This is a genomic window from Chryseobacterium endophyticum (assembly GCF_056333165.1).
In genome coordinates, this window is the sequence record NZ_JBWGXE010000002.1 from 288,357 (window position 1) to 387,357 (window position 99,001).

Annotated in this window: 89 protein-coding genes, 1 tRNA gene and 1 pseudogene (1 of these 91 running past the window's edge); 43 read left to right on the forward strand and 48 right to left on the reverse strand. The window is 39.4% G+C overall.

Annotated elements, in window-relative coordinates; translation table 11 throughout:
- The 4 genes from AC0N32_RS05660 to AC0N32_RS05675 form a co-directional block, all read right to left on the reverse strand.
- Positions 1 to 751, reverse strand: the 5' end (the start) of a protein-coding gene (locus AC0N32_RS05660) for an ABC transporter permease (RefSeq protein ID WP_476392891.1). 1,664 nt of this gene lie to the left of the window's left edge; the window shows 751 of its 2,415 coding nt (coding positions 1-751); it begins with the start codon at positions 749 to 751; the stop codon falls past the left edge of the window.
- Positions 752 to 877: 126 nt separating this feature from the next.
- Entirely contained in the window at positions 878 to 1,600 is a 723-nt protein-coding gene (locus AC0N32_RS05665; RefSeq protein ID WP_476392892.1) for an ABC transporter ATP-binding protein, read from the reverse strand.
- A 93-nt stretch (positions 1,601 to 1,693) separates the two neighbouring features.
- Complete coding sequence (locus AC0N32_RS05670) at positions 1,694 to 2,458, reverse strand: GIN domain-containing protein (RefSeq protein WP_476392893.1); 765 nt, start codon at positions 2,456 to 2,458, stop codon at positions 1,694 to 1,696.
- 17 nt (positions 2,459 to 2,475) lie between these two features.
- Positions 2,476 to 3,717: an efflux RND transporter periplasmic adaptor subunit gene (locus AC0N32_RS05675; RefSeq protein ID WP_476392894.1), complete on the reverse strand. Its 1,242-nt coding sequence runs from the start codon at positions 3,715 to 3,717 to the stop codon at positions 2,476 to 2,478.
- A gap of 200 nt (positions 3,718 to 3,917) precedes the next feature.
- Here AC0N32_RS05675 and AC0N32_RS05680 point away from each other — a divergent pair, with 200 nt between their 5' ends.
- The 3 genes from AC0N32_RS05680 to AC0N32_RS05690 are packed head-to-tail and all read left to right on the forward strand — an operon-like array spanning position 3,918 to position 7,686.
- On the forward strand, positions 3,918 to 4,973 hold the full coding sequence (locus AC0N32_RS05680; RefSeq protein ID WP_476392895.1) for a PDDEXK nuclease domain-containing protein: 1,056 nt from the start codon (positions 3,918 to 3,920) through the stop codon (positions 4,971 to 4,973).
- A 15-nt stretch (positions 4,974 to 4,988) separates the two neighbouring features.
- Positions 4,989 to 6,332 (forward strand): sigma-54-dependent transcriptional regulator, encoded by a 1,344-nt coding sequence (locus AC0N32_RS05685; protein WP_476392896.1) that lies wholly within the window; start codon positions 4,989 to 4,991, stop codon positions 6,330 to 6,332.
- A 37-nt stretch (positions 6,333 to 6,369) separates the two neighbouring features.
- The gene (locus AC0N32_RS05690; protein ID WP_476392897.1) at positions 6,370 to 7,686 is read left to right on the forward strand and encodes a sensor histidine kinase; all 1,317 of its coding nucleotides are present in this window, start codon (positions 6,370 to 6,372) and stop codon (positions 7,684 to 7,686) included.
- A gap of 78 nt (positions 7,687 to 7,764) precedes the next feature.
- Here AC0N32_RS05690 and AC0N32_RS05695 read toward each other — a convergent pair whose 3' ends face one another.
- The 3 genes from AC0N32_RS05695 to AC0N32_RS05705 form a co-directional block, all read right to left on the reverse strand.
- Entirely contained in the window at positions 7,765 to 8,733 is a 969-nt protein-coding gene (locus tag AC0N32_RS05695) for an NAD(P)H-quinone oxidoreductase (RefSeq protein WP_476392898.1), read from the reverse strand.
- Between the two features lie 221 nt (positions 8,734 to 8,954).
- Complete coding sequence (locus tag AC0N32_RS05700; protein ID WP_476392899.1) at positions 8,955 to 9,206, reverse strand: lipocalin-like domain-containing protein; 252 nt, start codon at positions 9,204 to 9,206, stop codon at positions 8,955 to 8,957.
- Between the two features lie 52 nt (positions 9,207 to 9,258).
- Positions 9,259 to 9,816: a hypothetical protein gene (locus AC0N32_RS05705; RefSeq protein WP_476392900.1), complete on the reverse strand. Its 558-nt coding sequence runs from the start codon at positions 9,814 to 9,816 to the stop codon at positions 9,259 to 9,261.
- 138 nt (positions 9,817 to 9,954) lie between these two features.
- Here AC0N32_RS05705 and AC0N32_RS05710 point away from each other — a divergent pair.
- The 4 genes and pseudogenes from AC0N32_RS05710 to AC0N32_RS05725 all read left to right on the forward strand — a co-directional run.
- Positions 9,955 to 10,353: pseudogene (locus tag AC0N32_RS05710) on the forward strand (SDR family NAD(P)-dependent oxidoreductase); the annotation flags it as partial.
- Positions 10,354 to 10,583: 230 nt separating this feature from the next.
- A complete protein-coding gene (locus tag AC0N32_RS05715) occupies positions 10,584 to 10,898 on the forward strand; it encodes a hypothetical protein (protein WP_476392901.1) in 315 nt (104 codons plus the stop codon).
- 77 nt (positions 10,899 to 10,975) lie between these two features.
- Positions 10,976 to 11,338: a glyoxalase superfamily protein gene (locus tag AC0N32_RS05720; RefSeq protein ID WP_476392902.1), complete on the forward strand. Its 363-nt coding sequence runs from the start codon at positions 10,976 to 10,978 to the stop codon at positions 11,336 to 11,338.
- A 38-nt stretch (positions 11,339 to 11,376) separates the two neighbouring features.
- Complete coding sequence (locus tag AC0N32_RS05725; RefSeq protein WP_476392903.1) at positions 11,377 to 12,273, forward strand: GNAT family N-acetyltransferase; 897 nt, start codon at positions 11,377 to 11,379, stop codon at positions 12,271 to 12,273.
- 49 nt (positions 12,274 to 12,322) lie between these two features.
- On the opposite strand, the gene AC0N32_RS05730 is transcribed toward AC0N32_RS05725, so the two are convergent.
- From AC0N32_RS05730 to AC0N32_RS05750, 5 genes are all read right to left on the reverse strand, one after another.
- Entirely contained in the window at positions 12,323 to 12,754 is a 432-nt protein-coding gene (locus tag AC0N32_RS05730) for a RidA family protein (protein WP_476392904.1), read from the reverse strand.
- A gap of 182 nt (positions 12,755 to 12,936) precedes the next feature.
- Positions 12,937 to 14,445 (reverse strand): gluconokinase, encoded by a 1,509-nt coding sequence (locus tag AC0N32_RS05735; protein ID WP_476392905.1) that lies wholly within the window; start codon positions 14,443 to 14,445, stop codon positions 12,937 to 12,939.
- A 202-nt stretch (positions 14,446 to 14,647) separates the two neighbouring features.
- A complete protein-coding gene (locus AC0N32_RS05740; protein WP_476392906.1) occupies positions 14,648 to 15,931 on the reverse strand; it encodes a serine hydrolase in 1,284 nt (427 codons plus the stop codon).
- A gap of 289 nt (positions 15,932 to 16,220) precedes the next feature.
- The gene (locus AC0N32_RS05745) at positions 16,221 to 17,243 is read right to left on the reverse strand and encodes a helix-turn-helix domain-containing protein (protein WP_476392907.1); all 1,023 of its coding nucleotides are present in this window, start codon (positions 17,241 to 17,243) and stop codon (positions 16,221 to 16,223) included.
- A gap of 582 nt (positions 17,244 to 17,825) precedes the next feature.
- Positions 17,826 to 17,913 (reverse strand) — tRNA-Ser (locus AC0N32_RS05750).
- 184 nt (positions 17,914 to 18,097) lie between these two features.
- Between AC0N32_RS05750 and AC0N32_RS05755 the strand changes: the two genes are divergently transcribed.
- On the forward strand, positions 18,098 to 18,658 hold the full coding sequence (locus AC0N32_RS05755; RefSeq protein WP_476392908.1) for an NADPH-dependent FMN reductase: 561 nt from the start codon (positions 18,098 to 18,100) through the stop codon (positions 18,656 to 18,658).
- 197 nt (positions 18,659 to 18,855) lie between these two features.
- A complete protein-coding gene (locus tag AC0N32_RS05760) occupies positions 18,856 to 19,350 on the forward strand; it encodes a GNAT family N-acetyltransferase (protein ID WP_476392909.1) in 495 nt (164 codons plus the stop codon).
- Between the two features lie 139 nt (positions 19,351 to 19,489).
- On the opposite strand, the gene AC0N32_RS05765 is transcribed toward AC0N32_RS05760, so the two are convergent.
- A complete protein-coding gene (locus AC0N32_RS05765; protein WP_476392910.1) occupies positions 19,490 to 20,302 on the reverse strand; it encodes a class I SAM-dependent methyltransferase in 813 nt (270 codons plus the stop codon).
- A gap of 664 nt (positions 20,303 to 20,966) precedes the next feature.
- Here AC0N32_RS05765 and AC0N32_RS05770 point away from each other — a divergent pair.
- The 4 genes from AC0N32_RS05770 to AC0N32_RS05785 all read left to right on the forward strand — a co-directional run bounded on the left by AC0N32_RS05770 (position 20,967) and on the right by AC0N32_RS05785 (position 27,185).
- Positions 20,967 to 21,362: a hypothetical protein gene (locus AC0N32_RS05770; protein WP_476392911.1), complete on the forward strand. Its 396-nt coding sequence runs from the start codon at positions 20,967 to 20,969 to the stop codon at positions 21,360 to 21,362.
- Positions 21,363 to 21,457: 95 nt separating this feature from the next.
- A complete protein-coding gene (locus AC0N32_RS05775; RefSeq protein ID WP_476392912.1) occupies positions 21,458 to 22,543 on the forward strand; it encodes an efflux RND transporter periplasmic adaptor subunit in 1,086 nt (361 codons plus the stop codon).
- Between the two features lie 15 nt (positions 22,544 to 22,558).
- Positions 22,559 to 25,720, forward strand: a complete 3,162-nt coding sequence (locus tag AC0N32_RS05780) for an efflux RND transporter permease subunit (RefSeq protein ID WP_476392913.1) — start codon at positions 22,559 to 22,561, stop codon at positions 25,718 to 25,720.
- Complete coding sequence (locus AC0N32_RS05785; RefSeq protein ID WP_476392914.1) at positions 25,713 to 27,185, forward strand: TolC family protein; 1,473 nt, start codon at positions 25,713 to 25,715, stop codon at positions 27,183 to 27,185. Before AC0N32_RS05780 ends, AC0N32_RS05785 begins: the two co-directional genes overlap by 8 nt.
- Positions 27,186 to 27,286: 101 nt before the next feature.
- Here the strand turns inward: AC0N32_RS05785 and AC0N32_RS05790 are convergent, their stop codons facing one another.
- The 8 genes from AC0N32_RS05790 to xth form a co-directional block, all read right to left on the reverse strand.
- Positions 27,287 to 27,658 (reverse strand): response regulator transcription factor, encoded by a 372-nt coding sequence (locus AC0N32_RS05790; protein ID WP_476392915.1) that lies wholly within the window; start codon positions 27,656 to 27,658, stop codon positions 27,287 to 27,289.
- A gap of 106 nt (positions 27,659 to 27,764) precedes the next feature.
- Positions 27,765 to 29,792, reverse strand: a complete 2,028-nt coding sequence (locus AC0N32_RS05795; RefSeq protein WP_476392916.1) for an LVIVD repeat-containing protein — start codon at positions 29,790 to 29,792, stop codon at positions 27,765 to 27,767.
- A 47-nt stretch (positions 29,793 to 29,839) separates the two neighbouring features.
- The gene (locus AC0N32_RS05800; RefSeq protein ID WP_476392917.1) at positions 29,840 to 31,147 is read right to left on the reverse strand and encodes a glycosyltransferase family 2 protein; all 1,308 of its coding nucleotides are present in this window, start codon (positions 31,145 to 31,147) and stop codon (positions 29,840 to 29,842) included.
- A gap of 5 nt (positions 31,148 to 31,152) precedes the next feature.
- On the reverse strand, positions 31,153 to 32,106 hold the full coding sequence (locus tag AC0N32_RS05805; protein WP_476392918.1) for a TackOD1 domain-containing metal-binding protein: 954 nt from the start codon (positions 32,104 to 32,106) through the stop codon (positions 31,153 to 31,155).
- A 6-nt stretch (positions 32,107 to 32,112) separates the two neighbouring features.
- Complete coding sequence (locus tag AC0N32_RS05810) at positions 32,113 to 33,153, reverse strand: HlyD family secretion protein (RefSeq protein ID WP_476392919.1); 1,041 nt, start codon at positions 33,151 to 33,153, stop codon at positions 32,113 to 32,115.
- Entirely contained in the window at positions 33,153 to 35,150 is a 1,998-nt protein-coding gene (locus tag AC0N32_RS05815; RefSeq protein ID WP_476392920.1) for a hypothetical protein, read from the reverse strand. Before AC0N32_RS05815 ends, AC0N32_RS05810 begins: the two co-directional genes overlap by 1 nt.
- Before the next feature lie 318 nt (positions 35,151 to 35,468).
- On the reverse strand, positions 35,469 to 35,870 hold the full coding sequence (locus tag AC0N32_RS05820) for a Fur family transcriptional regulator (protein ID WP_476392921.1): 402 nt from the start codon (positions 35,868 to 35,870) through the stop codon (positions 35,469 to 35,471).
- A 94-nt stretch (positions 35,871 to 35,964) separates the two neighbouring features.
- On the reverse strand, positions 35,965 to 36,735 hold the full coding sequence (gene xth, locus AC0N32_RS05825; RefSeq protein WP_476392922.1) for an exodeoxyribonuclease III: 771 nt from the start codon (positions 36,733 to 36,735) through the stop codon (positions 35,965 to 35,967).
- A gap of 192 nt (positions 36,736 to 36,927) precedes the next feature.
- On the opposite strand from xth, the gene AC0N32_RS05830 reads away from it, so the two are divergent.
- Complete coding sequence (locus AC0N32_RS05830; RefSeq protein ID WP_476392923.1) at positions 36,928 to 37,548, forward strand: DUF4142 domain-containing protein; 621 nt, start codon at positions 36,928 to 36,930, stop codon at positions 37,546 to 37,548.
- Between the two features lie 72 nt (positions 37,549 to 37,620).
- On the opposite strand, the gene AC0N32_RS05835 is transcribed toward AC0N32_RS05830, so the two are convergent.
- Both AC0N32_RS05835 and AC0N32_RS05840 read right to left on the reverse strand, forming a co-directional pair.
- Positions 37,621 to 38,235, reverse strand: coding sequence for a DNA-3-methyladenine glycosylase (locus tag AC0N32_RS05835; RefSeq protein WP_476392924.1), 615 nt, complete (start codon positions 38,233 to 38,235; stop codon positions 37,621 to 37,623).
- 3 nt (positions 38,236 to 38,238) lie between these two features.
- Positions 38,239 to 38,835 carry a Crp/Fnr family transcriptional regulator gene (locus AC0N32_RS05840; protein ID WP_476392925.1) on the reverse strand — a complete coding sequence of 199 codons (597 nt, stop codon included), beginning with the start codon at positions 38,833 to 38,835 and terminating at the stop codon, positions 38,239 to 38,241.
- A gap of 198 nt (positions 38,836 to 39,033) precedes the next feature.
- Between AC0N32_RS05840 and AC0N32_RS05845 the strand changes: the two genes are divergently transcribed.
- Positions 39,034 to 39,888: a cyanophycinase gene (locus tag AC0N32_RS05845; protein ID WP_476392926.1), complete on the forward strand. Its 855-nt coding sequence runs from the start codon at positions 39,034 to 39,036 to the stop codon at positions 39,886 to 39,888.
- Between the two features lie 79 nt (positions 39,889 to 39,967).
- Here the strand turns inward: AC0N32_RS05845 and AC0N32_RS05850 are convergent, their stop codons facing one another.
- Both AC0N32_RS05850 and AC0N32_RS05855 read right to left on the reverse strand, forming a co-directional pair.
- Positions 39,968 to 40,330, reverse strand: coding sequence for a response regulator transcription factor (locus AC0N32_RS05850; RefSeq protein ID WP_476392927.1), 363 nt, complete (start codon positions 40,328 to 40,330; stop codon positions 39,968 to 39,970).
- A gap of 1 nt (position 40,331) precedes the next feature.
- On the reverse strand, positions 40,332 to 41,831 hold the full coding sequence (locus tag AC0N32_RS05855) for a PAS domain-containing sensor histidine kinase (RefSeq protein WP_476392928.1): 1,500 nt from the start codon (positions 41,829 to 41,831) through the stop codon (positions 40,332 to 40,334).
- 920 nt (positions 41,832 to 42,751) lie between these two features.
- Between AC0N32_RS05855 and AC0N32_RS05860 the strand changes: the two genes are divergently transcribed.
- Both AC0N32_RS05860 and AC0N32_RS05865 read left to right on the forward strand, forming a co-directional pair.
- Positions 42,752 to 42,913, forward strand: coding sequence for a hypothetical protein (locus AC0N32_RS05860; RefSeq protein WP_164462403.1), 162 nt, complete (start codon positions 42,752 to 42,754; stop codon positions 42,911 to 42,913).
- A gap of 160 nt (positions 42,914 to 43,073) precedes the next feature.
- Positions 43,074 to 45,116 (forward strand): ATP-binding protein, encoded by a 2,043-nt coding sequence (locus AC0N32_RS05865; RefSeq protein WP_476392929.1) that lies wholly within the window; start codon positions 43,074 to 43,076, stop codon positions 45,114 to 45,116.
- Between the two features lie 57 nt (positions 45,117 to 45,173).
- Here AC0N32_RS05865 and AC0N32_RS05870 read toward each other — a convergent pair whose 3' ends face one another.
- The 3 genes from AC0N32_RS05870 to AC0N32_RS05880 form a co-directional block, all read right to left on the reverse strand.
- Positions 45,174 to 45,641 carry a hypothetical protein gene (locus tag AC0N32_RS05870; protein WP_476392930.1) on the reverse strand — a complete coding sequence of 156 codons (468 nt, stop codon included), beginning with the start codon at positions 45,639 to 45,641 and terminating at the stop codon, positions 45,174 to 45,176.
- A gap of 165 nt (positions 45,642 to 45,806) precedes the next feature.
- Entirely contained in the window at positions 45,807 to 46,127 is a 321-nt protein-coding gene (locus tag AC0N32_RS05875; protein WP_476392931.1) for a hypothetical protein, read from the reverse strand.
- A 46-nt stretch (positions 46,128 to 46,173) separates the two neighbouring features.
- Positions 46,174 to 47,178 (reverse strand): SDR family oxidoreductase, encoded by a 1,005-nt coding sequence (locus AC0N32_RS05880; protein ID WP_476392932.1) that lies wholly within the window; start codon positions 47,176 to 47,178, stop codon positions 46,174 to 46,176.
- 218 nt (positions 47,179 to 47,396) lie between these two features.
- Here AC0N32_RS05880 and egtD point away from each other — a divergent pair, with 218 nt between their 5' ends.
- Positions 47,397 to 48,383, forward strand: coding sequence for an L-histidine N(alpha)-methyltransferase (egtD, locus tag AC0N32_RS05885; protein ID WP_476392933.1), 987 nt, complete (start codon positions 47,397 to 47,399; stop codon positions 48,381 to 48,383).
- A gap of 17 nt (positions 48,384 to 48,400) precedes the next feature.
- Positions 48,401 to 49,573 carry an ergothioneine biosynthesis protein EgtB gene (egtB, locus tag AC0N32_RS05890; protein ID WP_476392934.1) on the forward strand — a complete coding sequence of 391 codons (1,173 nt, stop codon included), beginning with the start codon at positions 48,401 to 48,403 and terminating at the stop codon, positions 49,571 to 49,573.
- A 93-nt stretch (positions 49,574 to 49,666) separates the two neighbouring features.
- Here egtB and mnmC2 read toward each other — a convergent pair whose 3' ends face one another.
- Positions 49,667 to 50,341, reverse strand: coding sequence for a tRNA (5-methylaminomethyl-2-thiouridine)(34)-methyltransferase MnmC2 (gene mnmC2 / locus AC0N32_RS05895; protein ID WP_476392935.1), 675 nt, complete (start codon positions 50,339 to 50,341; stop codon positions 49,667 to 49,669).
- A gap of 84 nt (positions 50,342 to 50,425) precedes the next feature.
- Between mnmC2 and AC0N32_RS05900 the strand changes: the two genes are divergently transcribed.
- The 8 genes from AC0N32_RS05900 (at position 50,426) to AC0N32_RS05935 (ending at position 57,938) form a co-directional block, all read left to right on the forward strand.
- Positions 50,426 to 51,496 carry a branched-chain amino acid aminotransferase gene (locus AC0N32_RS05900; RefSeq protein WP_476392936.1) on the forward strand — a complete coding sequence of 357 codons (1,071 nt, stop codon included), beginning with the start codon at positions 50,426 to 50,428 and terminating at the stop codon, positions 51,494 to 51,496.
- Positions 51,497 to 51,692: 196 nt separating this feature from the next.
- Positions 51,693 to 52,202, forward strand: a complete 510-nt coding sequence (locus AC0N32_RS05905; RefSeq protein ID WP_476392937.1) for an FKBP-type peptidyl-prolyl cis-trans isomerase — start codon at positions 51,693 to 51,695, stop codon at positions 52,200 to 52,202.
- Between the two features lie 81 nt (positions 52,203 to 52,283).
- Positions 52,284 to 53,321, forward strand: a complete 1,038-nt coding sequence (locus tag AC0N32_RS05910; protein WP_476393340.1) for a peptidylprolyl isomerase — start codon at positions 52,284 to 52,286, stop codon at positions 53,319 to 53,321.
- A 138-nt stretch (positions 53,322 to 53,459) separates the two neighbouring features.
- On the forward strand, positions 53,460 to 54,035 hold the full coding sequence (locus AC0N32_RS05915; protein WP_476392938.1) for a hypothetical protein: 576 nt from the start codon (positions 53,460 to 53,462) through the stop codon (positions 54,033 to 54,035).
- A 21-nt stretch (positions 54,036 to 54,056) separates the two neighbouring features.
- Positions 54,057 to 54,599 carry a helix-turn-helix domain-containing protein gene (locus AC0N32_RS05920; protein WP_476392939.1) on the forward strand — a complete coding sequence of 181 codons (543 nt, stop codon included), beginning with the start codon at positions 54,057 to 54,059 and terminating at the stop codon, positions 54,597 to 54,599.
- A gap of 109 nt (positions 54,600 to 54,708) precedes the next feature.
- Complete coding sequence (locus AC0N32_RS05925) at positions 54,709 to 55,911, forward strand: retropepsin-like aspartic protease (RefSeq protein ID WP_476392940.1); 1,203 nt, start codon at positions 54,709 to 54,711, stop codon at positions 55,909 to 55,911.
- Positions 55,912 to 56,009: 98 nt separating this feature from the next.
- Entirely contained in the window at positions 56,010 to 57,173 is a 1,164-nt protein-coding gene (locus AC0N32_RS05930) for a retropepsin-like aspartic protease (RefSeq protein ID WP_476392941.1), read from the forward strand.
- Between the two features lie 561 nt (positions 57,174 to 57,734).
- Complete coding sequence (locus AC0N32_RS05935) at positions 57,735 to 57,938, forward strand: hypothetical protein (RefSeq protein WP_476392942.1); 204 nt, start codon at positions 57,735 to 57,737, stop codon at positions 57,936 to 57,938.
- Positions 57,939 to 57,944: 6 nt separating this feature from the next.
- On the opposite strand, the gene AC0N32_RS05940 is transcribed toward AC0N32_RS05935, so the two are convergent.
- The 7 genes from AC0N32_RS05940 to AC0N32_RS05970 form a co-directional block, all read right to left on the reverse strand.
- Positions 57,945 to 59,300, reverse strand: a complete 1,356-nt coding sequence (locus tag AC0N32_RS05940; RefSeq protein ID WP_476392943.1) for a M28 family peptidase — start codon at positions 59,298 to 59,300, stop codon at positions 57,945 to 57,947.
- 16 nt (positions 59,301 to 59,316) lie between these two features.
- Complete coding sequence (locus AC0N32_RS05945; protein WP_476392944.1) at positions 59,317 to 59,784, reverse strand: hypothetical protein; 468 nt, start codon at positions 59,782 to 59,784, stop codon at positions 59,317 to 59,319.
- Positions 59,785 to 59,852: 68 nt separating this feature from the next.
- Positions 59,853 to 61,259 carry a M28 family peptidase gene (locus AC0N32_RS05950; protein WP_476392945.1) on the reverse strand — a complete coding sequence of 469 codons (1,407 nt, stop codon included), beginning with the start codon at positions 61,257 to 61,259 and terminating at the stop codon, positions 59,853 to 59,855.
- Positions 61,260 to 61,311: 52 nt separating this feature from the next.
- Positions 61,312 to 62,556 (reverse strand): DUF1015 domain-containing protein, encoded by a 1,245-nt coding sequence (locus AC0N32_RS05955; RefSeq protein WP_476392946.1) that lies wholly within the window; start codon positions 62,554 to 62,556, stop codon positions 61,312 to 61,314.
- Between the two features lie 3 nt (positions 62,557 to 62,559).
- Entirely contained in the window at positions 62,560 to 63,522 is a 963-nt protein-coding gene (locus AC0N32_RS05960; RefSeq protein ID WP_476392947.1) for a D-2-hydroxyacid dehydrogenase, read from the reverse strand.
- 124 nt (positions 63,523 to 63,646) lie between these two features.
- A complete protein-coding gene (serC, locus tag AC0N32_RS05965; RefSeq protein WP_476392948.1) occupies positions 63,647 to 64,711 on the reverse strand; it encodes a 3-phosphoserine/phosphohydroxythreonine transaminase in 1,065 nt (354 codons plus the stop codon).
- Between the two features lie 121 nt (positions 64,712 to 64,832).
- Positions 64,833 to 65,183, reverse strand: a complete 351-nt coding sequence (locus AC0N32_RS05970) for a 4Fe-4S binding protein (protein WP_029292947.1) — start codon at positions 65,181 to 65,183, stop codon at positions 64,833 to 64,835.
- A gap of 59 nt (positions 65,184 to 65,242) precedes the next feature.
- Here AC0N32_RS05970 and AC0N32_RS05975 point away from each other — a divergent pair, with 59 nt between their 5' ends.
- From AC0N32_RS05975 to AC0N32_RS05985, 3 genes are read left to right on the forward strand one after another with little or no spacing between them, the layout of a single operon-like run.
- On the forward strand, positions 65,243 to 66,277 hold the full coding sequence (locus AC0N32_RS05975; RefSeq protein WP_476392949.1) for an acyl-CoA reductase: 1,035 nt from the start codon (positions 65,243 to 65,245) through the stop codon (positions 66,275 to 66,277).
- 36 nt (positions 66,278 to 66,313) lie between these two features.
- Positions 66,314 to 66,760, forward strand: a complete 447-nt coding sequence (locus AC0N32_RS05980) for a peptidylprolyl isomerase (protein WP_476392950.1) — start codon at positions 66,314 to 66,316, stop codon at positions 66,758 to 66,760.
- A gap of 51 nt (positions 66,761 to 66,811) precedes the next feature.
- Positions 66,812 to 67,498, forward strand: coding sequence for a Bax inhibitor-1/YccA family protein (locus AC0N32_RS05985; protein ID WP_476393341.1), 687 nt, complete (start codon positions 66,812 to 66,814; stop codon positions 67,496 to 67,498).
- 189 nt (positions 67,499 to 67,687) lie between these two features.
- On the opposite strand, the gene AC0N32_RS05990 is transcribed toward AC0N32_RS05985, so the two are convergent.
- From AC0N32_RS05990 to AC0N32_RS06015, 6 genes are all read right to left on the reverse strand, one after another.
- On the reverse strand, positions 67,688 to 67,936 hold the full coding sequence (locus tag AC0N32_RS05990) for a DUF6952 family protein (RefSeq protein ID WP_476392951.1): 249 nt from the start codon (positions 67,934 to 67,936) through the stop codon (positions 67,688 to 67,690).
- Positions 67,936 to 68,241, reverse strand: coding sequence for a thioredoxin family protein (locus AC0N32_RS05995; RefSeq protein ID WP_146939300.1), 306 nt, complete (start codon positions 68,239 to 68,241; stop codon positions 67,936 to 67,938). Before AC0N32_RS05995 ends, AC0N32_RS05990 begins: the two co-directional genes overlap by 1 nt.
- A 96-nt stretch (positions 68,242 to 68,337) precedes the next feature.
- Complete coding sequence (locus AC0N32_RS06000) at positions 68,338 to 68,970, reverse strand: peroxiredoxin (protein ID WP_476392952.1); 633 nt, start codon at positions 68,968 to 68,970, stop codon at positions 68,338 to 68,340.
- A 233-nt stretch (positions 68,971 to 69,203) separates the two neighbouring features.
- Complete coding sequence (locus AC0N32_RS06005; RefSeq protein ID WP_476392953.1) at positions 69,204 to 69,632, reverse strand: helix-turn-helix domain-containing protein; 429 nt, start codon at positions 69,630 to 69,632, stop codon at positions 69,204 to 69,206.
- Positions 69,633 to 70,152: 520 nt separating this feature from the next.
- Positions 70,153 to 73,092, reverse strand: coding sequence for a M16 family metallopeptidase (locus AC0N32_RS06010; protein ID WP_476392954.1), 2,940 nt, complete (start codon positions 73,090 to 73,092; stop codon positions 70,153 to 70,155).
- Positions 73,093 to 73,129: 37 nt separating this feature from the next.
- Complete coding sequence (locus tag AC0N32_RS06015) at positions 73,130 to 74,323, reverse strand: pyridoxal phosphate-dependent aminotransferase (protein WP_476392955.1); 1,194 nt, start codon at positions 74,321 to 74,323, stop codon at positions 73,130 to 73,132.
- A 144-nt stretch (positions 74,324 to 74,467) separates the two neighbouring features.
- Between AC0N32_RS06015 and AC0N32_RS06020 the strand changes: the two genes are divergently transcribed.
- The 5 genes from AC0N32_RS06020 to AC0N32_RS06040 all read left to right on the forward strand — a co-directional run bounded on the left by AC0N32_RS06020 (position 74,468) and on the right by AC0N32_RS06040 (position 79,706).
- Complete coding sequence (locus tag AC0N32_RS06020) at positions 74,468 to 75,289, forward strand: GLPGLI family protein (protein WP_476392956.1); 822 nt, start codon at positions 74,468 to 74,470, stop codon at positions 75,287 to 75,289.
- A 79-nt stretch (positions 75,290 to 75,368) separates the two neighbouring features.
- The gene (gene rsmG / locus AC0N32_RS06025) at positions 75,369 to 76,004 is read left to right on the forward strand and encodes a 16S rRNA (guanine(527)-N(7))-methyltransferase RsmG (protein ID WP_476392957.1); all 636 of its coding nucleotides are present in this window, start codon (positions 75,369 to 75,371) and stop codon (positions 76,002 to 76,004) included.
- Between the two features lie 63 nt (positions 76,005 to 76,067).
- Positions 76,068 to 76,475, forward strand: a complete 408-nt coding sequence (locus AC0N32_RS06030; protein ID WP_476392958.1) for a hypothetical protein — start codon at positions 76,068 to 76,070, stop codon at positions 76,473 to 76,475.
- A 4-nt stretch (positions 76,476 to 76,479) separates the two neighbouring features.
- Positions 76,480 to 77,010: a DUF922 domain-containing protein gene (locus AC0N32_RS06035; RefSeq protein ID WP_476392959.1), complete on the forward strand. Its 531-nt coding sequence runs from the start codon at positions 76,480 to 76,482 to the stop codon at positions 77,008 to 77,010.
- A 2-nt stretch (positions 77,011 to 77,012) separates the two neighbouring features.
- Positions 77,013 to 79,706: a PD-(D/E)XK nuclease family protein gene (locus AC0N32_RS06040; RefSeq protein WP_476392960.1), complete on the forward strand. Its 2,694-nt coding sequence runs from the start codon at positions 77,013 to 77,015 to the stop codon at positions 79,704 to 79,706.
- A 69-nt stretch (positions 79,707 to 79,775) separates the two neighbouring features.
- Here AC0N32_RS06040 and AC0N32_RS06045 read toward each other — a convergent pair whose 3' ends face one another.
- From AC0N32_RS06045 to AC0N32_RS06055, 3 genes are all read right to left on the reverse strand, one after another.
- On the reverse strand, positions 79,776 to 80,954 hold the full coding sequence (locus AC0N32_RS06045) for an acyl-CoA dehydrogenase family protein (RefSeq protein ID WP_476392961.1): 1,179 nt from the start codon (positions 80,952 to 80,954) through the stop codon (positions 79,776 to 79,778).
- Between the two features lie 120 nt (positions 80,955 to 81,074).
- Positions 81,075 to 81,866 (reverse strand): NUDIX hydrolase, encoded by a 792-nt coding sequence (locus AC0N32_RS06050; protein ID WP_476392962.1) that lies wholly within the window; start codon positions 81,864 to 81,866, stop codon positions 81,075 to 81,077.
- Positions 81,867 to 81,889: 23 nt separating this feature from the next.
- Positions 81,890 to 83,095: an MFS transporter gene (locus AC0N32_RS06055; RefSeq protein ID WP_476392963.1), complete on the reverse strand. Its 1,206-nt coding sequence runs from the start codon at positions 83,093 to 83,095 to the stop codon at positions 81,890 to 81,892.
- A gap of 159 nt (positions 83,096 to 83,254) precedes the next feature.
- On the opposite strand from AC0N32_RS06055, the gene AC0N32_RS06060 reads away from it, so the two are divergent.
- From AC0N32_RS06060 to AC0N32_RS06090, 7 genes are all read left to right on the forward strand, one after another.
- Positions 83,255 to 86,155: a SusC/RagA family TonB-linked outer membrane protein gene (locus tag AC0N32_RS06060; RefSeq protein WP_476392964.1), complete on the forward strand. Its 2,901-nt coding sequence runs from the start codon at positions 83,255 to 83,257 to the stop codon at positions 86,153 to 86,155.
- Between the two features lie 11 nt (positions 86,156 to 86,166).
- A complete protein-coding gene (locus AC0N32_RS06065) occupies positions 86,167 to 87,726 on the forward strand; it encodes a RagB/SusD family nutrient uptake outer membrane protein (protein WP_476392965.1) in 1,560 nt (519 codons plus the stop codon).
- A gap of 14 nt (positions 87,727 to 87,740) precedes the next feature.
- Positions 87,741 to 88,595, forward strand: a complete 855-nt coding sequence (locus AC0N32_RS06070; RefSeq protein ID WP_476392966.1) for a hypothetical protein — start codon at positions 87,741 to 87,743, stop codon at positions 88,593 to 88,595.
- A gap of 17 nt (positions 88,596 to 88,612) precedes the next feature.
- Positions 88,613 to 90,082, forward strand: a complete 1,470-nt coding sequence (locus AC0N32_RS06075; protein ID WP_476392967.1) for a glycoside hydrolase family 30 protein — start codon at positions 88,613 to 88,615, stop codon at positions 90,080 to 90,082.
- A gap of 8 nt (positions 90,083 to 90,090) precedes the next feature.
- A complete protein-coding gene (bglX, locus tag AC0N32_RS06080) occupies positions 90,091 to 92,313 on the forward strand; it encodes a beta-glucosidase BglX (protein WP_476392968.1) in 2,223 nt (740 codons plus the stop codon).
- 82 nt (positions 92,314 to 92,395) lie between these two features.
- Complete coding sequence (locus AC0N32_RS06085) at positions 92,396 to 93,202, forward strand: glycoside hydrolase family 16 protein (RefSeq protein WP_476392969.1); 807 nt, start codon at positions 92,396 to 92,398, stop codon at positions 93,200 to 93,202.
- Positions 93,203 to 93,243: 41 nt separating this feature from the next.
- Entirely contained in the window at positions 93,244 to 94,683 is a 1,440-nt protein-coding gene (locus AC0N32_RS06090; RefSeq protein WP_476392970.1) for a glycoside hydrolase family 30 protein, read from the forward strand.
- Between the two features lie 142 nt (positions 94,684 to 94,825).
- On the opposite strand, the gene AC0N32_RS06095 is transcribed toward AC0N32_RS06090, so the two are convergent.
- Together AC0N32_RS06095 and AC0N32_RS06100 are read right to left on the reverse strand one after the other, a co-directional pair.
- The gene (locus tag AC0N32_RS06095; protein WP_476392971.1) at positions 94,826 to 95,638 is read right to left on the reverse strand and encodes an enoyl-ACP reductase FabI; all 813 of its coding nucleotides are present in this window, start codon (positions 95,636 to 95,638) and stop codon (positions 94,826 to 94,828) included.
- A 119-nt stretch (positions 95,639 to 95,757) separates the two neighbouring features.
- Complete coding sequence (locus AC0N32_RS06100) at positions 95,758 to 96,057, reverse strand: hypothetical protein (protein WP_476392972.1); 300 nt, start codon at positions 96,055 to 96,057, stop codon at positions 95,758 to 95,760.
- 177 nt (positions 96,058 to 96,234) lie between these two features.
- Here AC0N32_RS06100 and AC0N32_RS06105 point away from each other — a divergent pair, with 177 nt between their 5' ends.
- Positions 96,235 to 97,386, forward strand: coding sequence for a hypothetical protein (locus tag AC0N32_RS06105; RefSeq protein ID WP_476392973.1), 1,152 nt, complete (start codon positions 96,235 to 96,237; stop codon positions 97,384 to 97,386).
- A 102-nt stretch (positions 97,387 to 97,488) separates the two neighbouring features.
- Here the strand turns inward: AC0N32_RS06105 and AC0N32_RS06110 are convergent, their stop codons facing one another.
- Positions 97,489 to 98,343 carry a nucleoside phosphorylase gene (locus AC0N32_RS06110; protein WP_476392974.1) on the reverse strand — a complete coding sequence of 285 codons (855 nt, stop codon included), beginning with the start codon at positions 98,341 to 98,343 and terminating at the stop codon, positions 97,489 to 97,491.
- Positions 98,344 to 99,001 lie beyond the last annotated feature (658 nt).

Here is a 99,001-nt window from a genome sequence, read left to right on the forward strand (position 1 = left end):
TAACTCCTGCCCCCTGTGCATTGATTTTCGCGCGATACATAAAAATATCTTTCAGTAATTTTTCCTGAACTGCTTTTGTATCTGCATTTTTATCCAGCATAAAGAAGCATCCGTAGTTAAAATTACCCCACGCTTCCTTATCATTTTTCAATTGGTCATAAGGCAGCATAACGAATTCCGGTTTTATTACACTGTTTCCTTTCGGCAGCTCGTAGACCGCAGTAACAATATAATTTTTATTATCGAATTTCACATTTTCCCCCACAACATTCGTGTTACCGAAGAGGTTTTTGGCCGCTTTGGTAGAAAGTGCAATCGAATTTTCATTTTTTAAAGCATCTTTAAAGCTTCCTGCTGCAAGTTTGAATGGAAAAAAGTTGAAAAAGTTATAAGAAGCGGTCATTCCTTCTTTCTGATAGACCGTTTTTTTCTTGGTCGTCATTTTAAAACCCATTCCTGATCCACTGAACAAAACATAATCTTTAATTTCCGGAATAATCTTCACCGCACGCTCGGCGATAGGATAGGAAATACTTGGGCTATAGGTATTGTCTTTTATATTATGCTGCTGGAAAGCATAAATCTGATCTTTCTTCGGATTCCATTTTTCGTAGGATTCTTCGTCGTTCCAGTGCATCAGAATGAGCATAAATCCTGTCAATCCAATGGTCAGTCCAAACAGGTTGATAAGGGTGGAGAGCCAGTTCTTTTTATAGTTGATGAAGGCGATTTTGAGCCAGTTGTTTAGCATAATTGATAGTTTTGGGTTGAGGGTTGAAAGTTGTCGGCTTACGGATTTAAAACCATAAGTTTTGAAATAATACTTCTGTTAGCTGATTTTCCATCAACTAACAACCGGCAACTAACAACAAGTTTTTTACTCAAAGTTTTTTGCATCTGCTTTTTCGAAAACGTCTTTTCTCTGGGAAGAATGTTCTTCGGAGAAGATCTCGCCGTCTTTCATATTCACGATTCGGGAAGCATATCCTGCATCGTAAGAAGAGTGCGTTACCATTGCAATCGTGGAACCTTCGCGGTGAAGTTCTGCAAGTAAATTCATTACCTCGTTTCCGTTGGAACTGTCGAGATTTCCGGTCGGCTCATCGGCAAGAATCAATTTAGGCCGGGTCACTAATGCCCTCGCTACGGCCGCTCTCTGTTGCTGGCCTCCGGAAAGTTGCTGCGGATAATGCTTGGCTCTGTGCGCAATATTGATTTTATCCATGATTTCTTCCACTCGTTTTTTTCTTTCTGAGGAAGAAACACCGTTGTAGATCAATGGAAGTTCGATATTTTCGTAGACGGTCAGTTCGTCGATCAGATTGAAATTCTGAAAGATGAAACCGATGTTTTTCTTTCTGATATCCGATTTTTTCTTTTCGGAAATTCCGATCGTTTCCACGGATTCAAATTTATATGAGCCTGAAGAAGCGCTGTCTAACAAACCAAGAATATTGAGGAATGTGGATTTTCCGCATCCTGAAGGCCCCATGATTGCTACGAATTCGCCTTCTTTGATTTGCATACTCACATTATTTAGTGCATTGGTCTGAACATCTTCGGTTTTATAGATTTTTGAAAGATTTGTAATATGTATCATTTTTAATGTAGTTTAAATTAATTAGTTAAAATGTATGGTTATAGGGCTTAGGAAATTCTCTGCCAATTATCTTTTATCATTCATCATTTATCTCTAAAGCATATCAATCGTTCCGCCTGAATCCCGTTTTGCCGTAAATTTAATGCCTGACAATGTTTTATAGCGGATGGCCGCCATAGAACTTGCCGTAGCGACCAGCTGTTTTGAAACACCCAAAGTTACGGATGAAGCCGATTCTGCTCTTACAGTGGCTATAGAAATATTGGTTTTGGCAGCCATGATTTTTGAAGCTTCTTCCGCTGAAATAGTGGCAATCCCGATTTTCCCCCGGATATCAATTGAGCTTCCGGATTGTGCATTAAGTAATAGATTATCCGTATTTAAATTTCCCATGAAGGCACCGCCGGATTCTGTACGGATCGAAATATTCTTAGCATTAGAATCTCCGAATATTTTCCCACCGCTTTCCGTGCTGAATTTCTGAATACCAAATGTATTTTTTATTTTCACGACTGATCCTGTACTTACGTTCACGGATTTTACATCCTTTGCAAAGATGACAATTTTCGTGTCCACATTTTTCAGCGACTGGCTTCTTTTATAGCCGATATGAAGCGTATTGTTTTTTACGCTGATCTCAACAAACTGCATGTAATTGCTTGTGATGACCGCTTTTTCTTCGTTGGACTTCACCACTTCCACATTAAAGATCATATCGGAATCGATATTTTCAAAGTGAGTAAGCGGGATAGTTTTCGTTTCTGTGAAATAATGACCTATCGTCTTTGCTTTCAGGGCCGTAAGGGATGTGATAAGGCTGATGATCATGGTCAGTACTAGTAATAATAATTTTTGCATAGTTATATTTTTTTATTTTATTTTTGAATATCAAGAATTTCATATTTTTTCAGCTCGGAATAATCTGAGGTAATCACCGATTCGCCAGGTTTCAGCCCCGAAATTACTTCGTAAAACTGGGGATTTTCTCTTCCCAGGCTGATGTTTCGTTTTTCGGCTTTGTTGCCCTTAACCACGAAAATCCATTTTCCATTGGTATCCTTACTGAAATTGCCTTTCGGAATCATCATACTTTGGGTGTCGGCCGATAATTTCAGTTTCACGCCAAAGGTCATTCCTATTTTTAAATTTTCAATTTTTGCATCAATGAAATTCAGCTCTACCGAAAACTGTCCGTCTTTTACTTCCGGAAGGATCTTGGAGATGATCACTTCATATTCTTTCCCGTTATTGTCTAATGTACCTTTGATGCCCACTGTTAATTTATTGATATAATATTCATCCACTTTCGCAATCAGTTTATAGCCGCCCATCAGATCGATTTTACCGATGCTTTCGCCCGAAGTTAAATTTTGTCCGAGAGAAATATTAAAGGATGACAATCGTCCCGAAGCAGGCGACATAATCAGGAAATTGTTTTTGTTTGAACGGAGAATGTTTAAACTTTTTTCCATCTGGCTGATCGAATTATTAATCGCGGCAAACTGTGAATTTCTTGATGTTTTTTCGTTGGAAGCTCCTTTCTCAACGATCGATTTTCTCTGTTTCTGGTAATTCAGATTCTGAAGTGCCACGTCATAATCTGTCTTCTTCCCGATTTCCGCATCGTATAATCTTTTCTGAAGATTGAAAGTCTGCAAAGCCGTATTGTAATCATTCTGAGACTGCAGCAATTCCTTATCCTGACTGAATTCCTGGTTTTTCAGTTCCAGCAGTGAACTTCTCATCTGGCTGATCTGCTGCATGATTCCCGTTTCCTGGTTCAGGTAATTGAATTCCGTATTCGGGTTGTACACTCTTGCAATCGGCTGTCCCTTTGTCAGCATTTGCCCGTCTTCCGCAAAGATTTCTTTTACGGCACCGCCTTCGAGAACATTCACTAGAGAAGAATTAAGTGACTGTGTCTGTGCGGTGACCATCAGCATATCTTCAAATTTACCTTTTGTCACTTCATCAATCGTAATGTCTTCAGACTTGACATTATACGTTTTTTTCTGATTGAGAAAATACCATCCGAAAACGGAAACGGCCAAAATGCCGGCAACAACAATGAAGATAAATTTCAGTTTGGATTTCTTTTTTACTATTTTCGTATCCATATTTAAGATTAACTCTTTTACTTACAGATTATTACACAATGTAGATGCCATGGTTTTATAGTTTTGTAACATGCTGTAAATGTGAACGGATCTATTTTTTATAATTTTAAAACTGTTCACTTTCGGACACTTTTTGTACGGAAACGGACATCTTGGTTATAAATGATGAATAATTTTTTTATTTTGGATAAAATTTATAAATGATGAATAAAAACGATGTCAAAAAATTTAAAAACACACAATCTGACGATCATCCGATGGTATTTTCCAATGAAAAACTTTTTTTAGACTTATCAAAACTGATTGAACAAAGCCGTCAGAAGGTTGCGATGCAGGCCAACAGCACGCTTACGATTTTGTTTTGGCAGATTGGCAAACGGATCAATGACGACATTTTGCAAAACCGGCGTGCAGAATATGGAAAGCAAATTGTACCGACACTGTCAGGACAATTGGAAAATGCGTATGGGAGAAATTTTACTGAAAAAAATGTACGGAGAATGATGCAGTTTGCAGAATTTTTCCCCGATTTGGAAATTGTCGTTACACTGTCACGACAATTGACCTGGTCTCATTTTCTGGTTTTGATCCCTTTAAAATCAACAGAGGCCAAACAATTCTACGCACAATTGGCAATTAACGAAACACTCGGTGTAAGGGAACTTCGCAAACAAATCGTCAACAAAGCCTTTGAACGTACCGAGATTGCCAATCTTCAATCGTTACAGAACGAAAATTTACCTGTTAATACCTTTAAAGACCCTTATTTATTAGATTTTCTTGGGTTGCGAAATGATTATCTTGAAAAGGATATTGAAACTGCGATTCTCCACGAACTGGAAAAATTCATTCTGGAATTGGGGAAAGGATTTGCTTTCGTGGAACGCCAAAAGAGAATGATCATCGACGGTGAAGATTTCTATCTTGATTTATTGTTTTTTCACCGTTCGCTTAAAAGACTGGTTGCCATAGAATTAAAATTAGGGAAGTTTCAGGCGAAATACAAAGGCCAAATGGAGCTTTATCTTAAATGGCTCAACAAAAACGAAAAACAGGAAGGAGAAGAAATGCCGATCGGATTAATACTTTGCGCCGAAAGCAGTAAAGAACAGGTGGAACTTCTGGAAATGCATAAAGACGGAATCATCGTTGCCGAATACTGGACGGAATTGCCGCCTAAAAAAGAACTGGAAAGAAAATTACATTTAGCCTTCATTGAGGCAAAAGAACGTTTTGAACGTAAAAAATTACTATAAATATTAAATTGAAAAATGCGAAAAAAAGAAGCCCATATATTGATTGTAGATGACGACGAAGATATTTTGTTTTCGGCGAGGGTCTGGCTTAAGAAATTTTTTACGGAAGTCAGCTGTCTAAGCCAGCCCAAAAACATTCTGAAATTCTTGTCCGAGCATCAGGTGGATGCTGTTCTCCTGGATATGAATTTCCGGAAAGGCTTTGAGAGCGGACAGGACGGATTGTACTGGATGCAGGAGATTAAAACCCTGGAACCCCAGCTCCCGATCATCCTGATGACGGCCTATGGTGAAGTGGAACTGGCGGTGGAAGCCCTGAAAAACGGAGCTTCCGATTTCATCCTGAAACCCTGGAATAATGAGAAACTCTATGCTTCCGTAAATCTTGCCGTTGATATTTCCCGGAAAAATAAAAAACTGAATCAATGGGAAAATATCAATGTGAAAACCAATCAATATCAATTGGAAACGAAATCGCCTGCCATGAAGGAGGTGATGGAACAGATTGAAAGGGTTTCTGCCACTGATGCTAACGTCCTGCTTTTAGGAGAAAACGGAACGGGAAAATATGTTTTAGCAGAATACATCCACGAATTATCAGAACGTAAAAACCAGCCCTTTGTGCATATCGATCTCGGAAGCCTTTCTGAGAATCTTTTTGAAGCAGAATTATTCGGGTATAAAAAAGGAGCCTTTACCGATGCACATCAGGATTACGCAGGAAAGATCGAAAATGCCGAAAACGGAACGGTTTTTCTGGACGAAATAGGGAATCTCCCGCTTCATCTTCAGACCAAGCTGCTAAGCCTGATCCAAAACAGAAAACTGTCCAGAATAGGGGAGAGCAAAGAAAGAATGCTGGATGTGCGATTTATTTTTGCCACCAACGAAAACCTTAAAAAAGCAGTTGCAGAAAGCCGTTTCCGGAAAGATCTGTATTACAGGATCAACACCGTAGAATTGAATATTCCAAGCCTGAGCGCGCGTTTGGAAGATATTCCGGCTTTAGCAGATTATTTTCTGGACAGATACAAACAGAAATATCACAAACCTGACCTGGCTTTACATGAAAGTTTGATGTCAGAACTGATGCATTATTCATGGCCGGGAAACATCCGGGAACTCGACCACTGCATCGAAAGAAGCGTGATTCTGTCTAATGAAAAACAGCTTAAATTGCTGATGCCCCAGGATGAAGAATCGGAAAAGACCATCGTGAACCTGAATCTCGAAGAAATGGAGGAGATCCTGATTAAAAAAGCATTGAAAAAGCATCGCGGAAATATTTCTCTGGCTGCAGAAGATCTGGGATTATCGAGAGCCGCGTTATATAGAAGAATGGAAAAGTTTGAATTATAATTGGTTATGATTAATTACTGTATTCAAAAAATCAAAAATGAATAAACAACAAATATCCTGGATATTACTTATTCTGCTGGCGATTGTCTGCGGAATTGTTGCATTTGACTTTTATTCTCAAAATAAATGGATCAACTGTATTTTATTTTCACTGATCAGCCTTGTTTGTATTATTTTGGCCCGGAAATCAGGACTGTCTTATGTTGAGAAAACGGAAAAACTGATTCTGGCCATTCAGAAAAAAGATTTTTCATTATTTCCAAAGGGTGAAGGTAACAGTCTGGTCGATAATGCTGTAAATCTTTATTATCAAAGTAAGGAAGAGCATCTTTCACAGTCTTCTTACAAACTGCTGTACGAAGAAATTCTGAATCAGCTGGAGATCGGGTTGATGATTTTGTCTGAAAAGAACAATAACTGGGAGGTTTTTTATGTAAATCCTGTCTTTCTTGAGATTCTCCAGATTCCCAAATATAATTCCTGGAGCCTTTACGAAAATAAAGCCTCCGACTTTTACAACATTATTGAGCAAACGCAGTACGAAAACTCGCAGGAATTTTTTGATATTTCGATTAACGAAAACGTAAAACAGTCTTTCTCCCTCAGAACGAAAAAAGTTCAGAATGCAAAACACCGCTTCTGCATCATCAGTCTGGAATCGGTCCAGAAAATCATCGAGCAAAAAGAAAAACTGGCCTGGAACAACCTGATGAAGGTCATTTCCCACGAACTGCTGAACACGCTGACCCCGGTGAATAGCCTGATTCAGAATCTTGAATATATTGCCAATCAGGAAGTTATTGAGAAAGAAGACCAGCAGGATATGAAAGAAAGCCTGATGGTCATTAATTCAAAATCCAAGCAGTTATTAAATTTTGTAGACGATTACCGGCAGGTTGCAGAATTACCAAAACCGGTTTTTAAAATCATATCATTAAAAAATATTGTACAATCTGCCCTTAATTTCCTAAAACCCGAATTCGAAAAAAATCATATTAAGATCATCGATTCATTGGAAGATGTAGTGATTTCGGCGGACGAAAAAATGATCGAACGGTGCCTTATCAACCTCTATCTGAATGCAATTTACGCCGTTTCCGATAATGTTGAAAGAACAATCAAAACGGAAGTCAGGACACAGAACAGACGTATAATTCTCAGTGTGGAAGACAACGGAACCGGCATTCAGAAAGAAATCCAGGACAAAATTTTTCTTCCCTTTTTCACGACCAGAAACAATGGCTCTGGGATAGGGCTTACCCTTAGTAAAAGCATTATTGAAGCGCATCGCGGCTATTTAAACTATAAACCTTTGGACCAGGGGAGCCGGTTCGAGATCTGGTTTATAGAGTGATTATCATTCCTGAATATTGGTAAACTAAATGTATAAGTTAGATAACCCGGCTATCAGTAATAGTCCATTGGCAATGCTTTATCTTACCAATATGATTTTACCGCTGTGCGTTCCTTTTTCCAATAATCGATGCGCTTCGGAAGCTTCTGAAAATGGAAAGGTTTTGAATATCACAGGTCTGAATTTTTTAGATTCTATCAAAGGCCAGACATATTTCTGAACTTCTTTCGCCAGTTGCTTTTTAAATTCGTATTCTCTGCCTCTCAAAGTACTTCCGGAAATGGTAAGACGTTTTATCATTACTTTCCGGATGTCCAGATGGGTTTGGCTCCCGTCAACTGCATTGATGTGAATCAGTCTGCCTTCCGGTTTCAGGATGTTGATGTTTTTGGCTAAATAATCGCCGCCGATCATATCGAGAATTACATCAACGCCCTCGTTCTGTAATTCATGCTCAAAATCCTGAGTTTTATAATTGATGTAGGAATCTGCTCCCAAATCAAGACAAATCTGACCTTTCTCCTCTGAACCGACAGTAACAATAACTTTTGAACCCAAGGCGTGTGCAATCTGGATTCCTGTAATGCCGATACCGCTGTTTCCACCATGAAGCAAAAGGGTTTCTGCAGGCTGAAGTTTTCCCCGCTGAAAAACATTAGACCAAACGGTAAAAACGGTTTCCGGTAAACTTGCAGCTTCAGCAAAACTGAGTCCGTCCGGAATAGGAAGGCACTGTCCTTCCCGAACACTCACGTACTCGGCATAACCGCCGCCTGCTAAAAGCGCACAGACTTTGTCTCCAATTTCAAAATCGGTAACGTCAGGCCCACATTTAACGATTATACCGGCAACTTCCAAACCCGGGATTTCCTGAATGACGCCAGCCGGAGCGGGATAATTTCCTTCCCTCTGAAAAACATCGGAACGGTTGAGACCTGCGGCTTTTACTTCTATCAAAACCTGGTCTCCCAGGATTTCGGGAGCCGGATATTCCTTTAATTGTAAAACTTCCGGAGCTCCATATTTTGTGATTACGATTGCTTTCATTTTTTAATTTTAATATTTAGATTTATCTCAAACTTTCTTCCAGGTCAGTTTGTGGGTCACCAGTCGGGAGTTGCTCGTGAATGGTTTTTTGCTTTCAAGATGTAGAAATCCATCTATGAAAGCACAATTCTGTTTTGCGTTTGCCCTGTCCGGTTCGGGAAAAGCGAAATTTACATCGTGTGACTCACGATTTGCTTTTCATCATCCGTTTTGAAAGGCCCTTAATACGCAAGATACTTTGAAGCTTCCTGTGTATATTCTTCTGCTGTGGCATTAGTCCAATGTTCCTGGCGGAAATTACTTCGGTTAATATTCATAATCTGTGCCGACATAAAACCATCCGGATTGTAAATAATCAGTCCTTTCGGATTTTCGCCCATCGGGTGCGTGATTTCTCCATCGTTTACAGGAACTTCGATTAATTCAACTAAAGTCCAGGTTCCTATAAGTTTTTCAAGTAATGTAGTTTCCATAGTTTTAAATAAAATGAGCGTCTTTTTGATACGCTCATTATTTTTTTTTGGATTAAAAAGGCTGATTGTATTTGCCCGTAAGCGCTTTGTTTTCGATGCTTTTTGCAAAGTTTGGCGTTTCTTCATGGTTATGGGCGTCAGAAGCAGCCTGTCTTGCCGCTGCTGCATCGGACAGATTAATACCGTTTTCTTTGATATAAGCTAACATTTCGGGAGTCGCCGTTGCGTGGATTTCGTTGGTATACAAAGTCGTATTATCATCGATTTTTGTCGCTTTCAGTTCCCATAAAACCTGAACTTTGGTTCTGCCGTTTTTGGTAATAGAATCTGAGATTGATAACATCCTGCAGTAATCCGGGTGATAGACCGTAGCTACATAATGCTGAACCATCAAAGCATCTCCGATTGTTTCCACATTTAGCGATACCGGTTCTCCATCAAAAGTACTAGAAATAGCGGCTCCGATGTGCTGTGTCGAGCATCTCTGGTATTCCGCATCGGGTAAGTTCAATAACCAATCTGCGATGTTAACTTTTTCGAATGGTGCATTGATAATAGCAGTTACACTTGAGTGAGACAATGCGTTTTCTGGGGTTTGTAGAATTTCCATAATAAGTGGGTTTTAAGTGCTTGTATTAATTTGATGATGTAAAGCTAAAATCAAGTCAGTGAAAAATCAATGGGTGTTCGGTGAACAGGCACAAAGTGTCGTTGAGTAGGTAAGCAAGAGGAAGAACTGCCAAATAAAAAATTACCGTTTTTTACCCAAAAACTGTTGCCTCAGATCAATCAATTCGGAGGTATTGTGAATGTTTCCTCTGGTATTACCCGTTTTACCTTACCTGGTTTTGCAGTGTATGCCGCATTTAAAAGTGCTGTGGAAACATTGACAAAATTTCAGGCCAAAGAGTTGGGAAGCAGAAACATCAGAGCCAATGTTATAGCGCCCGGACCCATTGAAACCGACATAGTGGGTGGTGCCGTTCGTGATAATGCCGAAATGAATAGACATTTGGCGTCTCAGACGGCGTTGGGAAGAGTAGGGCTTCCGGAAGATATCGGCGGGGTTGTAGCTTTTTTGTGCAGTGATGATGCCGGTTGGGTTACTGCTCAGCGTATTGAAATCTCAGGAGGTTCCCATCTTTAATAAAAACCTGCGCAGCTTTCAGGCAAAAGGTGCGCAGGTTTGGATCAACTTGTGCTTAGGTTTAAGGTAAAACCTGCGCAGGTTTTGTACGCTTCATGATCTTTGCTGAAAGATACCGTACTGAATCATGGTAAAACACAAGTTTTCAAAATTATGTGTCGTTGCATGAGTTTCATGAATTAAAGGGAAAGATAATTTACGATAGGAACATAAATTTTAAATTTGTATACATGGAAATAGTAAGAATAAAATCGATTACAGAATATCACCGTTTGAGGGGACTTCCCAAACCTGAGCACCCGTTAATCAGCCTTGTTGATTATTCTCAGTTGCATCTTCCCGAAAACATCGAAGAGGTGAATATTGTTATGGATTTTTATTCGATTGCCTTAAAGCGCGATGTGGGGACAAAGCTCTACTTTACTATTTGTAAGCATTGCCGAAGAATATCCACAAATTTCGAAACGTCTTTAAAAATGTCCATCACACTCCGAAGTGACGTCTCACTATTAATTTATTTGGCATATTTGGCCTTTGTGTTTTAGTGTACTGATGAAAATTCTTGAAGCGGTGTGATGAAAAATGATTTATATTAGTAACTAATTATTTAATTATATGCTAAATGAAATCCATACATGTAAAACGAATCGTTGCCAATATCAGAACATCTGAAACGGCAGCTGCCAAACTTTTTTATGGTGACATTCTCGGGCTCGAAGTTTTGATGGACCATGGTTGGATCACAACGTACGGCAGTGATGAAAAAATGGATGTGCAGGTGAGCTTCGCAGCAGAAGGAGGCTCCGGGACTGAAGTTCCGGATCTTTCGATAGAGGTGAATGATGTAGATGCAGTATATCAGCAAATGAAAGAGCATGGGTTTTCTGTTGAGTACGGACCGGCAGATGAACCGTGGAATGTGCGACGGATTTATGTTCGTGACCCATTTGGAAAACTGATCAACATCCTCAAGCACCGTACCTGATAAACGGAGGAATTTGCCTAATTTATATTTCCAGCTTTATGACAGCAATAAAAGAAATTTCAACCGAAAGGCTTATACTGCATGAACTTCAGGACAACGATTACGAGTTTATTTTTAAACTGGTGAATTCTCCCGGATGGCTTGAATTTATCGGTGACCGAAATATCCGGAACTTAGAAGATGCGGCTGTTTATGTAAATAATATTATTAACAATTCCCAGGTAAAGTATTGGACGGTCAAACCAAAGAATGATGCTCAACCGGTGGGAATTATCACACTTGTAAAACGGGACTATCTGGACCATTATGATATAGGATTTGCATTCCTTCCGGAGCATACCGGTAAAGGTTATTCTTTCGAAGCGTCCATGTGTATTCTGGATGCGCTTCCTGAGCAGGTGATAATGGATAAAATACTCGCTATCACCACCGAAGAAAACAGCAGGTCAATCAAACTTCTGGAAAAACTCAGGTTCAGCTATGAAGGTATTTTGAACGAAGGCGGAAAAACGATTGTCAGGTACGCACTAAGTGCTGATAAGGCAGAGATCGGAAAGCTTACCCGTTCCTTCTTCAGCCTCTTCGACAATACTGCAGGAGAACCGGATTTCAGCCGGATATTTGAGTTGTGTACATCTTCTGCAGGCATTATTAAACAGACAGGGAAATACTCAGAGATCTATGATGTAAAGTCTTTTGTGAAACCCAGGAAAAAAATGCTGATGGATGGGACATTGCAGCAGTTCAGCGAATTTGAGACAGATGAAGAGACCAGGATTATTGGAAATATAGCGCAACGTTATTCGAAATTCCGTAAAAAGGGAATACTGCACGGAAAGATCTTTGAAGGCAGTGGCCATAAGTTTTTTCATTTTGTGAAGAATGATGATGGTTGGAGAATCGCACATGTGATTTGGGAAGATGAGAATCTTTAGATCCAAACTTAAAATCTGTTGGGGAAAGATGTAAGAAACGAGAGTAACGTTATTTCGGTAAATGAGCTACCAGTTCAACCTCAAGTTTGGAATCCGGCATATAAAGTCTCTGAACTTGTATCCATGTTGCGGCAGGAAAATCATTCTTATAGAATTTCTTTCGCACGTCATTATACTTTTTCACTGATTCGATGTCCGTCGTGTAGAGATTTTCCTTCACCACATTATCAAAAGTAGCACCATAACTTGCCAGTACTGTCTTCAGGTTATTATATACAGAAGTTATTCCTTCGGGAGTAATACTATCTGTCACCACGCCTGAAATATAGATTACATTATCCACTTTCACCGCCTGAGCATAACCGGCATCGCTGTTCTGGGTTGTGTTATTCCAATGCCATTTTTCTTTCTGGATTTCTTTTTTTTGAGAAAATACATTGCTGAAAACCAGTATAAAAGTAATTGTAATAATTTGTTTCATGACCATATCTTTAGATGATTAGAAAATAAGGCAACTATATTTGAATGTACCAAATCAAATATAAAGAAAATACATCTTTTTGAAGTAACCATTAGTGTCAGCAAAGAAAAAGTTCTTAAGCTTTAAGATAACGCTTTTTTGAAAGATACTTAGGCTTTTCTTAAACGTATCGATGTTAATAATTAAAACTCGTCTTCCAGCTTATGGTAAAGTCGCTGAAATTGTTCAAAATTTCTTAAATAGACAGCATGATCTTCTCCACTCGGCATATAAAATTGTTTAGCATTATCTGCCACGTCCGATATCGACTGTTCTGCGACTGGCTGCTTAAACCTAATGCCTAATGCTTCCATACCTATCATTACGGCTCCCCATGCAGAGCTTTCTACTGTGTTTTTGATGAAAACGGGTTTATTGAAAATATCCGCTAACATTTGAACCAGATTCTGAGAATGTGCTAAACCGCCACTTGCATATATTTTCTGAATTGGGCCGGTGTTTTCCTCCAACGCAATTCCCACGCTATAGATTGCGAACAACATACCCTCCATCATTGCACGGGCAAAGTGGGCCTTGGTGTGGTGCAACTGTATTCCAAAATAAACACCTTTTGCATTGGAATTCCAGTACGGAGCACGCTCACCAGTTAAATAGGGCAAAAAGATCAGGCCATCTGATCCCGGATCGACGGAATCTATCATTTGATTTAATAAAGTGTCAGTATCCTTATTCTGTATTCTCTCGATCGATTCGTTTAAGAAGTTATCTTGAAACCACTTCCGCAAAATACCCCCATTATTGACAGCGCCTCCGATTATATATTCATTCGGTCTAAGGAGATAAGTAAATAACCGTTGCTTTTGCTCCGGGTTTGGCAGAGGACTGGTTACCCGTATCGCTCCGCTGGTGCCAACCGTTACAGAAGCCACTCCAGGCTTCACGGCTCCAACTCCCAGATTGGCCAGACATCCATCGCTACCGCCAATAACAAACAATGTACTTTCCGGAAGATGCATAGAGGCTGCGATGTCTGAGTCCAGCAATTTTGAAACATGATCAACAGGGACAGGTGTCGATAGTTGTCCGGCAGAGATTCCCGCTACATTCAACGCTAAGTCCGACCATGCTAATTGGTGTATGTCAAATAGTCCCGTAGCGGATGCAATGGAATGGTCAACCAGAAAGATACCAAAGAGACGGTGAAAAAGAAATTCCTTGATGCCTATAAATTTATGCGATTGAGAAAACACTTTTTCATCATTTTGCCTGATCCATATTAATTTACAGAGCAAAGACATGGGGTGAATGGGCGTGCCGGTCTGTTGATATAACAGTCGTCCTTTTTCAGTTGCCTTCAATCCGATAGCTATATCTTCGCTTCTCCGATCAGCCCAAATGATACAATTTGTGAGTGGCTTGCCCGATTTGTCAACAGCTATTAATCCGTGCATAGCGCTACTGACCGAAATACACATAGGTTGCAGCATCTTATCAAAGTCCTGTAATTTTATCATCACGCGCGCAACTGAGTCGATACACGAGCTGTAAATAACTTCAGGATCCTGTTCGTAATATCCTTCCGAAGGATTCAGTATAGGATAAGGTATACTGTGTTTTGCCAGAACGTTACCTTCCAGGTCAAATGCAACGGCTTTTGCAGAAGAAGTACCAATGTCTAATCCTATTATCATAATTATAATCGTTTTGTGAGACTATCAATTAAGTTAATCAAAATTAATTGTATTATTACTACATCGATAAATAAATTAATGTTCAGAATTCCCTTTATTCTGGCAGTTTCTATAATTGTCAAGGATAAGCTTTGCAACCAGTCCTGGATTTTGAAAATAAATTCCATGATTGTATTTTGTAGTAGTACGATGATGCTATATTTTACTTTTCTTTATTAATTTTCTCTATCATTTTTTCTGCATTGCCATTGGTCCCACCAAGATCGATCGCTTTTTTATAGCTATCCAATGCAAGATCATATTGCTTATTGGCAAAATAGGCCTCTCCCAAACTATCGAATAGATTTGCATCTGTAGGAAATTCTTTTGTGGCCAGTTTAAATATAGTTATGGATTCATCATTTTTTTCAAGTCTCAAAAGTTCATATCCAAGTTTATTCAGTTCTGCCGGATTCTCAAAATTGTAGTCGTTTTTAGAATGCTGTTTGAGAGAATAATAATTATCAATAGCATTATTCACGTCAATTAGAGCATCTTTTCTTATGGCTTGATAAATGGATTTTTTAGGAATTTCGTACTCTTTTCCTAACATCGCATTGTGAATAATATGGCCCAGATCCCAAACTCTGTTGAGATTATTGGAGACCAGAATTATCGCCATATTATTTTTTAAATCGTTCAAAAAGATAGACTCAAATTTATACGATACGCCGTTGTGTCTCTGCAGTTCTGCTTTTTCAAAGTATCTGCCAAGCGATCCGCCTTCGTCTTTTGCGTATGGATTATTCAATAACGTATGAAAGGATTCTCTGGATATCAAACGATTAGAGTTCAGCGCTTCGATCCATTTATAGAGATCATTGATATCTACCCAAAGCCAGCCGCTGATAAAATTCATTTCCGGGCATCGTACATTGTCCACATCATAACAAGACGTTCGGTTTTTATAACCTGATTTTGGGTCAAACACAGAATTGGTCATCTTCAAAGGTTTAATGATATTTTCAGTCACAAATTCCTCAAATGTTTTTCCTGTAAGCTTTTCAATAATTCTTCTTTGCAAAAACACATTACCATTGTCATATTTATAACCGGTTCCCGGTTCAAACAATAAGCTGTCACTGCTTCTTAGAATTTTCCAGGCGTCTTCGTCTGATACAGCAGTGAAACCTGACTCTATTTTAGGAATTCCGCTGGCATAGTTAATGAGATGGCGAGTAGTTACTTTATCTGCCCATTTTGGCAATCCCAGATCAAACCTAGAAATAGGGTCGTCAAGATTGAGAAGACCGCGTTCAACCAAAATCATTATCGAAACCGCATTAAACTCTTTTGCAATAGAACCAATGTTGAATATTGACTTACTACTTAAAGGAGTTTGTCTGGTTTCATCCGTGAAACCAAAAGATTTCTGATAGATGATTTTATTATTTTGAGCGACAAGGACATTGCCGTTGAAAAGACCTCTTTCGTAGGTTTTTGTCATTATTGAATCAATTTTCCGGAATTCAACTTGATCCTCTTCCATTTTGAATTGACGGGTACCGCAACTCAATATGATTAATAAGACTGGCAAACAAATGATGTTTCTTAGTCTTGATCCCGATAGAGATAAGGTCAGGAGGAAATGATGGCTTGTCTTTTTGATTTTAAAAGCTGTCGGATGGTAATACATTTATTATTTTAATTAATCTGTTGCAAATATCCCTCGAAAAGACTCAGCACGCGACCGATTAAAAAAAATCGAACTCATTTTTTCAAAAAATAATTAATTTTTATAAGGATTGTTTTCGGTACTCTGTAGGTGTTTTCCCTGTGTGTTTTTTAAATGAGGTATTGAACGAAGATTTGGAATTAAAACCCACCTTATATAAGATTTCCAAAACGGTCAGTTTTTTTTGATCGGGATCTCTAAGGATTTGCATGGCTTTTTCAATTCTGTATTCATTCACAAAATCAAAAAAATGTTTATCCATATAGAGATTTATCAAAGTAGATAGATCTTTTACGGGGATCTGAACTTGCTCTGACAAATCCTGAATGGTCAATGAAGAATCCAAATAGGGTTCTTTCTCTTGCATGTAATCTTTTAATGCCTGAATTTCCTCCGTTTTTTCATCAAGGTTTAAAGGCTCATTCTTTTGTATCGGAACTGTGTCGCTGAAGGGTTTCAGATCTGAATTCACGCCGCGAAAGAACTCCGGATTATGTAAGGCAACAAACAAGTACCAGCAAGTACAGAATAAAAATGCAAAACCGTCAAACATGACGATCCAGGATCTGATCTCACCCAACCCAAATATAAAAGTAACCAACCATCTGATAAGAACTATAAAATGCAAAGCGTAATACAAAATTGTAATTTTCTTTAGCGCATCCAGTGCAGAAATATCGGGATTCGTATAATTTTCCAGATATACGGTCTTGGCTTTTTTAATAACCAGGAATGAAGCAATGAAATACACCTGGAACAATAATTCAAAAAGAAACTGGAAAAATTGCATCAAAGGCATGTCATTCATTTTGTTTAAGAACAATATCTTGGCAGGCCGGTCGACTATGTATATTTCCAAGACCAGATAAATACTGTAGGCAACAAAAGGTATAGTATGTAACAAGTGCTTTGATTTTAAGCTAAAATTGGAATAGCAGACTGACAGTACATACAGATAGAATGAGGCCGGAACAAGATAGACAAAACTCCAGCGAAATGCTTCAAGATTGATATAATTGACCGGGAATTCCCGCATTAAAAATTTAATTCCGTCAATGGCATTTAAGAAAAGGAAAAAAGCCAATAAGCGGTTACTTAACTTATATTTTGTCTTAACGGTTAACAAAAAAAGAGCAAGAAAAAATACAAGGAAGATTCCTGTAAATGCTGATATTTCCTGAAAGTTGTAACTGCTCATCGTTTTTATTAAAAAGCAAATTTAGTTTATCTGATTATTTTTTAGATCAAAAAAATATTCTGATTCTTTAAAACTTATATTCTGCTATATTTCCTTTAAAGGTCGCCTGATTTTCTGTAGTAAATCTATTCCGTTGTCCTTGCCGAAAAAATCTTTTTTGGGTATCCGTAATCCGAGATCCCGGAGCTTCTGCAAAAAGATTTCAGGCTTCCATCAATATGTCTAATTATTTTTTTTGGAATTGATTCCGACTGCCTGAATGTAGTGATCCGTATAGAAAAGTCAGAGACTTGACAAGACGCAAATGCAGTCCATTGAAATTTTTATCCTTATGACTGCAATCTACAGGTTTTTAACAGCAGGTAAGGAAAATATGGACTATTTTGATTTTTTTTGATACTAGCGTAAAACAAAAAACGCTGTAAACATTGATGTTTACAGCGTTTTAGCTTATTTTGGTTTCTAACCTGGCGGAGAGAGAGGGATTCGAACCCCCGGACCTGTTACAGTCAACAGTTTTCAAGACTGCCGCAATCGACCACTCTGCCATCTCTCCCTTAACTCCGGTGATACCGTCGTTTTCAGTGGTGCAAATATAGAAATATTTTTCAATTCGGGCAAAAAATAATTTCAGGAATTATAATAAGCGTTAGAAGAGGGGATGAGGAATGAGAATTTTCAATTTCTCATCAGGAATTTATGGCTTGGTTCTTGAAAGATTCAGCGAAATTATACACATTATGAATTACAAAATTGGAATTATTGCGGGAAGTTTACGCAAAGCATCATTTTCAAAAAAAATAGCAAAAGCGGTTGCCGCTTTTCAGCCTGAGGGTTTTTTATTTGAGATCATAGCAATAGATGGTCTCCCGGTATACAACCAGGATTTCGATGATTTTAATGAAGCGCCTGAGTCGTACAAGAAGATAAGGCAAACATTAAAGGAAATGGATGGATTTATTTTCATCACACCTGAACACAACCGTTCGATTCCTGCGGTTCTCAAAAATGTAATGGATATCGGCTCGAGACCGGCGGAAGACAGTGTCTGGAACGATAAACCTGCCGCAATTTTCAGCAGTTCACCGGGGAATATTTCAGCATTTGGAGCCAATCATCATCTGCGACAATGCTTTGTCTACCTTAATCTGCAGACCATGCAGCAACCGGAAGTTTACATAGCAAAAATCGACGAATGGTTTGATGATAACGACAACATTAAAGAGGAAGAAAACAAGAAATTCCTGAAGACCTCTGTAGAAGCCTATATTGATTGGTTCAGAAGATTACAGAAAAGCTAAGAATCCTGTTTTAAGCAGGATTTTCTTTTCTCGTATTCTCACCAATGTCATTCATTGACTCTCCAATGGTAGTTTTTCCCGTAGAGGAAAGACTTTTCCGCTATTTTTTCATAAATTGAGCTAAATCTTATTTCGTCATCAGGTTGATGAAGTTTATTAAGATGAATGGTTAAAGTCACTCATTCAAAGTATTGATTATGGAAAATATACATATCCGGAAAGTAAAAGCGACAGACAACGAAGCGCTTGCGAAACTTATTAAAGACACTTTTGAAGAACATGATGCCCCAAAAGAAGGAACAGTGTATTCGGATCCTACCACATCAGATCTGTACCAATTGTTCTCCAAACCGGGCTCTGTACTCTGGGTAGGAGAGATTGACGGCGATATTGCCGGTTGTTGTGGTGTTTATCCCACAGAAGGGCTGCCGGAAGGATATGCCGAACTGGTTAAGTTTTACCTGAAGCCCACCGCCAGAGGCAAAGGCCTTGGTAAAATGCTGATGAACGAAAGCATCAGCAGTGCCAAAGAGCTTGGGTACCGGGATCTTTACCTTGAAAGTCTGCCTGAGTTTTCCAAAGCTGTGAAAATGTATGAAAATATGGGGTTTAAGCTGTTGGATAAACCATTGGGTAATTCCGGGCATCATTCATGTACATTATGGATGATTCGTAATCTTGACGCTCTTTAGCGTTGGATTTATTTTAGATCAAATTTTTTAAACAGTACATTATCTATCAGAAGAACTGAACAAAAATAAAGCTTGGGTAGCAATAAAATTGTTCAGTTTTTCTTATGTATCACCTTAGTATCTGCTTAACTTAAAATACTCAATCTTTAATGTGGGCGGCAAGCACAATATGTGGACTGAAGCTAAGGAGTTCAATGTCTTTTTCCGTGAATTGAACCAATTGCAGAAGTCGGTTGCGCTTAACAGAATCTGCCCAGCTTTCAAAAAAGTTGCCATCCAGCCAGGCAATTCCCTCTACAGGAAGTACTTCAATAGGCTCAAAGCCGGCCATTTCAAATTCTGAAACTAATTCCGAAGGCCTGTGATAAAAGGCATCCGCCAGTATAAAAGGAAATTCTTCGGGTGGATGATGAACACCTGAAGATAATTCTTCCTTACACATAGCAAATATTTCACTGTTATGAATGAGCCCGCTATGCAGGGCCGCAATGGCAGAAGCAGAATGCGTTATCGCGAATCCTAAAACAATTCCGTCTTTTTTTAAAACTCTCCTGGTTTCCTTCAACGCTGCCAGCCGGTCTTCCTGCTGTTGTAAGTGATATAAGGGACCGTGTAAAATGACCAAGTCCTGACTTTTATCCGGTAAGGATACATTACGGGCTTCACCAAGGATGCATGTAAAGCGATTATTTTGCCTCGAGCGCTTCCTGGCCAGATCAATATGCTTTTTTACAGGGTCGATAAGTACAACATGATGGTGAAGACCGGCAAGCCATTCCGCATAATGTCCCGGACCGCCACCTATATCAGCGATATGGGAATGTTCCCTGAGGTAACGTTGAATGATTGATTTATTTCTTTCGAATTCCAGTGGCCCTAAACCTACTGAAAGTCTTGCTTCTTCCTGTTTCTTCGTGTAGAAGCGATCAATTGATGGGTCGATAAGATTCATTTTGTTTCTTTAGATAAATATTAAATAAAATAACATCCGGTCATAAGAAAAAAACCGGACAAATGACGCAGAAAGCGTCTTATGATATTTAAGAAACAATTTTGATGTTACAAATATATACAATTCGTTTAATTTTAAATATATAACATCAGTTCGTAGTAAGAAAAAGCTTTATGAATACAATAAAAATTGCTTTACCCGAGGTTAGTAGACTGACACCCAAGATAAGTAGACCGTTACTCAAGATAAGTAGACCGTTACCCGAGGTCAGAAGACCGTTACCCGAGGCAAGTAGACCGTTACCATAGTGAAGTAGACCGTTACCGTAGTTAAGTAGACTGTTACCATAGTGAAGTAGACTGTTACCATAGTGAAGTAGACTGTTACCGTAGTGAAGTAGACCGTTACCGTAGTGAAGTAGACCGTTACCCGAGTGAAGTAGACCATTACCGTAGTGAAGTAGAGCATTAACCGGGAAAAGTAGAATAATACTCATGGGAAGCCAGGCTGTATGGGGCTTGGCTTTCAATTAAATATTATTTTTAACGTTTTTTTAATCTCATTTTATATTTCAGATTATTTTTAAGTCATTATCTTTGTCGCTGCAATGAAGACGAGGGTTTATCCATATTTATACAGTGTACTGTTTGTCCTGGCAACCGTTATGAGTTGGTACTATGGGCAGGTTCAGCAGTATATTTCCGGTAATGACACTCCCGACATTCAGTTTCACACTGATTTTAGTATCCTGCAAAAAGAAAAAACAAATTCATTCATTCTTGATGAGCAGAATGCGGGTCTTCATTACGATATCAGTCGTTCAAATTACAGTAAATTAAAAGCAAATCTTTCCGAAAATGATAATGAGAATGATGATTATCAGGACTCGGCAGGATCAACAGATGTTCTTAAAATTGCCAAAACAGAATTCGGTCATCTGATCCCGGATTTTGTTACCATTTTCCATGACAGGAAAATAGCGGTTTCCCTTTCCAATACTGAACTTTTAAATCCTTCCCACGATGATCTGTACATCCAGTACAGAGTCATCAGGCTGTGAAATTCTAGCCTTTTTTCCGAACAATTTTAATGGCTTTCATCCCGAGAGCCGGTAATCCTATTTTTCAAATTTAAATTATTATAAACATTATGATCATGGTCAAGAAAAGTCTCATGTATGTAAATCTGTGCCTTATTCTCTGGTGCATAAGCTGTAATTCCGAGAAAAAAGAAAAAACCGAATCTGCAACTTTTAATGTGACTAGCCCGCTGGTAAAAGATACATTGATTGATAAAGAATATGTGGCGCAGATCCGTTCCATCAACCACATTGAACTTTGCGCCCAGGAAAAAGGGTATATCCAGTCCATTTATGTCGATGAAGGACAATTCGTTCATAAAGGGCAGCTTCTGTTTAAGATCATGCCGAATCTTTATGAATCGGATGTCAACCGTGCTAAAGCAGAAGCTAAATATGCCGAAATCGAATACCAGAATACCAAAAATCTATCCGACAAGGATATCGTAGCCCCACAGGAAATGGCGATGGCTAAAGCCCGGTATGAAAAGGCTAAAGCAGAATTATCTTCCACCAATACGCATCTTCAGTTTACTGAAATCCGCGCTCCGTTTTCAGGCATCGTAGGAAAATTACACGTTCGTAAAGGAAGTCTTGTCGATGACGGGGAACTCATCACAGAACTTTCGGACAACAGCAAAATGTGGGTTTATTTTAATGTTCCCGAAGCTGAATACCTGAATCAGATGGATGAAAGAAAGAATAACGAACCGCTCCATGTTCGCTTAAAAATGGCGAATGGAAAAGAATTTACGCAGGAAGGGGTTGTAGAAACCATAGAATCCGATTTCGACAATGAAACCGGAAATATCGCTTACAGAGCGACCTTCCCAAATCCTAAAGGACTTTTACGATATGGCGAAACCGGAAATATTCTCATCACTTCACCATATCCCGGCGCTGTAATGATTCCTCAGAAAGCCACGTTTGAAGAATTGGAGAAAAAATATGTCTATGTGATCACCAAGGATAATAAGGTGAAAGCCCGCGAAATAAAAGTTGCTGCTGAACTGCCGCATATTTATGTTGTCGCTTCAGGTCTCGGTAAAGATGAAAGAATCCTTCTTGACGGATTGAGACTGGTACAGGAAAACCAAAAAATCAACTCAAAATACGAGAAGCCCGAAAAAGTAATGTCTAATCTGGATCTGTATGCAGAATAACCCAAAAGCTGAATTATGTTTAAAAAAGTAATACACAGACCGGTTTTCGCCATTGTCATCTCGGTGGTGATCCTCTTTATCGGAGGGTTAGCCATCAAGCAGCTGCCTACAGAACAGTTCCCGAAAATTGCGCCTACCACGGTTGCGGTTTCCATCGCATATCCAGGTGCCAGTGCTGATGTTCTGGTGAAATCTTCATTAATTACCATAGAAAATGCCATCAATGGAGTGCAGGGCATGCGGTATATCACAACGGATGCTACCAGTGCTGGGGAAGCCACCGTAAATGTTGTTTTCGACCCCGGAACAGATCCCAATGCCGCAGTTGTATTGGTGAAAACAAGAGTAGATCAGGTGATGCCTTTGCTTCCTGAACTGGTACAGAAAGAAGGGGTAGTGGTAAACCCGATTCAGCCAAGTATGCTGATGTACGTCAACCTGTACAGTACCAGTAAGGACATGGATGAAAAGTTCCTATACAATTATGCTACGGTAAACATCATCCCGGAGATCAACCGTATTCACGGGATTGCCAAATCACAGATTTTGGGAAGCCGGAGATATGCCATGAGAATCTGGCTGAATCCCGACAGGATGCGTGCCTACGATCTTTCCGTGGACGAGGTCATGAAAGCCATCGGTGAGCAGAGTATCATCGGACGTCCCGGAAGAATCGGGCAGAGTTCCGGGATTGCCGCACAGTCGCTGGAATACGTGCTGACCTACAAAGGACAGTACAATACTCCCGAAGAATATGAAAATATCATCATCCGCGCAAATTCAGAAGGAGAAAATATCAAGCTGAAAGATGTGGCGAAGGTAGAGCTGGGAAGTGAGTTTTTTGATATTTATTCCAATCTGGATGGTCACCCATCGGCTTCCATCGTATTAAAGCAAAACTACGGAAGTAATGCCAATGACGTAATTAAAGATGTAAAGGCAAAACTGGAAGAAATGAAAGTAAACTTCCCGCCGGGAGTTGATTATAAGATCAGCTATGATGTTTCCCAGTTCCTGGATGCCTCGGTAGAGCAGGTGATGCATACGTTGAGAGATGCTTTCATCCTTGTGGCTATTGTGGTATTCATATTCCTGGGCGACTGGCGTTCGACATTGATCCCGATTATTGCCGTCCCGGTTTCCCTGATCGGAACTTTCTTCGTGATCCAGCTTTTCGGATTATCCATAAATCTCGTAACGCTCTTTGCGTTGGTATTGGCCATCGGTATTGTAGTGGATAATGCTATTGTGGTCGTAGAGGCTGTACACGCGAAGATGGAAGAGAATGATATTTCACCTTACAAAGCTGTAAAAGAAGTAATGGGAGAGATTGCAGGAGCAATCATTGCCATAACTGCTGTCATGGTAGCGGTATTTATCCCGATATCTTTTATGACCGGACCTGTCGGAACTTTTTACCGCCAGTTTTCCATTACCATGGCAAGTTCCATAGTCATCTCTGCTGTGGTAGCATTGACGCTAACACCGGTTTTAGCCGCCATGTTACTGAAGAACAATCATGGGAAGCCTAAAAAATCAAACCTGTTTACCAGATCGATGGATTCATTTAACAAAGGTTTTGATAGGATTACCGGTAAATACGCTTCTTTTTTAAGAATGATTGTAACCCGAAAAGTAGTTACCTGGGGAATCCTGGCTGCTTTCTGTGTGGGAATTTTTATCGTTAATAAAACACTTCCGGGAGGATTTATCCCTAACGAAGACCAGGGAACCATTTATGCCATTGTCCAGACGCCTCCGGGATCGACGCTGGAGCAGACGAATAAGGTTTCAAGAGCGTTGCAGAAGATATGTCAGGGCGTAGACGGTGTAGAATCTGTTTCGTCGCTGGCAGGATACGAGATCATGACCGAAGGCCGTGGATCCAATGCCGGAACCTGTCTTATCAACCTCAAAAGCTGGGGCGACCGTAAGCATAATGTGAAAGAAATTATGGAAGAGCTTGAGGAAAAATCAAAAAACCTTGGGGCTACCATTGAGTTTTTTGAACCGCCGGCAGTTCCCGGATTCGGATCTTCAGGAGGATTTTCCGTAAGATTGCTTGATCTGAACAGAACCACCAATTACCAGGATTTTGATAAAGTAAATAAGGACTTCATTGCCCAGCTTAAAAAAAGAAAAGAACTCACCGGTGTTTTCACATTCTTTGCGGCCAATTATCCTCAGTACGAACTGGTATTTGATAACAATGCCGCCATGCAGAAAGGCGTTTCTATCGGTAAAGCAATGGATAACCTGAATATTCTGATCGGAAGTACCTACGAACAGGGATTCATACGTTTCGGGCAATTTTTTAAGGTATATGTTCAATCATCTCCGGAATTCAGAAGGCTCCCTTCGGACATCATGAATCTGTATGTGAAAAATGATCATGATGAAATGGTTCCTTATTCAGCATTCATGACTTTGAAGAAAACCCAGGGGCCAAACGAAATCACACGCTACAATATGTACAACTCGGCGGCTATTCGCGGACTTCCGGCTGAAGGCTATACAACGGCGGATGCGATTCAGGCCATTAATGAAACCGCCGCCAAAAGTCTTCCTCACGGGTATAAAGTGGCCTGGGAAGGATTGTCTTATGATGAAGCCCAGCGTGGTAATGAAGCGGTGTACGTATTTCTTGTGGTTTTGGTGTTCGTATATCTGGTGCTTGCTGCCCAGTATGAAAGCTTTATCATTCCTTTTGCGGTACTATTATCCCTTCCTGTAGGAGTTTTCGGATCTTTCTTGCTGCTAAAGGCTATGGGACTGGAAAATGATATTTATGCACAGGTAGGACTCATCATGATTATCGGTTTGCTTGGTAAGAATGCGGTACTGATCGTGGAATTTGCGGTTAAAAGAAGACAGTCGGGAGATTCTATCCTGGAGGCCGCTATTGAAGGCTCAAGAGCACGTTTCAGGCCGATCCTGATGACATCCTTTGCCTTTATCGCAGGGCTTGTTCCTTTGGTTTTTGCCAGCGGGGCGGGTGCCATAGGAAATCACACCATCGGAGCTTCAGCTTTGGGAGGAATGCTTATCGGTACTCTTTTCGGAGTGATTGTGATCCCCGGATTGTATTACATTTTTGCCAAATTATCAGACGGCAGGAAAATGATTAAAGATGAAGACGAATCACCATTAAGCGAAGACATGATCCATTATGAATAAGAGAAAAAATAAAATATATCAGTGTACAGCAGTCATGCTGCTGCTTAGCCTTGCAGCGTGCAAACCTGTAGAGATACAGCAGCGTGCCGAAAACAGAAGTGTACCGGAGAATTATACTCCCGGGGACAATAGCACGACCAATTCAGGGAAGATGAAATGGAATGAGTATTTCAGCGATCCGAACCTTCAGGCCCTTATCAATGAAGCGCTTAAAAACAATCAGGAGCTGAATATTATGCTTCAGGAAATTGAAATCTCAAAAAACGAGATCAAAGGACGAAAAGGGGAGTACCTTCCTTCTGTAGGCCTTAAAGCCGGAGCAGGAGTCGATAAAGTCAGCAGATATACGAATATCGGCGCCATGGAAGCCAATACGGAAATAGAGCCGGGAAGAGAGATGCCGGACCCGCTGTTTGATTTTGGCGTGGGCGTTCAGGCTAAATGGGAAACCGACATCTGGGGAAAACTTCATAATGCTACCCGGGCGCAGGTTCAAAGATACCTCGCCAGCATCGAAGGCCGGAATTTTATGATGACGAACCTGATTTCGGAGATTGCCGATTCATATTACGAACTGCTTGCCATGGATAACGAGCTTGTTATTTTGAATCAGAATATTAAAATTCAGAATGATGCTTTAAGTATTATCAAAGAGCTTAAAAAGAATGCCCGGTCCAACGAGCTGGCAGTAAAGCGTTTCGAAGCACAGGTTTTGAAAACCCAGGGAATGCAGTATGATATTCAGCAGAAAATCGTAGAGACCGAAAATAAAATCAATTACCTGGTCGGAAGATTTCCACAGCCGGTAGAGCGTAGCCATGATAACTTTGATGAGGTCGTACCACAGGTTGTGTATGCGGGTATTCCTTCAGAATTGCTGGAAAACCGCCCTGATATCAAGCAGGCTGAGTATGAACTTGCCGCATCAAAGCTGGATATAAAATCGGCTAAAGCAAGGTTTTATCCTTCACTCGACATCGGTGCAGGCTTTGGTTTACAGGCTTTCAATCCTGCCTATCTTATTAAACCGGAATCCTTTTTATTCTCATTAGCGGGCGAACTTACCGCACCGCTCATTAACCGGAATGCCATTAAAGCAGCCTATTATAATGCCAATGCAAAACAGGTGCAGGCGGTTTACCATTATGAGCAGACGGTTTTGGGGGCTTATATCGAAGTGGCCAATCAGCTTTCTAAAATTAAAAACCTGAACAGCAGCTATGATATCAAGGCCAAAGAAGTTAATGCTTTAACGAAGTCTATTGATATTTCCAATGATTTGTTCAAATATGCACGGGCAGATTATATGGAAGTTTTGCTGACCCAGCGGGATGCTCTGGAATCTAAGTTTGAACTCGTAGAGAAAAGAGTGAATCAGCTGAAAGCAAGTGTCGCGATTTATCGTGCACTCGGTGGAGGATGGGATCAGAATCCGCTGGTTGCTCCGGACATCAGAAAAAAATAATATCTTTTCATACCAATTCTTTAATCGTAGAGCTTGCCGGTCACCGGCAAGCTCTTTTTGATTTATTTTTAAATAAAATCTACAGAAATAATCTATACATCTTAGTTTGAATTCGTGGGAACCAAAAGGTTTTCGATCTGCAGCAATACCGCATCAATATCAAATGGCTTACTTACAAATTCGTCGGCATCACATCTGCTGATCACTTCGTGGTCTTTCGCATGGGCACTCATGATCATTACAGGAGTATGGGCCGTTGCAGGCTGCGATTTCAGCTCGTTGCAGACATCAATTCCGGATCCGTCCGGCATCATGACATCCAGGATAAAGATGTCCGGGACAACCGAATGATCTCTGTTATTGAATGCTTCTACGGTAGAAAAAGAACGAACGTCATAATCTTCGAACGACAGGAGTAGCTGTAATGCATCTCTGATGCCTGTCTCATCTTCAAGTATAAAAATTGTTTTCATATTCCATGCATCGCAAAAACAGAGCCAATCTTTAACATGATTAAATAAATCACAAAAAAAATCCGGAAAATATTCCGGATTATGTTTAAGAAATAATTAATTTAAATTAATTGATCTTCAAAATATTCAGACCTGCCTGTCCGGTAGCGACAAATGCAAGGTTATTGTTGATATAAATGTAGTTTGCAGAACCGTTAAGTTTGTAATATCCAACTACTTTGAATGTGTTTTTGTTTAAAACAATAACACCGTCGGTACCATTGGCAAGATATAGATAACAGTTATTTACAGCAACAGCATTGGTAAGACCTGTCTGGCTGAATACATTCTGATCGTTCACTTTAAAGTTTCTCGGTACGAAACTGTTCATCAGCTGTCCGTCGCTTAGTCTGATTTTAGCTACCCCTTTATCACTTAATGCAAGGTAAACATACTCATTATCCAGAACGATTACATTTTTCCCGTCGGTTACAGATTGTGTAAGACTTGGGTAATTGTAAACTTTCGGATTTGATCCGTCGTTATTGGCAATTCTAAGAGAAGCACCGTTTGCCTGAGTGGCTAAGAATACCTGGTAAGTATTGTTGTGCGCTACATATTTAGCTCTTTCACCTGCAAAATTGAACTGCTCAGCTATAGCATAACCGTTGCTAGGATCAAGCTTGAAGAATCCTCCACCGGTTGTTCCTGTTGAAGCATACAAATAATTATTTAGGAAATAAGAATTTTTTGCGGTAGAACTAGGAAGTTTATAGTTCAGGAATGAAGAAAGATCCTGAGTGTTGAATACGTTATTCGTAAGCGGGGATGTTACCAGTTTTGCACCGTTTTTATCACCACCGACAGCATAAAGCTTATTATTCACCACGTCAACATTATTAAATTCAATATTGTTGAATAAAGCTTCATTTACCAGAGATGGCGCGTTGTAATCCGTAACGTTCAGGATTCTGATCGCTCCTTTCGTAGTGCTTCCTGCAGCGGCATCATTCGTATGGTAAGAAACATAAGCAAAACCATTGTTCATGGTCACTCCCGTAGCACTTAATGTCGTATTGCTAAGCACAGGGCTTACCACATTCGCTACCAGGGTAAACTGCAACTGGTCGTCTGAGCAAGGAGCAATACCTTTCTGAGGGGTACAGTCTGCTGCAGCGATATAGGCATTGGTATTTAAAGTAACCTGGTTGTTGATTTTGTTGTTGCTCTGTAATACCGAATAAGAAGTATTGACAAAGTTCATGTCGATAAGTCCTGTAAACGCAGGCGATGCATTAAGGTTGCTGAAAGACATGTTTGAAAAATCCATTCTGGCAACACCGCTTCCGCTATTGCTTACTTTACCGTCTACGGACACGCTGCCTCCCGTTACTTCAGTGTACGACTGAGGCTTAAGGTTCAGAACTCCGGACCCGTTAACGTGAAAACCTTTTTCAAACGTAAGATATCCTTCGTTGTTAAGGCCGGCGTTAAGGTAATTGTTCTGCGCATTAAAGACCATTCTGCAGTAATTGTTTACAGTAGAGCTTCCGTTAAGGCTTTCAGAATTGTTGAAGTTTAAATTGTTGTAATTGTTGATGATCCCATCCACAGATCCTGTTGTATAGGTTACAAATCCGTAGTTGTCTAATCGTCCTCCTGAATTAAGGTGGAAATTGGCCGAACTTGAGATTTTACCGTTGTTTCCTACTTCCACTTTACCTCCATTCGGTACGTTGATCCAGTTAGATCCGCCTAATTCTCCGAGAATGATGATTTTTCCGGCAGAATTGAAGTTGAATCCACCGGTAAAAGTAGTTCCTTCAGGAATGTAATACGTTTCTCCGTTGTTGATGTTATACCAGTTGCTTCCTGTCGCTGCGATGGCTCCTGAAAGGTTTGGGGTATACGTCACATTTTTTGCAGCAGAAGAGAATTTCTGACTGTTTGGGTCAAATTTTACAAAGTTCACTGCAGAGTTTTTCATCTCAATACTTTGGCTGAGATCACCGTTTCCGTAACGGAGGGTAATGTCGCCATTGGTAATGGATTTGGAACTCTCACTGTTGTCAGGAAGAAGACTGTCTTCAGACGAACATCCGGTTGCAGCAACAAGAAGGAAAAATCCCATTGCTGCGGTTAGCTTTCTAGTCATTAAGGGTTAAGTTTTATTTTATAAGGGTTGTTTAAGTAAAAGTAGTATCATGCACCGAATTCACGGGCTTTTTTAGAAGTTTTCTGCGGGTTCCACGGGTCTTTATAAGAATCATAAAAGAATAATTCATCAAAATAGGCGATCGTTCTTACGATACGCATGAAATAACCCATATACAAAGGGTAAAGCGGAACGTAAATGATCTTTGATAAATATTTCTTTTTATTTTTCACTATTAACAAGCAAATCAGAAACTGTGTAAAATACAGCAGCAAATATACTAAATATTTGAAAGGCAGCCAAAAAACTAAGAACTCAGGATTCTCAATAATGATTCTTATCATGTAAATCATCCAGGTGATATCCAGAACCAGTCCGAAAAATACATTTTCAAAGAAAGAAAAGAAATTAGACCACCTGAAATTCTTGTTGGGAAGCCATATATCATAATGTTTCCTCAGCCTGAAACGGACTAGTGAACGCGACCACCGCAACCGCTGTTTTGCCAGTTTTGACCATGCTACAGGAACGTGGGTGTTGCAGACGGCCGATTGTTCAAAATGAATTTTATAGCCAATCTTTCTGATCTTTACCGTAAGATCACCATCAAGGCCCGGCCCGACATCCCAGCCACCGACTCTTTCCAGGACTTTTCGCGGGAAAACCCCGAAGGCGCCGGAAATAATCTTATAAATCCCCAGGCTGGAAAGCACAATTCTCGAAATACTGATCGATTGCTGGTATTCAAGATACTGCATGGTGGCCGTAAGGGAATCCCGGTCGTTTCTTACCATGAGGTTTCCGCCAACGCCGCCGATGTCTTTGCGGACATAAAAAGGGAGCAATGATTTTTCGATGGCATCATGATCCAGCGAGGAATCTGCATCAATGTGCACAATGAATTTCCCTTTTGAATATTTCAGTCCCAGGTTGGCTGCAGACGCTTTTCCCCCACGTATTTCGGAACGGAGAAATTTACTGATCAGTCCCTGTTTTTCAAAAGATCTGCCGATAATTCTTGTATGATCGGTAGAGCCGTCATCCACGACGATGATTTCAATATTCTTATACGTCTGCTTCTGCATGGAAGTGACCATTTTATGAAGGTGCTTCCCTTCATTATGCCCCGGAACAAGCACCGTGACCAAAGGAGACTCACGCAGCAGTTTTTTCTTCGCTAAGATCCATGCATCTTCGTTGATGAAACGATTCCTGAAGGTTACGAAAAGAACGACAACCTCCAGAATAAGAAACCGGGGAATATCGATGATAAACACATACCAGCCCCAGTTCAGAATGGTAGACCAGTCCGAATATCTCAGGTTAGAATAAATGATTTCCCAGAAGCTTTCCACTTGGTTTAAAGGAGTATTTCATTAATCGCTTTCTGGGCAAGTTCGTATTGGTAGATCTTTTCCAGCTTCAGCTCAGACGGTGCCTGCTCGGTTTTGCAGTTGATGCAGTGTACCCCGATCAGAGGTTTCTGGAATTCGTTTTTACACCGGTCATTCAGACAGTAGAAAACTTTTCCGGGTTTATCGTAATCAACCCCGAGATTTTTAAGTTCCATGCTGCATTTTGGACATACCAAACGGTCTCCCTGCTGAAAACTCTGTTCCGTAGCAACATGAGCGCATCTGAAGTGGTGTATAAGCACCCTTACCTGGAGGTTGTGCTGCTTGCATTTCGGGCACTCTTCACGATAGTTCAGAAACCCTGAATTACATTTCTTGCATACGTGGGAGGTGTCTACATAGTCCCTACGAAGGTAATCGCTCTTGTAAGCTCCATTCAGCAAGGCTCTTCCGTGCACAAAAGCGTCTTCGGCCGTGTCGTAGTAGGCCTCTATCCTCGGATAGGAATACCCGCTGAGAGACCCTGCGCTTTCGTAAAATTCAATGTTTTTATTTCTGGAATAATAATACAGCAGTGTTTTCTTCAGCAGATCCTCCATGGGCAGCGAAGAAGCGATCTCACGTTTTTTGATAAAATTTAAAATAAACCTTATCTGGGGAATTTTGTTCCGGATATCCAGGTCCTGAATATAGCCGTCACATAAGTGTTTAAGGTTATAATTTTTATACTCTTTATAGATTTTTTTCAAACTTTTCTGTAGGAAGACAGGCTTAAGAAAAACCTTCTGATCCGGATGTCTGATCACGGAAATCAGGAATTTGATAACGTTTAATGCTTTTTCGTTATTGATGATCCAGATATCCGCTTTTTCGGGATCAGGAATTTCATTTCGGTCCACAAATTCATCCAGCAACTGAGCGGTGATTCCGTTTTCAAGGGTTAATATTTTTTCAGGCATCGGTTTTTATGTAAATTTTAGTTTTCTGACTTTTACCGGAATGTTACTGATCTTCACGGTTTCCCATGATTTTCCGTCGATAGGAACAATATCAATCACAACCCCGTATTTGTTTTCGTTCAACGTTTTATTGATCAGGGTATTATCCTTTATCTCGGATATGGAATAGATTTTTTTTACCTGTCCGGTCAGGGTTTTATTAAATCCATACGGAAGCTTGATGGCCACCTTATCTCCTTCATGGAAATCATCCAGGTCGCTGATGTCTATATAGGCCTGCACAAACTGTCTCTTATGTACAATTGAAGTTACAATGTCAGATTTATAAGCCACCTGACCGTCGGTTACACGAAAACGGTCTGTTGTCCCGTTAACCGTCGAGATGTAATAATTCTGGATGGTAGACGCTCTGTTTTCCTCCTGTGCCAAAAGATTTTTATGATTGTTGATCGAAGACATCTTATCCATTTCGTTGCTCAGAGCTTTGATATCGGCGTTTAAAGAAGCGATTTCGTAAGTAAGGTCATCAATGGACCGGTCTACGTTGGCCAGCTCGTTGGGAGTGATCTGGTTAATGTATACCAGTTTTTCTTTTCTTTTTTTCTCACTCTGCCAGAAAGCCACTCTTTTCTTCATATCGGCAACCAGGCTTTTCTTCTTGATGATCTGAGAATTGATGGAGGCTATCTGATTTTCATAGGTAGTATTGTCAACAAGGTTTTTTAAAGAATCCTGAACGCTTGTTCTGCGGAAGTTGGTGTCGTAAAATTCATAGCTGAACAAGGTGTCACCTTTTTTTACAGATGAACCTTCTTTCACATTATATTTCAGAATTCTTATATCGCTGGTAAATTTCACATCAAACTGCTGCTGTTTCAGAAAACCGTCAGCATAATTGAAAAACCATGATGATATCAGCCATCTCAGCACAGAAAATGCAATAAGCGCCAGGACGGCCAGGTAGATCCAGCGGTCCCATCTTCGCTTCTTAACAGGCTTTTCGTAAGATTCTTCCGTTATTTTATCGTCGTTAAAATTGATTTCCATTATGGTTTGAAATTATTCATTTGTGATAAATCATAGTATCCGATTTTGACAACACCCGCTGCCTGTACATAAGCTTCTGCATCCATAAGATCACTGAAAACCTGGAAATCATTAATGCGGAATACCCAAACGTAATAATCGGTTCCTAATATGCTTCTGATGAGGGCTGTTTTATTGAGTTTTTTATCAAGCGTAAGAACATCATAGGCCATAATGTATGTCATAATGCTGTTGTCATGTAAAGCGGTAGCTACCTCTGCCGGAAGCTGCATGGGAACGCTTACCCCCAAATCCATATTATTCTGGTCACACCATGTTTTCGAACTGGTAAACAGGTTGATAAGCCTTTGTGCATAAAGATCTACATTAGCCTTGTAGTCATCAAAAGTATGAGGTTCGATATCCAGGTGAACACCGGCAAATCCCATATTTTTAGCATCCTGAAGGGCTGCCTGAAGATCTGTAAAACCATCATCTGTTTTGGCATACGAATTTTCACCGATAAGGCGGTATACCTGGATGTTATTTTGTGCTGCCAGAGCCATAAAGTCGGCTACCTTCACCATATCTGCTACTTTACCGATCGATAAAAAGACCCGGTTGATGTGCCAGTGAGTCATTAAGTCAATAATATAGGCATTGGAGTAGTTGGTAAAAAAGCTGCTCCAGATATAGGTTTCGTTACCGGCATTGTCATCATTAAGATTATTACTCTGCAGGCTTTTGGCCTGGTTGTCGGTTCCTGATATCATATTGTATTCAAGATATTTTTCATACAGATCAGACTTTTTATCACAGATCTGTATTTGGTTATTTAAGAGTTTTTCCGCTGTGGCAAGGTAGGCGGCAGGGCTGAATGTATTGCTTTTTTCATTGCTGGCATTTACTTTAAGTTCAGCCTCCAGATAATTCACTTCACTTTCCAGTACATCTATTTCAGATTTCAGGAGATAATATTCTCTATACAAAGTAATGAGTCTGTCTCGGTAGATCATCTGCATGTCCTGAAGCGCATTTTCTTTAAGTTTAAGATCGCTGTCGTTCTCAAGATCGGTCTTGCTTCTGCTTACCGGAATATTTAGGGTCGCTCCGACACTGGCAAAATTACGGTCCCTGGACAAAGCAGAATAATAGTTGTATCTCAATTTGAATCTGAGATCCGGCTGCTTGTCTCTTCTGCGTTTCATATCAGCAATTTCCTTCTCCATTTTCAGGGCTGCTTCTTTGTCTTTCACCAAAGGACTAAGGTCGATGTTCTCAGCAGGGGTAAGTTCCGGAATATCAGAGTTTAAAATATTTCCGGTGAAAGTTTTGCTTTCAGGGGTTTTGAGAAGGCTTTCGAGCGATTTTTTTTCGATGGATACCTTATCGAGACGGTACTTCGACTGTGCTGTTTCTGCAGCATTTTTCAGTCCGGCTTTATTCTGATTCACCGTGAAATCATTCTGCAGTTTCAGAAGCTTTTCATAATCGGATAGAAGGCTTATCTTCTTTTCATCAAAAGCCTTTCTTACCTGGTCGAGATTGGAACGGTAATTCAGTTCTTTTTTATATTTTACTTTTTCTAAAAGATCGATTTTTCTTAATTTATCGTTTAGAGAATTCTGGATTTTCTGATTTCTCAGGCTTCCTTCTCCCAGCGCAAGCCAGTCCAGTCCCGAAGATACTCTCGCACGGTAGAAAATGTTGTCGTCATCACCAAAGCCGGGGCTGAAGTTATAACTCATGTCAGAAACCCAGTTCAGGTGTAATTTATTTTTAAATTCCGTATTTTTTGAATCAAAATTCAGTTCATTATCATTGAATGAAGTATTGTGATTGGCAAAATTGAAATGGCTGTCTTCCGTTTTATTTTTATGATCGTCTAAAAGATGAGCCATGATTTCTTTGGCCGCTTCATAAATTTTATTGTACTCCGCAGTGAGAACACTTAGAGATTTCGGACTGATGTTTACGGTTGATTTGTTTTGAGCGTTAAAGAAAATGAAAAAATTCAATAATAGTAGAATTTGTAACGTTTTTCGCATACTGAGGAATAAGTTTTGTGCAAATTTAGGGATTTGGATTGAAATTAAAAATATAAAATTCCTATGTTACGTAAATTTTAATGTTTTTTTAAAATGTCTTCAAAGGGTGAATAATTAACAAAATATTGATTCTGTAAGGTATTTGCAATTATTTTGATTTAACTTAAAATTTACTTCTGATAGTTATAGATTTTATCTAAATATTTAATTTTAAACGTGGCGAAGGAGAAGGAGTGAATATTTAAGGTTTATTTAATAATTAAACCATATTTTTCGCTTTCTTACAATTTACGATTTAGCCTTTGGTAAGTTCTGACACACTGGGCAAATTCCACTGATGACAAGATTATATCGGTTTACAATGAAGTTTTTGGGAAGATTTAATTCAGGGGTGATATTTTCAATACAAATTACTTTTTTACATTGCTCACAATTGAAATGAAGATGGTTGTGCGAATGGTTTTCTTTCCGGCAGTCATGGCATATGGCATAGTTTACCACACCGTCTACATTAATGATCTTATGTATTTTGCCTTCGTTTTCCAACCGTTCCAGAACCCTGTAGATCGTCACTCTGTTACAAAGACCGTTCAGCTTTTCCTGTAATTCACCGTGTGACATAGCGCTTCCGGTCTGTTTTAATAAATGCAGTATCTCTGTCTTTGCCTGGGTATTACGGGTCTGTTTCATGGTAAGAATCCAAATATTTTTATCGCTTTAAACTGATGCAACAAAGTTACAATAAGATTTTATAATTTCGAATCAGGGAAATACCAGATAATCCTTAATCTAAAGTAATCCAGACCGGAGCATGATCGCTGCTTTTTTCCCATCCCCGGACATGCTTATCCACACCTCCGGATTTTAAACGGTCTGCTATATATGGACTCAGAAGAATATGATCGAGCCGCATTCCGGCGTTGCGGTCATACGATTTGTACAGGTAATCCCAGAAGGTATAAATCTGCTCATCGGGATAAAGCGTCCGGATCGAATCGTTCCAGCCTTTTTTGAGAAGCTGTCGGTAAGCCGTTTTTACTTCGGTACGGTAAAGAGCATTGTCTTCCCAGCGTTCAGGTTTGTAAACATCTGCAGAAGTGGGAATAATATTAAAATCACCGATCAGGATTGCCGGAAGATCCATTTTAATAAACTGATCTGTTCTTTTCCTGAAACGTTTGATCCAGTTGAGTTTATAGTCAAACTTAGGCCCGGGATACGGATTTCCGTTGGGAAGGTAAAGACAGCAGATCACGATCTGGTCAATAATGGCTTCAATATATCTGCTTTGTTCGTCTTCAGGGTCGCCGGGAAGCGATCGCTGAACTTCCGTAATTTCCATATTGCGGGCAAGGATGGCAACGCCGTTCCAGCTTTTCTGCCCTTTCCAGATAGCATTGTAACCTGCCGCATTGATTTCTTTAATGGGAAAACGTTCCTGCGGGGCTTTCAGCTCCTGAAGACAGACAATGTCAGGTTGCGATTCTTCCAGCCAGCGGAGTAAGACAGGCAATCGTCCGTTGATTCCGTTTACGTTATATGTTGCAATTTTCATAGCTTGATCTTTAGATTTGAAATTTAACAATATCTGTTCCACCAAAAATTTTAAGCCTGATAAAGATTTATAATAAAATGGTAATGTGGTATCATAAACTTTGCTTTTGTAAAACTTTGGCAAATAAATTGTTACTATCAGCGTGAGCAATAATTCTTGCTTTTTTTTAAAACCATTTTACAATATAATATTATGAAAAATTCAATTCTAACTGTTCTGGCAGTTGCTGCTATAGTGGCCTGCAAGAAAAATGAAACGACGACTGCCGATCAGTCTACAGACACTACAGCAGCGATGTCTGCTCCTGCAGATACTTCAATGGCAACAGGAGATTCGGCTGCCACTGCCATGCCGGATGCCAACGCAACCAACAAAACATTAAGCGCACAGGATAAATCATTTGCCGATGCAGCCGCAAAAGGAGGGATGATGGAAGTCATGATGGGCGAACTGGCCGCAACCAATGCCAGCAATGCCACCGTAAAATCTTTAGGAGCCATGATGGTAAAAGATCACGGAAAAGCAAACGACGAACTTAAGAAATGGGCCACAGCCTCAGGATATGCTTTGCCGACAAGCCTGAATGCAGATCAACAGAAAAAGTATGATGAGCTTAAAGCAAAAAAAGGAGCAGATTTTGACCGGGCCTACACAAATCTTATGGTAGCCGATCACAAGGAAGATATTGCAGCATTCAAAAAACAGGCGTCAGAGGGTTCGGAAGCTTCCCTGAAATCTTTCGCCAGCACTACGCTTCCAACACTTGAGCACCATCTTATGGAATCCGAAAAAGCGATGAAAGCCGTAAAATAACTTTCGAAAACAACATATTCATTATTATAAATCCAATATATTCCGGAAGATTGCAACAGATCTCCGGAATTTTTATTTTGATTTTTGGGTTACAAAACGGTTATCCTTTACATAAAACCTCAAAGGAAGCAATGCATGTTCTTTTGCATAAGAAACTCCGATCCTGGGCGCAGAAACGATCTCGTCGTCACGATACCTTAAACCATGATCTTCAATCCAGATTTCATCTTCCGTAAGTGGTTTTTTGTTAAAGGAAAGGTCTATTCCCAAAGCTTTTGAAAGAGAACCCGGTCCGGATGAAACGGATGGTTCGGCAGCAGATCTTTTCCGTCTCTCTTCAATGAAAGAAATGCCTCTAAAGGGTTGAACGGATCTTATCAGGACACTTTTAGGATCATCATTTTCTGAAACAACAATGTTTAAAAGATAATGTATTCCGTAACATAAGTAAATGTAAGCAATTCCTCCCGGCTGGTACATGGCCTCGGTACGGGCTGTTCTTCGGCATCCGTACGCATGGGAAGCTTTGTCTTCCGTTCCGAAATAAGCTTCTGTTTCAGTGATGATTCCGGCGGTAAGTTGTCCGTTTTTATGGGTGAACAGTACTTTTCCCAGAAGATCCTTCGCCAGAAAAACGGCATCCGTATTTTGGAAGTATGGTCTCTGAAGTTTTTTTGAATTCATCATAGACTAAACATATATTTTTCTTTCAATGATTTTTAGATATTGCTCTTTCTCCAGTTTTTTGATCGTTCTTACTACGGTTTCCGTGCGCAATCCTGTAATGGCTGCCAGTTCACGCTGGGTGAAAGGAACTTCAAAAGAGAATTTACCTTGATCGTTACTGAAGCTTTTATGATATTCCAGCGCACCTTTTATCCTCACGGCAGGATGGAGCGAGGTATTATTTCGGAGCATGATATATTTAAAATAAAGCCTCTTGGAAAGAAAAGTATTGATATCTCTGGAAATCTCAGGGCTTTCATCCAGGATTCTGGTAAAAGATTCTTTCGGAAGTGTGATGATTTCCGTAGGTTCGATGGCGATGGCATTTACCGGATATTTTTTATCAATGAACAGCAGAAGCTCGCATACACTGAAGCCCTCATGCAATACGGCAAGAATGAGTTCTTTACCTTCTTCATCATAGTGGTTCAGCTTGATTCTGCCTTTCCTGATCTGGTAAAATTTCCTTGGTGTATCACCCTCATTAAAAATAGTGTCGGAAGTATTTAAATCTTCTATAGAAGCACCGTATGACAATAAAATTTCTTCTTCAATCAGCATGAGTTCTTTTTTTAGTGTTAAATCAGCTTTTCGATATTACTGAATCCACAATCTGTGTCTTTCGAAGTTAGCACTTTAAATAACTGATTATTTATGACCCATATCATAATACCCATAATTTACGGTGATTGATTTGAGTCAATAATATTCTTGAATTTCTTTCTTAATTTAGATATCAAAGAATTCACCATCCAGAATATGAATAAAGATATCCAGAAGATCCCGAAAGGTAAATTGCTCCTTATCGGCGGAAAAGAAGACCGCGACGGAACTAAAGTGGCCATGAAATCTAAAAATAAAGAGTTTTCACCCCACGAAATTTTAAAGCTTCTTACCCCCAATAAAAACGACAGGATCGAAGTCATCACCACCGCCAGTTCCGACCCCGAAAGTATGAAGGAAATGTACACAAAAACATTTGAGGAAATAGGGTACACCAATTTCGGATTTATTCACTCCGCAGGCAAATCAGATCATGCAGACCTAGAAAGAATTAAAGACTGTAAAGCCGCTTTCTTCACCGGAGGAGATCAGAATAAAATTGACCGTGAACTTAAAAATTCTGACCTTCATAAAATCTTAATGGAAAAATATCTGAATGAAAAAGATTTTGTCGTCGCAGGAACAAGTGCCGGAGCAATGTCGATCCCCGAAATCGTCATTTGTGAAGCGGAAGAAGGGGAGGCCATTCTTGAAAATGACATGAAGCTATCTGAAGGGCTGGGATTTTTATCCGGATGTATTGTCGATACCCATTTTGTACACAGGGGCAGATTCGGAAGACTGGCTCATGCCGTTATGATGCAAAGGGATTGTTTCGGAGTAGGGTTGGGGGAAGATACGGCACTTTTAATCGAGGATGGAAATAAGGCGATCTGCAAAGGTTCAGGAATGATCATTGGGATCGGGGCAGGAAATCTTGGAAAGACCAATATCAAAACGGTGAAAAAGGGGCATCCGGTTTATGGTGAAAACCTGACCGTTCATATCATAGCAGATGGCTGCTCGGTCGATCTTAGAACGGGAAAATTTACAGCAGCCGAAAAAGATTAAATAATTGAAAACAATAAAGGAATATACCACAATCACAGTGTGTATATTCCTTTATTTTTATGATGAGTACATCTGAATTTTAAACCAGCAAGCCATTAATTTTTGACACGATGACATCGAGATCAAAAGGCTTGGGTACAAAATCATTTGCTCCTGCATCTGAAGCGATATCATCGCCATCTACACTGGCAGAGAGTACAATAACGGGCAGCTCATTAATTCCCTGTGTGCTTCTGATCGCTTTTAAAACCTGATCACCGGAAAGGAGCGGCATCCAGAGATCCAGTAATATAAGGTCGGGTTTATCGATCTGGATCTGCTTGATCAGATTCGTGCTGTTAATTTCTGTGAAAACTGTAAAACCTTCCGATTCCAGGAGCATTTGGAGAACATCCAGTATACCCTGATCATCATCACAAACCATTATCTTTTTGCTATTCATCTTAGTGATTTTTCATTATTGGTAATGTGAAACTAAACGTTGATCCTTCTCCGATTTCGCTTTCTGCCCAAAGCGTTCCGTTATGATTGACAACAATTTCATGGGAGATATAAAGCCCGATCCCAAGACCCGGGAATTTTTTCTGGATTTCCCTTGCCCTGAAAAAGCGGTCGAAAATTTTTGCTTTGTCCTGAGTACTGATTCCCATGCCGTAATCGGTCACTGAAACTTTTACGAAATTTCCGACGCGGTTTACGTATACATCTACTTTATCTGACCCGGGAGAATATTTTATGGCGTTTGATATCAGATTGTTAATGACCTGAGAGATCTGAAGCTCATCCCCGAGAATCACAGCGTTGGAAGAACCCGATAAAGATATTTTATGATTCGGAGCTGATACCGATAGATTTTCAATAGTGTCTCTGATGGTCTTATCAATCTCGAAAGGATCTACGTGGAGCTCAATATTTCCGGACTGTATCTTTGAGGTGTCGAGAAGATCTGAAATCAGAACATTCAGACGGTCTACGTATACCGAAACCTTGTCAAGTGTAGAAGTGAACCTTTCAGGAGAATTTTCCGGAACCATTCTCTGAAGAAGCTGTACCAGACCTTTAATGGTCGTAAGAGGTGTTTTCAGTTCGTGGCTTGCAATCGACAGGAAATCGTCTTTTCTGCGGTCGATCTCTTTCTTTTCCGTGATGTCTTCAATAGCAATAAGGATCCTGTCTTTGTATTGTCCATCAAATTCAATACGGTACGCATTCAGCAACATTACTTTTTTACCGATGTATGGGAAATCATGTTCCACTTCATAGTCGATTACAGGATTATTCGTCGGCAGGATCTTCATCAGGAGTTCCCGCAGGGTTTCAATGTCCCATTGGTGGTTTCCCAGCTCGAAAAGTATTTTACCCACCGTATCTTCTGAGGTCACTTTAAATGAATTTAAAAAATGCGTATTGGCACTCAATACCCTGTAATCTGCATCAAGAACCAATAAACTTTCCCTCACGGTCTGAACGATACTCGAAAGAAAAGCCTCACTGTCTACCAGTTCCTTCGTTCTCTCCATGATTTTTCTCTCTACGGAAGATTTCTCTTCCCTGAGCTCATGTTCGGCTTTTTTGCGTGCTGTGATATCATTCTGTACACCGATAAAATGAGTAATAATCCCTTCGTCATTCTTCACGGGAGAAATAAAGAGTTCGTTCCAGAATAGCTGTCCTATCTTATTGTAGTTTCTGATTTCTACCTTACAGTCTTTTCCTTCAGTAATGCATTTTTTGATAAGGCTTCTCTCAGGCTGAGACCGGTCCTGCCCCTGTAGGAAGCGACAGTTGTGCCCGATAATCTCATCATGAGAATACCCGCTCATCTCTTCAAAGGCTTTATTGCAATAAACAATAGGGTTGTCGGGCTGGGTATTATCCGTAATGATGATACCGCAGTTTGCCGAGTTCAGTGCCTGTATATAGATTTCAATATTGTTATTCATCGGAGTATAGCTGTTTTGTAAAGTTCCAAGCTTAAACTTTCACTGATCTGCAAATATGGGAAAAAGGTTAAAATTTTCCAAATTTCCATATTCAGTAAATGTGAGACGCAAATAATATGCCCTTCATATAAATTATTAATCAATATCTTAAAAATTTAGATTTTTTTTAATTAAAACTTATTTAAACTGTTTTAAGATATTCATTATGGAATGACAGTCATTTTAAGAATGGAAAATGAATAATTAATGAACTAAAAATAAGCTTAAGACGTATTTTTATATACATTAGGTTTATCTTTATATACATTAAGTTTATCTTTATACGTATTATATATATAATTATACACTTTAAATATATTATTGTACGCTTAAAGTGTATTATTCTATGCTTTAAGCGTACAATAATACACTTTAAGCGTATTTTCTTAATCATTATACGCATTAATTAATTCCTGAAGTGGAAAAACAACAGAGAATAACCACTCTTTTGATTAAAATTATTTGAAATATTGAATGCAACCTCGAAAAATCTGTACTTTTCAGCGTCTCGATAAGGCTAATCCAAAGATTAAAAGTGTAAATAGCTTCTTACGAATCATCAGAAACATATTTGCTGCATCAATTCGTTCCGGTAAACAAAACGTTATTTCAATGAAGAACAACCGGTCATCAGAAGCTACTCACTTCTATTAAAAAAACAATGTATTATCTCATCTGAGAAACTGATTTCGGAGCTGGCTTCCAGTTTTAAGTATCCTGATCCAGGATATTTTCATATCAAGTGATGAAGCGCTTTATGAATTTTTTATTATTTAATTTAATTTTATCAGGATTTTGTTAAAAGTGGTCTGCTTTATGCTAAGACAATAATAAGTTACTTTAAAACTTACCCTTACACTAACACCTTAAAATATTAAATTATGAAAGAATTTACTCAATGGGAAAATTCCCCGTCGCTTAACAGAGAGATTGAACGTCAGAAAGCACTTAAAGCCCTTGAAAAAGCAAAAATGATCAAGCGAAAAGTTGTTTTTCTTCCAAAAGGAGCCTCAGGAAGTACCAAGTTCAATGATCTTTTTTAATATAGGTATTGAATAATCTTTTACAGAGACAAAGAATACAAATACTAAATTAAGCCATAGCAGTTTCTGTTATGGTTTATTTTTAATTATAGCTGACATGAAGGATTAAAACAAAACATGCAGCACAAACAGGATATCAGGTAATATTTGAAACAATTTAATGAATATGAACTCTCCGGAACAAATCGATGCAGAAAAGCTGCTGTCTGTACTTTTTCACTCTCCCAACGCTACAGCCGTCTACAGAGGAGAAGATATAAAGATTATAAGCGCCAATAAGGCGATGCTTGATTTTTGGGGAAAAGACAGAAGCGTCATAGGTAAGGATTTCAGAAGTGTTTTACCTGAGCTCGACGATCAGCCCTTTTTTAATATGCTGAAAAATGTCTGGGATTCGGGGGAAACCTTTACGGCTAAAAACTATCCTGCCGATCTCCTGGTCGATGGAGCTTTCAAAACCTTCTATTTTGATTTTGAATATAAAGCCATCCTGGATGAAGAGGGAAAAACGGAATACATTCTTCACACAGCATTTGAAGTCACGCAAAGACAGAATGCCTTAAGCATGGTGGAAGAAAAATCCAGATCTGAACAGAAACTGATCGATGACCTTTCAGCTTTAAATGAAGAATATCTTACCACCAATGAAGATCTGGTTTCAAAACATGAAGAGCTTTTCGCAGTCAGCAGCGAGCTCCTTAAAATCAGGAAAGAACTGCTTACGGCAAACCATACTCTGACCGAAAATGAAAAACGTTTTAAAACACTGGTCGAAAAATCACCGGTTGCCATGGCGTCATTAAGAGGGGAGAATTTTGAGGTGGATATTGTAAACGATATGGTGCTTCAGATCTGGAACAAGGACCGCTCGATTATAGGGAAGCCTTTAGCAGAAGCCCTGCCGGAAATAAAAGGACAGGCCTTTATCGATATTCTTACGGAAGTTTACAAAACGGGACAGCCTTACTATGGCAAAGAAATCAAAGCACTTATCCAGAATAGTGACGGCCTCGGCGAGCTCTACCTGAATTTTGTATATCAGCCTATCTTTGATGAAAACCAAAACAGCACATCAATCCTTGTCGTCGCAAGTGACGTAACCGAGCAGGTCAATGGAAGAGAATCGGTGATGGAATTTAAAAACCGTCTTGAGATTGCGATGGATGCCAGCAGTCTGGGATCTACCGAAGTACACCTTGCCACCGGAAAGATGGAAAGTACCGCGCAGTTCAAGTATAATTATGGATATGCGGCAGATGAAGAATTCAATTATTCGGATCTTTTTAATGCCATCTTTCCGGAATACAGGGATCATATCAGAAGCCTGGTAAGGGAGGCTATTCTTACCAACGGGATCTATAAGGCAGAGTATCCGGTTCGCTGGAGAGATGGCTCTGTCCACTGGATCCAGGCACACGGCCGCCCGAGATACGACAAAAATGGTGTAGCAGACAGAATGGTCGGCATGACCACCGATATTACAGATAAGAAGCTCGCCGAACAGCGTAAGGATGATTTTCTCAGTGTCGCCAGTCACGAACTGAAGACGCCTCTCACCGCCGTAAAAGCTTCCATACAACTGCTGAACAGAATAAAAGATAAGCCGTACTCGCATACTCATGTGAGACTGATCGAGCAGTCGGACAAGGGCATCGAAAAAATGTGCACGCTCATCGACGATCTGCTAAATATGAGCCGATTGGGCGAAGACCAGCTGATGCTTCAGTACAATACCTTTAACCTGAATGAAATGCTGGGCAAAAGCTGCCACCATATAAGACTTGAAGATAAATACCAGATCATTCTGAAGGGTGATGAACTGATCGAAGTGCATGCCGACGAACACAGGATCGAGCAGGTAGTGGTAAACCTTGTCAGCAATGCCGTGAAATATGCTAAAGATTCCAGGGAGATCCATATTCTTACCGAATCGTTTGAGGATCATGTAAAAGTTTCGGTACAGGATTTTGGGCAGGGTATTTCCGAATCAGTCATTCCCCATCTTTTTGACCGGTATTATCGCGCCAATTACCTGGGCACTTCTTATTCTGGGCTTGGCCTCGGTTTGTACATCTGCTCGGAAATTATTAAAAAGCATTCCGGAAAGATCGGGGTACACAGCAAAATAGGTGAGGGCAGTACATTTTGGTTCACCATTCCAAAAAATCCCCAGTACGAAGCAGCGAATATTGCCGCCGGCTGATTTCCAGTTCCGAAGTTTTTTTTGATTAGTGAAGACGATTTTAGTATATATAAAGATTTACTGTAAGCTTCTGACAGAGACATCAGGAGTTTCTCCTTTGGGTACAATAAATATGGCATCATCATTCACAGAATCTCCATGATCCAGATAATAACCTGCAACAATCGGGATCACAAAGCTTTGGTATTTGCCGTCTTTTGTATATGCCCAATAGGTAACATTTACATTTTGGGGATTAAGTTTCAGGTCAATTTTCTTTGAAGTAAGCTTAGCGCCTGTCGCATTGAGGCAGTTGAGTTCTACTAAAGTGATGTTACTAGCTACCTGCGGGGCGCTGCTTAACCGCATATTAAAACTTTTTTGTGAATTGTTGACCGCTTTGGCAGATACTTTATAACGGTCAAAATCTTTACCGCCTACAGATATCGATTCTTTATTCAGAATATTAAAGGTAACTGAAAGCCCGTTGACATCAATTGTTTCTCCATCTTTCACTTTCTGTGCGTTAATCATAGAAATGCTCATGGATAGAATCAATACTACCGGATTATTAGTTTTTTCATAAAAAATATTTTTTTGAGATTAAGGTTTGAATAAAAATAATAAGAATTATTTAAAATGTTTCGACATGATATCAAATTCATAAAATAATAAATGCTCCGATTACAAGAACCGGAGCATTTATTATTTTTAATGGTGTCTGACACCTTTCTGATGATAGCTGATATCCTTGTTTACCATATTGTAGTTTTTAGAAAGATTATCAGCCTGTATTTCGAACGGATGGTTTACAGAACTATCCTGGTCTGTCGACGGAGTTTCAAAATGGATCTCTTTTCCATTTTTATAAAGCTTATTATCAAATGTTCTGTAGATCTGATTCTCCTGGTACGTGTTTCCGTCGGGAGCTGTAAAGGTTTTGTGCTTCCCGTTTTTTCTTCTGTTCATTCTCCAGGCCACTACTGATCCTGCACCTATCAAAGCTAAAGCTATTTTAATTTTATTATTCATAATATTTTAATTTTAAATTATTTATAGTATTTAATTAGGGCTATGGTTAAGGTTGTCCGCTTCCTCCCGCTGCTCCGTAAATTTGCCCGGTTGAGAAGCTGGCATCATTGGCAGCAAGCTGTACAAATATAGAAGCAAGCTCGGCCGGTTGACCCGGACGGCCAAGAGGAGTATCAGCTCCGAACTTCACGAGATTTTCCTGCGTTTGTCCTCCGCTTACTTCGAGTGCGGTCCATACCGGGCCTGGGGCGACTCCGTTTACTCTTATGCCTTTGGGGCCAAGTTGTTTTGCCAATGATTTTACGTAGCTCGTCGTCGCAGCTTTGGTCTGCGCATAATCATAAAGATTTTCAGAAGGATCGTAAGCCTGAACAGATGAGAGTCCTATGATGGAAGATCCAGGTTTGAGATGGGGAAGTGCCGCTTTGATAATCCAGAACGGCGCATAAATATTGGTTTTCATCGTTCTTTCAAATTCTTCTGTGCTGATATCCAGAATTGATTCGTGGGTTTTCTGATGTCCTGCGTTGTTAACGAGAATGTCAAGTCCGCCAAGTTGCTCAACTGCCTGTGATACAAGTTTCCGGCAGAAGGATTCTTCCCTGATGTCTCCGGGAATTGCGATGGCTTTGCGTCCGGCTTTCCGGATCAGTTCTATCACTTCCCTGGCATCCGGCTCTTCTTCCGGCAGATAATTGATCGCAACATCTGCGCCTTCACGGGCATATGCAATAGCTGCAGCTCTCCCGATCCCGGAATCTCCACCGGTAATCAGGGCTTTTCTTCCCATTAGTCTTCCTGATCCCACATAGCTTTTTTCTCCGTGGTCCGGTACAGGATCCATCTTGCCGGCTAATCCAGGAAATGGTTGAGACTGGCTTTTAAAGGGTGGCCTTGGGTATTTTGTGGTGGGATCGGTAAGATCCGGACCGGTAGAATTCCGGGGTTGTTGGTTTTGTGATTGTGCCAATGCGGCCGGGGATATAGCAGCAACGGCAATAGTGCTCGCTATCTTTCCAATCGCATTTCTTCTTGTGATTGATTTTTCCATAAATTTATTGATTTGGTGTGGTATGGCTGTGGAAGCCACTTGTGGATTATATAGCAATCAACATTCCAAGCTTTGTCATCTTCCTTTTTTTGTATCAATTTCTTTTTGTTTTTTTACACTGCTGTTTGAAATAAATAAGGCCACAGGAATATTTTATCGGAAGTTTTATGACGGCGGCAAGATAGTTGCTAAATTTTAACAACCAAATGACAACCAATATGAATCTTCAATTAGAAAAAGAGTCACGAAAAGGGAATGCTAAAGATCATACGGATCAATTCCTGAATGATGTACTTGCAGGCCTGCAAAGTCACCCAAAACATCTTTCATCCAAATATTTTTACGATAAGAACGGAGATGAGCTGTTTCAGAAGATCATGGCCATGCCTGAATATTATCTTACGCGATGTGAGCTTGATATCTTTAAGAATAAAACAGGGGAAATTGCAAAAGGAATCAGGGCCGGCGATGAACCCTTTGATCTTATAGAACTTGGTGCCGGCGATGCAATGAAATCCACGTATCTCCTGAAATATTTAAATGAGCAGAAAAGTGATTTTACCTATATGCCCATCGATATCTCAGGGAATATTCTTTCCGTGCTTGAAAAGAATTTGAAGAAACAGCTACCGGGATTGGATATTGTGTCTTTAGAAGGAGAATATTTCCAGATGCTGGAAAAAGCTATGAAGCTTTCGTCACGAAGAAAAGTTATTATGTTTTTAGGCGGAAATATCGGCAACATGAGCAAAAAAGAAGCGACAGAATTCTGCGTAAACCTTCACAGGTTGCTCAAAAAAGAAGATATCGTACTGATTGGTTTTGATCTTAAAAAAAATCCCTACACGGTTTTAAATGCATACAGCGACGCATCGGGAATTACAGCGGCCTTCAACCTGAATCTTTTATCGAGGATCAACCGCGAGTTGGATGCGGATTTCACTATTGATGATTTTCAGCATTATGAATCTTATGACCCGATCACCGGCGCCTGTAAGAGTTTTCTGATCAGTCTTAAAGAACAAAAGATAACTGTTGCCGGTGAAAGAATTTATTTTGAAGAAAATGAAGTCATTGACATGGAAGTTTCACAGAAATTTTCAAAGTCAGATATAAAAAAGCTGGCTGAAGAGTCAGGATTCACCATTGCCGGTGAGATTGCTGATTCCAAAGACTGGTTTGTCGACAGTATATGGATGGCTTAACCGATAAAATTTAAAGTATGAAAACCCACACCATTACCAATCCGCTGATTAAAAAGTTCAGCGATATCAGAAAACGTTCAGAGGAAATATGCCAGCCTCTAGAAATAGAAGATTATGTGGTACAGCCTATCGTGGATGTGAGTCCTCCCAAATGGCATCTTGGGCATACCACCTGGTTTTTTGAAACCTTTATTCTGGTACCGCATTTTTCTGCTTATGAGATTTTCGATCCGCAGTATAATTTTGTTTTCAACAGCTATTACGAGACGATCGGAGCAAGAGTGATACGTACTGACCGTGGAAATCTCAGCAGGCCTTCTGTTTCAGATATTTACAAATACCGGAAATATGTAGATGAGAAAATGACCGAATTTCTCAACAGTAATTATATTACAAACGAAATAGCCCAACTTCTGGAATTGGGCCTTAATCACGAACAGCAGCATCAGGAGTTGCTGATTACCGATATCAAATATATTCTCGGTCATAATCCTTTATTTCCGGTATATAAAAAAGATTTTGATAAAAAGGAGACCAACATTCAGGAAAAAACAATGCTCCGGTTTTCAGAAGGAATTTATGAGATCGGTTTCGATGGTGTCGGATTTGCGTTTGATAATGAATTAAACAGGCATAAAGTCTATCTGAATGATTTTGGAATTTCAAGCCGTCTGGTCACCAATCGGGAATATCTTGAATTCATGGAAGACGGAGGATATTCGGATTTCAGGTACTGGCATGCCGACGGATGGAACTGGGTAAAAGAAAATAAGGTTAAATCTCCTCTGTATTGGCATAAGATAGACGGGCAGTGGATGAATTATACCCTGGCAGGTTTGGAAGAAATAAATCCTGATGAAGAACTTTGCCATATAAATTTCTACGAAGCCTCGGCTTATGCTTCCTGGAAAGGAATGCGTTTACCTACCGAACAGGAGTGGGAAGTGGCTTCTCCTCATTTTGAATGGGGAAAAAGATGGGAATGGACCAATAGTGCCTACCTGCCATATCCCGGATTTAAAAAAGAACCGGGAGCGGTAGGTGAGTACAATGGGAAATTTATGGTCAATCAAATGGTTTTACGGGGTGCTTCCATAGCAACTTCTCCCGGACACAGCAGGGAAACATACCGTAATTTTTTCCAGCCCGAACTAAAGTGGCAATTCACAGGAATAAGACTGGCTAAATAAATGTACCAATTATCAGTGCAACAATGTACCAATGCCAATAATTATTTTTAAAATTTTCATATTGTTACATTGGTACACTCTTATATGGTTACATTACTTTTTTACTGCATTGATCATTTCTCTCTTTCCGGGAGGTCCCTGTTTTTTTTCTACATTAAAATTAAGTTCCTGGAGAATCCTTCGTACACTTCCTTTTGAGGAGTAGGTTGTTAACAAACCATTAACCGCCATTTTGTCAGAAACCATTTCAAACAAAGGCTTTTCCCATAGATCGGGTTGTACCCTTGCCCCGAAACAGTCATAATAAACGAGATTGATTTTCGGTAACTCTATGTCTTTCAGTTTAAAAAAATCACAATTTATCTTTTTCAGGTGAAATCCTTTCACAATTTCAACCTGCTTTTCCCAGTCTGCATGATGAACTTTTTGATAAATATTTTTGAATTCTGCGTTATCGAATAGCTCAAAATATGCCAAATCGTTCATTTCCGATTCATTTATGGGGTATTTTTCCAGGGTAAAATAATTGATGACATGATTTTTGTCAGTTTTTAAATATTCATTAATTGTTACCAAAACATTCAGACCTGTTCCAAAACCGAGTTCTAAAATATTAATTTCGTAATCATTTATTAAATTTAATCCATTTTTGACAAACACGTGTTCTGCTTCCTGAAGTGCTCCGTGGTGCGAATGGTAGTTCTCATTTAAATTATTGATATATAATGTTTTACTACCGTCGTTTGTGGTCTTTATCTCTCTTTCCAAGGTATTTTTTTACAAAATTACTCTAAAATTTTTATATTTAGAAAATTATGTTAAATTTGTAGAACATCATAAAAAATTTTAGAAATGATAATTCAAAAAACTGAAAACTCCAGAATTTCTACATTCGACCCAAACAATTTTTCTTTCGGAAATACATTTATTGATCATATGATCATCTGTGAGTACGAGGATGGAAAGTGGGGTGATGTAAAATTGGTTCCTTATGGTCCTTTAATGTTTACCCCTGCCATGATGGGTGTAAACTACGGACAAGCTTGTTTTGAAGGCATGAAGGCCTACAAAGACAAAGACGGACAGGTTTTCCTTTTCAGGCCCGAAAAGAATTTTGAACGTATCAATAAGTCGGCGAAACGTCTTGCCATGCCGGAGGTAACGGAAGAAATGTTCCTGGACGGATTAAAAGCTTTAGTAGATATCGACAGAGACTGGATTCCTCAGGGAGAAGGCATGTCTTTATATATCAGACCATTGATCTTTGCTACCGAAGAAGCTCTTAAAGCAAGGGTTGCCAACAAATATATGTTTGCGATCGTAGCAACACCGGCAAAGAGTTACTACACGGAGCCTGTTTCGGTAAAAATATCAGACCATTATTCGAGAGCGGCAAGCGGTGGAGTAGGTTCTGCAAAAGCAGCCGGAAATTATGCAGCTTCTTTCTATCCTACCCAACTGGCGATCGAAGAAGGTTACGAACAGATTATCTGGACAGACGATTCCACGCACGAATATTTCGAAGAAAGCGGAACAATGAATGTATTTGTAAGAATCAACGATACAATTTACACGCCACCGACTTCAGAAAAAATTCTTGACGGTGTTACCAGAGACAGTTTCATTCAGTTGGCTAAAAAGAGGGGAATTGAAGTGAAAATAGAGCCTATCAAAGTAAAAGACGTTATTGAAGCTCAGAAAAACGGAACCCTCAAAGAAGTTTGGGGCGTAGGAACCGCAGTTGTAACAACTGTTTTCCAGGCTTTGGGATACAACGGTGAAAAGCTTCAGCTTCCAAGATTGTCGGACGAAGATAGTTATGCCGAAATGCTTAAAACCGATCTTGTCAACATCCAGAGCAATCTGACAGAAGATCCGTTCGGATGGAGAGTTCAGGTAGATCACGTACTGGAAACAGTTTAATCTAAACAATAAACAAATACAGCCGGGAATTTCCCGGCTTTTTTGATTTAAATTAAAGCGTTGAGACATGATTATAAATGCTCTAAATCATTTAAATTAACTGAAGCAACTTAGTGTTCAGCATAGTTCAAATATGTAAACTTTGCTTTACAAGTTTTGTGAATCATTCGCGAAATGTGTATTTTCGCAAAAGTTTATGAGAAAAATACTCTTCATATCGGTTCTGAGCTTATTCAGCTGCAGCAAAAACACGCAGACGCATCCACCTGTCGGCGGGGTTCTCAGCAAAGATGATCTCGATGTATCAAAACAAAGGATGAAAAACCTGAATACTCAGGAAAGATTTCATATTCAGGAATGGATCAACAACCAGCCTGTGAAATTTTATCCCACCCAGCTAAACTATTGGGTCGATGTACAAGGTTTTGATCAGCGGCAGAGAAGACAGGACGACAGCTTTATTTCCTACTCGTATGACCTGTATGATTTTGACCAGACCAAAATCTACGATCAGCCGATCCAGAGAAAAGAAGCCAGGTTCGGACATTTTGACGAATTGAAAGCGGTAGAAGATGCTTTACGCTTTATCCATGATGGTGAGGAAGTCACGCTTTTGGTTCCTTCCGCACTTGCGTACGGTACGTATGGAGACGAGAAGAAAATAGACAATGATATCCCGTTAATCATAAAATTAAAAGCATTATAATCCATGAAATTGTTTAACAAAAATATAATTCTGGCAGCGGCAAGCATTTCGCTCATGAGTTGTACACCAATTTATAAAAAAATGAACGTAGACAAAGAAACTTACGAAGGTCTTAATGACGGACTTTATGCCAACCTTCAGACAACGAAAGGAAATATGATCGTAAAGTTTGAAGACAAAAAAGCGCCTGTAACGGTAGCCAATTTTATTGGTCTTGCCGAAGGGAAAATCGATAACAAAGCAAAAGCGAAAGGCGTTCCTTATTACGACGGAACAATTTTCCACAGGGTGATCAAAGATTTCATGATCCAGGGAGGTGATCCCCAGGGAACAGGAATGGGAGATCCCGGATACAAATTCGAGGACGAAAGAAACGACCTTAAGCACACCGGGAAAGGAATTCTTTCAATGGCGAATTCAGGACCGAATACCAATGGTTCCCAGTTCTTCATTACCGAAGTGGCGACGCCTTGGTTAGACGGGAAGCACACTATCTTCGGAAAAGTGGTGAAAGGTGTGGAAGTGATCGATTCTATTGCCAATGTTGAAAAAGGACCGCAGGACAAACCTAAAACGGATATTGTTCTGGAAAAAGTATCTGTTTTCAGCAAAGGAGATGAGTACAAGCACTACGATGCCGCTAAAACTTTCAGTGAAGGAAAAGCGAAAATCGCTGAAAACAACAAAGCTTATCTTGCTAAAGAAGAGGCTGAAAAAAAGAGAAAAGAAGAGGAATTCAAAGCTAACCAAGAGAAAATGGTTGAAGATTTGAAAGCCGGAATGCAGAAAACAGAATCCGGTCTTTATTACAAAATTACCAAAACTACAGACGGAAAAGCTCCGAAAGAGGGAGATAATGTTTCTGTACATTATGCGGGTAAATTAGTAGACGGAACTGAATTCGATTCATCCTTCAAAAGAAATGAGCCGATCGAAATTCCTATCGGGATGGGAAGAGTGATCAAAGGTTGGGATGAAGGCATCCTTTTGTTGAAAGAAGGAGAAACCGCTACCTTATTGATTCCGCCGGCAATGGGCTACGGAGAAAGAGGAGCAGGAGGTGTAATTCCGCCAAACGCATGGCTGATCTTCGATGTTGAGCTTGTAAAAGTGAAATAATCACACTTAAAATATTCTGAAAGCTGTCCGAAAGGGCGGCTTTTTTTATGCACGTACAAAGATGCTGTAACGATCTCCCCAAACGCTTCGACAGATCAGAAAGAATAACGTCACGTTGAGTAAAGCTTAATTTAAATTATGAAAACAAAATCATTTCTGTTCCTGTGTATGCTGATGTCGTCTTTGATTTTTGCTCAGACAAAGCAAAATCCTGATGATGCAGCCATCAAAAAATCACTTACGTATTTCTCAAATTCGATCATGTCTAAAAAGATTGATCAGGCAGTGAACTGCATTTATCCTAAGTTTTTCACCGTGGTTCCAAAAGATCAGATGACCCAGATGCTGAACATGACCTACAACAATCCCTTCATGAAAATTGAAGTCGGAAATCTGAAATTCGGGAATATAGAAAAGCCTGAACTCATCAGCGGTGAATATTTCTCAATAGCCAATTATTATTTGACCATGAAATTCAATATGGGTTCTGTGAACGATGAGATGAAAAAGCAACTCAGTACAATGCTTGCTAAAAGGTATGGACAGAACAATGTAAAATATCTCCCTAAAGAAGGCGCCTATCTTATTAATGCAGCCATGAAAGCCTGTGCGGTATCCAAAGACCGTAAATCATGGAAATTTGTATTCCTGGAAAAGGAATATAAGACACAACTGGTAAAAGTATTGCCGAAGAAGGTACTCGATAAAATTTAAACACCATTTAATAGAAAATTTATGCACAAACTGGCTGAAAAAAGAGAACGGCTCAACTTAACCCAGGAAGAGCTGGCCGGGAAATCAGGTGTTTCCGTAAGAACGATACAGAGAATTGAATCCGGACAGGTTCCCAAACGTTTTACCCTGAAAGCACTTTCCGAGGCACTGGGTGTGGATGAATCTTATTTTACCGAAGACCATTATGAAAATGATGATAAAGACGAAATGAAATGGAACAAAATTGCGAACTTGTCTGCATTACCGTTGATCTGCTTTCCACCGCTCAATATCCTGGTTCCGTTTTTTATCATATTTTGGAAAAAACAGTATAACACTGTCAGTAAAAAATTACTTTCTATTCAGATTGTCTGGACGCTGATCGCTATCTTACTTTTTGTTTTTATTCTTATTCTTAATGACTGGCTGATGGTAAAAAGTAATATCAAATTACTGATTCCGATCTTTTGGGTTATGGTAAATGCTGTTGTGATCGTCAGAAATGCTTATGTTTTGAGCAAAGAAAAACCCGAGCGCATCTTTCCGGATATCAATATTTTATAGCATTGACGCAGGTTTGGCGGCATACTGGCGCGCGATTGGCGGCTTAAATTATAGCATTTATCCGGACTAATCATGTTCTTTGTTCCGGTAATTGAATAACAGAACGACCATGACCCATTTTCATCAAAGATCTTTTATTATCCTGACCATCCTGATTTTAAAAGTTAATCTATTATCAGCACAAAAAACGATACGAACGATAACCTCCGGTTCTGACAAGGCCTGGATTAGCGACGGCAAAAACGTAAAAATGGACTGGCATCTGGAACCCGGTGCGAAGCCTGATATTTATTATGTAAACATTCCGTCGCAAAAGAGCATTATCAAATTTAAGACAGATCAGAATCAGCTCACCATAAGAACTCAGCCTGGGAAGAAGTATGATTTTTTGGTTTTGCTCAACGATAAGGATAGCTGCCATATCAGGATCGCTTCAGTTTTGCCTCCGGAATTACCCGAATTTAGCGCTTCTCCGGCTTATCCTGTTCATATTCCTTTTAAATTAATCGATTCGAAGATCTATTTCGACGGGCAGGTCAATGGTAAAAGTGTACTGATTCAGCTTGATTTGGGAGCCGGCACCAGCGTTGTCAATAAAAATTCTTCCGGTAAAATAGGTCTTGAATTTTCCTCAAATACCATTGTCAGCAATACGAACGGCATCAACAAAGAGAAAACAAGCCTTCACAATATTTTAAAAATCAACACGCTTGCCTGGAAAGAAACTTCCCTTACTGAAGTCGGCAATATGAAGCCTTTCGAAGATATTATTATCGGGAACGGTTTTTTTCGCGATAAAATCATCGGAATAGACTATGATAAAAACGAACTCGTTATTTATGGCAAACTTCCCGAAGAAGCCGGACAGTATACAAAAAATTCTGTTTTCTATGTACAAGACCGGCCCATGTTCAGGGTGAAATTCATCCATAATCATAAGAAGTTTGATTTCTGGTTCCTTTTTGATACCGGTCGCGACGGCTCGATGATGATTGGAAATGATTTTACCCAATCGGGAAGCAACTGGGAACATTTACACCCACTGACTACCATTAACGGACGTAAGATCATCCGGTTGGATGCCTTCATCGCAGGGCTGGAGTTTAAGGATATCGTAACCAATGCCTCCGATCCTTCGGTACCCAATGGAAAAGCAAGCCTTTTTGGAAACCAGATTCTGAAGCATTTCAACGTCATATTAGACAATAGAACCGGAACCTTATACCTGAAGCCGAATAGTCTCATTAATGAACCTTATTTCAACTACCAAAGCTATCTTAAGGAAATGGACGGAAAGTCAGATCAGAAATAGGGATCAATAATGGTTTTATTTAAGCTTTAAATGGAATTATATTGATTTCGCAAATGGTATGTTTTCAAAAACCCTTATTTTAGCTGCAAAATAAATCAATGAAAAAAATCCTTTACTCATTTTTTCTGTTCTCGGCCGTTACGATTTTCGGGCAAAGTAAAAAGTTTTTTGAAAAAGGGGAGGTACAGCTCATGAATCCTGTTGAAAAGATAAACCTGCGGTTTGAAAACAACCTGCCGTTCGTGAAAGTGAGCATCAATGGGAAATTCTATAACTTCCTGTTTGATACCGGTGCGCCGACGGTTATTTCACAAACCATTTATAACGAACTCAATCTTAAAAGAAAATATAAAAAATCTATTAAGGATTCCGACGAGAAGGTACAGCAGCAGATCTTCACCGAACTTCCGGAAATGAAAGTCGACGGTCTGATCTTTAAAAATGTCGGGGCCATTGTCCTTGATCTCAATTCCGCGGAGCTGGGCTGCCTGAAAGTCGATGGTATAATCGGGGCCAACCAGATGGCTAAACTCTTCTGGAAGATTAATTATTCGGAAAATTCACTGGAAGCGTCGAATGATATTTCGGCTTTTAATCTAAAGGAGTACGAAGTTGCCATTCCTTTCGAGAGCCAGCCACAGAAAACTCCGGTCGTGCAGACTTCAGTCCTGAGCAAAGACATCAAGCTTACTTTTGATACCGGCTTTTCCGGCAGGCTGGAAGTTTCCGAAGACAATATCGATCCGAAAAGATTTCAGCATATCATCAAAACCTTCGGAACCCGAACCACCGGGGCTTTTGGAACCGCTACTCCGGCACCGGGATATATTTTCGTGACCGATTCAATGAAAATGGGAAACACGGTATTTCAGAAGGAAAGAATGGCTACCGGGAAAACAGACCTTATAGGCAACGAATTCTTTAAGGATTTCAGTTTTATCCTCGACTGGAAGAACAGCAGGATTTATATGAAAAGAATCAGTACCAGCCCGTCTACTCTTGAATCTTTCGGGTTCAGCTATCGTTTTGTCAATGGAAATGCCATGGTCACTTTTATCTTTGAAGACGGAAATGTACCTCTTAAAATAGGAGATTCGATCATCACCATCAACGGCGTAAAGCTTGAAAACCTCGATAAAGATACCGCCTGTCACTATTTTCTAAATCGCGTGGAAAAGGACCAGAATATGCTCAGCATAAAGATCAAAAGAGGCGGCAGCATCATCGATGTCAAGCTTGATAAAAAAGTTTTTTTGACCTAGTTTTTTAAAACAAAAAGAAAAAAGAATCCTGAATAATCGTACTTATCAGCCTTTATTAATTATTTTCAAAAACAAGGCTATCATTTGCTGAGCGTTAGCGCCTTTGCGAACGGAAAATATACGCAATCATTCAAAACAAAACCTTGCGAACCTTGCGTTAAAACTTAACCCAAAAAAGAGGCGGTTTGAATATTGACCGTAAGTATTAGCCTTTATTAATTATTTTCAAAAACAAGGCTATCATTTGCTGAGCGTTAGCGCCTTTGCGAACGGAAAATATATGCAATCATTTAAAACAAAACCTTGCGAACCTTGCGTTAAAACTTAACCCAAAAAAGAGGTGGTTTGAATATTGATCGTATGTACTTGGATTTATTAATTATTTTCAAAAACAAGGCTATCATTTGCTGAGCGTTAGCGCCTTTGCGAACGGAAATATACGCAATCATTCAAAACAAAACCTTGCGAACCTTGCGTTAAAAACTTAAACACAAACAGGTTATTAGAAACCTGAACTTTCTTACAACGTCTAGCATTTTATATCGAAAAATTGTTGCGAGGGTGCAACAGACTTTCCCGGTCACCAGAAAAGTCATTACGAGGTTGCATGGAACTTTCTGGTTCACCAGAAACCTTGTTGCAAGGGTGCGACAAACTTTCGGGTGTTCCCGAAAAGTCATTGCAAGGGTGCGACAGGTTTTCGGGAAAGAAAATAAGCTTAAAGATCATTTCATAAAAAAACCGCTCCTGAAAAGGAACGGCTGAATATATTTACCAGTTTTTATCGATCATATAGATCAGCTGGGTCATCGCTACGGCGCCCAGCAGAAGCTCTCTTCGGTTTACCTTTTCAAAAGTATCTTCTTCCGTATGGTGGATGTCGAAATACCTTTGTGAATCGGGAACCAGCTCGGCCGTCGGGATTCCCATATCATGTAACGGATAAAGGTCTGTTCCCGAATAAGTGTTTTTAAAATCATAAATTCCATAAGGAAGAAAAAGCTCAGACCAGCTTTGGATCTGTTTTCTCTTTTCAGGATCCATATCAAGGGAAATTCCTCTAGGGGTGAAGCCCCCTGCATCGGTTTCAATAGCGAAAAGATGCTTCTCATTGTTTTCCTTAACGGTTTTACCGTACTGAACACCGCCTTTTACGCCGTTTTCTTCATTAGCAAAACACACAACCCTGATGGTATGATTGTTTTTGATTCCTAAATTTTTAAAAGTCCGCAATACTTCGATACTCTGTACGATTCCTGAGCCGTCATCATGTGCACCTTCACCGACATCCCAGGAGTCCAGGTGGCCGCCTACCACGATCACACTCTGGTCTTTCTTGCCGGTAATTTCTCCGATAACGGAGTGGGAGAGTTTTTCACCCTTCATCCCGCAGTTGGAATTAAGTTTAGCGATTATTTTTTGAGATTTTAAAAGTGAAGCCAATTCATCAGCGGTGGTACTTCCGATAGCGACGGCCGGAATTTTTTTATCATCTGCATAACGCATTGCTCCGGTATGCGGAACATCGTCAAAAGCAGAAGAAAGCGAGCGGATAATGGCAAACTTTCCGCCTTTTTTCGCCGTTAAAGACGCTGCGGTCGACCTGTATTTGGCTGCATCACTGTATCCCCTGAAAGTCTCTATGAAGGTCTGACTGAAAGGATAATTGAAGAAAACGATCTTGTCTTTCACCTGCTCCGGTGAGAGTTTCTCATATTCATCCATCGATCTCACCATGATGATCTCGCCGGTGACCTCTTTTCCACCCGTCCCTTCGGAATTTCCGAGCGAAAGCATTTTCAGAGTCTTCCATTTTCCATTGGAGGCTTTGATCTGCAGCGATTCTTTTCCTCTTACCCAGACCGGGACCATTACGTCCTGAAGCCACACTTTATCGGCTCCGGCGGCACGAAGTTTCTGTTCGGCCCATGTCACCGCTTTTTCGCAAGCTTCGGAACCGCTCAGGCGATGGCCGATATTTTTGGTAAGCTCCCGCAGTTCGGTATAGCTTTTCCCGTTATTTAATATTTCTTTTGAGATTTCTGCAAACTGTACAGAGTCTTTTTTTTCCTGTGCAGATAAAAGAATGCTGCCGGCCAGTAAAGTTGCGGTTAAAAAATACTTCATGATATGCGGTAGTTATTTAATAATGTTTGATTTCAATATCCAGCTGTCTTCCTTCTGCTTCCGCTTTTTTATCGAGTGAAGTGCCAACGCCGATTCCAATGGCCATCCCGATGGGCAAACCGATGCTGAGAAGTGCGATATTGCCGATCAGCAATCCGAAAGCAACCCCGATGGGCAGTCCGAAGGCTCCCATCCCCGCAGCCAGCCAGATATTCCTGTAGTAATTCCTGGGAACGATCTTATGGTCTTTTTCCAGTGTTTTTATGATGTGGTTTTGCTTTTCCTTCAGCATTTTGTGCAGATCTTTATCCCTTAAGGACGTTGAATTGATAGCTTCAGTCTCAAGGTTGATCTTCTGTAGGGTTTCCGGTGATATTTTCTTTTGCTCAAGCAGGTTCAGCAGATTTTGCAGCTGATGATACAGAGCATTGGTCTTGGTGTCGGTGAGAAGCTCGGGATTAAGATCTGGTTTAATGATTTGCATGTATTGTTCTTATTCTGTTTAGTTCTTAATGAAATGCAGTACTTTTTACAATTAATATTACCCCTGGATTACCAGTTTTTATCGATCATAAAGATCATCTGTGTCATGGCAACAGCCCCGAGAAGAAGCTCTCTTTTATTCACTTTATCGAATGTATCTTCTACTGAATGGTGATAGTCGAAGTACCTTTGGGTATCTACCACCAGTTCAGCTAATGGAATATCGAGCTTTTTTAAGGGAGAAATATCCTGAATGGCTTCGGTCTGGTCGAAATCATAGACACCGTAAGGCAGGAAATAGTTTTTCCATTCAAAGATCTGCCTTCTTCGCTGGGGCGACATATCGAGGGAGAAACCTCTTGGGGAATATCCTCCGGCATCGGTTCCGAGTGCAAAAACGTGCTTTTCGTCTTTTTTCTTTACATAGGCGACATACATTTCGCGGCCCTGTCCGCCATTTTCGCTGTTGGCATAAAGTACGACACGGATCGTATGATTATTGTCGATACCCAGTGATTTTATGGTTCTCAGCACTTCTATACACTGTACCACGCCGGTTCCGTCATCAATCGCCCCTTCACCAAAGTCCCATGAATCCAGCTGGGCACCGAGTACAATCACCTTGGAATCTTTCTTTCCCGGTATTTCCGCAATGATGTTGGGATTGGTTGTTTCCCCTTTTGATTCGGCGGTCATATTTATTTTAGCCGTTACTTTTTGCTTTTTGAGCAGCTGCCCGAGTTCATCCGCAGATTTTGCACCGATGGTCATGGCAGGGATCTTTACTTTGTCATCCGGTTCATAGTAGATCATTTTCGCATGTGGGGTGTCGTCATTTGCGGTGGTCAGTGAGCGGATGATTAAAGCTTTGGCTCCAGTTTTAGCAATAACGGAAGGGGAGATGAGTTTTGATTTAGCCGTAATAAGATAAGAATCGCTGGTATTGATGATTCTGGGATCCATAGGAAGATTCACGAATACGATTTTATCCTTCAACTGCCCCACAGACATGGTGTTAAGCTCTGAAGTGCTGTTGATGAGAACGATTTCACCGACCATATCTTTACCTTTTGTGCCTTCTGAGTTTCCGAAAGAGAGCATCCTGATATTTTTCCAATCGCCGTTTCCTGCTTTTATCTGCAATGATTCTTTTCCCCTGATCCATATCGGCGCTTTAGCTTCCTGTCTCCAGATCATTTCGATCCCGATTTCTTTCAGTTTTCTTTCGGCCCATTCTACGGCTTTCATGTAGCCTGGTGTCGCGCTGAAACGGGGCCCGATGCCTTTGGTGAGCTCTCCGAGATTGTTGTAGGCTGTTCCGTTCATCATGATCTCATCCGAGATTTTTTTAAACTCATCATGATAGTTGAGCTTTTGGGTGATGCCGGTTTTTCTGACCGGTTTTTTCAGCGGCTTTTTTTGAGAAAATAAAAATCCACCCAAAAAGAGTGGAATGATAATGAAGATCTTTTTCATTGATGATTTACCTTTCTTTTTCCATGCTAAAAGTAAGGAAAAATTGATTAGTTTACTGTTTCATGTCGTACATTAAAAGGGCCGTCACGAGTTTCGGCTCTATGAATGTACATTTTGGAGGCATGCTGAGCTTCAGATCGGAAATTTTAATCATATCATTAAAGCTTACCGGATAAATCCCGAATCCTGCTACAGCTTCACCGCTATCTACTTTCTCTTTAAGATCATTGATTCCTTCAAGATTTGAAGTTCCTTTTACATAGTCTATCTTTTCAGAGCTGTCGGGATCTTCAATTTTCAGGATATTTTTAAAGATGAATTTATCGAGAAGATGATGGTCGAGGTTATCCAGTGACATTTCCTGAGAACGAAGATCGTGTTTTACGTGAAGTGAGTAGAACTTTCCACCCAGGTACATCGAAATATGGAATTTCTGTGAAGGGAAATATGCTGTTTCTCCTTTTTCATGAATGAGGAAGTACTTTTCCAGCTCGCTCAGGAATTCTTCATTCGAAAGCCCGTTAAGATCGGTCACAATCCTGTTATAGTCATGAATTTTAATAGACTGGTTGGATACGATAAAGCTGTATACGAAATTGTAAAGTTCTGTTCCGTTATGTCTCTTATTTTTATCTTTCTGATGTTTGGCGTTAAGAGCGGTAGACCCGATCCTGTGGTGGCCGTCGGCAATGTAAAAAGCATCGATCTGGTCGATTACTTCTTTAAACTGCTGTAGTTTCAGGCGGTTGTCAATCCTCCAGATCTTGTGTCTGATTCCTTTGGTGTCTACATGATTGAAGATCGGAACATTTTTCTCTTCATGGTTCATCAGCAGCTCAATCTTGGAATTGGCAGGGTAGGTAAGCAGTACGGGTTCTGCCTGCAGGTTTACCTTTTCCAGATAATGGGCCAGTTTTTCCTTTTTCTGAGGAATGGTACTTTCGTGCCTTTTGATCTTTCCGTTCCAGAAATCCTCAATGCTGGCAAGCCCCAGAAGCCCTCTGAAAACCTGTTTGTTGGGATAGATCTGCTCATAAAGATAATACGCCGAATTGTCCTGAACGAGTTTGTTCTCATCCATTAATTCTTCAAACGTAGACCGGATTTTTCTTAAATTCCTATCAATATCTTTGGATTTACTGACAACATATGGCTTGATCATATTGATGTAAGTATCTTCAACTTGAGCTTTTTCCGCTATCTCTTCCTGTGTGAAATTATCCAGAGGATGAGTAGGGAAAGTACTCTCATAGTCTTTATGAGGTCTTATTCCGCGAAAAGGTTTAAAAACAGGCATATTTTATTTTATAGTTTCTTTTATCTTAATAATTTGGTCAGCAAGTTCTACTCCGATTTTCTCCTGGGCATCCACTGTATTTCCGCCTACGTGGGGCGACAGGGACAAAGCGGGATTCATGAGAAGCAGTACCTCCGGATTCGGTTCTCTTTCAAAAACATCCAGCGCGGCACCGGCTACTTTCCCGGACTCAATAAAATCGATCAGGGTAACTTCATTGATGACGCCGCCTCTTGCTGTATTTACGATATAGACTCCGTCTTTCATTTTTTCAAACTGAGGCGTGTCTATGATATATTCACTCGTTTTAGGGGTGTTGATGCTGATAAAGTCTGCTTCTTTAAGGAAAGCATCCATGTCATTGGTGGACGTAACCTCAAAATTAACCGACTGTCCGTCGAAAAATTCAAGGCTAAGAACTTTTGTCTGAGGTTTTCTGGTGAGAACAATGACTTTCATTCCCAGAGAAATTCCCATTTTTGCGACTTCCTGTCCGATACTTCCAAAACCGATCACACCCAAGGTTTTCCCTGAAAGCTCATACGCCTTGCTGAAAGATTTTTTCATCGCATTGAAGTGCGTTTCTCCTTCCAGAGGCATCAGCCTGTTGGATTCATGAAGGAATCTCGCCAACGAAAAGAAATGTCCGAAAACCAGCTCTGCAACAGATTTTGAGGATGCCGTCGGTGTATTGATGACATACAGACCTTTCTCAATGGCGTATTCCACGTCTATATTATCCATTCCGATACCTCCTCTCCCGACGATCTTCAGTCCCGGACAGGCATCGATGAGATCCTGTCTTACCTGGGTGGCGCTTCTTACGAGAAGAACATCGACTTTGTTGTCGTTGATAAAATTGATGACGTGATCCTGTGCGACTCTGTTGTCCAGCACTTCAATCCCGGCATCTTTCAATACCTGTTCGCCCGCTTTGGAAATACCGTCGTTAGCTAAAACTTTCATGGATTTTTTATTTAATTTAAAGATTAAAAAATTAAAGTATTTAAAAATTCTAAACAGGCTCGCAAATTAAGAAAATTTAAACAATGATGATAATCTTTTAATCTCCGTATTTTTTATATTCGATTTACTTTAATGATTTCATAACGTCTACCAGAACCTGAACACTCTCGATCGGTAAAGCATTGTAAAGGCTCGCTCTGTAACCGCCAAGGCTTCTGTGTCCGTTCAATCCACTGATTCCTGCCGCTTTCCAGGCGTTGTCGAACTCTTCTTTTCTGCTTTCATCGGTAATTTTGAAAGAAACATTCATTAAAGAACGGTCTTCCTTTACACAGAACGTTTCAAATAACGGGTTGCTGTCGATTTCGTCATACAGAAGTTTGGCTTTCGCTTCATTTCTGGCTTCAGCACCGGCGATTCCTCCATTATTTTCCAAATGCTGCAAGGTAAGCAGAGATGCATAAACAGGGAAAACCGGCGGCGTATTGTACATCGATTCTTTGGCAATATGTTGTGAATAATCCAGGATGGAGAACATATTTTCTCTTCCTGTTTTACCCAGGATTTCTTTTTTAATGACCACCAGAGTTACTCCCGCAGGTCCCATATTTTTCTGGGCTCCGGCGTAGATCAGATCAAATTTCGAAAAATCCAGCTGTCTCGAAAAAATATCAGAGCTCATGTCGCAAACCATTAAAGTATCCACTTCAGGGAAAGATTTCATCTGGGTTCCGTAAATAGTGTTGTTGGAAGTACAGTGGAAATAATCGTACTCAGCACCTACTTTATAATCTTTTGGAATAAAAGAATAGTTTTCTTCTTTTGAAGAACCTACAACGTCTACCGTTCCTACTTTTTTTGCTTCTTTAATCGCGCCGGCCGCCCAGGTTCCCGTATCCAGGTAAGCCGCTTTGCCGCCCACTTTCATCAGGTTGTACGGAACCATGGCAAACTGCAGGCTTGCACCGCCCCCCAAATATAAAACTTCGTAATCATCACCTAGGTTCATCAGTCTTTTTACAATGGCGCGGGCTTCATCCATGACGGCCACAAAATCTTTACTTCTGTGCGAAATTTCAAGAAGGGATAATCCGATTCCGTTAAAATCTAAAATGGCCTGCGCCGATTTTTCGAAAACTTCCTGAGGTAAGATGCATGGTCCAGCGCTAAAGTTGTGTTTTTTGCTCATATTTTTATTTTTTTGGTTGCTGTAAAAACTTCATTCTTACAGCTTCATTTATAGTTTGTTGATGAAAAATAAAGATTTAATATATAAAAAACCGCCTCATGATGTATGAGACGGCAGTTTTTTATTCTCCGTGTAAGAATGCTTTTTTATTAAGCAGTGCTTCCTCAGATTCTACGTGATCTTCATCCGGAACGCAGCAGTCTACCGGACATACGGCAGCACACTGAGGTTCTTCGTGGAAGCCTTTACACTCTGTACATTTGTCTGTTACAATGAAATAAACATCATCACTTACAGGCTCCTGTGGTGCATCGGCGTCTACCGTAAGGCCTGAGGTTAATGTTACAGTTCCTTTCAATTCGGTACCTTCTGAAGCTTTCCAGTCTACGGCTCCTTCATAAATTGCATTATTCGGGCATTCCGGTTCACAGGCTCCGCAGTTAATGCATTCATCAGTTATTTTAATAGCCATCGCTAATTTTTTTTAAATTTGCACAAAATTACGAAATATTCCCCAATTTTGCAGTACTTATGAATATTGAAAATCAAGTTTTAGGACTTATAGAGCTTAGCCGGTATATATCAGCTTTTTTAGCAAAGAAAAATGAAGATTATAATGAGAATGATGCTGAATTTGAGCTTCTGATCCGAAAGTCCGAAATTGAAAACCCGTGGTTTACTGTTGAAAATCAGAAATTCGCTTTAGGACAATGGGCAGACCTTCTTACGGAAGAACATATCAATAACTGGCTAAAAGCGTATACGATATCAAAAACAACCAAGAGAGTAGGACTTATCCTGGCGGGTAACATTCCTCTCGTAGGGTTCCATGATGTTATTTCCGTGGTGCTGAGCAATCATATTCCTGTTATTAAATTATCATCCAAAGACCGGTATATGGTTCCGTTTTTACTTAAAAAATGGAATGAATTTTCAGGAGGAAACGTACAGTTTGAATTCGTGGAAAGACTCGAGAATTTTGATGCGGTCATCGCTACAGGAAGTAATAACACCGCAAGATACCTTGAATATTACTTTAAGAATCATTTAAATATCATCAGAAAAAACAGGACCTCGGTAGCGGTTATCAAAGGGAATGAGACGAAAGAAGAACTGAAACTTCTGGCAGAAGATATTTTCAGGTATTTCGGACTGGGCTGCAGAAATGTTACAAGACTTTTTATTCCTCAGGATTTTTTGATCGACAGGCTGTTTGAAAGTTTCCTGGATTTTCAGGATATCATCAATCATAATAAGTACGCCAATAACTACGAATACAACAGGGCGGTTTATCTTTTAAACCAGGAAAAGTTCTGGGATAATAATTTTGTCATGATGAAAGAAGACGACAAGCTTTTCAGTCCGCTTTCCGTTATTAATTTCAGCAGGTATTCTTCGATGGATGAAGTGAAAAGTTTCATTGCTGAAAATGAAGAAAACATTCAGTGTATCGTGGCAAAAGAAGAACTCGGACTGGATTCCGTGGCATTTGGCGAGGCCCAAAACCCGGGATTGGATACGTATGCGGACAATGTTGATACCATGAAATTTTTATCGGTAATATAATTCTTCGTATCTTGCTGTCAACCAATCATGATTTATATGAAAAAAATACTTTTGATCTGTACCGTTTTTGCTTTTCACTGGGCGGTTTCCCAGCAAAGTAAAATTAAAGTAGTTGAGAGCAAGAAAATTCAGCTTACTTCCGAGCTTCCAAAGGATAAAATTGATTTTTATAATCAGTATTTCGTGAAGTTTGTCGATGCGTTAAAGGTTTCTGACAAAGAAAAAATCAAAACCCTGATTTCAGATAAGGTAAAAGATGTTGTCACCGACAATGTCATTGGGTATTTGTCCGGAGGAATCAGCTTCGACAGAAAACTGGAGGTGTACAAGTCCGGATATCAGAAACTGGACGAGAATGAAACGTACCCGGCGATCCAGTATAAATACGCTGATGACCGTCAGGAAGCACCGAGGGATATCATTACCGTAATTTTTGAGAATGACGGAAAAATCCTTGGGGTGAAACCTGATTACAGCAAATAAAATGATTTCCGGAAGTGAATAATTAAAATTTAAATAAAATAAATGAAAACTATGATGACAGATGTTTTGGTTGCGCAGTCCTCCGATGTTGAGAAGGCCAGCTTTTACAAAAAAGCTTATTTGCATGTTGCCCTGGCAATCCTTGCCTTTATTGGGGTAGAAACGGTATTGCTGCAAATCGTTCCCGATCAACTGATCTTTGCCATGTTTGCCCAAAGATACATCTGGTTACTGATTATCGGTGTGTTTTGGCTGGCGTCGATTTTGGCTACGAAATGGTCTCTTTCACTCGATAAATCAACACAGTATTTTGGTCTAGGTTTTTATGTTGTGCTGGAGGCGGTTATTTTTCTTCCTTTGATTAAAATAGCAACGCTGTACTCAGGGCCTCAGGTGATTTACCAGGCTGCCATGCTTACTATTGCCATGTTTGCAGGGATTTCTGCAATAGCATTTACTTCAAAAAGAGATTTTTCTTTCCTAAGAAATATTATTGTGATCGGAGGATTCATTTCTCTTGGATTGATCGTTGGCGGTATGCTCTTCGGTTTCAATCTCGGACTTTGGTTTTCCGTAGGGATGGTGATCCTGGCTTCTGCTACAATTCTGTACCAGACCAGTAAACTGAAGGATTCTTACAATACGAATCAGTATGTAGGTGCTTCTTTACAGTTGTTTGCTTCCATTATGCTTTTATTCTGGTATTTATTGAGCATCCTGATGAGCAGAAGAAGCTGATAAAAGTTATAAATGATAAGTTTTGAATTAGAATTTCAAAGCTTTTATGAACCCAAAAAATCCTGATGTTTTTGCATCGGGATTTATTTTTGGTTTGTTTAAACACATCTTAAACTATTTTTAGCTTAAATAACACTGTTTTAATTTGTGCTATTGGTTAAGAATATTCGTGATATCAGTGTTTACATCCTATTTGTCGATAGAGCCTAAAACCTTCTGGGCGAATGCATTTAAAGCATCTTTTTCACTCATTCCGTTTTGTACATTGGCATGAACTTCAAGCGCTCCGCAGATGTTGGTGATGAGTTCTCCGGCAACATTCATATCTTCTTCGGTAGTCCCTCTGAATTCTGTGAAGCTTTCCAGCACTTCCAGAGTTTTCTCAAGGTTTTCAGGTGTCTGATTCTGATAAAACTGTCTTATGATCGGTAACTTCATTATAATTCATTAAATAAATTAATTAAACTCTCGGCCTGGTTAGACTGTACCTGGTTCACAAGCTCACCGTTTCTGAAGATGGCAAAAGTCGGCAGGTTGTCTACCTTAGCCAGTTTTCTGCTTTCCGGCAATTTTTCTGCATCTACGTATAAGAAAGGAATGCTGTCGTTTTCAGAAGCCAGTTTCTTGAACTTCGGCTTCATGATTCTGCAGTTTCCGCACCATGTGGCACCGTATTGTACGACTACTTTTTCATTTTCGCTTACAATATTCTGAAGCGTATCTTCTGTTAATTCTGTGTACATATGTTTATTTTTTATAAAAAATAAACAATGTAACAATTTAAAAACTGCTTTAAAATTGTTACACTGTTAGATTGTTACATTGTTATATTAAAAATCTTAGTTTTTCGCTAAATACTCAGCGGTAGAATTTCTGTCGGCTTTCATCGCTTCTTTTCCTTCTTCCCAGTTGGCAGGGCAAACTTCACCATGTTTCTGAACGTGCGTATAAGCGTCGATTAATCTTAAATATTCTTTTACGTTTCTTCCCAAAGGCATATCGTTTACAGACTCGTGGAAAATTTTTCCGGTTTCGTCGATAAGATAAGTTGCTCTGTAGGTAACGTTTGAACCAGTGAAAACTTCTTCACCTTCGTCGTTGTATTCGAAATCCTGATCAACAATTCCTAAAAGATTGGCCAGTTGTCTGTGCGTGTCAGCCAAAAGCGGATAAGTCACTCCTTCAATACCGCCGTTATCTTTGGAAACATTAAGCCATGCGAAGTGTACCTCGTTGGTATCGCAAGAAGCACCGATTACTTTAGTGTTTCTCTTTTCAAATTCACCCAAAGCTTCCTGGAAAGCGTGAAGTTCTGTAGGGCAAACGAAAGTAAAATCTTTCGGATACCAGAATAAAAGTACTTTTTGTTGGTTTGCAGTGGCTTCTTCAAAGATGTTGATTCTAAGATCATCGCCCATTTCAGACATTGCGTCTACCGTTACATTCGGGAATTTTTTTCCTACTAAAGACATAATTTCTTGTTTTATATTTAAATTTTTCTGATGCAAATATAGAAATGATTTATCTATCAAACAAACGAATTTCGATAAATAAAATCTATTGTCAATTTAGCTTTCATTTAATAAAAAAAGCCCTGAATCAAGGGCCTTAAAGTTATATTTTATAACTAACTTTCAATACTTTGTCAAAGTTAAAATCTTTGACAAAGTTTAAAAGAGTACGATCCGCATAATGCAGGTTATAATTATCTGTTTTGTAAAAGTTTCTCAAGCTTCTCAATCATTTCATTTTTTTCCTTAAGGATACGCTCGTATAAAGATGCTTTTTCTTCGTTAAGTCTTTTAATTTCCTCTAATGTTTCCAGCCATTTTTCGACAGGATTGATATGAATTGTCGGATAATAGTTGTATCCGTTTGATTGATCATTAAATGTATTCGAAATAATGTTAATCGCCTGTTGCTCATCAAAATTCTGAAAAGCTTCCACCGGGATTTTTAAAACTTCCGATATTTTTTGCAGGAGAGATTCTTCCACCACATCTTTCTGTTCAAGCAGCGATATTTTCTTCTGGTTCCAATCTTCACCCAGATCGAAAGCCAAGGCTTCCTGCTTAATGCCGAGCATTTCCCTGAATCTTTTTACATTTCTTCCCTGATGCACTTTTTGTTCCATGACAGTGTTTTTATTGATTAGTAAAGGGTAAATTTAGAAAATATTGAGGGATTGGGCAATCACTTTGTCAAAGTTAAAATCTTTGACAAAGTTTTCGCATCAATTAAATTCCCCTCCCTTGCAGAAAAATTTCCGTTCAAAAAATCGGATTCAACATCTTCCTGCATCCGAAAACCTCCTGAAAACCCTTAAAACAGACCAAAGAAGTCCCCCGAAAGCTTCAAACAGTCTGCGTAAGACTTCCAGAGTCTTACGGAAGTCTCCTGCAAGTTGCGGGAAACCTCCGGAGAACTTCTTTGATTACAAACAACAGTGTCTGAAAGTTTCGTAATACTTCTTTGGTCTCAAACAATAGTGTTTGTACTTCATTGCAAATGAATTTCACTTCAGATATTGTTGTTGGTAATGAAAAAGAGAATGTTCAGGTTTATATTCTTATCAGGCAAATATTACAAAAAAAGCCCCTAAAAAGTTAGACACTTTTTAGGGGCAAGGCCAAATTTTATGGCTTTAAAGTTATTTAGTAACCAAAAATCTCTGTTAAGTTTAGTTTTTTCACTTCACCCAGTTTCTGCATATCTGCTTCGTTTACTTTATCCTGGGAAGCAACGACACAGTAGGTGTATTTTTTACCTTTCATTTCCTTGTCGTGGAAATTGTTGATGTCTGTAAAACTAAGCTTCGGAGCCTGTTCATACACCATTTTTCTGATGTCTGAATTATTTCCAAGCTTTTGTGCACGGAGATAGGTGAAGATAATACCGTCCTGGGTAATTCTTTCTGCAGCGATGTTCTTTTTCAATCCGCTTTTTGCCGTTTCGAATAGTTGATCAGACTTCGGAAGGGTAGTCAGCAGTTCGTTCATCGCTGTCGTAGATTCGTTGAATTTATCAGCCTGCGTTCCTACATAAGCCATGATCATATCCTTGTCTTCTTTTTTTGAAGGAAGGGAGAAATAGGAGTACGTAGAATAAGCCAGCGCTTTAGACTCCCGAATGGTCTGGAATACCACAGAGCCCATTCCGCCTCCGAAGTAATTGTTAAATAAATTGACCGTAGGCGTAATGCTTACATTATAAGGATCGCTGTTTCTTACCCAGAAAATCTCGGCCTGTACCATATCATAGTGGGCAAACAACACTTTATTGTTATCTGTAACCACCTGTGTGAACGTTTTGGATTTCGGCATCTGTTTCAACGTAGCTGGAACAGTGTGGATCGCCGCTAGGGAAGAAGAAACCTGGCTTGCAGACTTCGGACCGTAATGAAGGATCTTATGATTAAAATTAAATAAATTATGAAGCATGTTCACCAGGTCTTCTGCTTTTAATGCATCCAGTTCAGCGTCGCTTAATACATTGTTGAATGGATTCTGAGGACCATATTGCGCATAGCTTCTGAGACCGCTCATGATCGCTCCCTTATTCTGTTTTGCATTTGCTCTTGATTTTTTCAGTCTTGCTTTGTAAGAATCGAGGGCTTTCTGGTCAGGCTGGCAGTTTTTAATGAGATCTTCAAATAATGCAGCCGTTTTTTCGAAGTTTTCATTTAAACCTTCTATAGATACATACGTTTCTTCGTTTCCTGCACTTACATTGAAACTTGAGGCAAGCTTGTAAAACTCCTTGCTAATTTCCTCAGACGATTTGTTCTTTGTGCCCAGATATTCCAGGTATCCCGCAGCCAGAGGAAGCATTTTATTATTCCATTTTCCGGAATCGAAATAGTAATACAGTCTGAAAAGTTGATTGTCCGTATTTTTTACAGAAAGAACGTCTACCGATTTTAATTTGCCTTTTTCAATATCTTTTTCAAAATTAAGCCAAGCCGGTGAAATCGGTGCTTCCGGCATATCATCTACTTTTTTCAGGAACGGAGACTGGTCTTCTCTGTTTACTGAAACTGCTGTGATAGGCGGCTTGTCAACTTTTACGATGTTTTTGTCTTCGCCTTTTCTTTTGTAGACCACGACATAGTTGTTGTCTTTAAGATATCGGGAAGCAAAATCCATGATGTCTTTCTTGGTCAGCTTAGAGATTTCTTCGATGTATTCCAGCTGTGTTTTGTGGTCTACTTCAGAGGTGAATTCATCCATCAGAGATTCAGCCCTTGAGGTATATTTTTCGTACTTCTGGATTACGTTTTTCTTTTCATTGTTAATGATCGACTGCATAAGATCGTCAGAGAATTCTCCTTTTCTGAGCTTATCAATTTCCTGAAGCAACAGATTTTTCACGTCATCCAGAGACTGGCCTTCTGTTGGATTTCCCTGTAACAACAATGCTGAATAATCTTTCAGAACGTAAGGGAAAGCGTACGCACTCAGTAATTTCTGTTTTTTAACGAGATCAAGATCGATTAATCCTGCCTGTCCGTTGGTGAGCATACTTCCGATGAAATTCAACATCCTGGCGTCTTTTGTGGTAGCCCCCGGAAAACGGAACCCGATCATTACATTTTCAGGGTTCGGCCCGTAAACTTCTCTGGTGATCGGTGCCGTGATCGGTTTTTCCTGTCCCGGATTATACGCAGGAACAGGCTTATTTTTCATATAAGAAAACGCTTTGTCGATCTTAACAATCATCTCATCAGGATTAAAATCTCCCGACATGATGATCCCCATATTATTCGGAACGTAATAATTGTTGTAGTAGTCACGGATCGCTTTCAATGAAGGATTTTTCAAATGCTCGATCGTTCCGATAGTCGTTTGCTTCCCGTAGTTGTTGTTGGGGAACATGGCGGCAAACATCGCTTCAATCACTTTATTTCCGTCATTATCGAGACCGCGGTTTTTCTCTTCATAAACAGCCTCCAGCTCAGTATGGAAAAGCCTTAAGATAGGCTCTCTGAAACGCTCGGCCTGTACGGCAAGAAATTTATCCGTTACGTTCGCAGGGATGTCTTCCGTATAAACCGTCTGCTCATACGAAGTGAATGCATTGGTTCCGTCTGCACCCATGCTTGCCATCATTTTATCATATTCGTTGGCGATGGCATATTTTGCAGCTTCCCCGGAAACTTTATCGATTTCTTTATAAATTTCCTTTCTCTTGGCTTCGTCTTTCGTGGAATTATATTTTTCGTAAAGCGCATCGATCTGGTCTAAAAGAGGTTTTTCTTTTGCCCAGTCTTTAGATCCGAACTGATCTGTTCCTTTGAAAAGCATGTGCTCGAGATAGTGAGCCAGCCCTGTATGATCGGAAGGATCCGTTTTGCTTCCGGCTTTTGTCGCGATGAAAGTCTGTATTCTCGGATCTTTTTTGGTCGGACTTAAAATTACGGTAAGGCCGTTTTTCAAGGTGTAATATCTCGCAGCAGTAGGGTCGTTGGTGACATATTTATAGGTATAGCCGTTTGATTTTGCTTCCTTCCACTGGAAGTCCTGCCCGTAAGCATACCCGCAGTAGCTGGCCGCGGCAATGCTTGTTACAATAGTAATTCTCTTTAAAAAATTCATTTGTAGGAGTTTTTTAGTTTTTATTATAAAATGTTTATTAACTGAATTTTTCTAATGTATTTTTAATTCTCTTCATCGCTTCCTTAAGATCTTCCTCGGAAGCGGCATAAGAAAATCTGATACATTCCGGGCTTCCGAATGATACACCACCCACGCATCCGACATGGGCATTTTCAAGAAGGAACATCGCGAAGTCGTCAGAATCTTTAATTTCTGTTCCGTTCAGCGTTTTTCCTATGTAGAATGAGATGTCCGGAAAGAAGTAAAAAGCAGCTTTCGGCAGTACAACTTTGAATCCGGGTATTTCTTTCATTAAATCATAAACCAGATCTCTCCTTGTTTTAAAAGCGTCGATCATGTATTTATATTCCGACGGATCTGCCTGCAATGCAGTGATAGAAGCTCTTTGAGCCACTGTGTTGGCACCGCTGGTCATTTGTCCCTGAACTTTTTCGCACGCCTTGGCGAGCCATTCCGGACACGCGGAATAACCGATTCTCCAGCCTGTCATGGCAAAAGCTTTAGACATTCCGTTGATCACAGCTGTTTGCTCATAGACTTCCGGAAACTGGGCGATGGAGGTAGTTTTCGTTTCGTAATTGATGTATTCGTAGATCTCATCTGAAATCACCGTAACGTGCGGATATTTGGCGATAACTTTAGCCATGGATTTTAATTCATCATACGTATAATATCCTCCTGAAGGATTGCAGGGCGAACTGAATAAAATCGCTTTGGTTTTGTCGGTAATTGCTTCTTCCAACTGCTCGGCGGTAATTTTGAAATCGGTAACGTAAGACGTCGGAAGCATAACAGAATTTCCGCCCATCATTTTTACCATTTCATCATAGCTCACCCAGTAAGGATTGGGAAGGATCACTTCATCACCATCGTTAATAAGAGCTGCCAAAACGTTTATAATAGCCTGTTTGGCACCATTGGAAACGCAGATCTGGGAAGGTTTGTATTCTAAATGATTATCTCTTTTTAATTTGTGAACAATTGCTTCACGAAGTTCCAGAAAACCTGGAACAGGAGAGTAGTGACTGTAGTTCTGATTGATGGCATCGAAAGCGGCCTGCTTTATATTGTCAGGAACATCAAAATCAGGTTCACCTAAAGTAAGGCTTATAACATCTATTCCATTCGCTTTCATTTCTCTGGCCTTATTTGACATAACAAAAGTTTGTGAGTAACCAAGTCTTTTTACTCTGTCTGAAAGTTTCTCCATTTAATTATTGAATTTTAACAAATATATATAATTAAAAGTATTGGATGAAAAATTTAAAGATGATTATTGTACCAATGATTTTTCCGGATGGATGTTTATCACTAGTTTTGTAGTTATTAAACTTGAATTTAATTAATAAAAGCTATGTATAAATTATTGTTTCTCCTGATCGTATCCATCACTTCTGCACAGAATTACCGTTTTGTTTACGAATATAAAATGAAGCCGGACCTCTCAAAGAAGGACTCTGTGGTCACCGATTATATGAATCTCGACACCGACGGTAAAAAGTCGTATTTCTATAATGCGGTAAAATATGAGAGAGATTCTGCCTACGCAGCGAGTAAAAGCTATAAAGATCTTCTTACGGCTAAGTCCTACGATCAGAATCTGAGCTATATGGTAGAAAAAGACTATCGTGAAAAGACCATGAATTTTTATGATAAATTCAAAACCGTAAGCCTGCGTATCGCTGAAACGGAAATGCCAAAATGGAACATCGAAAAAGATGATGCGGAGATCAATGGAATACACTGCCAGAAAGCTACTTCAGTATACAAAGGCAGAACCTGGGAAGCCTGGTTCAGTAAAGACTATGCCGTAAGTGACGGCCCGTACAAGTTTACAGGACTTCCGGGACTTGTGGTTAAAATCAGAGATCTTGAAGATCAGCATGTTTTTAATTTAATTCAGATCAAAAAAATCAACTCTGTTTTTCCGTTTTTGCCGAAGTCGCCGAAGAAAGTGACCTTTGCCGAATATAAAAAAGCAATGGCCAATTTTTTCTTTACCATTCAAGACATAGAAGGCATGAACGTCAATAAGCAAGACGAAAAAATGGATATCCAGCTGAAGGACGGATTTATCCTCAAGGTCGGGACAGGAGAGCTGAAAAAAATGAAAAATATGGATGAAGAAATTGCCAGGCGATTAAAACGAAGCAATAATCTGATAGAAAGACAGTAACCCTTTCCCTGTAATATTTGCCGTGAGATTTGAATGGAGATGATAAAAAAACTTATTTTTGCCTCTTATAATATTTCACATGCCGACAACGTTACTACTAAAATACTTTCCGGATCTTACCGAAAAACAGGTTGAACAGTTCGAAAAACTAAAAGATCTGTACACCGAATGGAATGAAAAAATCAATGTAATTTCCAGAAAAGATATGGAATCGCTGTATGAAAAGCATGTTCTGCATTCTCTGGGAATCGCGAAAGTCATGGAATTTGCACCGGGCACCCGTGTTTTGGACATCGGAACAGGCGGTGGTTTTCCGGGAATTCCTCTCGCTATTTTATTTCCGGAAACAGAATTTACTTTGATTGATTCTATTGGAAAGAAAATAACGGTCGTGCAGGCAGTTGCTGAAGGAGTGGGATTACAAAACGTAACGGCTGTTCACGGAAGAGCGGAAAAGCTGAAGGAAAAATTTCATTTTGTGGTAAGCCGCGCGGTGACGCAAATGCCGGAGTTTCTCAGATGGCTGAAAGGTAAATTTGAAAAAGATCAGTTTAATTCCAAACATAATGGGATTCTTTATTTAAAAGGAGGTGATCTTGCAGAGGAGCTTGCCGGCTTAAAATGTGAAATATTTAATCTGAAAAGCTATTTCGATGAAGAGTTTTTCGATACCAAAAAAGTGGTTTATTTGTCAAAAGGGAATTTTAATTCTTAATTTAGCATTTACAGGGAACACTATTTGATGGAAAAAAATGGTAATAATCAAAATCTTGTAGTTATGAGAAATTTTTTCCATTTTGGTTTTTCTGCATTTTTTTTAGGATTATTTTTTATTTCATGTAATGACGATGACGACTATCAGACCATCGAATCGGTTGATAAAATAAAAATCGACAGCGTGAAGATCGTTAATGACACCATGGATGTGTTCAGTGTTCAAAGTATTAAGACTTATTCTACGTATCCTTCTCACTGTGAAGGTTTTTACGGGTACGATTATATTCGGAATAATAATTTAACGAGAACCGTTACCTCATACAAATATACGACGAGCGGACCTTGTACACAGGCGAGTTATGTTTCTGCCAACCAGATCAATTTCAGTCCGCAACAGGTCGGCACCTACACCTTTAAGTTCTGGAATGGCGGAAACAGCTGGATCACCAAAACAATTGTAGTTGAATAAATACATGAAATGGATTTTTATAGCCTTTTTTCTGATTTCCAATATATTATTTGGGCAAAAAATATACTGGGGCGAAAATGTGAAGTTAAATTGGAGTAACTTTAAAAGTAAAGTAAACAACCAACGCGGGGCAAATGTGGTGGCGTATACCAACTGCGGCTGGATTTACTCGTATGTAAAATCTTCCAACCCGAAAGCACCGGTGAAAATAGAAATCCAGACGGTTTTCAATGAAGATAAGTCGTGGAAAGATGTGAAAAGAATCAATGATTATGTTCTTCTCCATGAGCAAAAACATTTTGATGCGGCTGAAGTATATGCGAGGAAGTTAAGAAAAGAGATCTCAGAAAAAATCATAACTTCTTCAGATTTCGACAGATACTTTAAATCTCTGTACAACAGGATTCTTACGGAATATAAAGATTTCCAGAAAACATACGACGGAGAAACAAAAAACGGAATGCTGGAAGATAAACAGGCGGAATATAACCGTATTATTGCTGAAGAACTTGAAAAATATAAAAGCTATAAATAACCTTGAAATTTCTTAATAAAATCATTGACGAACTTCTCGGTCAGAATACTGATCTTTCTGGGTTTAACATCGTTTTACCCGGAAAGCGTCCCATCGTTTTTATCCGTGAAATCTTACAGGAAAGAAATTATTCAGGGTTTTTCCCTGATTTTTTTACGATCGAGGAATTGATTCACAAGATTACAGACAGGCAGGAAATTCAGGGCATCTCGCTGTGGCTATTTGCTTTTGATGTTTACAAAACCCTTAATCTTATTCCGAATGATGATTTTTCAGACTTTTTGAAGTGGTTTCCCACTTTACAGAAGGACTGGGATGATATGATGAAGTTTTCGGAGAATGACCAGGCCGTTCTGCATTATATGTTTGATGAAGAAAGAATTAAAGACTGGGCTCAGAATCTCGGGGAAGACGATGATGTTCCAAGGAAAAAGTTCCTTAACTTCTGGAAAAACATGAATATTTTTCTTCCCGTACTCAAGAAGAAACTTTCCGAAAAAGAATGGGCGACTTCCGGAATGATCCACGAAACAGCAAAGGTAAAGATTGATGAATTCTGTAAAAATACGGATGAAAAATTTGTATTTTGTGGATTTAATGCTTTTACACCGGTGGAAGAAAAACTCGTAAGAAGCCTGTTGCAATGGAATAAAGGACAGTGCTTTTTTCAGGCCGACCATTATTATTTTGATGATGAAAGACAGGAAGCCGGAAAATTCCTCAGAAACCATAAAACGTGGAAAGAATTTAATGACAGCCGTGTTTTTAACTGGATTGAGGACGACTTTAATCAGCCTAAAAATATAAAAGTCTATGAAGTTTCGGGAAATATCACCCAGACCAAAATATTGCCGGAAATTTTCAGTGAAATAGAAAATAAAACCTACTCAAATACGGCCGTTGTTTTACTCGATGAAAATTTACTGCCTGCGAGTCTTGATGTAATGTATGAAGTTCAGAACCTGAATATTACGATGGGTTTTCCACTGAAAAACCTTTCTTTTTCAAATGCGGTCAAACAGCTTTTTTACCTGCAGAAACAATTGGAAAAAAACAGGTCATCTTATTACTACCGGGATGTTTTTCCTATTCTCGAAGAGCTTCCGGAATCTCTCGAAGACGAGTTGATTATCAACAACTTCAAAGCTAAAATTGAAGAAAGGAATATTGTATATATTTCCGGAAAGCTGATGAATGAGCTTTTATCAGATCTTTCCTATTTTAATTTACTTCAAAAAGCAGGTTCTACGAACGACTATCTCGATGATCTGATTGCGTTTTGCAATAAACTGAAATGGCTGGATATTGATGATATTCAATATGAAAATGTTTCCCATTTCGAGAATGCCTTCAGAATCATCAGGAATCAGCTTTCTCCTTATCAGTTTGAGATTAAGATGGAAACACTTGAACTTCTCATCAATCAGCATATTAATTCGGAAAGCATCGATTTTCAGGGTGAACCATTGAGAGGTCTGCAGATCATGGGGCTTCTGGAAACACGTCTCCTTAATTTTGAAAATGTCATTATGCTTTCGGTAAATGAAGGTAAGCTTCCCCTGGGAAATTCACAGAATACGTATATCCCTTTTGATGTAAGAAAGTTTTTTGATCTTCATACTTTTTTGGAAAACGACAGCATCTATGCCTACCATTTTTATAGGCTGATCCAGGATTCAAAGAATGTCCATTTATTGTTTAATGCATTAAGCTCCGGTGTCAATACAGGAGAAAAGAGCCGGTTTATAACCCAGATCGAGATGGAAAGTTCTCACCCGATTGAACATCTTGTTATCGAGAATTCCTCCGAACCGATTATCACTGAACCTATCGAAATCAAAAAAACAGAAATTGTTCGGCAGAGACTTGAAAAATGGAAATCAAAAGTATCTGCGTCACACCTTACAAGTTATCTGTATAATCCCATTGATTTTTATCTTTCCAAGATTTTAAATACATCAGAAACAGACGAGATAGAAGAAGAACTTTCCGTAAAAAATTATGGAAACCTGGTGCATTATTCACTTCAAGAAGTATACGAATCTTTAAAAGGTAAGGTTTTAAAATATAGCGATTTAAATGAATCAATTAAAGCCATAGATCAATATATAGAAATAGCCATTGAAAAACTGAAACACCAGCCTGAATTCTATGATAAAGGAATGAATTTCATCCATAAAGCGATTGCTAAAAAAGTGATTGAAAGCATTCTAACCCATGATCTGGAACTGGTAAAAAATGGCAATACCTTAGAAATTATCGATATCGAAAAGCGCTTCGAAAATGTTGATTTTTATTTGAATGAAAAGGATAAAATTTCTTTTTTTGGATTTATCGACAGAATTGACCGGTTGAACGGAACGTTGAGAATTATTGATTACAAAACTGCAAAGATCAAAAACCTGACGGTGAAAATAGAGGAAGATAAAATTGAAGAGTATTTCCATAACAGTGACAGAAAGCAGGCCTTGCAGCTTTGCATCTATCAGTATGTGGTGGAAAATCTCCCTGAGTTTTGGGGAATGCCGGTAGAAACAGGAATCTGGAGCTTTGCCGAAGCCAGAAGAGGGGTCGTTTCTTTACAGTTTGAAAAGGGGGATATCGAGGTGGCGATGAAATCCGTTAAGAGTTTAATCGAAGAGATATTAAATCCTGATATTAATTTTGTGGAAGAAATCAAAGCCTTTTCGAATTAGAAAAAATAAAGGTGACCGCTTTCAAACAGTCACCTTTTCTTTTGGATTATTTAATATCTAAATCTTTCTTTAAAAAGCATTAATCCCGGTAATGTCCAGTCCGGTGATCAATAAATGAACATCATGTGTTCCTTCATACGTGATAACGGATTCAAGATTGGCGGCATGCCTCATCATCGGGAATTCCCCCATAATACCCATACCTCCTAAGATCTGACGAGATTCTCTGGCAATGTCGATGGCCATTTTTACATTATTTCTTTTAGCCATTGAAATCTGTGCCGGTGTTGCTTTGTGTTCATTTTTAAGATGGCCCAACTGTAAGCAAAGTAACTGTGCTTTAGTGATTTCCGTTAAAAATTCCGCTAATTTTTTTTGCTGCAGCTGGTAAGAGCCGATCGGCTTCCCAAATTGCTTTCTTTCCTTGGAGTACTGAACTGCAGTACAATAGCAGTCAATGGCAGCACCAATGACGCCCCATGAAATGCCGTATCTGGCTGAATTTAAACAAGACAATGGTCCTTTTAATCCTGTAACACCCGGAAGCAAATTTTCTTTGGGAACCTTTACATCGTTGAATACCAGTTCACCTGTTTTCGATGCTCTTAAACTCCATTTATTATGCGTCTCAGGGGTGGTAAATCCTTCCATTCCTCTTTCCACGATCAGTCCCTGAACTTTACCTTCTTCATTTTTAGCCCAGACTACCGCAATGTCGCAAAGTGGCGAATTGGTGATCCACATTTTGGCGCCATTCAACAGATAATGATCTCCCATGTCTTTGAAATTGGTTTCCATAGAGCTTGGATCCGACCCGTGATTAGGCTCAGTAAGTCCGAAAGAGCCGATCATTTCTCCGGTGGCCAGTTTTGGTAAATATTTTCTTTTCTGTTCTTCAGAACCAAATTCATTAATCGGAAACATGACCAGAGAACTTTGTACGGAAGCAGCAGAACGTACGGCAGAATCACCTCTTTCAAGCTCCTGCATGATTAAGCCGTAAGAAATCTGATCCAGCCCGGAACCTCCGTATTCAACGGGGATGTAAGGGCCGAGAGCACCGATTTGTCCCAGTTCTTTCATTAAATTGGGAATATCGGTGTGGTTTTGTGCAGCATGATCTATCTGTGGCATAACAAAACTCTCTACCCAGTCTCTTACAGACTGACGGATAAGCTTATGTTCTTCGGTAAGTAAGGAATCAATCCCGTAATAATCGGGAATGCTTGTAAGGGAATAATATGACATTACATTTTAATTTTCCTAAAAATAAGACTTTTAACTATTTCAGAGAAATTTTTTTTGAATGTCGTTTATTGATTGACTTTTAAGGCATTAACCCGTAATTGCAATCGCTTAAGAATAAAATCATCTTCCTTCTTCTTCGTTGGAAATAGGGTACTGGCTGGTAGGATTATAAATTCTGTTTTTAAACTTGTACAGGTACGGAGCTTTATTGGCCGAACCGTCGTAAAGTTTTTCAAGCCTTTCCAGAATATTTAAGCTAAGTATTTTACGCTGAAAATTATTTCTCCTGAATTTTTCTCCCAGAATCGTTTCGTAAAGACACTGAAGATCTTTCATCGTAAATTTTTCAGGAAGAAGATTACTCGCAGCAACTTCCGTATTGATATTCATTCTTAAATATTCAAGGCCGGTTTCGATAATCCTGTCGTGATCGAAAGCCATATTGGGTAAATTGTTGACTTCTACCCATTCGCATGTTTCATTAAAAGCATCAGGAAACGTATTGGCAATTGAAAAATCGATGAGACTGCAATATCCTACAGTAATGAATCTCTGGAAGATCCAGTGGTCTTTGGGAACTTCAATACCTTTGTTTTCCAGTAAAATCTGATGAATATTATTCTCTGTTCTGTCGATTCTCCCGAATGTATGGAATTGCTTGAGGAAAATGTCCTTCAGATGGGTTCTTTCGTATAAAACACGTGCAGCAGCTTCGCGCAGATCTTCATCGTTGAATACGAAACCTCCCGGAAGCGCCCACAAGTTCAGGTCGTGGTACTTCAAAAGCAAAACTTTCAGGATGTTATCATGAAAACCAAATATCGTGCAGTCAACCGAGACATGTGCTACAAAATCTTTTGTATCAATGAGTTCCTGAAGTGTTTCCTTGTTTTTTTCGGTATTGATTTTCATGGCAGTAAAAATAAAATTATTTTCTAAATTTTTTCATCTGTAAATCTAAAATAAATTAAACTGATTATAAATATCACAATTACAGCACATAAAATGTAAATCGCATAAAGACTTAACAGCTGATTACCAAACAAGCCGGCCATAATAATTGAACTTACCGAACTGCCCAGAGAGGAAAATATGACAATGAGCGAGGTAAAAAGATTGGCTTTTGACTTATCAATTTTAGCAATCATTTTTGAATTGACAACAGGGTAGAGGGGCGACAAAAATAATCCGATTACAGGAAATAAGAACAGCAGGGCTTTTGAGTCATCCGTGTCTAAAAACTGAATCCCGATAATGATCATCAGCACTACCAAAATCATTGAGATGCATGCCATGTAATACTTCGACAATGAAAACCGGTGAATAATGTTTGCCGTAATCGTTCTCCCGACATAAGAAAACAGGGCAAGGAATGACGAGGCCTGTAAAGCAAAAAAAGAATTTACCTTTAAATGTTTTTTGTAAAAGGATGGAAGCCAGGAGTTAAAACTCTGCTCAAGAAAAACAATTGAAAAAATAATACCCAAAAAAATCAATAGTGACGGATTAAGTAGTGTTGAAAGGTCTTTCAGCAGATTTTCTTCTTTTATCTTCTCCGGTTCTGCGATGGGAAGTTTTACAAATAAAAATATGGCAACAGCCGACAATACGGAGACAGCTAAAAAACCGAACTTCCAGAACTCGGAAAACCGGCTCGAGATCAGCCATCCGAAGCCTGTATTTACGACAAAAATCCCTATCATAAAAGAAGCTTCTACGCTGTTCATTGTTTTTGCCAATGATTTCTCATCTGAAATATTATTCCTGATAATTCCGAACACACATATTTTTCCGATGGCGAAACAGGTTCCTATAATGGCAAACCATAGTTTATAAAACCAGAAAACCTCTGCAAAAGGTAAAATCAGTGAACAAACCCCAACAACTGTTAAAGCGAGAATCAATGATTTTTTTGTTCCCAGCCTGCTAATAAAATTGACGGCAAAAAGAGAAATAAAAGCAATGGGAAGATCTTTGAATGACTCCAGAAATCCGAGCTTCTCATAGGTCACTTTTGCCTCTGAAAGCTGAAGGATAACGATGCCCATGCAATTGAGGACAATTGAAAAAATAAGAAAAGTCAGCTTCAGAGGAAGTGAAATTTTGGAAACGTCGGTTGTCATTTTGGGAGCTCTTATCATTAAATTTTATGAAAAATTAGCGCTTTTAAAGATAAAAATTATGCCTTTAAACCCCCAAAAATAAACGAAAAATTAAAATAATTATTAATAAAATGTTAAATAAAAGAAAAAAAATATATTTTTATTGTCTCAATTTGAGAATTAAAAAACTAACTGTATATGAATGTAAGAATATCTAGAAGTTTGGGTATGGTTGCAGTGCTCTATTTCACTGCCAATTTCAATGCCCAGGACACAAAGAAAGACACCCTCCCGAAAGAGCAGAAAATCGAGGAAGTGGTAATGATCGGCTACGGTACTCAGAAGAAGAGTAATGTTACCGGAGCAATATCCAGTATTAAAGCAAGTGATATTGAAGCTATACCTGCCGGAAAACCGGAGCAGGTTCTTCAGGGTAGAGCTGCCGGAGTCAATGTTATTTCGAATTCGGGACAACCTGGATCAAACGCAACTATTAGGGTAAGAGGTGTTACCAGTTATTCTTCAAACAACGATCCTCTTTGGGTAGTTGATGGTATTGTAGTTGACGGTATCGGATGGTTAAGCCAAAGTGATATTGAAAGTATTGAAGTATTGAAAGATGGTGCCTCATCTGCTATTTATGGAGTTTCTGCAGCCAGAGGAGTTATTTTGGTAACGACTAAAAAAGGTAAAAAAGGAAAACTTACTTTATCTTACAATGGTTTCTTCGGGGTAAGCAATGCCGCAAGAAAACTTGATCTTCTGAATGCTACGGAATATGCTACCGTTATCAATGAAGGTTTTGCAAATGACGGACAAGCTGTAAGATTCCAAAATCCAGCATCTTTTGGAAAAGGAACCGATTGGCAGAACGAAATTTTCGGAACTGGTGAAAGGCAGAACCACGAGGTCAGTATCCAGGGTGGAAACGAAAAATCGACTTATTTTGCTTCATTTGGATATTACGATCAGACCGGTATCATAATGAGCGATATTTCTTATTATAAAAGATTAACGGGACGTTTAAACTCAACCCATAAAGTAACTGACTGGCTGACTGTGGGACAAACATTTGCATATACCAATCAAAAAAACCAGGGGATTAATGCTAACGGTGAATTTGGTGGTCCGTTAAGTTCAGCAGTGAATTTGGATCCCATCACTCCTGTTGTCGTAACAGATTGGTCACAGGTAAATCCTGCCATATATAACAACGACCATATTGTAAGAGATGAAAACGGAAATCCTTACGGTATTTCACCGTATGTAAACCAGGAAATGTCTAATCCAAGAGCATTTAGATATACACAATTAGGCAACAAGAACTGGTCAGACGATTTTATTGCTAATGTTTTTGCAGAAGTGAAATTTTTAAACCATTTTACATTTAAATCTTCACTAAACGGTAAAAAAGCATATTGGGGAAACCAAAATTTTACTCCACTTTTCTATCTAAGTTCTACATACAGCAATTTACTTCTAAACAGTTTAACCCGTACTACCCAAACTAAATTTGAATGGAGTTTTGAAAACACGGTGAATTACCAAAATAAATTTGGAGAACACAATTTTAATGTGCTTTTGGGAACAGGTTATTATGATTATAACATCGGATATGGGCAAAGCGTCACCCATAAAGGTCTCCCGATTAGTAGTTATGAAGATGCTTCCTTCAACTTTGATGTTCCTTTGGCAAACCAGACTTCTGCGGCATGGGATAATCAGGAATGGAACAAAGCTTCTTATTTCGGACGATTAATTTATGATTTTAAAAATAAGTATCTATTTACTGGTACATTAAGATATGATGGTTCTTCGTTGTTTGGAGCAAATCATCATTGGGGTGTATTCCCCTCATTCTCTTTAGGATGGAATGTGGATAAAGAAAACTTCTGGCCGGAAAATAATGTTGTAAATAGTTTAAAATTCCGTGGAGGTTATGGTACTTTAGGTAATGATGGTATCGACGCTTATAAATTTTCAAAATTCTATGTTTCCGGAGCCAACTATACGAGTGGATCGGGGGGTGTATTAATCGGATATCTGCAAAATGGTCTTGAAAATAAAGATTTGAAATGGGAAACAACCACACAAACCAATATTGCCGCAGATTTACGACTTTTCAAAAATTTCACTTTAACAGTGGATGTTTATGATAAAAAAACTTCAGATATTCTACGACCTGTTCAGATTCCAGGTTATGTAGGAGTAACCGGATCTTATATAGCCAATATCGGAGACATGAGTAATAAAGGGGTTGAAGTGGAATTAGGTTACAAAAAAAACTGGAATGATTTCACGGTTTCTGTAAACACTAATTTTGCTTACAATAAAAACGAAGTTTTATCACTTGAGCAGGGAACAAATTATCTGGATGGGGCAGGTTTCCAATCTATGGGACCAATACAAAGGATTGTGGTAGGTGATTCTTATAACTCTTTTTATGGCTTTAAAACTTTGGGTGTTTTCCAAAATCAGGCGCAGATTAATGCTTATGTAAATTCCAAAGGACAACTGCTTCAAACGGATGCTAAGCCAGGGGATTTTATATGGGCTGATTCCAATGGCGACGGTGTAATCAATGATTTGGATAAAGTAAATTTGGGAAGTTCGATTCCTAAATATAATTTCGGAGCTACTTTAAATCTAAGCTATAAAAACTGGGATTTTATGGTATTCGGACAGGGTGCCGGAGGAAACAAAATCTTTCAGGGTTTAAGAAGATTGGATATGCTAGATGCTAATTATCAAACAAAAATCTTAGACAGATGGACGGGTGAAGGTTCTACTAATGAAAATCCGAGGTTGACACGAGCAGATGCAAACAAAAATTATTCAAGACTATCTGATTGGTATCTTCAAAAAGGAGACTACTTTAGAATAAAATTAATTCAGTTGGGCTATACGCTTCCGCAAAATGTTACACAAAACTTTGGAGTTAACAAACTACGCTTTTATGTAACTGCAGAGAACCTAGTTACTTTCACAAAATACACAGGGTATGACCCGGAAATTGCGGCAGGTGATTCTTTTGGAATAGACAGAGCATTTTATCCGCAGGCAAGAACTTTTATGTTGGGAGCTAATATAACTTTCTAATTTTTAGTATAATGAAAAATAAATTTTTAAAAATATCAATAGCAACTTCATTTTTAGTGAGTGTATCTACTCTTAATGTAGCTTGTAATAATGACACCTTAGAAGAAAAAGAGTATAAAGGGGCATTTGCCGGAGAAAACTTTTTCAGAAATGAGCAGGAATGTTTTTTTGGTCTTGTGGGCACCTATGACGTCATGAGAAAATATGCAGGTGGGTTTGAAAATATGGTAACTTTTTTCAATGCAGCTTCAGATGATTTCTATGCAGGAGGTGGTAGTGCTACAGATGGAGCTGGTATTCAGGGGGCATCAAGTTTTCAGATTAATCCAACTACAATGCCTGCCAGTTACTGGAAAGATTATTATCAGGGTATTGCAAGAGCAAATGATCTTATCCAAAATGCTCCGAATGCATCAATGGATGAAACTTTGAAGCAACGCTTCATTTCGGAAGCAAAAACTCTTAGGGCATTGTATTATTTTGATTTGCTGAGGGTTTTCGGAAATATTCCTCTTATTTTAAAACCTTTTGAAGCAACAGACGATTTTTATAATGTTCCGCAAGCTGCACCTGCACAAGTATATGCTCAAATAGAAAAAGATCTAACCGAAGCTTTGCCAAATCTTCCTATGACGGTAAGCGGAGAGGAAAAAGGTAGATTAACACAAGGAGCGGCAAAAGCTCTTTTAGGTAAAGTGTATTTATATCAAAATAAAAAAGCCCAGGCTGCCGCACAATTTGCAGATGTAAATGGAACTCCGGGCGGAACCAGCCAATATGGATACAAACTGTTGGAAAGTTATGATGATCTTTGGAAAGCGGGAGTGGCACTAGGTGGGACTGCAGATCCTTATGAGTTTACATCAGAATCTATTATTGAAGCATCCTATAGTGATCAGGGAAAATCTGATTGGAGCTTTTGGGGACAAGGCAAAGATGAAGGAAATTCTATCTGCGTGATGACCGCACCAAGATCTTATAATAGAATTAGTCAAACAAATCCTGCCAATAATGCGCCGGATATCGTGTCAGGTTGGGCATTTAATACAGTTACAACAGATCTGTTTAACTTTATGCAAAGTGATCCGCGTGTAAATGCTACTATTCTGAATATGAATACATTAAAAGCGCAAGGGAAAGCGGATTATGCACCAGCTTATAAGGATACGGGATATTTCCTTAATAAATTTATGCCTACATCAGATAAAAAATCTACTTTAGGCGTTACCGAGCTCAATTATCGTCAAAATTACATTGTTATAAGATTAGCAGATACATATTTGATGGAGGCAGAAGCGCTCAATGGTAGTGGATCAAGAGCTCAGGCCTTGCTTGATGCAGTAAGAGCAAGAGTTGGTCTGGCATCAGTACCGGTAAGCTTGCAGGCTATAAAAGATGAAAGAAGAAGAGAACTGGCAGGTGAAGGGCATAGATTCTTTGATCTTGTGAGATGGGGTGATGCTCCTTCGAAGCTTGCTTTTAAAGGTTTTGTAGCAGGGAAAAATGAAATAATGCCTATACCATTAACGGAACTTACAGGAACTATCTTAAAGCAAAATTCAGGATACTAATTAAAAAATACAATATGATAACTAAATATATCAATAAAACCTTTCTTTTAGGTTCGGCAATTTTCTTTTTGGCAAGCTGTACACCAGATACGGTTGACGGAGATGGAAATGGCATTACTCAGGGTAACCTGGATGCATCATTCAAAGTTACCAAGACATCAGAAAACCATTATTTGTTGAAAAGAAATTTCAATAATTTCCTGAATTCCCGATGGAATATCGATGATGACGGATATAATAATGGAAAAGAAGAGGAGAATATTTTCCTTCCTGATGCCGGCACTTATGTTATTCAGCATCAGTCAGTAGGCGTTGGAGGGGTCGTTGGTGGTACAGCAAGTGAAACGGTTGTAGTCCCGACATCAGATCCTGTTTCCGGAAACATGATTCAGGGAGGAAGATTCGATACTCCGGATGAAGTCGCAAAGTGGTCTATTCATAAGATCAGTGCTTCAGGAGCTCAGTGGGTTTTTGCTAATGGAAAAGCGACTATCGTTGCATCAGGCAATAACCAGCAGGCTATTTACCAGCCGATAAATGTGGTAGCCGGACAAAAATATTCCATTGATATGGTTGCTTCATCAGACACACCTCTCGTAAATACATGGTTTGAAGTATACATGCTAAGCAGCATTCCTGCAACAGGACAGGATGTAGGAGGGACTGTATACCGAAACATCAATACCTGGGATGGATGTGGAACAAGTAAATTTAAAGGAAAAGTTTCTTCCGTAGGTTGTAACGCATCCAAAAACGGAGGCGAGTTTACTGCTACAACAACAGGAACTATGTATCTTGTCATTAAATGCGGAGGACAAACGGTTAATAGCTTAAGCATTGACAAAGTAGAATTCCGAAGAATGCAATAATCCTCCAAAAATTTGATATGAAGTCACAATATTCATATAGTTTCGTACTTAGAAGTGCTGCACTTTGCGGTGTAGCGCTTCTTTCTTTTTTAAACTGCAGCAGTACATCTTCTGATCTCGCAGGTAATAGTGATAACTCTGGCAACAACGGCGGGGGAAATACCTCCGGCGATCCGGTACAGGTATGGGTTACCAAAGGAGATCAGTCCATAAAACTGCAACAGCGGAATACAGCCTATTTTTCCGGAAACTCATCCTCAGGGACTGCTATTGAAGTGAATGCCTCACAGGTTTTCCAGACCGTCGACGGTTTTGGATATACCCTGACAGGAGGAAGCGTTCAGGTTATTAACCAGCTGAATACCGCCAAAAAACAGGAATTGCTAAACGACCTGTTTGGAAGTTCAGGGATTGGCATCAGTTATCTGAGAATAAGTATCGGGGCTTCAGACCTTAACAGTGAGGCCTTTTCTTACGACGATATGCCGGCAGGGCAGACAGACCCTACACTGGCGCAGTTTAGCCTGACAAAAGATCAGGCCGTGATTCAGATGCTAAAAGATATTCTGGCCATCAATCCGAATATTAAAATTTTAGCAACACCTTGGTCACCTCCGGTTTGGATGAAAGACAACGGTAGCAGCATCGGAGGAAGTCTCAAAAATGAATTTTACGGCGTGTATGCGCAGTATTTTGTAAAATATATTCAGGCCATGCAGGCTCAGGGAATTAAAATCGATGCCATTACACCTCAAAATGAGCCATTGCATCCGGGAAACAACCCAAGTATGTACATGACGGCTATCCAGCAGGCAACATTCATTAAAAATAATTTAGGACCGGCATTTCAGGCAGCGAATATTACGACAAAAATCATCGCTTACGATCACAACTGCGATAATCCGGCCTATCCATTAGCTGTTTTAAATGATGCTGCAGCAAATCCTTATGTAGATGGATCTGCTTTCCATTTATATGCCGGAGATATTTCCGCTTTAAGTACTGTTCATGACCTGTTTCCCGGTAAAAACGTTTATTTTACGGAACAATGGACAAGTTCCACAGGAAGTTTCGGAGGCGATTTGGATTGGCACATTAAAAACATTATTATTGGGTCCATGAGAAATTGGAGCAGGACCGCTTTGGAATGGAATGTGGCAAACGATGCTTCTTTCGGACCTCATACCCCTGGAGGCTGCACTCAGTGCAAAGGCGCGGTGACGATAAATGGTGCCAACAGTTATGATAAAAATGTCGCTTATTATATTATTGCTCACGCTTCAAAATTTGTTCCGGCAAACTCACAGAGAATCGGATCTACGCAAGGTGATAATCTTTCATCGGTAGCTTTTAAAACGCCGGCCGGTAAAATTGTTTTAATTGTTTTGAACAGCAATTCAGCAGACAAAACGTTTACCATTAAATACAACCAGAAAGCAGCACCTGTAACCATTCCGGGAAGCGCAGCAGCGACCTATATATTTTAAATTTGATTATGAAAAGAGTTTATTTCTTACTGGCATTTACAGCATTCGTAATCAGTGCTTTCGGACAAAAGACCATAGATCAGAAGGTTTCTGAATTATTGTCGAAAATGACGTTGGAAGAAAAAGTAGGACAGTTGGTTCAATACAGCGGTTTTGAATATGCAACGGGACCACAAAATTCCAGTTCTGCAAATGTTTTAAATGAAATAAAGCAAGGAAAGGTTGGTTCCATGCTCAACGTAGCAGGAGCAGAGGAAACCAGAAAATTTCAGGAATTGGCTTTAAAATCAAGACTGAAAATTCCGTTATTATTCGGGCTGGATGTCATTCATGGGTACCGTACAACATTCCCTGTAAACATCGGGCAGGCAGCAAGCTGGGATTTAAGTTTAATTGAAAAATCAGAAAGAATAGCCGCAACCGAAGCCTCAGCCTACGGAATTCACTGGACTTTTGCGCCGATGGTAGACATCGCAAGAGATCCAAGATGGGGTAGAGTGATGGAAGGTTCCGGCGAAGATACGTATCTGGGAACGCAGGTCGGTCTGGCAAGAATTCGTGGTTTCCAGGGAAAAGGTCTTGGAAATCTTGATGCGATTATGGCCTGTGCAAAGCATTTTGCAGCATACGGCGCCGCAGTCGGCGGAAGAGATTACAATTCGGTAGATATGAGTTTAAGACAGTTGAATGAAACCTATCTGCCACCTTTCAAAGCAGCAGCCGAAGCTGGCGTAGCAACCTTCATGAACTCTTTTAATGACATCAACGGAATCCCCGCAACCGCCAATAAATACATTTTAAGAAATTTATTGAAAGAGAAATGGAATTTCCGGGGATTTGTCGTTTCCGACTGGGGAAGTATCGGCGAAATGGTCAATCACGGCTATGTAAAAGATAATAAAGAAGCTGCGGAGAAAGCCATTATTGCCGGCAGTGATATGGATATGGAAAGCCGGGCCTATATGGCTGAACTTCCGAAATTAGTTCAGGAAGGAAAAGTTGATTCTAAGTTTATTGATGATGCGGCAAGAAGAATTTTAGTTAAAAAATTCGAAATGGGATTATTTGATGATCCTTACCGCTTCAGCAGTGAAAAAAGGCAAAAAGAGCAGACCAACAATAACGAAAACAGAAAATTCGGAAGAGAATTCGGTTCCAAAAGTATTGTTTTGCTAAAGAACGACAAGAATATCCTTCCTCTTTCAAGATCAACGAAAACCGTTGCTTTAATTGGTCCTTTCGGGAAAGAAACGACCGCCAATCACGGTTTCTGGTCAGTGGCATTTAAGGATGACAATCAGAGAATTGTGACACAGTTTGACGGCATTAAAAATCAGCTTGATAAAAATTCAACATTACTCTATGCAAAAGGCGCAAATGTTGATGATCAGGATAAATCAATGTTTGCAGAAGCAGTGGAGACAGCGAAAAAAGCCGATGTTGTTATCATGACGCTCGGAGAAGGCCACGCAATGAGTGGTGAAGCAAAGAGCAGAAGCAATATCCATTTTTCGGGAGTTCAGGAAGACCTTTTAAAAGAAATTGCCAAAACGGGAAAACCTATTGTGCTGATGATCAACGCAGGAAGACCCTTGGTTTTTGACTGGGCTGCCGACCATATTCCGGCAATCATATATACATGGTGGCTGGGAACGGAAGCAGGAAATTCTATTGCAGATGTTCTATTCGGAACCGTAAACCCGGGTGGAAAACTTCCGATGAGCTTCCCGAGAACGGAAGGACAGATTCCGGTGTATTACAATCATTATAATACCGGAAGGCCTGCAAAAAACAATACCGACAGGAATTATGTTTCCGCCTATATCGATTTGGATAACGACCCAAAATTTCCTTTCGGATATGGGCTGAGTTATACTAAATTTGCGTATTCGGACATGAATCTAAGTTCTGCAAGTCTTAAAGGAAACCAGACTTTAGACATCAGTGTAAAAGTTTCCAATACCGGGAATTATGATGGGGAAGAAGTGGTGCAGCTCTACATAAGAGACCTGTATGGGAAAGTGGTAAGACCGGTCAAAGAACTGAAAGGTTTCCAGAAAGTTTTCATTAAAAAAGGAGAAAGCAAAACGGTACACTTTACTTTAACTCCTGAGAACCTGAAGTTTTATGATGATGAATTAAATTATGACTGGGAGAGTGGTGACTTCGACATCATGCTAGGAACCAATTCTCAGGAAGTTAAGACAAAGAGAATTAATTGGTTAAAATAATAATAGTTTTACAAGACTGAGAGCGGGATAATACCCGCTTTTGGTGGTATAAAACCTTACGGTTTCAATAAACTTAATTCTTATGAACATTAAATTTCGATATATTTCTAATTTGATCATCGGAGGAAGCATCGCTTTTTCTTTAATAAACTGTACGGCCAGTAAACATCCGGGAAAGAAACTGGTCTGGTCTGATGAGTTTAATTATAAAGGACTGCCCGATTCCACAAAATGGAATTACGACATTGGAGGACACGGTTTCGGCAATGAAGAATCTCAGTTTTATACCAAAAACCGTCTGGAGAATGCCAGGGTTGAAAAAGGGAATCTTGTGATCGAAGCCAAAAAAGAAAATTGGGAAGAAAGTAAATATACTTCTGCCAGGCTTCTTACCAAAGGAAAATTCTCTTTTGAATACGGAACCATAGAAGTAAGGGCAAAACTTCCTAAAGGCCGCGGCACATGGCCTGCTATCTGGATGATGAGTGAAAAAATGAAAACCTGGCCGGATGACGGCGAGCTGGATATCATGGAACATGTAGGCTATAATCAGGGATTCATTCATGCTTCGGCACACACAAAGAATTATAACCATAAGATCAATACACAGAAAACGGATACCATATTCGTAAAGGATGCCAGTGAGGCTTTCCATGTTTATAAAGCCGACTGGACTCCCGAAAAAATCGATATTTATGTGGATGACAAAAAGTTTTTCACCTATGAAAATAAAGAGAAAACGTATGGAGCATGGCCTTTTGATCAGCCCTATTTTATCATATTAAATCTTGCAGTAGGTGGATTCTGGGGTGGAAAAGAAGGAATTGACGATACCGTTTTTCCTCAAAAGTTTGAAATCGATTACGTACGCGTGTATCAGAATAAATAAAATTTTGATTGCAAAAAGAATAGAAAAAGAAGAAGAAATAAATGAAAAAGCTCATTGTAAGTTGTTTTGTGATAGGAATTGCATGTAACGCAAATGCACAGAATTATTGGAAAAAAAACGACGGGAAAACGGCAAAAGTTTTTCTTACCAATGCTAAGACCAATGAAAAAATGGTCGACAAAGGAAATGTGAAGTTTGAAAAAATGGCTCAGCCCAAAGAAACGGATGCATGTATTTTTGTCGATCCTGATTTTAAATACCAGAAATTAATCGGTATCGGAGGCGCCATAACCGATGCTTCCGCTGAAACATTCTACAAGCTGCCTAAAAATAAACAGCAGGAAATCATTGATGCATACTACGGTAAAAATGGCCTTGGCTACACTCTTGTTCGCACCAATATGAATTCCTGTGACTTTTCCAGCGATTCTTATACCTATGTGCAGGATAATGATACTTCCCTCAAGACTTTTAATATTTCACATGATGAGAAATATAAGATTCCGATGATCAGAGAAGCTCAGAAAGCAATTGGTAAAGATTTTACATTTTATTTTTCACCATGGAGCCCGCCGGCTTGGATGAAATCGAATAAAAGCATGCTGAAAGGCGGAAGACTGGAAAATACTTTTTACCAGACCTGGGCAGACTATTATGTTAAATTCATAAAAGAGTACGAAACAAGAGGGATTAAGGTATGGGGATTGACTGTTCAGAATGAGCCAATGGCAACTCAAACCTGGGAATCATGCATCTACACTGCCGAAGAAGAAGGAGATTTTCTGAAAAATAATCTCGGCCCGACACTCTGGAAAAATGGATTTAAAGATAAAAAGGTAATGATTTGGGATCACAACCGTGACCTGATTTACCAAAGGGCAACGACTACCTTAAGCGATCCCGAAACATCAAAATATGCTTCCGGAATAGCATATCACTGGTATGAAACATGGAATAACAAAACACAGCTTTTTGATAACCTCACCGAAACCCAAAGAGCTTTTCCTGATAAATTTCTGGCCTTTACAGAAGGTTGCAAAGAGCAGTTTGATATGTCTAAAATTTATGATGTAAAATTGGGCGAACTCTACGGAAGAAATATGCTGAATGATTTCAACAAAGGAACTGCATTATGGACAGACTGGAATGTTCTCCTTGATGAAACCGGCGGTCCCAATCATGTCGGAAATTTCTGTTTTGCACCCATTATTGCGGATACGAAAACCGGCGAAGTATACTATACATACGAATATTATTATGTAGGTCATGTTTCAAAATTCATCAGGCCACATGCACAGAGAATCGGAAGTTCCTCGAATAGGGCAGCACTTACTTCTACCACATTCATGAATGAAAACGGTCAGCTGGTGACGGTAATCATGAATGATTCCGATAATGATATGGATGCCAATCTCTGGATTGAAGGAATGTCTGCGAAGCTTTCATCGCCTGCACATTCCATACAGACTGTACTTTTATAAAACTTCATATTAACATTATTTTTAAACGTTTCGGCGGCATCTTTGATGCCGCCGAAACTATTTCAAAATATTCCTACTATAAAACAAAAAAAACCGGAACATCATTCCGGTTTTACAATATTTTTAAAGAACAGTAAGTAAACTATTCTCCTGAATCATATTTGCTGATTACCTTCTGGGTTACTCCCGAGCTGCTGAAACCTCCGTCGTGGAAAAGATTCTGCATCGTAACTTTTCTCGTAAGATCAGAGAATAGCGTTACACAGTAATTGGCACATTCCAGAGCCGTAGCGTTTCCTAGCGGAGACATATCTTCAGCATATCCAAGGAAGCCGCCGAATCCTTTCACACCGCTACCGGCAGTAGTCATGGTAGGTGATTGCGAAACCGTGTTCACACGTACTTTTCTTTCACCCCAGTAACCTCCGAAAGTTCTTGCGATACTTTCAAGATAAGCCTTATTGTCAGACATATCGTTATAATCAGGGAATGTTCTCTGGGCGGCAATATAGCTCAGTGCCAGAATACTTCCCCATTCGTTCATACAGTCTTTTTCCCAGGCAACACGCATTACTTTATGGAAAGAAACCGCTGAAATATCCCAGCCTTTTTCCAACCAGTCGTAGTTCATTTCCGTATAATGTTTTCCTTTTCTTACGTTGATAGACATTCCTATAGAGTGAAGAATGAAGTCGATTTTCCCAAATTTAGCAACAGCGGCATCAAAAAGTTTTTCCAGATCTTCCACAGAAGTTGCGTCTGCCCCGATTACTTCAGAACCGGTTTTTTCTGCTAATCCGTTTAGTTCTCCCATTCTCAAAGCGATAGGAGCATTAGACAGGATAAATTCAGCACCTTCTTCGTGACATCTTTCTGCAACTTTCCAAGCGATCGATTGTTCATTAAGGGCTCCAAATATAATTCCCTTTTTGCCTTTAAGTAAACCGTATGACATATTTTTTAATGTTTATTAATATACAAATGTAGCAATATTTTGTGTTTATTACATAATAAAAAACGGAGCCTTCTCTAAAAAGACTCCGTTTTTCTTGAAAATATTTATATGACTGAAATTTAATTTGTTTTTTTATTCCATTCTGCCTTTACATCTTCTGCCGCATCTTTGGTTTTTTCCCATGCATCGTTGGCTTTATCCTTTACATCTTCCCATGCGTCCGATACATTGTTTTTTGCTCTGTCCAGCCAGTCTTCATGTCTTGCTTCTTCGTCATTCGATCTTTTTTCGTTGATATAATCTTTTGCTCTGTCCGCAAGTTCTTCAACTTTCCATTTGGTTTTATCGGCTGCGTTTTTTAAAGAGTTCTCAGTATTATCTACTGCATTTTCTGCTTTGTTGTATTCTGAATTGTTCATAATAAAATATTTTAGTGATGTTATGATTTAAACAATAACCATTCCTAAAAGTATGGTACATTGTTAAAGTTTTCATAAAAAGTAATATGATAGCTGTATTAAATAGTAAATAGTTGGTTTTTTGTATGTTGGTAATTCTTATATTTGCTATTGAAACCAACAAGAAACACAGAAAAAATGAAAAAACAAACAAAACTTTTAATCATAATAACATCTGTTTTAATATCAGTTTCAAATTCAATACAGGCTCAGGTTGGAATAGGAACCCCTGATCCGGAGCCTTCCGCAATGCTTGATATTACTTCAGGCAATAAAGGTCTTCTGATCCCAAGACTGGCACTGGCCTCTCTCAACGACACCTCTACAATTCCTTCACCCGCCAATGGCCTTCTTATCTGGAATAATGGTTTGGGGGGAGTTTCCGCCGCCGGATTCTATTACTGGAATAATGCCAAATGGAATCAGATGGCTACAGTTTCTACCGTCGCTCCAAGCTCCGTAGGATGGAGTACTTCAGGAAACAACATCGGAAATTATGGTGGTGCAGCTACCAATTTGTCTCTCGGAACTTCAGCGTATGATGATCTTATATTTAAAGTAAATTCGGGCGTGGCAGGAAGATTGGGAACCAACAATTCCGTGAGCTTCGGAAATTCTTCCAATGCCGGGCAGGATGCTGTTTCGATAGGCAAATCCTCAAATGCAGCACAAGATGCTTCTGCTCTGGGAAACAATGCCGTGGCCAATGGTTTTCAGTCTCTGGCCTTAGGCTATAAAGCCAAAACAAACAACAACAGTGAAACCGCAGTCGGATATCAGTCTACAACTTCAGGACAAAATTCTACTGCTTTAGGCTCGGGGGCAACAGCGACAGGGCAATTCTCCACGGCCATAGGTTACAATGCGCTGGCTTCACAACCCAATGCAATCGTATTAGGTAACAGCAACGCCAATGTCGGAATTGGTACCGCTACACCTAATACCACGGCAAAACTGGATGTTAACGGCCCATATAAATTAGGCATCAACGGATCGGTACAGAAAAGCCAGATTAGCTTTGAAGTATGGCCGAGCGTCTCCATCAATAATCTGCCGGCAAGTAAATCGACCACTTTGGATATCCCCGTTCCTCCAGGTTTTTATCCTTCTGCGACCAGAGCGACCATCACAGTAACACCGGCCAGTGATTTTGCAGGAAACAACACCTTTTCAATATCAAATCCAAGGTTAACATCCACATCCAATATCACCATCAATCTTACGAATATTGCGGGTAACGCAGAAAGTCTGTATTCTGCCCATTTTTACATTACCATTAATGAGTTCTAGAGGAATTTTTGTACATATTGTTTTAATTTGTTTGTTTGTTTAAGGGAAGAAGGATTTCAAATTGAAATCCTTCTTTATTTATACGTTATGTCAGATCTGGATCTAATTGATAATCCTCTCCAGCACCCATTCAATCAGTTTCTTCTCAGAAGCATGGTGATCGGCAGAGAACTCTCCGCGTCTTCTGTTGGCAATCACATTATTAACAGTGATGGCTTTATGACCTAAAAGTTTAGAAAAAGCATAAATGGCAGACGTTTCCATTTCAAAATTTGTGATACCAAGATCATTTAAGGTTTCCAGGAACTGATCATCCAGGGCTTTCAGACGGAGCTGTCTTCCCTGTGGCGCATAAAATCCCGGGAAAGTGGCCGTATTTCCATGGTATTTTGCATCCTTGTAGAGATTTCCCAGTTCTTCAGACCATTCTGAAAAATAAAGCATAGGCTTGATTTTATCATACGGAAACTTCTCTGTAAAACTTTTCGAAAATTCATTTTCAAACTCGTAATCCTGGTAAAAATTCATCAGGCCGTCGAGCCCAACCACATTTTGGGTAACCAGCATGTTGTCAACCTGAACATCAGGGTTCACGCTTCCGCAGGTTCCCATTCTGAACAGCTGCAGACTGGAATGTTCCGTTTTAAATTCTTTATTTTTAAGATCGATATTTACCAGTGCATCCAGCTCATTCATCACGATATCGATATTCTCGGTACCGATTCCCGTAGACATCACGGTGATCCTTTCTCCACGCAAAGTTCCGGTGTGGGTATAAAATTCCCTTTTGTTTTTGCGGACCTCTACCGTATCAAAATATTTTGAAACCTTCGCCACGCGGTCTGGATCCCCTACGAGAATAATCTTTTCAGCGATATCTTCCGGCAGAAGATTCAGATGGTAAACGCTTCCGTCATCGTTCAGAACAAGTTCTGAAGCAGCAAGTTTATTAAGCATACTATGTTTTTATTTGAATTAAAATTTGAAATTGATCCTCCCCAAATATCCTTCCTCATTACAAAGATCCTTCAGAAGCGGATCTGGTCGTCATGAATGTGATTTCGGGGTTTAAAATTAATAAAAATTCTCATAAGAGCCTGTTTTAAAAAACGCCAATTTTTTTTTAACATTAAGAAATTTAGTTTTAAAGAATATTTTATTTAATGGACCTTAGTAAAAATCAATATATTCGATTCTTACCTTTTATAATTTGAGTTTTCTTAACCCCTTAATGTTAAAATATTAGTAGAATCCAAGGCCTGTCAAGATATAACTCACAAGTTTTCCGTCACTCTTAATTTTCTCAATTAAAATAAACTTTGTTTATTCTTAACCTTTACACATAACGTTCTACTCATAAATAATTTTTCAAGCTAAAAAAATCTTAACTCCTTAATGTTAAAATATAGCCACAACCCAAGCCTTGCCAAAATAACTCACAAGTTTTCCGTCACTCTTAATTTTCTGAATTAAAATAAACTTTGTTTATTCTTAACCTTTACACATAACGTTCTACTCATAAATAATTTTTCAACCTAAAAAAAATCTTAACTCCTTAATGTTAAAATATAGCCACAACCCAAGCCTTGCCAAAATAACTCACAAGTTTTCCGTC

Excerpts from the sequence above, each read along its gene's own strand:
- egtD (WP_476392933.1), top strand. The coding sequence starts at position 47,397 with ATGAATCTTCAATTAGAAAAAGAGTCACGAAAAGGGAATGCTAAAGAT.
- AC0N32_RS06000 (WP_476392952.1), bottom strand. The coding sequence starts at position 68,970 with ATGTCTTTAGTAGGAAAAAAATTCCCGAATGTAACGGTAGACGCAATG.
- AC0N32_RS05670 (WP_476392893.1), bottom strand. The coding sequence starts at position 2,458 with ATGCAAAAATTATTATTACTAGTACTGACCATGATCATCAGCCTTATC.
- AC0N32_RS06070 (WP_476392966.1), top strand. The coding sequence starts at position 87,741 with ATGATAACTAAATATATCAATAAAACCTTTCTTTTAGGTTCGGCAATT.
- AC0N32_RS05870 (WP_476392930.1), bottom strand. The coding sequence starts at position 45,641 with ATGAGCATTTCTATGATTAACGCACAGAAAGTGAAAGATGGAGAAACA.
- AC0N32_RS06100 (WP_476392972.1), bottom strand. The coding sequence starts at position 96,057 with ATGAACAATTCAGAATACAACAAAGCAGAAAATGCAGTAGATAATACT.
- AC0N32_RS05665 (WP_476392892.1), bottom strand. The coding sequence starts at position 1,600 with ATGATACATATTACAAATCTTTCAAAAATCTATAAAACCGAAGATGTT.
- AC0N32_RS05765 (WP_476392910.1), bottom strand. The coding sequence starts at position 20,302 with ATGAATCTTATCGACCCATCAATTGATCGCTTCTACACGAAGAAACAG.
- AC0N32_RS06105 (WP_476392973.1), top strand. The coding sequence starts at position 96,235 with ATGAAAAAACAAACAAAACTTTTAATCATAATAACATCTGTTTTAATA.
- AC0N32_RS05940 (WP_476392943.1), bottom strand. The coding sequence starts at position 59,300 with ATGAAGTATTTTTTAACCGCAACTTTACTGGCCGGCAGCATTCTTTTA.
- AC0N32_RS06095 (WP_476392971.1), bottom strand. The coding sequence starts at position 95,638 with ATGTCATACGGTTTACTTAAAGGCAAAAAGGGAATTATATTTGGAGCC.
- AC0N32_RS05855 (WP_476392928.1), bottom strand. The coding sequence starts at position 41,831 with ATGAATAACAATATTGAAATCTATATACAGGCACTGAACTCGGCAAAC.
- AC0N32_RS06030 (WP_476392958.1), top strand. The coding sequence starts at position 76,068 with ATGAGAAATTTTTTCCATTTTGGTTTTTCTGCATTTTTTTTAGGATTA.
- AC0N32_RS05735 (WP_476392905.1), bottom strand. The coding sequence starts at position 14,445 with ATGATAATAGGATTAGACATTGGTACTTCTTCTGCAAAAGCCGTTGCA.
- AC0N32_RS06050 (WP_476392962.1), bottom strand. The coding sequence starts at position 81,866 with ATGAAAATCAATACCGAAAAAAACAAGGAAACACTTCAGGAACTCATT.
- AC0N32_RS06055 (WP_476392963.1), bottom strand. The coding sequence starts at position 83,095 with ATGATAAGAGCTCCCAAAATGACAACCGACGTTTCCAAAATTTCACTT.
- AC0N32_RS05930 (WP_476392941.1), top strand. The coding sequence starts at position 56,010 with ATGAAAAAAATCCTTTACTCATTTTTTCTGTTCTCGGCCGTTACGATT.
- AC0N32_RS05850 (WP_476392927.1), bottom strand. The coding sequence starts at position 40,330 with ATGAATAGCAAAAAGATAATGGTTTGTGATGATGATCAGGGTATACTG.
- AC0N32_RS06065 (WP_476392965.1), top strand. The coding sequence starts at position 86,167 with ATGAAAAATAAATTTTTAAAAATATCAATAGCAACTTCATTTTTAGTG.
- AC0N32_RS05725 (WP_476392903.1), top strand. The coding sequence starts at position 11,377 with ATGACAGCAATAAAAGAAATTTCAACCGAAAGGCTTATACTGCATGAA.
- AC0N32_RS05865 (WP_476392929.1), top strand. The coding sequence starts at position 43,074 with ATGAATATGAACTCTCCGGAACAAATCGATGCAGAAAAGCTGCTGTCT.
- AC0N32_RS05910 (WP_476393340.1), top strand. The coding sequence starts at position 52,284 with ATGAACGTAGACAAAGAAACTTACGAAGGTCTTAATGACGGACTTTAT.
- AC0N32_RS05775 (WP_476392912.1), top strand. The coding sequence starts at position 21,458 with ATGGTCAAGAAAAGTCTCATGTATGTAAATCTGTGCCTTATTCTCTGG.
- AC0N32_RS05955 (WP_476392946.1), bottom strand. The coding sequence starts at position 62,556 with ATGCCTGTTTTTAAACCTTTTCGCGGAATAAGACCTCATAAAGACTAT.
- AC0N32_RS05695 (WP_476392898.1), bottom strand. The coding sequence starts at position 8,733 with ATGAAAGCAATCGTAATCACAAAATATGGAGCTCCGGAAGTTTTACAA.
- xth (WP_476392922.1), bottom strand. The coding sequence starts at position 36,735 with ATGAAAATTGCAACATATAACGTAAACGGAATCAACGGACGATTGCCT.
- AC0N32_RS06085 (WP_476392969.1), top strand. The coding sequence starts at position 92,396 with ATGAACATTAAATTTCGATATATTTCTAATTTGATCATCGGAGGAAGC.
- AC0N32_RS05720 (WP_476392902.1), top strand. The coding sequence starts at position 10,976 with ATGAAATCCATACATGTAAAACGAATCGTTGCCAATATCAGAACATCT.
- AC0N32_RS05780 (WP_476392913.1), top strand. The coding sequence starts at position 22,559 with ATGTTTAAAAAAGTAATACACAGACCGGTTTTCGCCATTGTCATCTCG.
- AC0N32_RS05920 (WP_476392939.1), top strand. The coding sequence starts at position 54,057 with ATGCACAAACTGGCTGAAAAAAGAGAACGGCTCAACTTAACCCAGGAA.
- AC0N32_RS05685 (WP_476392896.1), top strand. The coding sequence starts at position 4,989 with ATGCGAAAAAAAGAAGCCCATATATTGATTGTAGATGACGACGAAGAT.
- AC0N32_RS05985 (WP_476393341.1), top strand. The coding sequence starts at position 66,812 with ATGATGACAGATGTTTTGGTTGCGCAGTCCTCCGATGTTGAGAAGGCC.
- AC0N32_RS06060 (WP_476392964.1), top strand. The coding sequence starts at position 83,255 with ATGAATGTAAGAATATCTAGAAGTTTGGGTATGGTTGCAGTGCTCTAT.
- AC0N32_RS06110 (WP_476392974.1), bottom strand. The coding sequence starts at position 98,343 with ATGCTTAATAAACTTGCTGCTTCAGAACTTGTTCTGAACGATGACGGA.
- AC0N32_RS05790 (WP_476392915.1), bottom strand. The coding sequence starts at position 27,658 with ATGAAAACAATTTTTATACTTGAAGATGAGACAGGCATCAGAGATGCA.
- AC0N32_RS06045 (WP_476392961.1), bottom strand. The coding sequence starts at position 80,954 with ATGTCATATTATTCCCTTACAAGCATTCCCGATTATTACGGGATTGAT.
- AC0N32_RS06020 (WP_476392956.1), top strand. The coding sequence starts at position 74,468 with ATGTATAAATTATTGTTTCTCCTGATCGTATCCATCACTTCTGCACAG.
- AC0N32_RS05875 (WP_476392931.1), bottom strand. The coding sequence starts at position 46,127 with ATGAATAATAAAATTAAAATAGCTTTAGCTTTGATAGGTGCAGGATCA.
- AC0N32_RS05995 (WP_146939300.1), bottom strand. The coding sequence starts at position 68,241 with ATGTACACAGAATTAACAGAAGATACGCTTCAGAATATTGTAAGCGAA.
- AC0N32_RS05970 (WP_029292947.1), bottom strand. The coding sequence starts at position 65,183 with ATGGCTATTAAAATAACTGATGAATGCATTAACTGCGGAGCCTGTGAA.
- AC0N32_RS05740 (WP_476392906.1), bottom strand. The coding sequence starts at position 15,931 with ATGACAAAAACCTACGAAAGAGGTCTTTTCAACGGCAATGTCCTTGTC.
- AC0N32_RS05860 (WP_164462403.1), top strand. The coding sequence starts at position 42,752 with ATGAAAGAATTTACTCAATGGGAAAATTCCCCGTCGCTTAACAGAGAG.
- AC0N32_RS05810 (WP_476392919.1), bottom strand. The coding sequence starts at position 33,153 with ATGGAAATCAATTTTAACGACGATAAAATAACGGAAGAATCTTACGAA.
- AC0N32_RS05755 (WP_476392908.1), top strand. The coding sequence starts at position 18,098 with ATGAATTACAAAATTGGAATTATTGCGGGAAGTTTACGCAAAGCATCA.
- AC0N32_RS05975 (WP_476392949.1), top strand. The coding sequence starts at position 65,243 with ATGAATATTGAAAATCAAGTTTTAGGACTTATAGAGCTTAGCCGGTAT.
- AC0N32_RS06005 (WP_476392953.1), bottom strand. The coding sequence starts at position 69,632 with ATGGAACAAAAAGTGCATCAGGGAAGAAATGTAAAAAGATTCAGGGAA.
- AC0N32_RS06015 (WP_476392955.1), bottom strand. The coding sequence starts at position 74,323 with ATGGAGAAACTTTCAGACAGAGTAAAAAGACTTGGTTACTCACAAACT.
- AC0N32_RS05760 (WP_476392909.1), top strand. The coding sequence starts at position 18,856 with ATGGAAAATATACATATCCGGAAAGTAAAAGCGACAGACAACGAAGCG.
- AC0N32_RS05795 (WP_476392916.1), bottom strand. The coding sequence starts at position 29,792 with ATGACTAGAAAGCTAACCGCAGCAATGGGATTTTTCCTTCTTGTTGCT.
- AC0N32_RS05785 (WP_476392914.1), top strand. The coding sequence starts at position 25,713 with ATGAATAAGAGAAAAAATAAAATATATCAGTGTACAGCAGTCATGCTG.
- AC0N32_RS05945 (WP_476392944.1), bottom strand. The coding sequence starts at position 59,784 with ATGCAAATCATTAAACCAGATCTTAATCCCGAGCTTCTCACCGACACC.
- AC0N32_RS05900 (WP_476392936.1), top strand. The coding sequence starts at position 50,426 with ATGATAATTCAAAAAACTGAAAACTCCAGAATTTCTACATTCGACCCA.
- serC (WP_476392948.1), bottom strand. The coding sequence starts at position 64,711 with ATGAGCAAAAAACACAACTTTAGCGCTGGACCATGCATCTTACCTCAG.
- AC0N32_RS05675 (WP_476392894.1), bottom strand. The coding sequence starts at position 3,717 with ATGGATACGAAAATAGTAAAAAAGAAATCCAAACTGAAATTTATCTTC.
- AC0N32_RS06090 (WP_476392970.1), top strand. The coding sequence starts at position 93,244 with ATGAAAAAGCTCATTGTAAGTTGTTTTGTGATAGGAATTGCATGTAAC.
- AC0N32_RS05705 (WP_476392900.1), bottom strand. The coding sequence starts at position 9,816 with ATGGAAATTCTACAAACCCCAGAAAACGCATTGTCTCACTCAAGTGTA.
- rsmG (WP_476392957.1), top strand. The coding sequence starts at position 75,369 with ATGCCGACAACGTTACTACTAAAATACTTTCCGGATCTTACCGAAAAA.
- AC0N32_RS05915 (WP_476392938.1), top strand. The coding sequence starts at position 53,460 with ATGAAAACAAAATCATTTCTGTTCCTGTGTATGCTGATGTCGTCTTTG.
- bglX (WP_476392968.1), top strand. The coding sequence starts at position 90,091 with ATGAAAAGAGTTTATTTCTTACTGGCATTTACAGCATTCGTAATCAGT.
- AC0N32_RS05770 (WP_476392911.1), top strand. The coding sequence starts at position 20,967 with ATGAGTTGGTACTATGGGCAGGTTCAGCAGTATATTTCCGGTAATGAC.
- egtB (WP_476392934.1), top strand. The coding sequence starts at position 48,401 with ATGAAAACCCACACCATTACCAATCCGCTGATTAAAAAGTTCAGCGAT.
- AC0N32_RS05830 (WP_476392923.1), top strand. The coding sequence starts at position 36,928 with ATGAAAAATTCAATTCTAACTGTTCTGGCAGTTGCTGCTATAGTGGCC.
- AC0N32_RS05880 (WP_476392932.1), bottom strand. The coding sequence starts at position 47,178 with ATGGAAAAATCAATCACAAGAAGAAATGCGATTGGAAAGATAGCGAGC.
- AC0N32_RS05925 (WP_476392940.1), top strand. The coding sequence starts at position 54,709 with ATGACCCATTTTCATCAAAGATCTTTTATTATCCTGACCATCCTGATT.
- AC0N32_RS06075 (WP_476392967.1), top strand. The coding sequence starts at position 88,613 with ATGAAGTCACAATATTCATATAGTTTCGTACTTAGAAGTGCTGCACTT.
- AC0N32_RS05990 (WP_476392951.1), bottom strand. The coding sequence starts at position 67,936 with ATGAAGTTACCGATCATAAGACAGTTTTATCAGAATCAGACACCTGAA.
- AC0N32_RS05730 (WP_476392904.1), bottom strand. The coding sequence starts at position 12,754 with ATGAAACAAATTATTACAATTACTTTTATACTGGTTTTCAGCAATGTA.
- AC0N32_RS05835 (WP_476392924.1), bottom strand. The coding sequence starts at position 38,235 with ATGATGAATTCAAAAAAACTTCAGAGACCATACTTCCAAAATACGGAT.
- AC0N32_RS05905 (WP_476392937.1), top strand. The coding sequence starts at position 51,693 with ATGAGAAAAATACTCTTCATATCGGTTCTGAGCTTATTCAGCTGCAGC.
- AC0N32_RS05840 (WP_476392925.1), bottom strand. The coding sequence starts at position 38,835 with ATGCTGATTGAAGAAGAAATTTTATTGTCATACGGTGCTTCTATAGAA.
- AC0N32_RS05690 (WP_476392897.1), top strand. The coding sequence starts at position 6,370 with ATGAATAAACAACAAATATCCTGGATATTACTTATTCTGCTGGCGATT.
- AC0N32_RS05805 (WP_476392918.1), bottom strand. The coding sequence starts at position 32,106 with ATGCCTGAAAAAATATTAACCCTTGAAAACGGAATCACCGCTCAGTTG.
- AC0N32_RS05820 (WP_476392921.1), bottom strand. The coding sequence starts at position 35,870 with ATGAAACAGACCCGTAATACCCAGGCAAAGACAGAGATACTGCATTTA.
- AC0N32_RS05680 (WP_476392895.1), top strand. The coding sequence starts at position 3,918 with ATGATGAATAAAAACGATGTCAAAAAATTTAAAAACACACAATCTGAC.
- AC0N32_RS05845 (WP_476392926.1), top strand. The coding sequence starts at position 39,034 with ATGAATAAAGATATCCAGAAGATCCCGAAAGGTAAATTGCTCCTTATC.
- AC0N32_RS05960 (WP_476392947.1), bottom strand. The coding sequence starts at position 63,522 with ATGAAAGTTTTAGCTAACGACGGTATTTCCAAAGCGGGCGAACAGGTA.
- AC0N32_RS06035 (WP_476392959.1), top strand. The coding sequence starts at position 76,480 with ATGAAATGGATTTTTATAGCCTTTTTTCTGATTTCCAATATATTATTT.
- AC0N32_RS06010 (WP_476392954.1), bottom strand. The coding sequence starts at position 73,092 with ATGAATTTTTTAAAGAGAATTACTATTGTAACAAGCATTGCCGCGGCC.
- AC0N32_RS05950 (WP_476392945.1), bottom strand. The coding sequence starts at position 61,259 with ATGAAAAAGATCTTCATTATCATTCCACTCTTTTTGGGTGGATTTTTA.
- AC0N32_RS05700 (WP_476392899.1), bottom strand. The coding sequence starts at position 9,206 with ATGGAAACTACATTACTTGAAAAACTTATAGGAACCTGGACTTTAGTT.
- AC0N32_RS05715 (WP_476392901.1), top strand. The coding sequence starts at position 10,584 with ATGGAAATAGTAAGAATAAAATCGATTACAGAATATCACCGTTTGAGG.
- AC0N32_RS05980 (WP_476392950.1), top strand. The coding sequence starts at position 66,314 with ATGAAAAAAATACTTTTGATCTGTACCGTTTTTGCTTTTCACTGGGCG.